Genomic DNA, 101,664 nt, shown 5'->3' with positions numbered 1-101,664 from the left:
CGTCTCACATTGAAACGGGAAAGCAACAGGCCGAACCGCAGTTTTGCACAGAAATCACAAGCAGCCTAAAAGGCGGTTCGGAGGCAAAAAGCAACACTTCCGAAACCGCATGTTAGTTCCATAATAAACCTTACGTGATCTTTGGTAATGATATAACATAACCGATTCAAGTCCGTTTGGCGGGAGCTCACTCCTGCTGCGTCGAATGGGTGGTCGCCGGTCCTCGGATGCGGAGCGCCGTCGAGGCTGCGGCCTCATGTGGTACAGAAGGCCGCTGTTTGGCCAACCGCTGGCTTGCGGGCATCAGTGTTTCCGATCATCAAACTATGCGGGAGTTACCATTAACGGAATGGGTAGCGCACTCTTTTGCTCGTCGAGGATTTCAAAGGTGTATTGCCCCTCGGCATTGACGTTGACTGAGTAGCTCATCCGGTCACGGACAGAATCTTGGGCTTCAATGAGGTGAGCTGGCTTTCGTCGAGATAGACGGAATTGCAGATGATGATCTGGTCGCCAGGTTGGCAGGTGCGTGCTGCTGCCCCATTGAGGATGCAGCACCGGGAGCCCCGTTCGCCTAAGATGACATAGGTGGAGATTCGAGCACCGGAGTTCCGATTCCAGATTTCCACGAACTCCATCGGCAGGATTCCGGCCTGCTCGCAGTGATCAGGGTCCAACGTGATCGACCCATGATAGTTGAGGTTTGCCTCAGTTACGTAGATGCCATGTAGCTTGCCTGCGACTAGCTTTCTCATCGTTCCTCCATCCAATTTGAATTTCGCTTTATTAGAGTGAGCGCATAGAGGTTGGAAGACCCGATTGCGGAAGGACACACTGCATCGAATAAGCTGACGGAAGCGCATCTTCAGGGCGAGGTTATGCTCTGTCTCCCACCGACGCGACTGCGCTTTCGTGACGGGCGCTGCGCCGACGGGCATTCGCAACCGAGACTCGGTCTATGCATTTCCCACATGGGAGCGCTGAGTTTTGAGCGCTGCAACTTAGGGAAAGCCTGAGCTATAAGGTGTTCATCGAAGCGGAACGAGGCGCCACGGACTGGCAACCAGGCTTCGAAAGCCCATGAACATCGCACGCTCCATCAACAACTGGCGCAAGTACCGTCAGACGGTCACCGAGCTGGGCCGCATGTCGAACCGCGAACTCGGCATCGAACGCGCCGACATCGACCGCGTTGCACCCACGGCCTTCGCCCGCTAAGGCGACCTACTTAGACTGAATAATTGCCCAAGCGCCTGCATCTCCTGCGGGCGCTTTTGCTTTTGCGGGATGGCTTCTTGGGCGGGATAGCGCGCGCAGCGCTGCCCGGTGAGCCGCCTAAAAGTTGTTCAAAAGAAAGCCCCGCCGGGGAAGGCGGGGCAAGGCTCGCAACCCAGTTGGCTCCCTGGGACGCGGGGAAGAAACTGCATCAGAAAAAAACTGACACGCGCACATACTGAAGAACAAAACACGCAGGAAAGGTCACTTTCCCTGAATCCGGTACGCTGATGATAATATATCACTCATTTGAATTCGTTAGATTTGGCGAGCTTTGGTTCATCCGCGATCTCATAAGCTTCCGTGGGCCCTTCCATTTCTCGCACGCCTTTGAATGAGGGGTGTCGGAGCTTTCCGTCTTGCGTCCAAGCGCGATACTCCACATCGGCGACCAGGAGTGGCCGCGCGAAGACCGCTCCTTTGCGCCTCAACGTTACCGCCGGCCTTTCGGCTGGAATCGCGTTCAGCAACTCCCGCAGAGCGGTGGATTCCTTGTTGCTCCACCCGGTTCCGCAACCACCGACATAGACAAGGCCGTCGCCCTTCCTCGCCGCCAGCAATAGCCGGCCGATTGCGCCGGGCATCGTCGATGGCTCATATCCTACGATGACGAAGGTGTCGCGACGCGCACATTTGATCTTTTGCCACTCAGGTTGGCGGCCTGATCGATAAGGCCTGTCCCGGCGCTTGGCGACGATACCCTCAAGGCCCATCTCGCACGCGACGCATAAGAACTCGGCGCCGTCTGCCGAAACCTCTTCGGAGAAGCGTATCGCACCCGCTCGACCGGCAACGATCGGCTCAAGTAGCCGGCGGCGTTCGGATAGCGGCAGCTTCCTCAGATCGCGCCCGTCGAGATAGAGAAGGTCAAAGGCAAAGAAGACGATCTCGCTCGCATCGTGCGAGCTGGGTCTTTTGCCGACCGCGCGCTGTAGCAAGCCGAAATCGGAACGGCCCTCGTCGTCGAGGACAACTGCTTCCCCGTCGATGATCATGGAAGTATGGCCGAGCTCGTGCGCCTCGGCGACGATAGATCCAAACTTCTTTGTCCAATCGTAGCCGCCGCGGGTGACCGCCCTCACCTCGCCTGGCTCGACATGCACCGCTAGCCTGTAGCCGTCCCACTTCACCTCGAAGGCCCACTCCGGTCCCGTCGGTGGCTTGTCGACGAGGGTTGGCACGCATGGTTCGACGCGACGCGGCATCTGATCGGCCGGCGTCGCGGGAACTGATTTCTTTCGAAGTGTTTTAGCCATGGCGCATTAACGCACGAAACACGGAAAACGTCTAAGCTGCCACTCAGGAGGAACGCCATGCCAAAGCCGCCGATATCTCTGTCACCGAAACGCGGTGGCGCCTATCCAGATCGAGACCTGGATTGCCAAATGGCGATGGAGGATATTTTCCGGGCAGTGGCCGAGGAAGCACAGGCGGCTGGCTGGTCCGAGCGAGAGGTCGCCGACGCACTTATCGAACTGGCGCATAATCACTGGTTTGCCCAAGATTCCAAGGATCGAATGTTCGTGGGCGCAGCCGGCGTCATCATAAGGAAACCGAAGGCATCACCGGAGCACTGAGCGCCTCCCTATTTCTCGGCGTTGACTCTCGTGTGCGTGAGAACAATATAAGAACATTCGAGGCGATGACCGCCGCCTTGCCAGTCATCTGAAGTATCAAGCACTCTGGCGTAATCCGGAGAAGGAGAAGCCATGTCCGCCGTCCTGCACCGAAGCGAGATCGAAGAGAGCGAGGATCCGGTCGATGAGTTCGTCGCCGCGCTCGCATGGCACCGAGGCGACAAGGACGCCACCATCCGAACGCTCCTCGAAGACTGCAGGCACTTGCGCCAACAACTGACGCTAGCCGGCGCGACGATGAGCGTCGGTTTTGCCCGCGGTTGGCGACCGGCTCTTGAGCGCTCGTTGGATGCCGAGGCATGAGCAACTTCGCACTGAAACATCGATGGCGGCCGGCATGAGTGACGAACAGCCGGGCGTGCAGAAATCGATTGAAGGACCATGGGTGCATCTATGCGAGCACCCTGGGTGTACGAAGTGGGGCGGTTTCGGTTTCTCGGCCGGAAAAGGCCCATTGAAATGGTTTTGCTTCGAGCATCGGCCAAAAACATGGCCGCCTGCTCGGCAGCAGTAAACATCACCGGCGCCGCGGCGGCCGCCATCCAATCAATGCGGGCAAACTCGGAAAGGTTCAGGTGCCTGCGATGGTGCGCGTCCTATATGCAAACCACTCCTATCCTTCGCACCTGAAACTCGTCTGCCTCAAAGGCGATTGGCAGATCTGCTTTCAGGCCAACGGAACGCTCGACGGTCGCCGTATCCGCGCATGGCTTCGCAAGGTTGACGCTCAATTCGTTTGCGAAGTCGGCAAGGGGTTCGGCTTCCTGACTTGCGAAGCGAACGCTGTTGTCAAGCCGATCCACGGCAAGGCTATGCCGGTACCGCTGACCAGCGAGGCCGACATCGATCTATGGATGACAGCGGAATGGGACATGGCAGAGGTGCTGCAGCGGCCATACCCGAACGAGGCGATGGCCGTGCTTCCAGCGGCAATGACGACGACGGAGCGCCTGTTGATCTAATCCTGATCTCGGTGCAAGTCATGAAATCGATACGCTAGGCCAATCGTCAGCAGCTTCCAAAACGGAATTCATTTCATTGGCATTCAAAGTGCCCCGTGTTGCGATCAGGTAAGCCGCCATATAGGTCAGCTTCAGCCGCGTTTCCCGGTCGCCCCGCGGCTTGTAGTTGACGATCGCCAGCCAGCCGGCTTCTTCATCGCGCGCAACGCCCAATAGGCCATTTGCATAGGCGACGTCCGTAACCTCGCCGGCTGCCCTGCGTCCATCCCACGCACGAACCGCATCCGCCGCCGCCCGTTGCGCCGCGATATGGCGATCCATCAGTTCGCGAAGGGAAACAACCGTTTCCGCCCCACTTTCTTGTTCCTTCCCGCCCGAAGGTCCCGCGACTTCAACATAAGAAATACCGTCGGACGCCAACGCACTCAAAGCCGTACGCAGTGTTGAAGAATTCAATCCCCAGCGATGGGACCGAAGCGAAAGGCTGTCGGTCTCTCTATGAAGCGCTGACAATGACAAGATTGGCATGGTTGGATGTCTCACCGATGGCAAAAAGGGGCCCTCCTCCCGGCAGTTGCACGCCTCATCTTGGAAGCGCCACAAAGTTGCGTTCAAGAAAGGGCCGTAGATTGAGGGCAGAGGCACGATAGGAAACGAAATCCAGCGAAGCGAAACGAAACAAGGGCCTGTAAGTCGTTGATAAAAAACGGAAAGTTTTTTCTTCCGCCGTCGAAAGACGGGAGTGACTTCAAAGAGCTATTCAAACAATTGGCTGCGGCGGGGGCGGGACGGCCATTGGGCAACGATGGCTTCCCGGCAGGCCCATGGACGCCTGATCTGCTTGCCGAGGCGATTTCACAGATCGATTCAAACCGAGTCGGGGTCGACCTGCGAACGGTGCAGCTTTGGTTTCAAGAGAACGACAAGGGGATAAGCACCGCCAACATTCGTTGGCTGGCAAGAGTTTTTGGGTGCGATGATCCGACAGCAACGAGCGAATGGCAGGTAGAACTTAGCGCGGCGCAATCTCGGTTAGCCGCAAAGAGGCGAGGCTCAAAGAAAGCGGAAAACAGTGTTGCACTAGGGGCTCCAGATCTGGACCGCATTGCGACCGCCGATGATGAGCCAGATTTCCCGGCTGAGCTGGATACGAATGGCGGGCGGTCGCGTCGGCGTTTCAGCTTGGCGCGGAGATCAGAGGCGCTCTTTAGTCGCGGATCTCCGTTGGATTTACCGGCGTCTGTGTTTGCGGGTGCCACCGCTCTTGGATTTTTGTCTTATATCACGGGGATTCACAACACTACCTACGTACGCGCCGATGGCTTTCTTAAGCAGGTCGGATTTCTTTGGGCACCCAATTGGACGTTCGTCTTCATGGTGCTCCTCCCGCTGTTTTTTGCATTCATAATAGAGTTGCTGGTGTTCTGGAAATATGAAGGGCGTTTGAAACTTGTAGCGCACGGCGGTCGGGTGGAGAACGACGACGTCTGGGAGCGCAGCGTTGAAGCTTCTTCATACACCTATTGGGCGGTCTTTTTTATCTGTGTGTTGTTCGCCGGCCTTTTTCAGTGGATCGGCGTGTGCTTGATCCCGTTGATCAACGGTGGTGGCAACTATGCGATCGATTGGGGCAAGATAACACTTGTGCGCCCTGAAGTCATATCAGTGCCGATGTCGATTGTATTCACAGGGCTCGCTTACCTCTACATGTGCCTGTGCTTCTATTTGTTCTTCGCGGGTCTCATTTTGCTTCATACATTGGTTCACGACCTTTGGAGAATTGGTGAGGTATCGAAGAACTGGGCGGGAGTGGATTATCCCTACGAGGTCAGTGAAGTCAGCCTGCGGGTAATGCGCGGAATTTTCCGGTGCACAGTTTTGGGGATTCTGATCGCCATATGCATGAAGGTCCAAAGCTCTTACCTAACGTCGAATGGAAAGAACATTGTGACGTGGCTGGTCGGAGACATGCTTTCAGCCTTCCAAATGCGCAACAATGTCAGCGACGGATTCCGCTATAGAATGCCGACGCATTACAGCAGCCTTCTTGTCGCTATCTCGACCTGTGTTGTTTTTCTTTACGGTTCCATCCGTTTAGGTGTTGGACGTCAGCGTCATTTTCCTTTGTGGAGAATGTCGACGGTCGTGGCGTTACTCTTTGCCGGCTATCTGCTGATCGACGCATTCGCTGGTTTTTCGATCATTCTGGGCGTTGCAGTGCTGCTTTCGATATACGGCCTGTGTGATCCCCGGTTTGGGCAATGGCGAGCGAGCAAGTTAGGAAATCATCAGCGTGTATCATAATTGGCTTGATCGATGGGATGAGCGGCGGGCGCGGCGCGGTGAGGACGGTAAGAAAAAGACGGATCTCGTCTTCGACGCAGAACGCGCTTTTCGGGGCGCGAAGGACGTTGATACGGTTGAAGAGTTTTGTCTCCTTGCGGACCAGGCCCTCGCTGATCCGCGCTATTTCGATGAGCCGGGCGGGAGTGATCAGGGTTTTGCAAAGCAGGACGGATGGCTCAAATTTCCATCGGACATTTCCACTGACGTCGAAGAGAACAACGTCGTCTGGGCAAAAATCACCGAAAGCGGGTCGTTCGATCAGGCTTTGGTGATTTTTCACCATTGGAATGCGAGCGCCCGGAATCGTCAGATCGCAGACTATTTCTCGCACCGTGGGATCACGGTTGTCGAAGTTGCTATGCCTTATCACTTTGAGCGCAGCCGTCCCGGCTCCGAACACGCCGATTATATGCTTAGCGCTAATCTCGGCCGAACGATTCAGTCTGTAAGACAGGCAGTGTGGGATGGGCGAAAGCTCTTGCGTTGGCTGAAAAGCGAAGGCTATCGAGAGGTTTCGGTTCTCGGAATGAGCTTAGGTTCCTGGGTCGCAGGACTGATCGCGGCGCACGACCCCTCCGTGTCGAAAGCTTCGTTGTTTCTGACGGCGGGAAGTCTCGCGGATATGGTTTGGACGGGGCGCGCGACACGATCGATACGTGCAAGCCTTGAGCCTGAGATCGGGCTGACCGATCTAAGAAGGGCCTGGGGTCCGCTTAACATGGAGAACCACGCGCATCGTTTCGCGCGTCCGGATCTCGATCTTCACGTTGTGCTGGCAAAACGAGACCAAGTGGTGTTGCCCGAACTTTCGGAGCGGTTCATGCAGCGGCTTAAGGAAGCCGGAGCCAGACCAAACATCCTGAAACTAAACTGTGGTCACTATTCGCTTGGTCTGCCGCCTTACATTCTGTTGGCCGGTTTCAGCTTAAAGCGGTTTCTATCGCGTGCTGCCAATTCGACCCGCGAAATGCGATGAATTCCCGCTAAAACCTCTCCGCTTGCCACTCCTGGCAACGTCCGGGATAGAAGCAATTTGGCGCATCGCTGACGCGAGCCCGCTCTATGCCTTCGGCACGAAGTCCGCGAAAATCGGCCTTCGCCCAGCCTGGTAACGATCGGTTGCGCGACTTTCGCTCCGCATCTAATCGTCCGGTGCGCTTCAAATTGGCTCTAAATTCCGTTTACACGCCCGATTGAAATCAGCATATTGTGCGCCGGCAGCGCCTATCATGAGTTGGTGATGGCAAGTCGCTAGCCCTTCTTGTCATGCGCCATGGGGTCGCCCTGTTCACGAGGCAGGGCGGCCCTAATTCTTTCCGGATTGACGGCCCACCCGGCCGCCTTTGCCCTTCTGAAGGAGGGAAAGAGGACGCTGCCCTCTCTCCCTCACAAGGGAAAAAACGGTCTCCCCGTCCTTCCTCTCCTCGCCTTCGGCTCGCTCCGTGCAGGATCGACGCGGATCCGCATGCGCGGATCAGCGCCGCCCCTTCGGCTTAAGCCTCGGGCGGGCGAACCCCCTCCGTTTTGTTCCCTTGCCCCCCACTCTCCCGCTGCTCCGCGCGAACTCAGGGATCAGGAGCGGGGCTCCTGCCCCTCGGGCAGACGCTAGACCGCTTCGCGGAATGGAAAGGGCTAGAAAAATGATACGCACAAACACCGCATATGTGCTGGACCCGGAGACGACGATCATTAAGCCGGTTGAGCTTCCCGTCTCGATGGGCATCCGGCCAGTCTATGACTTGGTGGGGTGCCGTCTTCTTGAAGTCGTGCGTTTTGACGAACGTCACACACTCTTTGTCGACGAGGAAGGATTGAAGGATGGTCTAACGGCTTTCACCGCGTTTGAAGGCTTCCCGCAGCCGATCGCGGGCAGGATCGTTCTTGTCGGCGGCGATGGTAGCTCCCCCTACACGTCTCCCCTCGTCAGTCTGAAGGATGCGGCCCAGCATTTCAAATGCTGCCGGCCGGTCCTCGACCCAGTCTTCGCACAGGCCGACGAGATGTCCCCCGGCGGTATCATCATCGCCGGTGCGCTGGCGGGCTTGCAGTGCCGCATCGAGCGCCGCGACCCGACCCTTGTCGAGGGAGAGGCATGATGAAAATCGCGACAGTCGAAAATAACATCCTCGCCATCATCGCAGGGACCTTCGCCGCAACCATCGCGGCGGAGGACATCGAGGCGCAGTTTCACGCCCTCACCCACTTTCCCGACCGGCGCGCAAAGATCGAGCTTGGAGACCTGGCCGAGCGGCTTAATCAGTTCGCTGTGCACGTGGTCGAACTTTGGAACAAAGCTTGCGCACCTGTTCCAGAGCAGGAGATCGAATCCTTTGCTCGTCGTCACGTTGATCTGACGCGGCGGTATTGGGCGGCGGAAGGTCGTTGCATGAATTGGTTTATCACCGGCCCTGCCCGCTTTCCGGTTGCCCGCAATGAAAAACGCATGCGGATTTCTGACGCCCGACGCGCCGATCTGAAGGCGCACGGGGCGGCAGCGCGCAAGGCTGCCAAACGGAAGGCGTTCCCGCATGGCGCGGATGATGAGCCGATTCGTTCAGGGGACCCGGTCGCCTTGCAGAAAATCATGACGCGCATCGAGGAGACGGCGCTTGCCATCGACCGGATGAAAGCCGCGAACGCAATCATCCGGCGCATGGAAAAAGATCTCGCCAGCGAAGAGGACATGATTGCCGCCGTCGTTGCGGACACCGGCATTTCCCCGGAAGCCGCAGCCAACGGCATCAAACTGGCGCCGTGGCAATCCCGTCGCGGATTCACCACGACCAACAGCCGCGCCGAGCTTCGTCGCCTGCAACAGCGCCTTGCAATCCTCGCAAGGATGAAGGAGCGCGGCACCCAAAGCCAAGAACTCGAGACAAGCGCCGGAGCCGTCGAGATCAAGGAGAACGCCGACATCGCGCGTATCCAGTTGATCTTTCCCGGCAAGCCCGACGATCCGACCCGGCGCGTCCTCAAGGCCAGTGAATTCCGCTGGTCGCCGTCACAAGGCGCATGGCAACGGCATTTGAACGAGGCCGGGCGCTACGCGGCGCAATCCGTCCTGAAAAAGATCAGCGGCGCCGGCGCCGCCTGATCCTGCCCATTCGAAGGAAGGACATTCCAATGACCCATGCAATCTATTTCGTCATGGAGTTTCACGGCACGGGCGACCCCTGTTTCGGCGGCACGGCCGCGGATTGGGCGCTATACAAGACCGAGGACGGTGGAAAGGCGTTCCTCAGCGCCACCGACGCGCAGCGCAGGAATTTGGTCAAGGCCTATTATCCGACCGCAACGGAGGCGGAACAGGCTGGAACCACAGCGAGCACACGGAAAGGAGGGATTTCCGCCCTTCCAGCCAAGCTCCGGCCAGACCTGCCCACCGGGCAGATTTCATGGATCGTCGGCAACAAGCATGTTGGTGAGGACGATACCGAACTTGCCGAGGATATGGCAGCGAGGGCGAAACGCGCGGGTGCGACCGATCCGGACATGGTGGCGCAGATTGTCGCCTATGCCCTCGCCTGCCACCGCGCCAATCAGGCGCTTGTCGCTCATTTCAACCTGTAGGGCACAGACATGCGACACCAGCGCGCCAACGTTGAGGTTTTCGATACGCCGTCAGGCATGGGCGGAAAGCTTCACGGTTTCCATTGTCGAGGAGCTTGCCGCCGATATAGTGCGGGTGCGCGTCTGGTACGGACGCGCGACGGCCCAGGGTTGGGAGGCTTGGAAGGATTGGGACGGCTACACTTTCGAGACGGAGCGAGCCGCTCTCACCAACCAGCGGTCAATGCCGCTTTTCAAATAGAGATCGGGCCGCGCCCATTGCGTTGCCTTCCCCGAACGGGCCATGAGAGGAGCCGACATTGAGCCGCTACACCGTTGAAGTGAAATCCGCCACCAAGACCGACCCAGAAGCCACGATTGGTTATGACCGGCCCTTGAGGACCTTTTTCCTGCAAGCATTTCCCGACCCAGAGACGGACGAATACGCTCTTTGGTTGGGCGCCTTCCTTGAGGAGCATCCGACCCTGGAATCGATCACCGAGGCTGCGAGGGCGATAGGCTATGAGGTGTGCGGTCTCACGCGCGAAATGATGCTGGCAATGATCAGGGAGGCCGGGCCCCCTTCCCCGCCAAGTTTTGGTGAACGGCTTGGCATAGTCTTGTGAAAAGGAGACCGAACCAAGCCCGCATCGAGCGGGCGAGGACCGGAACGAGGGGCGCCCCTGAAGCCCCTCCCCTCGTTCTCCCTCCCCAACCACGGCGGCGGGCCCGCATAGCGGGCGGCTCCTTTCGCTTGTTGTCTTGTCAGCTGTATGAAGTCTGATGCCACCTTCACTCCGCTGCAGCAGAACCGCGACCGATATCCCGGCCTAACGGCCGGCGGACGACTGCCGAATGACGATGAAGGCGGCGGCCCAGGCTACGAAGGCCGCTTTTTCCCGGCAGCTCCTTAGTGGCAGTACGCAATCTAATGCTGCGCACGATACGGCTGGCTCTGCCCTGGCGTGCAACCCTAAAGGGTTCTCCTCTTCACTTCGTTCCGTTGCGACCGCTACCCGGTGCACTCGGCCGTGCCTGCCGTATTCGAGCTTCGCGATAACGCACCCACAAAGGAGGATTCACCTCGTGAAACGCTCGTAACCTTCTACCAGAAAACCGGCCGCCGCCTTCGTCACTACATCAATCGGCAAGTCGCCAAGCTGTCCCACAAGGGCCACTTGAAAATCTCGGTCTCGGTTTCGCTTCCGCTCATCGCCAAGGTGGAGGTCAGCTATCAGTGTGATTTCAACGCCAAGGCCGACAACGACAACAAGCCGAACTGAGCAGAGTCGCACCCGGAAGGGCGCGGCTTTCCGCCGTGGACCCTTGGCCTCGTCAACCAACGCCCGATCACAGCCCGTGGCGCGGAGCGCTCCATACTCGGAGCGCCGCGGGCGCTTGCGCCGGCACTAACCACAAATCCCATGTCAGCCTCGTACACAGTGCCCCGAGCGGTCACGTTCTCCGCTGACCTTGTAGAATCCTACAATTTCCAACGTGCTTTGCTGCAACTAAAACTAGCGCGTGGAACGGGAAAGGAGCGCCAAATGGAATTCACGCTTTGGGCGTATCAGGTCACACCTGGTTCGGACAATATTCTGTATTTTGCAGAGAATGAGGTCGATTGCCGTCGCGCCGCGCTCGAGCAGCGAGCCGAATTGAAAGCCGGTGATCCGGAGGATTACGAAGAAATGGGCGCGATGGCGCTCTACTCATTTGGCTTTGGTTCGATGACTGCCCGTGAACTGGTCGCCGTTCTGAATGAGGAGACCTCGCTGATCGAGGCGTGCGCCGTAGAGCGAAAACTTGTCGGGCTGATTGAAGACTGAGTACACCCGCCCGGGTGTTGAGTGCGTGTTCGTCATGCAGGTTCGGAGCGAGGTCTTGACTCGCTTAGGATTATGTTCCTATTTTGTTCTCTTTCTCGCATTTGAGCAAAGAGCAATGAGACTGAAAGCACCATTCTCACCGTCGTCGTACATTGAGCACGACCCCGCGATGTACAACACGATTAAAGGCTTACAGGAGTGGGAGGTGTTGGGTGCACGATGCTCGGCATGTGGCCGCGTCGGCTGGGTCAACAAAGACGCCGTGCTGGCACATTGGGGCGATCAATATCTGATGAACCTGAGAAGCAGGTTCCGCTGCGACTGTGGCAATCGAACCGACAACGCCGTTCTGATTGGTCGATTGCCCCGGTAGCGAACGCTCAACACTAATCATCAGGCAGCTCTTTAAGCATCATCAGTCGGTTTCCCGGCAACAGTGCGACGATCTTGTCCTGTTCGAGCGCATACAGGACCTTCATGATTTCATCCTGCGTGAACCCTGCCGCAGTCAATGGAACGCCGATGTCCAAAACGTTTATCGACGTGTCCGGCAAAGCCTTCAGGGCGCGTAAGCGCTCGATCAATGCGATTTCAGTTTCCGTGAATCTGCTCATATTCGCTTCATAGCGCGTTTCCCGCCGAATTGTCTCCAAGTCCAAGTCCAAGTTGCCGGGCGCCTGGTTTGCCATAGCCATGGACCCTCAATCATCTGCAGACCAGCCTTCGAACGATGGTTGATGGAAACTTCGACACGCGGGACCGCTTGCCGGGGCCAGTCGGTCCCGGTTCCCGGCTGATCGCCGGCGCTATGCTGAACCTCCTGCGGCGGGCCTTTTAACCGGTCAAGCGGTGCGCGAACGGGCTTCGGCCGCTGCGCTAAGCCTGCGCCTGGTACGCTCATTGTTGCGTTGGGAGGGAAAGGGTGGCTCGGCCCCCTCTCCCTACAAGGGGAAAATCGGTCTCCCCGTCCTTCCTGCGCTCACCTTGGCTCGCTGCGTGCAGGATCGACACAGATCCGCTCATGCGGATCACGTGCCGCCCCTTCGGGCGGGTGATCCCCCTCCGATTTGTCCCCTTGCCCCCTCTCCCCCGCTGTTCCGCACGAGCTCGGAAGCAGGAGCGGGCTCCTGCCCCTTCGGGCACGAGGGCCGCTTCGCGGGAAAAGGAAAGCATCATGACCGAGATCATCACCATCGCATTGAACAAGCTGGACGCCGATCCGAAAAACGTGCGCAAGACCTACAGCGCCGAGGGCGTCGAGGCGCTCGCCGCCAATATTCGAGAAGACGGCTACCGGCTTTTGCAGAACCTCGTTGTTCGCAAGGGCGACAAGAAGGGCCGCTATTACGTGACGGCCGGCGGCCGACGCCTTGCCGCGCTCAATTTGCTGGCAGAGGCAGGGGAGATCACCAAGGATTTCGCTGTCGAGTGCAAGGAGCGCGACGGCGAGATCGCCACGGAGATCAGCCTTGCCGAGAATCTCATGCGCGAGGACATGCACCCGCTCGACCAGTACGAGGCCTTCGACGCGCTTGCCAAGCAGGGTAAGGACGTTGCCGCCATCGCGGCCCGCTTCGGCACGACCGAAACCGTCGTTCGCAAGCGGCTGGCACTCGCCCGCGTGTCGCCGGTTCTGTTGCAGCTTTACCGCGACGAGGACATGAGCTTTGCGCAGCTATCGGCCTTCACCGTCAGCGATGATCATGAAAGGCAACTGACGGTTTGGAACGCCCTTCCATCTTGGAACCGCGAAGCGCATTCGCTCCGGCGAGCGCTCACCGAGGAAATGATTGCAGCGACGGATAAGCGCATGCAGTTCATTGGCGGACTGGCGGCTTACGAGGAAGCTGGGGGAGCGGTCAAGCGCGACCTATTCGATGACCGCAATGCTGGATATGCGGTCGACGCCGCCTTGGTCGAGAAGTTGGTGGCGGAAAAGCTCGAGGCGACTGCCGTTAGTGTTCGCGCCGAGGGCTGGAAATGGGTGGAGTGCTCCGCAACGGCCCCCGCTGGCTATCATGCCATGAAGCGCCATTATCCGGAGGGGATCGCTCTTTCTGAGGAAGATCAGGCCGCTCTTGATGCCGCACAGACCGAGTATGACGAGCTTGCCGAGTTGATCGAAAACGGGGTGCCCGATGACGAAGCAGAGACAAAGCTGGCGGAAGTCGAAAAGCGGATCGACGCTCTCAATGCCCCAACCGAAGCCTACAGCCCCGAGGCGTTGGAGCAGGCTGGAACCTTCGTTTTTCTCGACTATTACGGTCGGCTCGCCATTGAGCGCGGTTTCGTAAAGCCGGACGAACGCGCCGAGACGGAGGACGGGGACGATGACGGTGAGAGCCTGCCGAGCGGCAAGGACCCGGTAGAACCCAAGGTTCCGACTATCAGCCATTCGGCTGCGCTGATGGAGGACCTGACGGCTCACAAGACGGCCGCGCTGCGCATCGAACTGGCGAACAACCCTGATGTGGCGCTTGTCGCGGTGGTTCACGCGATGCTGTTGCGTGTGGCCTACCCGTATCATTCGGAGCAGAGCGCCCTTCAATTGGCGCTGACGCATGAGCGTTTGGAGGCGTCGATAAAGGACGCCGAAAGCTGCAAGGGTCTAATCGCCTTTAACGACCTCGCCGATAACTATAGCCATCACTTGCCCGGCAATCCTGCCGATTTGTTCGACTGGCTGCTGGAACAGCCACAGGACACGGTGCTTTCTCTGCTGGCATTCGGCGCGGCGCACTCGGTCAATGCTGTGGAGAAGAAGTTCACGGATCGGAGAAACGGCATCGAGCAGGCGAACCAGCTTGGTCGCGCCCTCAAGGTGCACATGCCGGATTGGTTCGAGACGACCGGCGACAGCTATTTCAGACACGTCAACCGGACGACCATTGAGTTTGCAGTGGCTGAGGCCAAGGGCGGCGAGGCGGAGTTATCCGTGAGAGCCGCTGCCAAGAAATCCGAGGCGGTGACGATCGCAGATCGCCTCGTTGCCGGAAGCGGCTGGCTACCGGCTCCGGTGCGGATAACCGCGCCTGAGCCGGTAGCGCAGGCCGACGACGGTGAAGACGAGTTCCCTGAAGCGGCTGAGTAATATCAGTCGTAGGCCGGTCACGCTTTCCTCGTGATCGGCCCCCCGCCTTTCGAGACGGACCGAAGATTGCGGGCAGGATCGACCTGTCCGCAATCCTGTCGAGGGGAGGCCCAATTCCCCCCTCCCCTCGTACTCCCCTCCCCACCCCAAATGCTTCCCGATTCGGCGACGAACCGCGCCAAATTGCTTCGATCTCCGCTATCGAAGACGGTCGCGTATGTTAGGTGATATTTGGATATATCTTAAAAATCAGCGTGTTGGCGCAAACAGGCAGCATCCTAAATCCTACTGCTGTACCACCTTGTTGCGCCAATATGCTTTATGGCGCTATGTTTTAAAAGCAGCGGAATCGGTTCGATTCCGGGGCTGCCAATCTGAAAATCGTTTTGCGGAGAGATACACCGACCAGAAAAGAAAAACCGCTCCCGAAAAAATTCCGGAAGCGGTCTGTGAGTCGATAAATTAGCCAAATCCTTTCTCGCAGACCCTCCCTTTCCTGTCAACAAAGAACGCACCTTTCGGTGAACGGCGAAGCTTTGCCTGGTCTCAAAGATGGAGACAAGGAATGGGGAAAACCCAAATGAATCAGCGGCCCGCTGGCCGCCGGATAACGCCGCAGCGTGCCCATTTCCGTCGGCTGGCAGAGTCGGCGGAAATCGGGACGGTTACGCGCGGGCAGTTGGCGATACTTGTTCAAAGCCTCCCATGCGTTGGCTTGATCAATGGAACAGAAAGCCATTTGCTCATGGCTCTGATCAACACGGCCCAGGCCGATACATTCGACAAGTCGGGTCGCCCGATCGTGTTCAAGTCGAACCAGCAACTGGCCTTCGAGATCGGCCGGTCGGCCGGCCGTGTCAGCCGTTTGTTGTCGCGCCTGTTCGACGCTGGCCTTATCACCATGCAGGACAGCGGCAACTACAAGCGCTATCCCGTTCGCAATGGCGAAGGCGAGATAACGGACGGATGTGGGGTCGACCTTCGCATCCTGATCGCCCGATACAACGAACTCGATGAATTGGTCACAAAGGCCCGCGCCGAGAAGAAGGCGGCCGATGCGGCTGCGCGGCGCTACCGCGGGGCCCTTCGCAACGCTCGCCAAGCCCTCGCGATCGGAGCTGAGCACTCCGCGCGCATTGTGAGGCTGATAGAGGGTCGCATCGAGCGAGTGCGCGATATTGTCGAAGGCGCCGGCAAACCTTCGAGCCATCTGCTGCGCCGGGTAACAGCCCTTCTCGATTGGTTCGTGGAGCGGATGATGCGACTTCCGCGTAGATCGGAAGAAGCACTAGAGGCGCGGAAGGTGACCTGCCCGCATGCCGAAAACGACATACACAAACAGACTACAACCCCCTATCTGCTTGCTGATAGTAGTCAGGAACGGCGTTCGGCTGACGCCGAACAACTCAATTCCTTGAAAGCTGGCTCCGCCAGCCAATGGGCTTTTGAAGAAAGCCTGAGGCGACGCCGGAGTGAACTCAAGCGGCCACAGCACTTACCGCAGGCAATGGTGGCCTTGCAGGACGTGGTTAGGGCTGTGCCAGCGTTGAAGACCTACGGGCTTACGCCAAACAGTTGGGCCGACCTGGCTCGTGCCGTGCCGCTGATGTGCCGATTTGCCGGGATCTCCGAGGATGCTCGCCGCCGCGCCGTCGACCTGATGGGCGAGCAGCAGGCCGCCGTCGCGGTCGCTGTGACGCTAGAAAAATACGACCGGCAGGACGTCAAGTCGCCGGGGGGCTATTTGCGGGCCTTGACGGACCGCGCCGCCGCGGGCGAGTTGCACCTCGCCCGCTCCATATTCGGGCTTGCCGCCCGAAATTCCCTGGAGGTCACACATTGATGCGTAAAGCCTTGCCGGCGTTTTTTGCCGCTCTCTTCATCTTTTGCGGTTCGGCACAAGCTGACGACTTTTCAGGCCGCGCCCGCGTGATCGACGGTGACACGATCAGTATCCGAAAACAGCGCATCAGGATTGCGGCCATCGACGCCTGCGAGCGCGATCAGACCGGATTGAAAGACGGCAAGGTGTGGCGCTGTGGTGCCGCAGCCCGCAGCCATCTTGGGAAAATGATCGACGGGCAGCATGTCCGCTGTGACATCATCGACCAGGATCAGTATCGCCGTCTGGTCGGCCAATGCTTCATCGGAGACGTCGATATCGGCCTTGCGATGGTGAAAGCCGGACTGGCAGAGGCAATGTTGCGGTATTTGCCAGCGTCGCACTCGATCAGCGAAGTCGAGTACGGCCAAGCCGAGCACAGTGCCCGCGACAATGGCTTCGGCATGTGGTCAGCTGAAATCGAAAGCCCCCACCTCTACCGCCGTTCCAAATCATCCGTGACGCCCTGACCGCGAAGTCGCCAACGTCGCGCAAAGGGGTCCGTTCGTGCGCCGTTTTGCTTCATGATTTCGGCCAAAAATGGCGAATACCTATTGAATGCGCCGGTTGTGTGATTAATATTGATGCGAAAATTGCGGTTGTGTGTCGCTGGGTAGAACGGGGAAACGTTGCCAAAAGGTTCAAGCCACACTCCTCCTAAGCGGTTGCTTGTGACGCTCGTTCGCACGTCGACGCGAATTTGCGCAAAGCCGGATGCCGCAAAAATTTCCCCGCCGTCGGCTTCCTCGCGAAAGCAAATTTTGGCGCCCTCCAGCTTCCTCCGCTCTCGCTCCGGCCTCCGGTGCCCATCGCGTACCGCCGTGCCGTTGGAACGATCATCGCAACCACCAAAGAGGAGTGAAAGACATGAACGTCACCAACTACATCCAGTTCGAAGGCGACAATCTCGAAACCGCAAAGGGCACCGGCCTCATTTCCACCATCGACCGGGACATGGACATCACGGTAGTGCCGTTCGACTCGGACAACGATAAGGCCCCGACGCACCGCGTCTACGCCAAATCACCCCGCGGCCACAACATCGAGGTCGGCGGCGTCTGGAAGAAAGAGAACCAGGAGGGCAAGCCCTACTACACTCTTTCGATCCGCAAGCTCCGCTACAACGCCAATCTCGGCCGCTTCCCCGGCCAGGACGACGCCTCCTTGCAGGCGATCATCGAGTGGGACGCCCGCGATTGATCCGCTCACAGCGCCCGGCAACAAAGCCGGGCGCACACCCTCGAAAGGCCGGGAATTCCGGCAGAATGCTGGATTTGCAGCACTGTAACTGCTAGGGTGCCCCGTAACCGGAGATTTGCAGATGAACGTTCATTCCCGCCGTCCGGACCGTTCCGCGGAAGCCGTCGAGAAGCGACGCAAGGCTGCGGAGCAGGCACGCGCTGCCAATGTCCGGCAGGGCTATGTTCACGATCCCGTCCTCGAGGCGGCCACCGCGCGCTATGTCGCCGGCGACATTACCCGCGAGGAATACCGGGCGCTCATGATCGAGCAACCCGTCAGATAATTACCGATCAACCTTGAAGTACAGAGGCCGCCCGCTCAGAGCCGGCGGCTTTTTGTTGAGCTTGCCATGGCCGAAGAGCGCCCCAAAGGTTCCTACACCTACCCCAACATTTCGAACGATCCGGACCGTACGGACGTTCTGAAAAACAGATGGGGAACTCAAACACATTCCGAGCTGCGCGTGAAAGAATATCGCGCAACCGCCGTGCGGTTACTCGAAATCGCTGAAGGCGATGGCCCCAAGGGTGATTTTGACAAGGCCCATCTGAAAGCGATCCACGGCTACATTTTTCAGGATGTCTACGAGTGGGCGGGTCACTCGCGCAACGAAACGCCGATCGTGGACGGCGAGCACGTGGAGCCGATCGGCGGCCTCTCCAAGGGGAGCACTTCGTTCCTGCCCGGCTCGAGAATAGAAATGGGGTCTGGACGAGGCATTAAAGCCGATACGAAATCCCGAGGCACTTCGGGACGCTACCCCGGAGCAGTTCGCCGAACGCGTCGGCCAGGTCCTTGCTGAACTGAATTATGTGCATCCGTTTCGCGAGGGGAACGGCCGGGCGCAGGAGGCCTTCATTTCCGAGCTGGGACGTCAATACGGACACGAGATCGATTTTTCAGTGATCAGCAAACCGCGCATGATCGAGGTGTCGATCGAGACCACGAACGATCCATCGAGTCCTGCGATGAAGCATGTTGTGCAAGATGCTTTGGATCCCAACCGACGTGAGGCCATCCGAGCAGCATTTGCGGATCTGAAAGACTGCGGCGAGGAGCCCTTGCTACATAACGTTCGCACCGCCCGGGCCGGCGAGGAAATCACGGGCGAGATTCTTGGGAACGGATTGCTACCCTGGTCACCGAGCGCGGTGTCGTCGTTGCCGATCGGGCGGACCTGCCGGAGAGGTTGCCGGCCGACGAGGAAATTACCTTAACTGCTCGATCGGACTTTTCCCGCCTGGGGCGAGAGCAACCAGCCCCTGAGATGCATTCGCCCACGCAGGCCGAGGAATCACAGCACAACGATAATTCGGATCTGAAAACGATCGAGGCGCAAGTGGCGACGCAGCGAAGCCGTGAGCGCGACGACGACAATCACGAGCGGTAGGGTACCGCCTGCAGTCCTCAAGGCTGCCTACGGCGATCATGATGCGACGGGCGCATATATTCTGCGCCCTCTCCTTCCGTCGGATGATTGACGGACAAGCTACGACAGCCCCTCCCCATGCAACCGCTGTCGCGGTCCTCCTCTCCGTTGCGGCCCTTTGGGTGCACGGGGTCGCTTCGGCCATCTCCGTTTTTTGCCGTCAACCAACGGAAGGAGACGGCCATGCAGAACATCAAGGACACCTACCAGCGCATTACGGATGCCGTCATCGAGCAGCTTGAAGTTGGCGCCAAGCCGTGGATCCGGCCCTGGCGCGGAGAGAGCCGCGGATCCCTTGTTCCCAGCCGCGCCACGGGCGAGGCCTATCGCGGGATCAATATCCTGATGCTGTGGCTTGCAAGCGAACTCGCGGGCTACGAGGAAAACACCTGGATGACCTACCGCCAAGCTCAGGACTTTGGCGGTCAGGTCCGAAAGGGCGAAAAAGGCGCCCTGGTCGTCAAATACGGCACTTTCGCTCCTAAGGATCGCGAGGACGATGACGACGATCGCGGCATCCCCTATCTCAAGGGCTACACGGCCTTCGAGCAAATCGAGAACCTCCCGGTGGGTTTCTATCGGCCGGCCGATGAGCTCCCCACAACGCCGGTACCGCATCTTCAAAACGTCGAAGCTTTCATCCGCAACACCGGTGCATCGGTCCCATACGGCGGAACGGCCGCCTGCCATCGCCCCGGAACTGATGACATCCTCCTACCAGCGAGGGAGCGCTTCCTGGACGAAGTTCATCTCTATTAGACGCTCATGCACGAGATTGGACGCTGGTCTGGTGCCAAGCATCGCCTTGACCGCGATATGACTGGCCGGTTCGGAACCTACGCCTACGCCGCCGAGAAACTCGTGGCGGAACTGACCGCATCGTTCCTCTGCGCAGATCTCGGAGTCGCGCACGAGCCTCGTGGCAATACGGCAGCCTACTTGGATAACTGGCTTGCCCTGCTGAAAAGCGATAAGCGTGCGATCGTGACCGCCGCAGCCAAGGCTCAAGCCGCGACTGATTATCTTCATGGTCTTCGTCAGGCTGGCATCCCTCCAGCCTGATGGGAACAAAAGTTCCCCGCGGGGAACTCTCGTATCGTCGCGATGATGGTGGACTGATTTACTTGCACGAAGATAAGAAGAGGGGCCTCACGTGTCTGCCTCCCGAGCACCGAAGGCTGAAACACCTGGGTCGACGGGCGTTGGATGCCGACGTTTCCCAATGCCCGCTACATCATGGCGCGCCGCGTGTTTGAAGCGGCCGAAGCGGGACCCGGAAATGCTGACGAGCGTACCTTGCGCATCGTCGACGCCGCCCGGGTCGTCGTTGTCGATATGGACTTTGAACTTGATGGCGAAGTGTGGCTAATGCCGACCACAGGCCTCGGTCCGGGGACGCGCAGCCACTGAGGTTTCAATGTGTGGGCACCGTGTTTTCCGATGACGCCACGGCCTATGCAATGCATATACCCCGACTGGACCTTTCGATTCGACTCGGATTTCCCAACCAGGCGCGTCTGAGGCGTAGGGCGTGTCTGGGAGCTTGCTCGGACGATCGCCGCATTGATTGACATCGTGTTTTCCTGGCCATCGGTCGGAACCATTTCGCGGTGGCACGCATCAACCTTGTTCGTTGAGATAGACCGAGGCAGTCATCCAGAACTGGGGGGGGGGCGCCAACACTAGCTGCGAAGCGACCCGCTGTTATGGAAGTTCCCCGCGGGGAACGTCTTCCCCTGGGTCGAGCGCAGCGCATTCCGAGATGATCTACCTCGCAAGGCACTCCATTTTTCTTTCGTTTGTCCGAGGAAGTTCCCCGCGGGGAACTTTGCACAAGAAGGCCGTTCATACGCGGTTTGAAACGGTGTGCGATAATTGATGCGTCCACCCGAATCGGGTTACCCATTAGTTGCGGAGAAAACTCGAAATTGCGGGTTTTTGAGTAGTTACGTGGTTGTTAGCAGTTCGTTAACCACAGCAGCGGTTAAGTGGCGAGAGTGACCACCGGAGATTCTTTGATGACGCGACACCTGAGCAGCCTTTCCTTCATGGAGAATTTCTCCAGCAAGCTCGAGTTGGCGTTAAGCAATCTGAGCATGGCACAGTTTCCGCCGGATGCCCGGCGCGTTATGCGCAAGTTCACGTCTACAGAGGTAGCTCAGCTTCTGGATGTCACCGAAGCCTATATCCGGCAGGTCGCGGCGAAAGAGCAGGGGCCTGCACCGGAAATCGCCAATGGGCGCCGACTCTATACATTGGAGCAGGTTCTTGAACTCCGCATGGCGCTTGCCGCCAACGGCCGAAAGAAGTGGATGAACCCGCGGCGCACTGGGAACGAGCAGTGCCAGATTATCGCTGTTACCAACTTCAAGGGTGGTTCCAGCAAGACGTCCACCACGATCCATCTCGCTCATTATCTGGCGCTGCGTGGATATCGCGTGCTTGCGGTAGATCTTGACCCGCAGGCTTCCTTGACCGCTCTCCACGGTAACCTGCCGGATTTCGATTATAGGGGAGGGGACACGCTCTATTCGGCGATCCGTTTCGAAGATCCGATTCCAACCAAGTCGATCATCCACCAGACGCACATCGCCGGTTTCGATGTCATCTGCGCAGGACTTGAGCTGACTGAATTCGAAACCGCGGTCGCACTCGAAATGCGACGTGCCGGAGGAACGGGCTTCCTGCTGCGCGTCTCTCAGGCTCTCGAGCAAGTTGCCGACGACTACGATTTCATCCTGATGGATTCAGCGCCGTCCCTTAACTTCCTGACGCTGTCGTCACTCACTGCAGCGACAGGTGTCGTCATTCCGGTCCCGGCACACATGCTGGATGTCGATTCGACCGCTAAGTTCTTGGAGCTCGCCGCCTCTTATATGCAGATCCTCGATGAGGTTGGGACTTCTGCTCAGTGGGATTTCGCAAAGTTTCTGGTCACCAAGTTCGAGCCGAATGATCACCCTCAGGCCAACATGTCTGCTCTGATGCGCCAGGTGTTCGGAGAGGATCTCTTGTTGAACTCTGTCATGAAATCGACCGCGGTCGCTGATGCCCTGACCTGGAAGCAAAGTCTCTACGAGGTGCAGCGAGCACGGTTCTCCGCGCCGAAGACCTATGACCGAGCAATCGAGTCGATCAATGCGGCCAACGCTGAACTTGAAGGCCTCTTCTGGAAGGCATGGGGGAGAGAATGAGCCGCAAGGATTCAAAAGGTCTCTTCGCCAACGTCCTCGGTCAGCTCGAAGCCTCGCCTGAGAGAGGAGGGGTGCAGAGAACGACGTCCCCGCATCTCCTCAAGGTCGCGGCGGGTGTCAGGCAGATCCAGGAGCGCAGTGAGCTCGCCGAACGTCTGCTCAAGGACGGTGGCCAGATCATCGAAATCGAGCCGGACGACGTCCTCGATTCCGCTATCCCTGACCGCTTCGCGTCGGCCTACGATGCGGCCAACCTCACCGAACTTACGCAGTCGATGGCAGCGCATGGGCAAAGCACGCCGGGTCTTGTTCGCTCGGTGCCAGGTCTGGCGAAGCCGTTCCAGATTGTTTTCGGACGCCGTCGTCTCGCGGCCGCCAAGCTCCTCGGTATCAAGTTCAAGGCGATTGCTCGCGAACTTAGCGATGAGGAAGCTGTCGTTCTTCAGGGTGAAGAAAACAGCAACCGCAACGATCTCTCCTTTATCGAGCGTTGTCTGTTTGCGCATTCTCAGGAAACGGCCGGTTTTGGCCGTGACGTGATTTGCAAATCGCTAAATACTGGCAAGTCCCATGTTTCCGAGATGATCCGCCTTGCCAACGCAGTGCCGCGCGAGATCTTACAGGAGATTGGGGCAGCACCAGATGTTGGGCGCCGGCGCTGGGTTGAATTGGAAGCAAGGTGGACGGCACATCAGGCGCCACTCGCAGCCGCAAAAGAGGCACTCAGCCAGGAGGACATCCGCAATGGCGACAGCAATGGCCGCTTTGCGGGGGTCTTCGACGCGCTTTCCGGCGAAGTGCAGGTGACAGTGTTGCCGAGCGGATCAGTCGAGCTCATTTCGCACGGGTTGGTACTTGGGCAGGTGAGTCACGGCAAATCCGGCTCGAAGCTTGCTTTCAACAAGTCGGTCCCAAGTGGGTTCGTCGATTTCGTCGCAGAGCAGATTGAAAGATTGCACGACCAGTTCATGCAGAAAGATGCCCGATAGGGCGAGAGAATTGAAACCAGGAGGATAACCGCAAAAGAAAAAGGCCCCCAAACGTTTCCGTCGTGGAAGCCTCTCTCTTATCTAGCAATCTGAGAATCGCATTTCCACGAATCCCCGTCAAGAGTCTTTGGCACCGTTTTGGGTGAGCAGCTTTCTTTTGCCTTCGCAAAGAGGTGAAGGACGATGCAAGGTGGAAGTGTGACGACGCCCTTTGGGCGGCGGCCGATTTCGCTCGCCCAAATTAGAGAGCAGATGCGGACGGCCGAAATCAAATCCGGTAAGTCTGTCGACAAATGGAAGGTGTTTCGCGACGCCTGCGAGGCGAGGGCGGCACTGGGTATCCAGGACCGCGCTCTTGCGGTGCTCGATGCGCTGCTGACGTTTTATCCGGAGAGTGAACTCTCGGAAGAACGCGGTCTCGTCGTGTTCCCGTCAAACGATCAGCTGTCGGTCCGCGCCCACGGTATTGCCGGCACGACGCTCAGGCGACATTTGGCCGCTCTGGTCGAGGCTGGCCTCATCCAGCGCAAGGACAGCGCCAACGGCAAGCGCTACGCCCGTAAAGGCAACGGCGGCGTGATCGAGGAGGCGTTCGGCTTCAACCTGGCGCCACTTCTCGCGCGCGCCGAAGAGCTCGCGCACATGGCTCAGCAGGCCGCGGCCGAACGTCGGCGCTTCCGCGCAACAAAGGAGGCGTTGTCGATTTGCCGCCGTGATGTTCGCAAGCTGCTCACGGCTGCGATAGAGGAGGGGGCTGCCGGCGACTGGGGCCGTATTGAAGACTATTTTATCGCATTGATCGGCCGCATCCCGCGCACGCCGACAGGATCGGATATAGAGCCAATCCTCGACGAAATGCAGATGCTGCGTGACGAGGTGGTCAACCGCCTGGAAATTCTGGAAAATTCTAAAGAAACGGGCAGCAATGCTGTTCAAAATGAACGCCACATACAGAATTCAAATACCGAATCCATCCATGAACTTGAACCTAGCTCTGGAAACGAGCTGGGGGCGAAGCCGAGCCTGGCCATCAAACCGACGCGAGAGCCGATAAAGGCGTTTCCTTTGGGGATGGTGCTGCAGGCTTGCCCGGAGATCCGCGATTATGGGCCAAGCGGCGCAATTGAGAATTGGCGCGACCTGATGTCGGCCGCCGTTGTCGTGAGATCGATGCTCGGCGTCAGTCCGAGCGCATATCAGGAGGCCTGCGAGGTCCTTGGAGCAGAGAATGCCGCTGCCGTCATGGCGTGCATTCTCGAAAGGGGAGGGCAGATCAACTCGGCCGGCGGTTATCTGCGCGACCTGACACGCAAGGCGGAACGCGGGGAGTTTTCGATTGGCCCGATGCTGATGGCGTTGATGCGGGGAAGTGTGGGGCAGAAGAAAATATCCGCCTAAGTGCATCAATCGCGATTGAGCGGTTGAAGTTTTTACCGGTTGATACTATTTTTTGCCTCAAGTGAGGTGAGGTTTTCAGCGATGTTGGCATTTGAAAAAGTAGCAGATGTACTTGGTCTTCCTCCCAAGGAAATCGGAGCGCGATCGCCGCTCGGTCTGGTTTCCCGAATTGAAGGCGGGTTGCCGATCACGGTGCTAGAGCGCGTCTCGCATCTGCTTGCTCCGAATGACGGGCATTTCAAATATCGGTTCGTACCCAAGGCCACTTTGGAACGGCGCAAGGTCAGCCTGCGGCTCTCTCCAGAGGAAGGCATGAGGGTCGCCCGCGTCGCGCGGGTGTGGAACCTCGCCGTGGACGTTTGGCAAGGGCCAGACGCGGCGCGGGATTTCCTGTTCCGAAGCCACCCCATGCTTGAGGATCGAGCTCCGATTGATGTCGTCATTCAAAATGAGATCGGCGCGGAACTGGTGCTGGAGATCCTCGCCAGTCTCAAATACGGAAGTGCTGCGTGACGGCCCAGGTTCTTGATCGAACACTGTCGTCTTTCCGAATAGGAGATCCCAACGGGGCTTATCCGATCTTTGACGCCACAGGTTCTACGATTGCGCCCGGGCGTTGGAACACGCCCGGAACGCCTGTCATCTACACAAGCGAACACTATTCCACCGCTGTATTGGAAAAGCTCGTGCACGGCAGCGGGCGGCTACCGCCGAACCAGCACTATGTTCAGGTGACAATTCCAAGGGGGCTGACCTATGAGGTGTTTTCAACCGCTGCGGTGCCCGGTTGGGACTCAATGCCGGCGGTGGCAAGCAAGGCGTTCGGCGAGGCCTGGTGCCTGCAAAAGCGCAGTGCCGTTCTAATCGTGCCGAGTGTCGTGGCCCGGCTCGATCAGAACATAATCATCAACCCTGCTCATCCTGACTTTGCGAGCATCACCGTCAGCCTTCATCAGCCAGTATATTGGGATAGGCGGCTGTTCGGATCGTGATAGCGAATGGCAGGCGCTGTTCCGTTCTCAGATCATCAACCGGGCTGCGCGTCCCTGCTTGCGTTCCGCGTCGTTGTAGTAGCGGGCAGCCTGCGTCACCGACTTGTGCAATGACTGCTGCATGGCTTCGGGGAGGGGGATACCGCGGTTGGCGGCTTCGGTCAGGTAGCCAGACCGCAAGCCATGCGCCGAGAACAGTGCCGGATCGAATCCGGCCTGTTTGCAACGGGTCTTCAGGATCAGATTGATCGACTGAGGGGTCAGCGCCCGTCGGTCGATATTTCCCCATTGGTCAACGCGTCGGAACACTGGGCCATCCTTGACGTTCGCCTGCTCGAGCAAGTGCTTGAGCGCGACCACCGGCCGGCCAATCAGAACGACGTGTTCATCGTCATCGCTGGTCGTCGTCTTTGTGCGGCCGAGGCGGATCGACAGGCAGGGCAGGGCAGGGGAGTTCGCGTCGTTCGGATCGGCACGAACGGGGTCTTCGTCGACAAGATCCTCGACGCGCAGGGCCGCCACTTCCGATCGCCGCCGCCCGCCCGAAGCAAATGCAGTTAGAAGCAGCGCCCGGTCGCGCAGATCGACCAGGCGCTCGCCGGCGCAGGCCTGCAGCAGTTTTGCGAGAATGTCGGCTGCGACGGCCTTCCTGCTTTTGCGCTGTCGCGGTCTGGCGTTGGCGCGTACAGCCAGACGCAAGGCGGACTTGAGCGAAGGACCGTTGAAGGCACCGGTGAGCCCACGCCAGCGGGTGAGGACTGACCAGCTGGTCAGGCGCCGTCGAACCGTGTCAGGGGCATGGGGGCCTTTCGCGCGAAGCAAGCGGCCTTCGCGCAAGCCCGCCTCGACGTCGGCAGGCATCCCGTGATCGGCGTCCTCGGCACGTTTGATCGGATCCCAAAGGTGGTGGGCGACGAATTTCAGCAGCAGGCTTTCCGGCGCCGGCCAGGGGAGGGGGCTGCCGGTGGCAAGCTGACACCAGGCCTCGAGATAGCCGAGATCTGACGCCAGCGCTCTGAGCGTGTTGTCGCCCATGCCTTCGCGGGCAAGATACTTGAGTGTTGCAACGTCGTCGTCGGTGAGAAGGGCTGCAAGCTGATCGCGGCGATCGAAGGGGAGGATGGCGTCTAGGACGTCGAGTTCTTCGGCGCGGCGATGGACGGCATCGGAAGGTATCTTTGTCGCCAATTTTGAGGCTTCGCTAGCTGTAGCTTTGCGCGATTTTAGGCGATTTGCGACTCCAAATCCATCACTATCGATACCTGAAACTTATCGATGGTTACCCCGCCGACCGGCAACCGTACCATGTGAGGAACTGTAATATTATTATAGAGTTCCTTTAGGAAATCATTTACCATGATTTCAATGGCTTACGATATCTCAAAAATCAGCATGACAGCTCTGATGGAGCCGGCTTTCGACGCCGGTGTCGCGCTGACGCGTCTCGACGAGCGCATCGCCCGTTCGCCCGTCGGCGCGGGCTTCCTCGAGCGTGCCCATTTCGCCGACGCGTGCGCCTCGCTGTGGATCGACGGCGAACTCGTCCATCTCGAAGACCTCGTGCTCCACGATGCCACCCGCGATATCCGCACTCCGACCCACGAACTTACCATCGCCCGCGACGTCCTGCGCACCCGCCGGCGTATCGCAGCCCAAGTTCCCGCCTGGGCGTTATCGGCGGACGGTATCCGGACGCTGCGAATGACGGCGGAGATCACGGCGGCCGAAACGGACGAACCGCAGGTAGCCGGCGCCACCAGGCGCATGATCGCAACCGCCCCGGGAGGGGAGGGCGAGGATGACGACAACACCGGAAATCTCCCCGGCGTTGATTACGCCGCCATCGATGCGGCGCTGGCCCGATCGGAGGCGGCGATCGAAAACGCAACGCGGCCCGGCCGGGGCGGCGTCCAAGAAAAAGATCCGATGATCTATGATCTCGACTGGGACGAGGATGCCCGGCTCGAAGAATGGCGCGGCGTGTTGCGACAGGCGGAAAATTTGCCGGCGATGCTGAAGGCGATCGTGACCCTCGATGCCTGGAACGAGCTTTCGGTCCTTCAGCACGCCCTTTGGCTCGGCCGCTTGTTCGCCGCCTCAATCCTGCGTCAGGCCGGCGTTACCACCGGCGCCCATCTCGCTGCCATCAACCTTGGCCTCAAAACCATTCCCGTCGATCGGCGCCGGCATCGCGATCGGGAGACGCGGCTGCTGGCCATTGCTCACGGCGTGATCGCGGCCGCCGAGCTCGGTCTGAAAGAGCATGACCGGCTGATTTTGGCGCGCAGGATGTTCGAGCGCAAGCTGGAGGGGCGCCGGACGTCTTCAAAGCTGCCGGAACTGGTCGACCTGGTGATCGCGAAGCCATTGGTGTCGGCCGGGATGGTAGCGAAAGCGCTCGACGTCACGCCGCAGGCGGCGCGGCGGATTGTTGGCGAGCTTGGCCTCAGGGAGATGACGGGGAGGGGGAGGTTTCGGGCATGGGGGATCGTCTGATCCGGTGCGATACGGTTATGAAAAAGCGACGGAGCTCAAGTTAGTGTCTTTCATGACCAGTAGGCGCGAGCGCCTACGACATCGGGCTCCGGGAGCACATCTCTCCCTTCTGCATCAGACATCAGACGGATGGGGGTCTACTATGTTTGCAGCAAGATAGTCGATCATTTCGGACGACTGTGTGCCTTTGCGGAAACGCTTCTGCTCCTCGAAATCAAGGGAAGGTAGCATATTCGTCATTTGGCCGACTCTGTAGAGTTGCTCGACATCATCGGGGTTTAGTCCGCCAGCATTCAATCCGGACTTGTTGTTCGCCATCTCCAGTGCTGCGCCGATCATCACGTCGGCAATCTGCACAGCAGGGCTTGCTTTCGAGTCCACCTGAGTGACTTCACGGAGCTTTAGAGGGAATTTCATTGTGGAGATTTCCGTTGGTCGGAACTCGATATCACGGTCATGGTCGATGAAACGCCGGATCAGAGGATGATATGTCAGCAGGTTCTTGGATTGATCGTGCTCAATGCGATAGGGCCCGGTCGTCATCAGTTCGAGCCGCGTGATCATAGAATGAAGAACAACCATCGCTGCGTCTGTGTTGACATCTGGATTAGCGATCGCATCCCAACATTCTGGAGATGCATATTTGGCGAGCGGACCTAGAAGCTCGGGGTATTCCTGCCAGCGCAAATTCCGGGCAGCGGAGATCAACCGGATCCTAGCTACGGGACTTTTCGCCTTCACGGCCAGCTGGAATGCTAGCAACAATTCATCGAATTCGGCTTCACCGAGTAGCGTAGGCCCTGTGAGGTAAAGAAGTGATGCTGCAGCATAGTTTCCGCCATCGGCGTAAAGGTCAAATCCTCGCTCATAGTAATACGGCTCAACGCCGTAATCGACGAAGAACAAGGTCAGAAGGTAGCGCTTGTCCACGATCGATGTTGTGCAGTCGAAGTGTGCATGGATGTCACGCAGGAGGCCGAGCAAACGCGGATGATTTGCGGGCCTTCGAGAAAGAGCTCGATACTTAAGCTCTGAGGCTTGCAGCGTTGGAAAATGCTCCCTTATGAGTCTTTCAGCTTCATCATTATCAATGGCAACTGCAGACGCGCCTTGAAAACGCTGATCGGCGTTGAGCAAATCAAACCCCGTATAGCCGCCCTCATCGATGCGAAAACACTTCATCCCTAAGCCCTCTACGATGATCCGGCTACCTTTTCGCCCGATATCCGGTTTGAACAGGATGTCGAAGGACAGAGGATGGCTTCCTCTCTATCTCCTAAGTTGCTCGTTGCCGAGACAATCGGTAGCCACGCGACAGTTGAGGAGTGGGGTTGTGGGCTCTGATCTCATCAATAGGCTTACCACGAACCAACGAGAGGGTTGCCGACCAAGGGTACTGGTTTGAGGTTCCCTTTCTGGTCTCCCACCGAAATCGAGGGAAGCATCTGCTTGGGAGATCGACGAAACCACTTTACCGCGATGCTGGCGAGGTCCCCGATCATCGCCAACTCCTGCCAATCCGCAAACCGGGCGGCCGTCGCTTCAGGCTCCGATTGGTAAAAGAAGGAGCCCGAATGGTTGAGATCATTGATCGACAACGCCATTGCCGACATGGGTCGTTGGAACATTTTTGACGGCACGCCAAGCGGACTGGCCGTCTCTGAAAAAGCAGGGGCCATGAAATCGATCGCCCAGCCGTCGGCCTCGATCCAGCAATGGAAGCTTTCACCGGCGCCGGTGACATAACCGTCCTCGCGGTGATCAGCAAAAAGGAGCATCGATCCACCAAGATTGTAGGCGGCGAGACCGCCTTTGGGCACCGCTTTGATCTTGTAGTGGTGCTCGAGGATAAAGGCGCCGAAGGTGCTGAAGTACATACAGGCATATGCGGGATTGCCGCCTTCGTTGACAACGAGGCTGTTAATGACCCGGTAGATCCGGTTATAGTCCGTTTGTTTGATAAGCATGGTAAGGGTGCTTTCAGCGCTCGTGTGGGCTAGGCGTTAGGTCTTCAGGGGCGAGTTTCCAGCTGTCTACGTCGCCACGGCAATCACTGGGTCCCCGACATCGCGACCGGCTGCTGACAGTCTCGGGAACAGCCAGGCTATGACTGCAGGATCGAGCAAGCCCTGTGCGAACATCGACTCCCAGTTGTTAAGAGAACCCTGAGCATAGTCACGCGCGGCTCGATGCTCGCAGATAGCCGCGATCAATTCAGCTTGGTTCGCAGGAATGAAGTCCAGCGACCCGACGATTTTTCGCGGCGCGCGCACGAACTTGACCCACTGGTTTCTCAGCCAGTTTAGCGCGCCGGTCCGCTTGATCACATTATCCAGGTGGTATTCGATCGCGGGCCTGTCCGGGTGGGTAAGGGCGACCAGGATTTCGAGGTCTACGATCACGGTTGCATCCATGCCGGAAAACTTCGCTGCGTAAAGACGTTCGTCCATGCACGCGTCATAGTATGGATGGAGGATGCGCGCTCCCACGGCATTGCCCTTATAGTTCTGGCCACGCTTCAGGTTGCAATCACATGCTGGGACCAGATTCTTAGAGAAGACCGCAAATGCCGGATGATCTTCCTTTGGCAGAACGTGGTCCAGCGTGTGAGCATGCAAGGAGCCACACATCGAACATGGTAGTGCAAGATTGTCCTCGCGGATGTCATCGATCGGGCGGTGGCTGGTGGGCAAATCTTTGTAGTGTTTACGCAGCCATTTATCCAATGGATCCGGGATCGGGACATGCACGACCGCCTGTGCGTTCCCCGAGACGCTGTCATACTGCACATAGCCGGCCTTCAGGGCTTGCCGGAATGCCTGTAGGCCCGGATAACTTCCAAGCCTGTGGTTGTCGACGAGTGCGTCGACGCCTGCGATGTCATCGAAAATCGGAAAAGGGAGTTTGCGCATCAGCCGGAAATCTTTGCCCGAAGTTCGTTCAGGAATTCCAGGGACAACTCATTGCTATATTTTTCGAGGATCTCATCCCAGGTCATCCCCGACGACTGGATGTTTTTCTCCAACTCCTGCGCGAGATACGAGGGTTCGTCTTCTCCAAAAACGAAGTAAGAAATTTCTCCAACGTCTGCACCGAAGGTCGCGAGGCGCGGTCTCTGGACTTCGATCCTTCTATCGGCGTCAGCCCTCAGGATCGAGATCTGCTCCCTGAAAACCTCTCGGAGAAAATAGGCTGAGTGCGTGGCGATGATGGCTGCGGACCCGGTCTGCGCCAGCAGGCTGTCCAGGATCGAAACGAAGCGCGCTATGAAGTTCGGGTGTAGATGGGTCTCGGGCTCATCGAAGAGTAGAAGAGAGCTATTGTCGATTTCCAAGCTCACATATGCCGCAAACTTGAGAAAAGAGATTTCGCCGCTACTCAGGCGAAGCGCATTGCCATCGGAGAAACGAACCGGATCACGCCGGGTGTTCAGCGACGCAAACCGTCGGAGTTTTTCCTGTTCGCCGCCTCGGTTCAATGAGCGCAATGGAATGATGCCGTCGTTCGTCCAGACACAGATGGATTTCGGATCCCCCAGCGCTTCGAGTGCATTGAGGAAAATCTGCCATCGGCTGCGATCCTTGATCGCCTGGTTCGACCGGGCGACGCTGACGATCGCGCTGATCAGACCGCCGGCTTTTCGAGTCGGGGTGGATCGCGCCAGGGCATAACGTGAATAGCGAACATATTGCCGGCGTCGCGCCGTGCCCGGGAAGATAGAGAGCGCCTCTTTCGTTGGGGCAAATGCCAGCATTCGATTGAACTGAGCCCGCTCCCCCGTTTGTGGATCAATCAGGCCGCCGCCTTTTATGGCCTGCTTCGCGATAGTGCTAAGCGCCTGACTTTTCCCAACACCATTCTTCCCGATGATGATCGCCATCCGCTTTGGCAAGAAGCCGGTATGGTCGAAGTTGAATCTGAGCTCGTGCTTGTTTTCAAAAGCCGTCAGTTTGAACGACACGGCGATCGTCGGCGACATCCGACCAATTTCTTCATGGCCGAGACCTCGCAGGATCGGTCCTGCGTTCTTGTAGGCAAAAAAAGCTTCGGCGGTTCGCGTCAGGGAATACTGGAATACCGCAGTGTTCGGTGCGTCGCGCACAATCGGAGAGTTTGCGGAAAACTCACCCAGAGCGACGAGATCGCAAGTCTTCAACAGGACTTCGCGGGCTCCAGCGACGTCTGCGTCGGCAACGAGCTGGCGATAGGCATCGAGGTCGGGTAGTAACGTAAAGAATTTCGGGAGGTCATCCTCGGGGACGACCGCTTTGTCCCGAGCCGCACTCTTGATGAGATCAGCACCATTCACCTCCTCATTGGAGCTTTGGAGAAAGCCGATCATGCCGGAAAATTCGGCTATCAGGCGAGCAGAGTCCCGGCGAACGAACACATTGATCCGCGTCTTGAAGCGGAAATCGTCGAAACTGTCTCCTGACGGGGTGATGAGGATAGTATTGTTCTCGATCGATCGGGCGTCGGAGGGCGTCTGTGAAGAGAAAAAGAGCTTGAACTGTTCTGTCGGAGTGTCCGAAGGCGAGACCGTCATATGTTTTCCACGTCATTTTCGCGGAATCCACTGATTGCTCGCGTGGCATACATGATACGTATTTTGGTCATGCAAGCAAACTGGCCTCGCCCGATGCTAGCACCATTGTGCACAGGGCTCGGGGCATCGAACGGTGGCGCTGAGCAGCTACGGTAGTTTCGCCACATGTTATGAGTTCGCGCCGTTTGGAGACTTGATCTCGGGAGACTAGAAAATGCAGTTTGAAAAGGCCGTGGCGCGCTCATTTTCCGTCGTCGACCGAGCTTTGCGTCGCTCATTCCCGACCGACTATCACAAGCGATGCATGTACGCGGCATTTGGGATGCAGACGCTGCTGTCAGATTATGGGCACGAAGCTTCAATCCAGGGCGGCGACGCAGTCACCTTTATGGTGTCTAGATCAGGCCAACAAGCAGGCATGCAAGGTTTCGCAAATGCGGCTGAAGGGCACGCGCATTACTGGGTCGTTGCGGCTCGACGGCTGATTGATATCGGTCCGCACTATTTGCCGCAGGATTCGAGTTTTCCCGCAGCTGACGTCCCGTTGATCTGCTGGGATCTTGCCGGGGCTCTACCTCCTTTTTTGCGCTATCGAGTCCTTGAGGATTTCGGCGCTCTTACGGCTTTGGTTACGACCGAGGAGATCCATCAACGGATGGAAGCGTTCATCGGGCAGTGCCGCAGCAAAGCTAGGAACCTCGTTGGCCAGCCCAAACTGCCGACGTGGTTGCTGACAAACCTAGAGACGGTTGCACGAAGCGCTGGCCAGGGTGATGTCTGGGCAAAAGGGGCTGTTCGCTTCGCCTCGATGCCCGGGGTTGAGAAGAGCTTACCGTTCTAGATGCATTCGCCGAGATGACTGCAATTTTCGGTGTCCAATTGACGCTATCTCTTTTCAAAAAGTTGCAAACGAGGAACTAATAGTAGGTGTGAGTCGTGAGGGCATTCAGTGTTTATCTCAGAAATTTTTGCGCAGGGCTTTCGATGCTTCGAGCCCGCCTCGCCATTGCAGCTGAAACTCACGCCAGGCCTCAACATTCTTGTCGGTCCCAACGACGCCGGGAAAAGTGCGATTATCGATGCGGTCCGATACGCTCTCTGGACACGTGGAGATGACTATCTCCGTCCCGATGAGCTGGACTTCTACGTCGATGCCGCAGGCGTCCGAGCCGCAGAATTTACAATCACCTGCACGTTCGATGCGCTTACGCCGGACGAGGAATCCCGGTTCCTCGAGTGGTGCACGAACGAGAGGGGAAAACTCCGTCTCCATATCTGTATCCGCAGCACACGACGCCTCTCACCAGGTGGGGGCAGCATTATCACAACGCAACATCGAGCCGGTAAGGATGGCGAAGGCCTACCGATCGACGGAGAGGTGCGCGAATATCTAAAGGCGACATACCTGAAGCCTCTTCGGGATGCCGAGCGCGAACTGAGGGCTGGTCGTCGGTCCCGCCTTTCCCGCATCTTAGGCGCCATGCCGCAGATGGGGCCCGAAAGCAAGCCAGGTGCTGTGGGTGGAAAATTGACGTTGCTTGATACGCTCAAAGCAGCCGACAAGGATGTGCGCGACAATACGGCTGTCCGCGGCATAGCGAGTAGCGTTAATACCGACTTCCTCGACAAGCTTTCGTTTGCCGATGATCCCCTTGTCGCTACTCTGGACCTTGGCGCGCATGGCTCATTCGACCAGGTGCTTGAGCGCTTCGAACTTTACCTCAATGCCAAAGTTGGTGGGGCGCGCGTTCAACGCGGACTTGGCTACAACAATCTTCTCTTTATGGCCGCCGAATTACTGCTTCTGCAGTCCCATCCTGATCAAATTCCTTTCTTGCTGATCGAGGAACCTGAAGCGCATCTCCACCCACAGCATCAGACGCTCTTTATGGAGGTCCTTTCAGCGCGCACGGCGGTTGGTGCCGGCGAGGCGCAGAAGCAGGTTCAGGTTCTGTTGACGACACACAGCCCTCAGTTGGCAGCGGGCGCAGATCTCGAGACGATGACCATTATGGTCGGCCATCAAGCCTTCCCCTTGGCTGCCGCCTACACTCGTCTCGATATTAGCGATTATGAATTCCTCCGGCGCTTTCTCGATGCGACCAAGGCCAATCTCTTTTTTGCTCGCGCGCTAATCGTCGTTGAAGGGGATGGTGAGAACCTCCTCTTGCCAGCGCTGGCAGACAAATTAGGGCGTCCGCTTAGTCGCCATGGCGTCTCGATCGTCAACGTCGGTCATAGGGGGCTTTTCCGCTACAGTCGTATTCTACAGCGCAAGGCCGGGCCAGCCGTGGAAATTCCGGTCGCGCTGATACCGGATCGTGATATTCCGCCAAAAGAAGCCAAAGCGTTGGTCGGCGAACGAAAGACCGAAGACGAGCTGGATGCAGATGCAATCACGGCACGCATGAAAACGTTACGCCGCGATGTTGGCGACCCGGTTGACGCTTTCATTGCAGACTGCTGGACCCTTGAGTTCGATTTGGCATTGCGACCGCTGCTGGCTGAAAGCGTCTATCAGGCGGTCCTGCTTGCGAAGTCTACGTCGCGGCGGCCCGAATGGCGGAAGAGGATTGTTGAAACCGCGAGCAAGGAGTTTCAGAAGTGGAAAGACGATGGTCTCTCCGATTTGGAAATTGCGGTAAAGATCTACGGTCCGGTATTCAACGGCAATGCATCCAAAGCTGAGGTCGCCGAAGAACTCGCGGCCATCATTCGGGCCCGACCGGACACACCAGCCGAAATTCGTGACCGGTTGCCTCAATATCTCGTCCGTGCCATCGATTTCGTTACCCAACCGTATGAGGCTGGAAAGCCGCCGTTTGGGGACGTCGCCGAGGAGGATGATCTGGCCGAGCTTGATTCTGCCGCGGGGACCTTGTAGCCGTGCTGGAAATCGCGCCGATTACCCCCGAACTTCTGGCCGAGCTTGGCGCCGAGCTCGGTGGCTGTGACTTTACGGACAAGAGCCGTTCGGACTTTCTTGCAAGTATGGCCTCCTGTGATGTGCAAGCGGCACCCGGCAATGGAAAAACCACGCTGCTGGCGGCCAAGCTAGCTCTCCTTTCGCGAAGTTGGGACAGCCGAAGCCAAGGCGTGTGCATTATTTCTCATACCAATGCGGCACGCACGGAAGTCGAGCAGCAGATCTCGCGCCACCCGACAGCTTCGCAACTTATGGCCTATCCTCATTTCACGGGAACTGTGACAGCATTCGTCAATCAATTCTTGGCGTTGCCTTATTTACGCGGACTTGGCTGGCCGATCCGGCGGATCGACGATGATGTCTTTGCTGCGGAAGCGGCTCGAGCACTTCCTCACTATTGGGAATTAAAAGCACAAGCAAAAAAAGCTCCGGCGATGGTAGATTCGTGGGTCAGGGGCTTGGATCTAGATGTAGATTTCATCACCGGTCCGGAATTGCCTGAATCGCTGGCGGTCCATCGCAGAAAAGGGCAGCACGGCGCCGACACAGGCTGCGGAAAGGCGCTCGCCAAGCTCAAAGCATCCATGGTGAGGAAAGGGCTCTATCGATATTCCGATATGACCGCCCTCGCGTTGCGTGCTCTTAAAGAGAACCCGAAAATTGCAGAGCGGCTGCGCTCCCGCTTCCCCCTTGTGATCCTGGATGAAGCACAAGACACGAACGGTAAGCAATTGAACCTCCTTGAGCACTTGTTCGCCGACGGAGGCACTGCTTTTCAGCGTCTTGGCGACTGCAACCAGACGCTATACCAAGACGATGCCCCGGTTGCATCCTATTGGACACCAGGTGCTAACTGCATTCCCTTTGATGAAAGTCGCCGGTTCGGACAGCCGATCGCTGACTTTGCGAGCCGGCTGACCACCAAGCTTCCCCAGGAAATTAAAGGCGTTGACGGTAAGCGTACGCTGATGGTTGTCATCGTCTTCGACGAAAAGACGATCGGTGGGGTGCTGGCCGCCTTCGCTGAAGAAGTGAGGTCTCAATGGCCCGAAACCTTCTCGGAGAAGGAGATCTGGGCGGTAGCGTCACGGCACAATGTCACCGGCAAGGTCAAGGGACCATGGCACCCAAAAAGCCTCGTTGATTATTATCCCGCTTATCGTAGTGAAGCCGGGGCGGCTAAAGAGGCAAATCTGCTCTGCAGACAGCTTCAAAAAGCAGCACTCCTTCATGCGGCTGCTCGTCCACCGTCCGAAATCATGGAGATCTTCTGTGGAGCTATTGCCGAGCTTTCGCGGCTTTACGGTTGGACCGGGTCAAACGGGGGCCCGATTACGGCAAGAAACCTTTGGGCGACCCTTGGTCGGCGCGAAGGCGAACTCCCTCGAAAGATAAGATCGCTTCTTCACAAGCACACATTGGTTGGCAACGCTGCGTGGGAGGAGGTCGCTTGGAAGCGGTTCTCCGGAGCGTTGGTTGCGATGTTTGACTCAGGCGATGGACAGGCTGTTCCGGGGGAAGTGTTCGACTATTGTGGTTTCGTCGGGGGTAAAGAGGCGGATGGGGTGGAGCCCGCTAGGCAGGCAACTAAGCAGGTCACAATAGCGCAAGCAACCATTCGTCTCGGCTCTATCCACTCGGTCAAAGGGAAGACGGTCGACGGTATCTTGGTCATGGAAAGCGAGGTCTGGAAAGGGCACGCAAGAGGCCAATCATGCCTCGATCTGGCAACCGTCCTTCCGACTGCGTTTGGAGTTGAAGGGGCCGCGTCATTATCCGAAATAGGGTTGGCCGCGGCCACGAATGTCTTCGTCGCGGTGACACGACCTCGGGAACTCTTGTGCCTTGCGCTAAGGAAGTCGGAGTTCGTTGCGCTTGCGGAGATCGCACTAAAACAAGGATGGAAGGTCGTAGACCTCGCAAAGGGTGCCAAATAACGTAATCGTAACGAGCGATGACGATCGGCCTTTTGGATACCGGGATCGGGATAAATGAGTGCATTATCAGGACTAGCCTCGTCGCAGGAATGGTTGAAACAGTTCAAGGCAGAGGATCGCGATGTTGCGCGAATGGTGCTCGACGAGGTTCAACTTGTTTCCTCGCGGAAGTTCAGTGATGGAATTATCGAGCTCATTGATGAGATTGCAGCAGAGAGACCGGACAAGGATCGGAAAATCGCGCTTTACTCGGAAAGGCCGATGAAACTAGCGTGGGGAGATGTTCCTGCATTCTTCCCTAACTCTCGGCACGGTCGAGCTGAGGGTCCGGGCGTCCCCCCGATTGTCGTCAATCCGAAAGACCAGGAGGTTGGCAGCGAAGGTATAGTCGCACAGCTGATAACGGCTTACTGCCGCACGAATCCACGGGTTGCATTGTCGCACCCTGGACCAACTAAGCTGCGAAAGGATCGAGTGAGCCACATTGTGCTGGTAACCGATCTTATAGGTTCGGGTGATCGCATTTATAGGATGCTCGAATCATTTGGGCATGTGGCGACCCTTCGGAGCTGGCAATCGTACGGATTGATCAAGTTTATCGTCGTCGCTTATGCCTCAACGGACATCGGTCTGAGGCGCCTTCAGACTATGCCTCTGCCTCACGAGGTTCGGTCGGTGGTGAGTTCCGCGACCCTTCACACAGCCTTCAGAGGGGCGAGACGCGAGCTAGCTTACAGCCTCTGTCGAAAATATCCGCCCGCAAGGCGCGGCGATCCCTTTGGATGGAAAGGTGGTGGAGCTCTTATTTCGTTCTCTCATGGTTGCCCCAATAACGCACCTGCTATCCTGTGGACCAGCGCGAACTCATGGAAACCGATATTCCCAGGTCGCAGTGTTTTGGCCGCGCAAGAAGCTTTCGCTGTTGATGACGATCATTTGCTCAGAGAGCGAGCGGAGCGCATACTCAAAGCTGCGACCGCGCGAGAACGATTAGATGACCCGGACGGTCGGCTTTGGCTTTCCACCATGGCGATTTTGGCGGCGAGCGAAGATGGAGCGCGCGGTGCGAGGGAAGTCTCGGCGAGGTTGGGGATACCGCTTAGCGAAGCGGGCTCGCAACTAACGCTCTGTCGAACAGCAGGTTGGATCGCGGGTAAAGGGCGACTTACCCTCTTAGGCCGGCTGGAGCTTAAGCGATTGCGAAGGCGGTTACGTCCTAAAACAGTATTCCCCTCGGATACGAATCCGTTCTACTATCCGAGTCAGCTGAGGGCTCCATGACAGCGATTAGGAATGCGCCGCGGAAGCGGCGATGGGCACCACGGGTGTCCAGAGCATCGGATTCTCGATGCTCGCTTCATGTAGCTTGTTTTTCATGCTGCGCACTGGCACGAGCCTTTACCGGCGGCGTCTTAGGTACGCCTCGCGCCAGTACCCACCGAATGGGGTCAAAGTAATGCAAGCATGGAGCCCTCAGCACTATCGCTACGAAGCAGAGCGTCATGGTGTTCAGGATGAAACAATTGACAATGCTATAGCCCGCATAGAGCTGATTGTAGCGGCCAACGCCAATGTCACTCCTGTTCTCACTTTGCGTCATTTGAGCGAAATGTCGGGAGTCGAATACGGCTTTCTTCGCTCGGTCATCTCACGTTCGATGATGGTGAAAAAGTATCGCGTTTTTTCTTTGAGAAAAAACGTACCGGGTCGCACTCGATATCGAGTGATTTGCGTGCCGAATGACGAGCTAAAGACCGTACAAGACTGGATTGTAAGGAATATCCTGCGCCATACGCGGTCCCATCCAGCTAGCTACGCCTACCATCCCAAGTCACGGCCGGAGTTTGCAGCGAAAGCTCACTGCGGCTGTGACTATCTTTTGAAAGTTGATATTCAGGATTTTTTCAACAGAGTGACTGAGGGCAAGATCAGTCGCATATTCCGTGATCTTGGCTTTTCGGACCTTGTTTCTTTCGAATTGGCTCGCCTTACCACCGTTACAGCGCAAGGTATGGAGCTCCCGGAAGGACTCTCTGAACGTCGATGGCCCGTCATCCCCGCTTACCAATCAAGATATGAGGGCTTTCTGCCGCAGGGAGCTCCGACAAGCCCAATGTTGTCCAACTTGGCAATGCTCGCCTTAGACGAAAAACTTCAGAAGTTGGCAAGCTCGGAAGGCATATCCTACACTCGCTATGCCGATGATCTAACATTCTCAGCTCGAAAGCCTCATGACTTCGAATCGATAAAGCGATTTAAACGGAGAGTTCTTACTGAACTCAATGCTGCGGGATTTCGGCCGAACCTACGGAAGACCCATATCCGTGGCCCAGGAACGCGGCGGATTGTTTTGGGAATGCTTGTGGATGGCCAAAGACCTCGTCTTACGAAGGAGTTCAAAGACGATCTGCGCCAGCACCTCCATTATCTGACTTCAGATGATCATGGCCCGGCTACCCATGCGCAAGCCAATAAGACCTCTATAGGTGGAATGTTTCATATAGTTCGTGGAAAAATTGGATGGGCTACGCGCGTAGAGCCCGAGTATGGCAGGAAATGCCTTATCCAATTTCGAACTATTAAATGGCCTCCTATCTATTGAACGCGCCAAGTCAGGAACAATTTCGCTGGATTTCGATATGATCGATGAACTATAGGTTTCACGCGATAAGATGATCAGCGCATCATTCGGACCGGACAGGCGAAGTGCTTTGCCTCATCCCAGGTGTCAATGATGCCGAGACTAGACCAGGATATCGGTTTCGGCTGCAACCGTCGTCTCAATGCGAGACTTCGCGGCGATTACGCCACTGTAGAGGTCAACCTCGACTCCTGGAGCTTTCAACGTCACGACCAACGAATAGCGTGTCTTACGATTGACGATATCCTTGGCGGCTCGATTGCGCCACCAACCTACAACTGGCTTCACACACAGCAGCTCACGGCTCAACAGCTCGATTGCAGGCCCTGACCAGACGTCGCAGTGCAGGGAGCCTGCCGAAATGCTGCCCGGGCCAAACATCCATCTGGCGTCGTCGGCATGAATTGGTGCCCGCGCACCATCCTCGCGCTCTGCGGCATTGACCCGCTGCTTGAAGCGTTCGGCAAGCTCGCCTCGGCGCTGTAGGTCGAAGCGCAGCCCGAAGGACTGGTAGCGCTGTGGATCGACATTGGCCGAGAACCCTGGATTGGGATCCACGAAGTACGACAGCGTGACCTTGAGCTCGACTACCGCGTTCTGCAGATCCTCCAAGATCGCAGCTGGAAGCGGGAGTTGGTAATAGTGACACTCGTTGAATTCTCGCTGACCTTTCAGACGAAACGGCTGGATAGCGGCCTGAGCGACCAGCGCCAGATGGTCCTGCGCCGAAGCCGACGCCCGGTCGAAATCAGGTACCCCATAGCCAAACCGCCTCATCAGCGGGTACCGGTCCTTCTTTCCTGCAGGACTGTTCAGCTGCTCAAGCATTGGTTCGGTCCATTCGGCGCTATGAATGACAAGCGCCCTGATGGTTTCCGGCCAATAGGTTGGATGCTCGGCCGTGAGCTTTGCGACCATGCGTGCGGCTTGTGCAGTCGCAGCGCTAGTCGCCTGAAACGCGGTAAGGGCGTTTGCGCCGGTTGTCGGCGATGTGGTTAGAAGTGATAGCGAATCTAGGCTGAGAACTTCTCGGCGGGCCGGGCTGAGTGCGCGATTACCGGCCTCCAGGACGACTTCCGGCTTAATTGGCGCGCGGGCGTGAGCCCAATTGACGCTCGTGCGGCTGTAAGGGCTGAGTTCTCCGGGGCCGGCAAGGCACGACCAATCTTCGTAGCCCACGTCGGAGATCTGATTTAGATCGGTGTATCCGCCGACGGTGATGGCGTTCCAAGCCTGACTCGGATCTTCGGCCGGGTAATCGTCCTGCTGGGAAATCCGAGCGTATTCAATTTCGGCTGGGACGTTGCCGGCAGAAATGACGAATAACCGTTTCGGAGCCTCGTCGTCGTCTCCATTCATCGTGCCGGCCGCGGCTTGGTCGATCGCAGCGCTCCAAGTTGATGGGCGGGCACCGGAAACATTGTCGTTAGTCACCGCCATACAGAATATTCGGCTTCTCTCGGGTGCAGCGATTTCCGCCAGCGATACCGCGGTCTGGGTGATCACGCCGTAGGAATGCGGATCGTTCGGGTCCATATCCTGCGGCGGCAAGAGCTTCACCGATTCCAGCCGATGGTTCAGCCGTCGCTCGGACCGATCGGATAGTGCGGCCGTCAAATCCCCGTGCAGGGCCAAGCCTGCCATAGCCGTGCCATGGCTATGATGATCATCGACGCCCCAGTCACGGTCGATTGCGTGCTGGTCGGCTGCAGCCAGGGCCGGCTCGATCAGCGAGTGGCCGCGATTGACTCCCGTATCCAAGACGCAGACGGCAGGTACCTCGTTTCCAGGCCATATGATACGTCCGGCGAGATCGTCGACCCATTCGTTTTGGCTTTCCTGGACGTCTTCAAGGAAGAACACCGGATTGTCGCTCGCGCGTCGAAGCTCGCTGACGACCCCGGTTGCGAAGGTCATCAACTCGATCGCTGCACGGCGCGCGAGAATGGGGATCACAACCGCCTCCGGGAAATACAGCCGGCGATCGGCGGAGGCGGCACGCAGAGAGAGCCGGCGGCAAACGTCCTCAACGGCCGCTTCATTATCGCGATGTGCCCAGATAGCCCACCACATCAGATGCTGAGGGTTGTCGGGCAGAGCACTGGGGTCGTCGGTCCAGAAGACTTCAAGGCGTGCGCGCCTGATCTCCTCGATTTTCTCTACGCGACTGGCATTCGGGGGATTTCCCTTCGGGGAGAGGGGACCTGACAGATAATCATCGAGGATCTGCTGAATGGCTTCTCGCGCATTATCTGGAACATAGAGCGCCACCGTGCGCACGTTGTCGCGGTCCTTAGTCGCCCCTGGGCGTATGCCCTGCTTCTTCCATTCTAAAACGTCGGCACTGGCGCCGGCCCGCAATTCAACTTCGATGTATCCGCCTGCGGCAGGTTCCAGTCTAGGATCTGCACCTCTAAGTTCAGTAATTGCGGCGAGCGCGACATTCAGTTCGTGGCTGAGTTTGCGTCCATGCTCTGCACGGATGCGTGGGACGCTTGAACCACCGCTTCCTGTGCCGGTATAGGGGCTTGCGGTATGGAGCGCCGAAACATCAATGTGCGGAAGCGTGAATCGGCCTGCCATCGGTCAGTGTACACGCTTCTCATCGAGGAAAGCGTCGCGCATCTCCCGACGCTGGTTAAGACGTTGCACGACGTCCTCGGTTGCAATCGTCTTGCGTTCATCAAGGATCGCGGTCTTGACTACATCATCGGCCGCGCGGACGATTTCGGATTGGCTGAGACCGTCGGCTGCCTTGACGATTTTCGTCCAGCCGAGCCTGGCCGATGACATCGGCTTGAGGTTCTTGACAATGATTTGCTTGATCTGGTCGGCCGTCGGCGCTTCAAACTCAAGGACCAGATCGTATCGACGCAACAGCGCTCGATCGAGAAGCGAGGGGTGATTGGTCGAACAAACAATGAGACTGTCCGTCGAATTGCCCTCTTCCATGAATTGCAGGAATGAGTTGAGGACTCGACGCATCTCGGCGACATCGTTCGTCGACGTTCGATGCGCACCAACCGCGTCGAATTCGTCAAAGAGGTAGACGCCGCGCCGCCTTGCGGTTTCGTCGAAAACTAGCCTGAGCTTTGCTGCGGTCTCGCCCATATAGCGGGTGATGAGCCCTTCCAGCCGGATCACGTAATATGGCAGGTTGAGCTCGCCGGCCAGCGCTTCCGAGGACATCGTCTTGCCCGAACCAGGCGGCCCGACGAACAAAAGCCGGCGATTAGGCGTGCGTCCATGTTCCCGCAGCCAGTCACGCTTCCTCTGCTGCCGGATCATATCTTCCAGATTTTCGAGTAATCCCGGCGCCAGAACCACGTCCTTCAGCTTGAAGCGTGGCTCGCGAAGCTCGAGAAGTCCTTCGAGATCGCCTCGAGGCGCCCCGAGCGGAATGGCAACACTTGCTCCTCGGGATTTGCGGCTCCGGGCCTTGTCAACCTCGGCTCGCATTTCATCAGCCGTGGTCTTGTGTCCCTGACGGGCCTCGGATGCGGCAATCTGGAGAGCGATCGAGAAAAACAGGTCGTCGTCGCCCTCGGCGCGACTTCGCAACATGGCAAGGATTTGCTTGGCGTTCGACACGGTCATTCTCTCTTCGTTGAGCCATCCTAATACAAAACCGGGCGGCAATATAAGGCGGTGGCGGAGGTCATCCACATTGGGATCGTGCTTTGGAAGCTACAATATTTCCTTACCAGGGCGGCGCAGCTTCGCTCGTAGCGCAAGTAGCCCTCCATCCAATTCGAGCTGCTCAATAACGTTCCCGACAACCGAAGTTAGAACATATTAGGAACATCGACCATGTTGCAAGCAAAGCTTTTTATCATTTGTAGTCAGGCCTTCATGCGAACGGATGCGCGGGTCGAAGGTTCGTATCCGTTCAAGGCGAGAGATTTGGTGGCCGGCTTTCGGCCAATTGTGGGAAAGCTTGACGTCGCCTAAGGGTCAGAGCGCGTCTGGCGAACTACCGCATAAGGCCTCGATTTGCCGGAAGAGCGACATTGGGACCTCGACTCCTGCCCGGTGGCTCAGCGCTCGCGCGGCATGGCGACGCGCTGAGGGCAGGCGTACGCCGGTTTGAGATGTCGCCTCTTTGAAAAATGTTTCGCCGGCGGTTCTCGCATCGGTCCCAAAGGCCGCAGGGTCGATCACGATAAAAAGCTCACCGCCCGGAGGGGGCCCGCCGTCGGTTATCCCGATCTGAGATACCTCCCGGCTGGTCTTCTCGCGAATGAGAGGACCGGCTATCAATTCCACCATCATCGACAGGGCTGATCCTTTGTAGCCGCCAAAGGGCAAAAGTGCGCCGGCCAAGGCTTCCGATGGGTTCGTGGTTGGACGTCCGCTGGCATCAATTGCCCATCCTTCGGGGAGATGATCACCGGCCAATCGCTTGAGTTCGACTTCACCTCTTGCCGCGGCGCTGGTTGCAAAGTCAAAGATGAACGCGCCGCCGGCGGGGCGCGGCCAGCCGAAACCGATCGGATTGGTGCCCGTCAACCGACTGCTTCCGCCATAGGGTGCGACGGCGCATTGTCCTACTACGAAGCATCAAGCAACGAGGCCGGCATCAACAATCGGTTCGAGGTCTGCCCACAAAGCCGAGAAGTGATGCATGTTGCCTATCGCCATCGCCGCTATGCCTTGACGACGCGCGAGTTCAATCAACTCAGCGCGGCCGACGTCGGCAGACAGGGGAGCAAATCCGCCGTCGCCATTCACTTGGAGGACACTTGCTGCGCTCTGCTGCACCGATGGCTCTGCCTGTGCGTTCGCACGTCCGGCACGAACGGCGGCGATGTAACCCGGCACCCGGTACAATCCGTGTGACCTGCAATCATCTGCCTCGGCGCGCGTCACCACGTCAGCCGTGGCTTTGGCTTGCTTGTCGCTGAACCCATTGGCGGTGAAGGCGTCCAACGAAATCCGGCGCACCTCATCTAGCGACAGTCTGATGTTGCCCATTAAGTCGTTCTCCCCAGAGCTGCCTGATGGCAATGTGTACCGCTGAATACCATTGTTTTCAGGGCTACTAGCTCGATATCGCGCGATCTCGAAGGGATGACATGCTGTTGGATTGTGTTTTTTAAGGCAGACGCGTTCTGACGCCCACAGTCAGCAGCCACAACTGGGTTTCGCTGCCAAATCGCTCGAACAAGGGTATCCGTCTGCGAACTCACGGCAATTTGGGGAAACCTTCCTGACAGAAGGCTATGCGCTCTTAGCATCCGCGCGACGTCACCGAACAATCTATTTAGTGTAGCCGACAAATAGTTGTTTCGTCCCGCGTTCGCTATCGACATATGAAACTCTATAAGCTCGGTGAATGCCGCAGTGTAATTGTAGGCATCCATGGCAAGCGCGAGCGCACTGGCCGATCGCCGCGCAAGTTGCAGGTCTTGGTCTTTTCGGTTCTGGGCTGCGAGATGACATGTCGAACGCAATGTCAATTCCAGGGCATAGAGCAGCGCGTCAACGGATGAATAATCGATCCTGGTGACGGTGGCCGGACGATGTGGAGGGCACTCTACCAGTCCGTCCAAGGATAGCTTTACGAGTGCTTCGCGCACCGCGGTTCGAGACAAGCCCGCGCATCGACCGAGAGCAGCATCATCCAGTAAGGCGCCCGGGAGAAGCTCAAGGTTCACGATCTGCTCTCGTAGTTGATCGTAGACCACCTGCGCGCCGGATCGCCGCTTCCATTCACTTGGAAGGGTCACTTTGTCCTCCTTGTTGTCGGGTCGCTCCACCGCTGCCTTCATGCCGCGCGCGAGTTTCCGATCTTCTCCCTTCCATCGCAGGACCGCTCCCCGGTCTATATACCAACCGGGGTATAACGGGGGACAAGCCAAGAGCGTACGAGGGATGGGACGGATTTAGGCACATGCGGAACCTCTACAGCTCGGCCGGCCTGGTTCGCGATCATCGTTCTTCAGATAGCAAGGGTGAAGTTTCTTATGGCAAGCGAACGAAAATATGGGCTTTGGATCTCGGGAAAGTGGATCGAACCGGCTTCCGGCAAGGTTCTTTCGAGGCGTTCGCCTGCCACCTCTGAACTCGTAGCCACCTTCGCGCTCGCCGGCCCGTCGGAAGTTGAAGACGCTGCAGCCGCCGCTCATTCGACCTTCCTGAAAGGATCATGGCACGAGACTGCTGGTAGCGCGCGGGCAAAGATCCTCAACCGTTGGGCCGATTTGCTTGAAGCCGACAAGGAGCGGTTGGCCCGCATCGAGGCGGACGAGGTGGGGAAAGTAATATCGGCTGCGCGGGGCGAAGTGGAATGGGCGATCGAGCTCGTTCGCTACGCTGCCTCCTTGGCATGGAACCTGCCAGGCAGGCTTATCAATCACGAAGGAAGCGACAAGCTTGGGCTTGTTACACAAGAACCGTTTGCGGTCGTGGCGATGATCGTGCCTTGGAATTATCCGATTGTCACCCTGTTCCAAAAGTTGCCCTTCGCCCTCGCAGCCGGCTGCTCGGTTGTTGTAAAGCCTTCCGAGTTGACTGCCGGGACGGCTCTCGAATGCGCGCTTCTCGCGCAGAAGGCGGGCATTCCTGACGGCGTTATCAACGTCGTGCCGGCGGTTGGGGAAGAGGTCGGGAACGTTATCTGTGACAGCCCCTTCATCGATATGATTTCGTTCACGGGTTCCACTCGAGTGGGAAGTCTTCTCGCATCTCGCGCCGGAAAGAAGGTGAAAAAAGTCGCACTTGAGCTCGGCGGCAAAGGTGCGAACGTTGTGTTCGGAGACGCCGATATCAATGCTGCCGTTGACGGTGCGCTGTTCGGATTCACAGCCAATCAGGGTGAAGAATGCTGCGCCGCAGGTCGTCTCTTCGTCCATGAATCCATCTTCGAGGAATTCGTTAATCGCCTGAGCGCGAAGGCTCGGGAGTTGAAGATCGGTATTGAGGATGACGCGTCCATTGGAGCGCTCATTCATAAAGAGCATTTCGATCGCGTTATCGGGTTCATCGAAGGTGCGCAGGAAGATGGCGCCACACTCATCTCTGGCGGAAAGAAACCGACGGACAAATCTCTGGCAAATGGGTTTTTTGTCGAGCCCACAATCCTCACGAACGTGAAGCCCGAAATGGCAGTTTTCCGTGAAGAAGTGTTCGGGCCTGTCGTTTGCGCCATCCCATTCCAAACCGATGAACAGGTCGTCGATCTGGTCAACGACACGAGCTACGGGCTTGCAAACGGTATTTGGACCAATGACCTCTCGCGCGCCCTATCGGTCTCGCGCCGCATCAAGAGCGGCACTGTCTATGTGAACGCTTACCTCGAGACGGTTCCGCAATTGCCCTTCGGCGGCATGAAGGACAGCGGGATGGGCCGTGAAAACGGGCCGGAAGGCATTCTTGAATTTATGGAGACCAAGTCGATCTACGTCAAACTCACACAGTAACGCGAAGAAGAAGGGGAAGGACATGACAAACATGCATAACAAGATCTTCGCCGAAATATCCCGCCGCAACCTGTTGAAGGGAGCGGCGTGGGCAACGGCCGGTTTAGCTTCGGCGCGATTGTTCACTACGACCGCATATGCCGCCGGTGGCGAACTCAATATCATGGCATGGGAAGGCTATGATCTGAATGTCGAGCTCGCTGATTGGCGCAAGGCTAATGGCGTAACGGTGAAGTCGAGTTCGATGACGTCGCAGGATGACGTTCATACGCCATTCCTGGCGGGTAACCCGCCAGGTATCGACGTTGCCGAATACAATCATGCCTATGCGGATCTCTACATCCGTGAGCTCCAGATTGTGAAGCCACTCGACCGCAGCAAGCTCCCAAACTATAGCGGCGACAATCTTTTCGACGCGTTCTTTGACAAGCCCACCTGGTTTTCCAACGGTCAACTGTGGGCTGCGCCCTACATCTGGGGGATGAACTCGATCGTTTACAATCCCAAACGATTGCAGGCGCCGACCTCGTACGCCGATCTGCTCAAACCAGAGCTCAAGGGCCGGATCGCGATCTGGGACGAACCGACGGTTATGTGGCCGATCGCGGCACGAGTCGCGGGCTTAGGCGAGAAGTACCCGCAGCTCACTCGGGACGAGGTCAACGCTGCGTTCACCGAGCTCGGAAAGTGGCGGGATCATGCTCGGCTCATCGCACTCAATATGGGCGAGCTCATCAATTTCATGGTTTCGGGTGAGATCGACGCTGTGGTGTGTGCCGATCCGGCGATCATCGTCCAGGCTCAGCAGCAGAGTGTCGAACTGGCGATTGCCTATCCCAAAGAAGGGGCGGTGCTGTGGGTGGACGCATGGTTCATGCCGGTTTCCTGCGACAATGAAGAAACGGCCCAAGCCTTCATCAATGAGGCTTTGAATCCCGAGGTTCAGGCAAAGGTTGCCATGGCTGTCAACCAGGCGCCGGTTTCGAAAAAGGCCGTTGAATTCCTGGATGAAAAATCTCGCGAGCGCTTTGCGTTCGATCAGGTCGACCAAATGCTTAAGGCCGGTCTTCCGGGCATACCTCCCGCAGCTAGCGATTCCGATATCGCGAGCTACGGCGATTGGCTGCAGGCATGGCAGTCTTTCAAGGCCGGTAAGTAGTTTCAATGTCGCCTCTATCGCTGGAAAGCGGTAGAGGCGACCTAGGATACCACAATGAGTTCTCAACGCTCTCTTGGATGGCTCTTGGCCGCGCCGGCTGGCGCGTCAATGGCGCTTCTGTTCTTTCTGCCGGCAGGATTCCTGCTCGTCTACAGCTTTTGGACGAGCACGGGTTTTCGCATTGTTCCCGACTTATCCCTGTCCAATTACATTAAATCGCTGACGTCGGCTCTCTTCATCGACGTCACGTTCAATGCTGTCGTGATCGGCCTGGTGACTGCCGCGGCCTCCGTCGCCCTGTCGATCCCGGTCGCGTACTATCTCACCTATGTGACAAGATCGAAAACGGTCTACTATGCCGTGTTGATCACCTGGTTCTCCAGCTATCTCGTTCGCATTTACGCATGGCGAACGATGTTGGGTACGAATGGTTTGCTCAACACTTTGCTAATTCAAATTGGTGCGATCGACGCGCCGATTGAAGCCTTGTTGTTCAGCCGTTTTGCGGTCGCGCTGGCATTGGTGCACATCTACCTGCCGTTTTGCGTGCTGCTTGTTGTTTCGTCGTTCAGCGAAATCAAGAAGGAGCTTTTAGAAGCAGCCCGCGACCTTGGAACGGGTCCATTTGGGGCATTCTGGAAAGTTGTAGCGCCGAACGCGGCCAACGGTCTGATCGGCGCCTTCACGCTTACATTTTTGCTTGCCGCTGGTGACTATGTGACCCCTCAGATGCTCGGTGGCACGACCGGACAAACGACGGGACTGTTGATTGCCGACTACTTCAGACGGAGCGGCAACTGGCCGTTGGGGGCCGCTCAAGCGTTTATCATGTTCGCCATTTCTGTCGCCGTCTACGCCACATTGATCTTGATCGGGCGCGCGACCGGCCTCGTTCCCAACACCAAACGCGCCCGTAGTCTAGAGGAGGATTGAGATGCTGTTGCGCGCCGTCGTCTATCTTATCGTCGCATTTCTCCTCGGCCCTCTCGCAGTCATCGTGCTGTTCAGCTTTCACAGCACACCCGCGCTTTCCTTTCCATTTGAAGGCTTCAGTTTGCGCTGGTACGCCGAGTTGATAGGGAATGCACAGCTGCTCGAGGCGTTGGGAAGAAGCCTTCTCATTGCTAGCGCGACTGCAATGATCACGCTTGTTCTCGGCGCTTTTGCCTCACTGGCCTGGCTTAGGCTTTCGTCCCGGGGCAAATTGGTGCTCGAACTCGTGTGCATCATTCCAATTGCAATGCCCGCATTGTTTATCGGCGTTGCACTGCTGGTCGGTTTCGCACAAATCCGACTGTCGCTATCCCTGCTGACTATCGTTCTCGGTCACGTCGTTTTGACCCTCCCGATGTTGATGGTTGCCATGCGCGCCAAGCTCGCTCTTTTCGATCCTTCTCTAGAGGATGCGGCCAGGGATCTTGGAGCAGGGACCTTCGAAACGTTCTGGCGGGTTACGCTACCACTCGCAATGCCCACCTTGATCGCCAGCACGATACTGAGCTTTGCGGTCTCGTTCGATGAATTCGTCGTAACCTCGTTTGTATCTGGGACCGAGACTACGCTGCCCCTCTTCATTTGGTCGATGATGCGTCGAACCGTGACGCCTCTCATCAATGCCGTTTCAACGCTCGCTCTTCTTTTCTCCGTCTTACTGCTCCTCGGGGCGGTGATCATGATGCGGATTCGTCGAGCGACCATGATCGACAATGCTGCCGACGGAGGCAATTGACTATGGCAAATCCAATCATCGAAATTCGCAATGTTCACAAGCGGTTCGGCACCTACGTCGCCCTCCATGACGTAAATCTGACGATCGAAAAGGGAGAGATCGTCACGCTTCTCGGCCCAAGCGGGTGCGGCAAGAGCACCCTCATGCGGATGGTGGCGGGGTTTGACGATCCGACGGAAGGCGAGATCAAAATAGGAGGAAAGTCCGTAAACGGCACGCCGCCTGACCGGCGCCCGGTCAATATGGTCTTTCAACGCTATGCCCTCTTTCCCCATTTGGATGTCTTCGACAACGTTGCATTCGGTCTGCGAGTGAGGCGCTTGCCGTCGCGCGAGGTCACGGAACGGGTCAAGCACATGATCTCCGTGGTTCAGTTGGACCAGTTCAAACACCGCTACATCCATGAACTGAGTGGGGGGCAGTGCCAACGGGTGGCGCTCGCTCGAGCACTCATCAACGAACCAGAGGTTTTGCTGCTCGACGAGCCGTTGGCTGCGCTCGATCTGAAGATCCGTCAACACATGCTAGCCGAGATGAAGCGGATCCATGAGGCCACTGGCGCGGCATTTCTCTACGTCACCCACGACCAGGATGAGGCGCTGTTCCTGTCCGACCGCATTGTTCTTCTGGAGAAGGGTAAAATCCTGCAGGTCGATACACCACATGACATCTATCGGAAGCCACGATCGCTTTTTGCAGCGAAGTTTCTCGGAGAGACCAATCTGATCCCGGCGACGGTGGTGAGAACAGGACCGACGGGCACCCATCTTCGCGCCAACGATGGCACGGTGTTCTTTTCCAACCAAGATGTCCTTGCCAAGGACGGGCAGGCGGTCACCGTGTCCCTTCGGCCAGAGGCAATCACTCTTCAGTCGAACCATGGAGCGGGGAGCGGCGAAGGCACTTCGGCCACGGCGGTATGCCGCCAGTCGACGTTCCTCGGCAGTCGCACCTTCGTGGACGCGCTCGTGGGCTCGAGCACACATATCCGCATTCAACGTACCGGCATCAGCGATATTCCACCGGTAGGCGGCAACCTTTCCATCTCGTGGCGACCAGAGGACGTCGTGGTCCTTGCCCACTGAGGGGCTGTCGAAAATCCAAGAAGGGAGTGATCATGCGATCGAAGAAAATCATCCACGTCGTGACGTGCCATGCAGAAGGTGAAGTCGGTGACGTCATTGTTGGCGGCGTTGCGCCGCCGCCCGGGGACACTGTTTGGGAACAGGCACGTTGGATTGAGAACGACGGAACACTGCGCAACTTTGTTCTCAATGAACCGCGTGGCGGCGTGTTCCGGCATGTCAATGTGCTGGTACCCCCGAAGAATCCGCAAGCGCAGATGGGCTGGATCATCATGGAGCCGGCCGACGTTCCGCCGATGTCCGGCTCCAATTCCATATGTGTCGCCACGGTTCTGCTCGACACCGGGATTATACCGATGCAGGAACCCGTCACGCGCCTCGTTCTTGAACCACCCGGCGGCCTGATCGAAGTGGAAGCTGAGTGCAAGGACGGCAAGGCCGAGCGAATCCACGTTCGTAATGTGGCGTCGTTTGCCGACAAGCTCGATGTTCCGTTGGAGCTTGAAGGGTTTGGGACCGTCAGCGTCGACACCGCCTATGGTGGAGACAGCTTCGTGTTCGTGGACGCCGCGACCCTTGGCTTGTCGCTCGAACCCGAAAACGCCCGTGAACTCGCGCAACTGGGCATGCGGATCACGAAGGCGGCCAATGAGCAATTGGGCTTTCGACACCCTGAGAAAGACTGGAACCACATCTCATTCTGCCAATTTACTAACCCGGTTTACAGCGAAGACGGCGTGATGAAGGGCAAAAACGCGGTCGCTATCCGGCCGGGTAAGATCGACAGGTCTCCCACAGGGACAGGTTGCTCGGCTCGAATGGCAGTGCTTCATGCCAAGGGGCAGCTGAAGGTCGGCGAAAAGTTCGTCGGGCTTTCCCTTATCGATACCGAATTCCATTGCAGTATCGACAGCGAGGTCAAGGTGGGGGAGCGGAACGGTATTCGGCCGATTATCTCGGGCCGTGCATGGGTGAGCGGTACGTCTCAGCTGATGCTGGATCCGAGTGATCCCTTCCCGACCGGCTACAAGTTGTCCGATACCTGGCCGATGGATCTTTAATGGACAAATCGTGGAGGGCTCGGAGATCCGGGCCCTCGATTGATCAAGGAGGTGGGGCAGACGAATGCCGATTGTCAGAATTTCGCTCTTTCCCGGTCGCGATCAGGAACGGAAGGACGCCGTCGCTTCGGAGATTACGAAGGTCTTCTCGACCGTTATGGGGATTCCTACGGCTGACACGATCGTTCTCTTTGAAGAAATAGAAAAAGCCGACTGGTATCGTTCCGGCGTGCCCTACACTCGAAACGTTGCTGAGCAGCCCGAATAGACATGAAGGGGCGCACTCATAGGCGCCCCTCTTACCTTGTGGTGATGATGTGGGCGCAGAACATGAGAAACATCTCCGCCTGGCTCGTGATCCCCAGTTTGTCGTAGATGTTGCGTCGATGGACCTTCGCGGTTCCTTCAGCAATGTCGAGGTTGTGCGCGACCGACAGCGTGGAGTGACCGCGCAGAAGAAGGCTTACGATCGTCTGCTCACGCGGCGAAAGCTTGTCTTTCGCGAAGGTAGCGACTGCCTTCTCAAGCGTCGATTGCGAGGAAGATTCTACAGTCACGGAACTCGAAACCGACTGTTTCCAGTGCTCGACCGAGGTCTCTATGACAACATCCTGCAAAAGCTTCAGGTTATCGAACTCGGCCTCATCAAAAGGGGTATCTCCCTTTCGCCGCATCAGCGATATCACGAGGTAAAGGTCGTCGGTCGGCTTAGCCATATAGACGATTTCTTCGGCCAACGACCCTGCGTCATCCGAGACGCAGGGATGGAAATCCGAAGAGTTATAGAAATCGCTCGAGAAATAGTTGTCCGGGGCGAGTTCAGTGAGGCGGTACAAACCTGGGGCAACACCTTCGCTGCACGCAGTGTATACCGCATCGAGCAGATAGGTGCCGGAAAGAAATTTATCGATCACCTTCGAGGAAACAAACTCCGCAAGGTTCCCGAACAGGAAAAATGGCCGGGCGCTCGCTGAGAACACGGTGACCGTATAAATGTCGAATGGCGCAACTTTCCGAAGCGCAGAAAAGAGAACCGCGGGATACTCATGTCGCCCCCTGGATTGATAAAGTTCGCGCGCAAAGGCGACCGCTGCGCGGGCATCCAGCTTCTCACTCGTGGTGCTCAATTATATTCTCGCCTTTCCAAGCCCTTTTGCACTGGTTAGCTCTTTGAGAGCCCCCCAAACCTCTTCGACGGCAGCCAAGCCATCAATATCCCGAATGGGGTATACCCGCTCGGATCGCTACTCCGCTAACTCTGTCAAAGAATAGCGCAGAACTATCGGTTGTCCTACCGCGTTCGTGAGCACCAGCATCGCTCCTGGGGCTTGGCGTTGGGACGCGCGCCCGGGATTCTGCACCCGACACTGAAGAGAGCCTTTTTACGGGAAGTGTTTGTAATGGCGAAAGAAAGCTACGACTACGTTGTGATTGGCTCGGGTGCCGCAGGCTCGATTGTGGCCAAGCGATTGGGCGAGGATCCGGCTGTCCGCGTCTTGGTTCTCGAGGCCGGCCCCTCAGACAATTCCGTTTTTGTTCGCATGCCCGCGGCCCTTTCCTTTCCACTCACTGACAAGAGGCGCATATGGTCGTTCGATACTGGCCCCGAACCTGAGCTGGGTCCGCGTCATGTCACGCATGTTCGCGGTAAGATGTTCGGCGGATCGGGTTCCCTGAACGGTATGGTTTACGTGCGCGGAAACCCTCGCGACTTTGACCGGTGGGCCCGCGACTTTAATCTGCCTGAGTGGTCGTATGCGCACTGCCTTCCCTACTTCAAGCGGTTGGAGAACTTCGACGGCGGCGGGAACGAGTATCGTGGAAGCGAAGGGCCGATCCGGATAACGACCATGAAGGCCCAGCATGAGTTGTTTCGGGCGTTTTTGGAAGCGGGCCAACAGGCTGGCCATCCTCTGAATGCAGACTACAACGCCTTTCGACAGGAGGGCGTGCACGCCTATCAGGCGAACATCGATCACGGGATCCGTGCGAGCTCCGGACGGCAATACCTTCGGCCGGCGTTAAGCAAGGGCAATGTGCACCTCAAGCTCAACGCACTCGTGCACCGTGTCCTCTTTGATAAGAGGCGTGCGGTGGGCGTGCGCTTCGAACAAAACGGAGCGATTCACGAGGTATTTTCTGAGCGAGAGGTCATCGTTTGCGGCGGCGCGTTCAATACACCGCATGTCCTTTTGCTTTCCGGGGTAGGGCCGAAGGCTGAACTGGCAGCTGTGGGTATCGAGACGGCAATCGATCTGCCGGGAGTCGGAAAGGGGATTCAGGATCACATTGCGGTTTCGGTAAAGTATCGCGCGGCGCGTAAAGGTGTCTCGCCGGGCGTTAACATGAACCTGTTCAAGATGGCGGCTGTCGGCGCCCAATGGCTGTTCCTGAGGTCCGGTCTTGGCGCTACCAACCTGTGGGAAACCGGCTCGTTTTTCAAAAGTAGCGAGCGGGCCGAATATGCAAATATCCAGCACGAATTCCTGCCTGTTCTGGGTGAGTTGTCTCACGGAAGTGTAACGGCCGAAGACGGCTTTGTTTATCAGACCTGCCTTGCACTTCCGCGCAGCCGTGGCGCTGTTACGCTAACGTCGGCTGACCCTCGTGTGCTGCCAAAAGTCGTGCTCAACTACCTCGCCGAGCGGCAAGACCAGATCGACCTCATGGATGGCATTCGGCATACGGACGAGATCGTTCACCAATCGGCGTGGGACAGGTTGCGCGGGAAACCCGTCGATCCTGGCCTTTATAAGATGAGTGACACCGACCTGCTTTCCTGGCTTAGGAAAAACGTCAACACCCAATATCATCCATGTTCCAGCTGCAGAATGGGTTCGGACGACATGGCGGTCGTCGATAGCGATGGCAAGGTACACGGCGCCGAGGCGTTGCGCATCGTCGACGCATCGGTGATGCCGCGAATTACCAATGCGAACTTGCACAGCCCCGTGATGATGGTGGCAGAGAAGCTGTCAGATGCAATCAGAGGCAAGGCACCCCTGGCACCACAGAAAGTGACCTACGCATAAGGCTGAACTGTGAGAGTTGGCTTACCCAGAGGCGCCGTAAGGCGCCTCTTCTCGTTTCGAAACCTTCCAAGAATGAAGGGGCTTGGAGCGGGTCCGGCAAACTAGGCGAGATGATCGCCTCTATTCGAAGCCATGAGCGCAACGCCATATATCCAATGGGGTATACTTGGCCAGCATCGTGAGTGGTACCCCTTTAGCGCCTCGAAGAGGGAGGCTTAGCAAACAGCGCCAAACGGTCCGAGATCGTTCAGTGATGTCCGAGTAATTGTCGGGCAACACTGCAGGTCTGTTGTGCCGAGATTCCAGCGAAAGCGAGGGTGACTCAGCGGCCAGCATGGGAGGGCGCTGCGTCTAAGCGGAAAACAACGAAAAAAAGGGAACACGATGAAAAAAGCAAGCCTCCTAATTGGTGCACTCGTCGCAATGTCCGCACTCGCTGCCTCCAACAGTTGGGCCGCGGACAAACCGGTGATTGGCCTGGTCATGAAGTCTTTGGCAAACCCATTCTACAAGACAATGGTTGATGGCGCGCAGGCCTATGAAGCAGAGCGCGGTGACTTCGTGCTGAAAGCAGTAGGAATGCAGTCCGAAACCGACGTCGACACGCAACTAACTGCGATCGACAGCATGATCACCCAACAGGTGGACGCAATCATCATCATCCCAGGCGACTCCCGAGCGCTGGTTCCCCCGCTCAAGCGCGCCCTTGACGACAATATCCAAGTTATCGACATGCTGACGCCGCTCGACCCAAAGGCGATGCAGGATGCAGGAATCGATATCGGCTACTACGGTCCCGATGACCGCGAAGCGACAAAGCTGGTGGGCGACGTGCTTGCCAAAAAGCTCGGCCCGGGTGGAAAAGTTGTCGTCCTAGAAGGGGCGCCAGGGGTAGAAAACGCGGTCAACCGCAAGCAAGGCTTCGTCGATGCGATCGAAGAAGGGAAACTCGCTCTTCTCGCATCGCAGACGGCTTATTGGGAAACCGAACAGGCAAATACCGTCTTCACCAACATGCTCGCGGCGTACCCCGACGTTCAGGGTGTGATGGCCGCGAACGACTCCATGGCCATCGGCGCAATCAAGGCTATCGAGGCCGCGGGCAAGACCGGACAAATCCAGGTCGTGGGCTTCGACAACTTGGATGCCGTGCAACCCTTCCTCAAGGACGGAAAGCTCCTAGCCACCCTGGACATGTTTGCTGCTCAGCAGGCCGTGAAGGCGATTGATCTGGCACTTGCCTCGCTCGAAACGAAGACGCCGCTCAAAGGCTGGGTAAAAGGTGAAGTCAAGCTGATCACTGCTGCCGACGCGAAGTAGCGGACACGGCCGCGCGCGAAGTAGGCGAGCGGCCGATTTCTTCACGACTTTTGCAGTTCGTATGTGGGGCGTGCACCTGAACGGGGTGAAACATGCAGGAAATTCTTGTGCTATCCGATGTTCGGAAGCGGTACGGCGGAGCGGTCGCGCTTGATGGCGTCAGCTTCGATTTGCGGCCGGGCGAAATACATGCTCTCGTCGGTGAGAACGGCGCGGGGAAATCTACCCTTATCAAGATACTTACCGGGATCGTCGCTCGTGACGAGGGTGCCATCCAGCTCTTTGGGGAACCTTACACACCTAGCGCGCCGTCCGATGCGAAACGTCTCGGAATCCAGGTGGTACACCAGGAGTTCAGCCTTCTTCCCCACCTGTCGATCGCCGAAAACATCTGTTTCGAGGACATTCCGCGCAACAGGCTCGGCTGGATAGACTATCGGGCGCTGTATTCCCGGTCGCGTGCCGCTCTGGCGGCTGTTGGCTTGAGCGACATTGATGTGCGTCGTCCTGTTGAGCAACTCGGTGTGGCGCACCAGCAACTCGTCGAAATTGCACGCGCTCTGATGTCGGAGAGCCGCATTCTCATTCTCGACGAGCCGACCGCCACTCTGACGGAGCGCGAGACGAAAAGGCTCTTTGAGATCGTCCTTCGCCTCAAATCTGAAGGTGTTGCGATCGTCTTTGTGTCACATCACTTCAATGAGATTTTTTCGATCTGCGATCGGGCAACAGTTCTCAGAAACGGCAAGTCCGTCCTTACCGTCCCAATCGCGCAGACGACGCCGGAAGATCTGGTATCGAACATGGTGGGTCGACAACTTGCTGCCGCGATGGCCCATAGTCATGAGGAGACCAGTTCAGGCCACGTGGCCCTGGCGCTGGATGATTGGCGGCCGGCCGCGTTGAGCAGATCTCGCGGGCTGTCGCTTTCGGTAGGTTATGGCGAAGTCGTTGGTATCGCCGGCCTGGTTGGATCGGGTCGAACCGAGCTTCTTCGCTCCATCTTTGCTGTCGATCCCGTCATCGGCGGCGACATGCGTCGGGACGGGAAGAAGAGGAAGTATCGAAGCCCCAAGGATGCGATTGCCGACGGCATCGGCTTTGTCACTGAGGATCGAAAGACAGAAGGGTTGATCCTTGACATGCCGATTGCATCCAACATCTCACTTGCATGTCTTCAAAGTGTTTCCAGGTTGAAGTTCTTGAAAGGCGAGAGTGAGCGAGCGCTGACAACGACGATCGGCGAGGAGGTCCGGCTGAAGTACGGTCGATCCACGGATCCTGCATCGACATTATCGGGCGGAAACCAGCAAAAAGTGGTCTTGGCCAAGTGGCTTGCTACAAAACCGCAGATCTTGCTGCTCGACGAGCCAACCCGTGGCATCGACGTCGGCGCCAAGGCTGAAATCTACGCGCTTCTAAGAAAGCTTGCGCAGCAAGGGCTCGCCTTGATCATTGTTTCGTCCGAACTTCCAGAACTTATGACCTTGTGCGACCGCATCTTGGTGATGTCGAAACAGAACTTGGCGGGCAAGCTCGCGCGCAAGGATTTTTCCGAAGAACGTATTTTGCAACTCGCCTACGCCGAGGAGGGCCGGGCATGACCGACATTGTTCACCAAAATTTCAGTGGAGTTAGTATGAACGGCAAGGCATTCCTCCGGCAATCCGGAATTGGGATCGCATTGCTGCTCCTGATCGCGGTGTTCTCGCTATCGACCGAACACTTTCTGACCACGAGCAATCTGACAAACATCCTCACCCAGATCACGATCAATGTCATTCTTGCGGTTGGGATGACCTTCGTCATTCTCATCGGTGGGATCGACCTATCTGTGGGATCGGTGCTTGCTTTTTCTGCGGTGATCGCCGGCCTGATTATCACGGCGCCAGGGCTCGAACCCGGTCCCGCGATCGTCCTTGCCGTCATCGGCGCGATCGGAGCTGGTGTCGTTTGTGGCGTTTTGAATGGAGTTGTCAGCGCCTGGTGGAAGATCCCGTCGTTCATTGTCACACTCGGCACTCTCAACATTGCTCGAGGCGGCGCATTGCAGGTGACGAATGCGGGCACGATCTATTCCTTTCCGCCTGCGTTCAACGCGTTCGGCTCCATGTCGCTTGGCGGCATTCCCTTGTTGTTTCTCATCGCGCTGATTCTGGTCGCACTGGGCTGGATCATTCTTAACAGAACGATCTTCGGAAGGATTCTCTACGGCATCGGCAACAATGAAGAGGCAGTACGTCTGGCTGGCCATAACGTCTTCGCCTACAAAGTTGCGGCCTTCACAATATGCGGCGCCACCGCCGGCGTAGCGGCGATCGCTTACATGGCTCGTTTGAACGTGGCCAGTCCGATCATCGGGTCGGGGTTTGAACTGAACGCAATTGCCGCCGTCGTCATTGGCGGAACGAGCCTCAACGGTGGACGGGGCACCATCATCGGGACTTTGTTGGGTGCGTGTGTGATCGGTGTTCTCGCAAACGGTCTCATCCTTTTAGGCCTTACTGATTTCATTCGGCAGATGATCACCGGCGCCGTGATTATCTTTGCGGTCGTATTGGATCGATACCGCGACCGGCTGACGGCAAAATAATAGGCCGCCGCCGAACCGGACTGGCGGGCGCTGTGATCTTGCTAGCCAGTCCCTCACGATTCTAAATATTGGAGACAAAATATGAACGAGAAGCTGATGGGCTATCTCGACTTACTGAGCTATGTCCCAGGCGAGACGATCGTTGGGCGGATATCGGGTCACGGACGCGCCACTGCGCGCCTAGTGAAGCTGGCCAAAGTCGGCCCATTCGAGACGGAGAGCCGGATCGTCGCTGGGTTTTCGGAGATCGAGTCCGATATCGCGGTGCAGCCGCTCGACGCCGGAAGCGGCTTTACATTTTCGCTCGACGGTGAAGCTCTCCCAAGAGCCTTTTCTGTCGATATACCGGTGCAACCTACGCTTCTCGATAACAGTCGCCGTGTCCTGACGGAGGTGTCATCCAGCCAGATTTCCGCGCAAATGGTTGTCTCGAGCAATGGCCTTGCCATTGAGGGCGACGTCCGAGATCAAGGCGGAACTATTCCGCTCGTTATCGACGAGTGGGTCGACCTGAGCATTCGCGTTGATCGTGCCGCGGGGACTTTGACCGCCGTTGTCGGCGGCTACGAAATTGTCGCTTCGTTCGACGCTTCGCAAACGGAAGAACGTTGGACCATCAGCGTGGGTCGCGGTGTTCGAAGCTTTGGAGGCGGTTGCTACGCAAAGTTCGAGGGGCCGACGGTTTTCAATGATAGGGACCGATCGCAGCCTGTAGCCGCTTTCGACTTCTCTGCGGATTTCGCGAGCCCTACGCTCACGGTCAATGGTGTCACGGGACAATTCCTGAACCACCCCACACGACGCATTTTGGGTCGTCTGAAACCGGACATCCTAAACGGCTTTCAAGACACAGACAGCCGCTATTACGGCGCAATCCACGTGCACGCGTTCGACCTCACCGATGCGAAATGGAACAAGACCCTCGAGATTGAAATTCCAGAGGACTGCACATCCGGCGTCTACGCGATCGATATCCATACAGACGGGGGCGAAAGGCTGAGGCTGCCTCTCGTCGTACGGCCGAAAGATGTACGGGCCAAAGTTCTCTTCATTTTGCCAACCAACACCTACATCGCATACGGCAATGAACGTCTCGCCTTTTCGGATCGGGGAGCTGCAATCGCCGCAGATACAGATGGCATCCGTTTGAATGAGTTCGATGAAGCGCTTGGGTCGGAGCCGCTACTAGGAGCTTCCATCTATGACCGGCATGCAGACGGGTCCGGCGTTCACTACTCGTCCAGGCGTCGGCCACTTCTCAACCTTTCGCCTGACTACGAGGAATGGTGGTGCACCCAGGTTCCACGGCATTTCCTTGCAGATCTGAACATTCCGCGCTGGCTTGATCATTGCAAGGTGCCCTTTGACGTTATCACCGACGAGGATGTTCATACGCTGGGCTCCGAGTTCCTAAAGACGTACAGTGTCGTCATTACCGGAACCCATCCTGAGTACCCGTCACCCGAAAATCTGAAGGCCATGCACGAGTTCGGCGCGGCCGGCAATCTCATGTACATGGGGGGCAATGGCTTCTACTGGGTGACGGGTCACGACCCATCTGACCTCGGAGTTATCGAAGCTCGCAGGGGCTATGCCGGGCAGCGAAACTGGACGTCCCATCCCCTTGAAGTCAGACTCTCTACGAACGGACAGACCGGAGGGCTATGGAGGCATCGTGGGTTGGCGCCAAACCTCTTAACGGGCGTCGGTAGCGTCGCCGTCGGGTTCACGAACGGCTCAGGTTACGAGCGAACCGAAGCGTCTTACGGGGCGGAGTGCGCGGACTTCTTTGAAGGCGTTGGCAACGTGATCGGTGAGGAGGGTGAAATTCTCGGCGCAGCTGCGAGCGACGAATTGGACGCGAGCAATGAGGCCTTGGGAACGCCCAAAGGTGCTGTTGTTCTCGCGCGATCTCGACACAATCGGACCTACCTGCCATTCATCGAGGAAGAACTTGAGGTCCAACACAATCTGGGCGGCGATCTGAACCCGAAGGTTCGCAGTGAGATCGTATTCTTCAAACGTGAAACGGGCGGGAAAGTGTTTTCCGCGGGGGCAATCAACTTCTGCGGTGCGCTAGGGATCAACGACTTCCAGAACTCGGCCGCGAAACTGGCGACAAACGTCCTCCGGTCCTTTCTGAAATGAAGTTGCAGATGGCAGATATCCGGATCTGCCATCTGACGCTGGCTCGGCATTGCCGCCAAAAACAGCACTCTTCGTTATGAGGCAGCTGCTGAGATGATGTTGCATCGTTGCGACAATGAGTGCAAAGGTTCCCTTCGCTCGGTCGTTCGCGGCGCGACGACGACGAAATATTGTGCCATAGATGGCGGGTCTGTGAATTCGAACGCTCAGACAGAAGGCTCCAGGTCATCCTCGTGGGATTCTGGGGCCTTTTCTCGATATGTTCCGGTTTTGTGCGGCCAGGATCGCATAATGTATCGACTGGAATGCTTGTCCGTCGCCCGTGGGAAAGGACCCGAGCTCTTTGAGCGACGCCTGCGCCATCACCGCCAAAGCGGTCGGGCAGATAGCGGGACAGTGGGTGAAGCTGTAGAACCAGGCGGAAGGACGACGTCTGCTCGGTTCTAAGCGCCCAATGGGAGTCGGTCAAAACCGCTCGAGCATTCTTTTGAGCTCTGCATTCTGCGCACGGAGTTGGCTGGTCAAGAGTTGCCGAAGATGCTTGTTTTCGGCCTCAAGCGTGGCCAGGTCGTCCGGGGTGGTCGCTGCCGTCACAGCGCGCGCCGCCGGCGCCTGAGGGCGAGGAGCCTTTTTGGACGCCTTGACAGTTTTCCGTACAGCCGGCGGCGCGAGCGGGGTTTGTTCGGGCTCGGCAACCTGATTGATCTTCGATACCGTCACAGGCTCGACTGGAGTCGGGTCCGGCTGGGAAATCTCGTCGATGATAGCGGAAGGTGATGCTGGGCTGTCCGCGTTAATCGGGTTTGTCAGCGCCTCAGGAACGACACCTTCCACCACTGGTTCGGCAGGAGCGAAATGAGCACCCGGCTGACGCGTCGGTTCCGTGACATCCGGTTCAGTGGTTTTAGTGGCCGCGAACAGGTGAGAGGATTGATCTTCAACCTCGCGGGCAACGGCCTTGAGATCTGTGTTCCCCCAAATCGAATTTGCGCCACCCTTTGTCAGGCGACGGCCCGATTTGAACTCGACAACGAATTTGCGCTGTGGCTTTTTCATAAGATCTGAACCTACCGGTAGCTTGAGGCGCCGTATCTAACGTCGCCCCACATACAGCGACGAACTCCTCGTTTCAACGGTTCTAAGCGCGAGCGACTTGCTGCTCGACTCGCGCGGGCGGCGACTGCTCCTCCTATTAGCCATCGCTCATACCGGTGACATCGTCTTCAGTCTTGTTCCGCCGGCATCATGCGCTCCAGCAGCCGGATCAAATCCCGCATGGTGTCGTGCGGCAGGCGCTCAACGAGCTTTGTCAGTCTCATCCGATCTTCTGCTTCTTCCGGGGTCTTGCCCCACAGATGAGGCGCCGTTTCGAAAATCATGTCGGTGGGCATGAAGCCCATGAGCTCGCAGAGATGAATAAGTCGAGGAACCGTCATACGGGAGTCGGAGCGCTCGTATCGTCCATAAACGGAGACCGACAGCCCAAGCAATTGCGCCAGTTCGGCACGGGAAAGCCCCTTGGCTTCGCGCGTGTTCTTGAGAAAGGCCGAGATGCGTTCGTCCATCTCATGGGACGTTTGGATGCCGTCGAAGCCGGGTCTGCGATAGACTGGTCTCTCTAATTCCGGATCGGTTGTTTCAACCAAATCCCGTGCGCTCTTGTAGCTACTCAGATTAACCACCGACCATACCTTCACTTTTGAAGCCACCCTCAAGGCAGTCACTATGCATCAAGTTGAAGCGATTTGGCACGCCCCGTCGCCGGTGGTTCGCCGAGAATTCCACTGCTTTTTTGGGGGTAAGGCGACTTTTGATAGACGTTTCCCTAATGCGGTGAACCGAAATGCTTCAGCAATGCCGAAGTTTCAAACCCCAATTCCACCAAGACCGAACTCCTCGAGGACGCAGCCGAAGCCCTTCTTGGATCAATAGCCGTTATCCTTGAGATACTGATCGATTGCCGCCTGCATGATTTTGGTCATCTTCACGTCGTTCTCAAATGACGCTCTTTCCAGCCGTTTCTTCGTCTCATAGTTCAACGGGCAGTTGACGTAATGTTTGGATTCTCGATCGCGCGCCCTCTTCAGGTCGCATAAGCGAACCCTGGAATCTTCTCGCTGCAGGGCTTTGCTCACCGCACGCTCGCGACGGGCATCTTCTGTCGGCGCAATCAAGCGGCTCGTCGTTGCAGGCGCGATGTTAAGAGCTTCAGGTTCTTGAGGCTCATTGTCTGGCCGCGTTTGTTCTGCTGGCCCTTCCGCTGCCAGGTCTGCATCGTCCTGCCTCGTGTCCACTGCGCGGGCGCGACGTGGCGCGACTGCAAAATCAGAAACCGTCGTTTGACCCTTAGCCATTGGCCGCTACCTCTCCTTGTCCTGACAGAAGCCCTTCGATGTTCTGGACCAAGCTCATCACTTCCGCTCTCGCTTTTCTCACCGGATCGGTGAGTTCCAGCATCTGCAGGGTGCCGTAACCATTGCGGATCTCGCGATAGCAATTGCGCTCTACAAGCTCGGTTTCGAGTAGATGGGAGTCGTAGCCGCCGTCACGTAGATTTTGCACGAACGGTCTGATCAGCCGATACGCTTCCAGCGCTCTGGCTGGCAGGGTTACCCTGGTGACGAAATTTGCGTGGGGGATCAGCCGACCGACTTTGTCGGAGATATCGGCTGTGTCGGCCGCGGCCTGTCCGGCCGCCTTAATCTCGTCCTGGTTTGGCTGAATTGGCGTCAAGACGATGTGTGACCCGGCGATGATGGTGTCCCTTAGAACTGTGTCCTGGCCGGGCGTATCCATCAAAACGACATCGAACCTGTTTGCGTCGTTGTCCAGAAGGTGTTGGACGGCGGTCTGGCGTGCAGCGGTGACGAGCTCGATGTTTTCAGGAACGTTGTCTTTCGCTTCGCTGCGCTTCCACCATTCCTGCAGATTTTGACGACCGTCGGCGTCGATGAGAAGGACGCGCTTTCCCTGAAGGGCATATTCCCCTGCGATCAGAATAGCCGCTGTCGTCTTACCGGCTCCCCCTTTGCCGCTGACGGCCGAGATGCATAGTGGCATATGTGGCAACTCCTTTTGCCAGCCGATCATCTCGGCGGCTTGTTGGGTGTCCGCACGGGAATAGCAAATCGCACGGACACATGATGTGAGTACGTGCTCACACGGCATCGAAACATGCTGCTACCATGTGGTGTAGACGATCTGTTCCACTAAACCAAGTGCGTATCGTTTGAATAATCATCCCCATGCTGTGTCGATATGCCGGTGTGAAAGCATCGTGTGATTAACTCGTGTGGAATTTTCACACGACATCAGAGGCGGCGACCCCCTGAAATTGCTGCCTGATCAGTGAACCCCGGAGCCGCGTAAGGACCGATACTGACGCTCGCACGCAAGCTGCAAGGGCGAAGAGCGGAGCGTCCCTTGCAGCTGAGTACGGGGGCAGACAAGGGCCTTCAGAAGCGGATTTGGAGGTGAACCCTGGTGAGCGTTTCCACGACTTGAGGGGCGGGGCGAAGTCCGGCCCTGACAGTTCAAACGGACGAGCGACGTGAGTGCGGCTCGACGATGTTAAGTTAAAGGATTCCATATTGTTGGTGGCAGGATACGGAAAAATGTGCTACGCCATTTTCCACAATCGAGGGACGAGCCCTCGATCAACTGTCGCAAGCGCCAGTAGGGGGCCAAAGGCGATATGGAAGATGGCAAATTCACCGCGCCTTTGGAGCCAGTGAAGAAAGATCGAACCCTGCATGTGCGGGTGACTGACGACGAGCATGCGGCGATCGAGAAGGCCGCAGCGGACGCGGGCATGACCGTCTCCAGCTTTTTCCGTTCCTTGAATTTGGAAGGGGCGGGTGTTCGGCCGATCCTGACCGGAGAAGATCGCCTGGTGATGGCGGCGCTGCTTGAAGATATGCGGATGATCGGCATCAATCTCAATCAGGTCGCAAGGGCGCTCAACAGTGGCCGCGGGGTCCATCCAAGTGAGCTGGATATCAACCTTGAGAACGTTCAACGCATTCAGGCGGCAGTGATGAGCGAGCTTCGCTCTTTGGCGCGACGGGCCGGATATCAGCGCCGAGGGGAGACGTAGCCCTTGGAGATCTTCTTCGGCGCATTCACCAGCGAATGGGAACAACGGCGTGCAGCGCTTTTGCATGAGATGGCGTCGGGTGGCCGGGGTGCCGCGGCTGAGGAAGAGATGCGCAAGCGGCTCAAACAAATGGCACAGCTCGGCGCTGGCGGTGGCGGCGGCTCTGGTGGTGCAGGGGGCACCGGTTCGAAAATCCGAAGTGCTCTTCGCTCCCAGGCAATGCCGGCGGCGGCAGGCCGACCAATGGAGGCGCGGCTTGCCGCCATCGCCAAAGGAAGCCAGCCGGCGGTTGTCAAAATGGCATCCTATGGGGGCGGTGCACGCGTAGGAGCGATGCTGAACTACGTGTCTCGATCCGGGGAGCTGAAGGTTGAGGACGAAAACGGGAGGATTCTTGAGGGCCGCGAGGATCTGGCCCGGGTGCGCGGTGATTGGGATTATCTTTTCCAGAACCGCGCCGAAAGCCGCGACATCGCGAGCTTCAGAGTCGAGATCACAGCTGCCGGCCTTCAGTCCACGGACGCCTTGCATGAGCAGGTGCGGAGCACGTTATCGAGCGGCTTTGGTGATCGCCGTTATGGCTATACCATCGCGAAAATAGCGGACCGATCAATATCGGTTACAGGGCTTGTCGTCCTCAGAAGCGGACAGGGTGAGCGGCTGACAGGAGATGTGAAGGCGGCCGGCATCGTTCAGCACCGATATGACGTCAGTGCGGCCGCCAGCGCGGCCGGTGCGACCTTCACGTTTCAGGGGTACGGGAATGGCGTCGAGTTCGGCGCCAGCCGTTTGCGTGACCTGGTCGAGCATCATCAGGATGTTCGCGATGATCGCGGCCGGCCGGTATCTGACGAAAAGGCGGCTGGCGATCTGGTGCTGAAGGAATGGCGCGGCGAGCTGCATAGCCGAAAGAGCCGCGATGTGATGCATGTCATCATGTCGGCGCGCGCCGGAACGGACGTAGCGGCGTTCGAGCGGGCAGCACGCGATTTCCTGGCGCACCAGTTTTCGGGGCATCGCTACGTCTTTGCCATGCACGATCCTGCCAGCGACCCGAAAGAGGCGGGGGAGGGCGGTAAGCGACCACACGTTCATGCGCACGCGATCGTCGCCATGCGGTCGGATGCCGGCGATCGCATCGAGACCACGCCGGCGGTATTTCGTGAATGGCGATCGGCCATGGCCGAAAAGGCGCGGGAACACGGTATCCAAATGGAAATGACGGATCGGCGCGAGTTTGCCAGTCCGCCGGCGTTCACACGCACTCAGGTTCGGCCGGTGAGCCACAACGGCCGCACGGAGCATGTCGGCACCAGCGAGCCGGCGCAGGCACGGTATGACGCCAAACGCGGCGGCCGGCTCACGACTGCGAAGAGCGACAGAAGCCGACAATACATCATATTGGCGCGGGAGTCGTGGCAGAAGGTCGCCTTGGCGAGTGAAGACCGTCATGCCGTTTCTTATGCCATACAGCACAAGAAATACTTGGAAACCGGGATTTCAGCTCCGACAATGCCGGGCGACGCCCGCGTCATTCATGCAGATTTCGGGTCGAATTTCCGCGCCAATTTGGTTACATTCCAGGAGATGGTCTTGGAGGGTCAAGAATTGCGCGAAACGACACGAGCAGAGTTCGAGGCGTACGAGAAGCGGGTCGAAACGGCCTTGTTCAAGCTGGAGCGCACCGTTGCTCCAGATGCCCGCGCCGACTTCGATGAGGTCGCAGGGCTTGCCCGAGATTTCGTCAACCAGAAGCGGGAACTGGTCGAACTCTACGAACAACGCAAGGAGGCTCTGGCGGAGCAGGTCAGCGAAGAGGCGCGTGATCCGGTCAATGAGGAATGGGATGCCGCGATCGCCAAACATGGTGAGACTGTCGTCGAGGCCGGAAATGAAGCCCTGATCGACATCGAACACTATCGCCAGGGGCTTGATCGCATCGAGGCCAGCGAGTTTTCAGCCGACAGCAGGCAGGCAATGCAGGCCGGGCTTGCCCAGGCGATCCAGCGTGCCGCGCAAATGGCGATCGAGGGCAACAGCTACCTTCGAGACGTAGCCGAGCAGGATCCCGGTCTACAACGGGCGATCGACCAGGTGGAGAACTATGCCGATAGTCCGTCGGAGGCAAAGGACAAGGCGGGGACTTCGACTGCCGAGGAGGAGCAAAAGCGCGATTTGCGTGCCGAGGAAGCGGATCGGAAGCCAATCGATGACGATGCGCGGGAAGCTCACGAGCTCGCCTCCACCGTTGATGCTACAAATCGACTGGAAGATCGGCTACATGAGGATCGGGGAGCCGCACAACGTACCGGAGAGACGACCCGCACGGATCCCGCCCAGCAACATATCCCTCGTCTCGAGGAGCTCGAGCAGGAACAGATCGAACAGAAGGAACGCGACCGCGACGATCGGGACCGTTAAGGAAAATGTTGAACGATAAGCGGCAGCAATACGTCATCCAGTCCAACGACGCGAAAGGCGAAGAGGGGGTTGGTAAGGCAATGGGCGTAATCGTGTTGTTCGTAATTTTTCTAGCCGCAGTCCAGTATGCGTATGATGCGGTCATGTCCTGGTATCGGGAGACGGCAGCTTGGGTAAGTGAGGCAGCTGCGTACCTCGGCAGCTTCTGGCCGTTGTAGGTGCCGGCTTACTTATTAGGTCAGTAAGTGAAGCCTGGCCGCCCTCGCACCATCGGCCGCTGAGCAACTCTCAACGCTCGCAATGTGTCTCGACAATCGACGGCGACCGCTCGGAATTTACGGGACGATCGCCGTCGTGGTACCTCGACTGGCCAGATAGTTTTTGGTCTTATGCAGAAGCCTCTCTCGCCAGGGTTTTAACCAGGTCAACGACCTTCCGTCGAACCTTGTCATCCTCAATCGCCGCGAAGGCGCGATTGAGCGACAGCCCCTCGGCAGAGTTCAGGAACTCCGTGATTTCCCTGCCGGATCCGGGCCCCATTCCTAGCGGCGTCGGAGGACTGACGGGTCCATCCTCGAAAAACCAAGCCACGGGGACGCCGAGAATGTTGGCGATGGCCAGTAACCGGCTGGAGCCAACCCGGTTTGTGCCCTTTTCGTATTTCTGGACCTGCTGGAATGTGATGCCAAGCCCTTCGGCCAATGTCGTCTGGCTCATTCCCTTTAGTGCGCGCTGCAATCGGATACGGCTGCCGACATGAACGTCGATGGCGTTTGGCTTCTTGGCCTGCAGTTGATCGGACATCATGACCTCAGTGGATTCGCGGCCAATGGAATGCGCCACGCGGCGAGAACGCAAGCTACTACCCTTCGCATTTTACGATGTCGACCCTGGGTACGCAATTAATATATTAGAGATCATGCGGATACGTGGTTTGATCTCCTGCAACAAGCGCTTCGCGTCTTGATGAGCAGATACCAAATCCGCGTTAGCGGCCTGCCAGGGCTCGAAAAGTTCCAGGCGCCGCTCGGTGAGCGACCGATATGCGGAGTGGAAACCTTCGCAATCTTCCGGGCTGGGACAAGCCTCTGACAGCTTTACTCTCCATATATGCAGAATGACCCGCGCCTCGGCGTCCAGCGCATCCTTCGTTTCTTGAAGTGCACGAAGGCGCGCCTCCGCTTCCCGATCGGTACGCAAGGCTGCCGCAGCTCTCTCTCGCAAATGCAAAGAGGTAGAGAAGCCATTTCGCCACCGCCATTCTGCCATTGTGTCCCCTGTTATAAACCGATGGATTACTATTCGCCTGCCACCCCAACTTCGACGGGATCAGGTATCGTCGTGTTGAAGATGTCCATGTAATTGCGGCGCGCGGTCGGTGACTTACTGCCGAGCTTTTCGACCTTCGTTTCGACCGTTGCCTTGAGCTGTGCGGCCTTTGGCCTCAGGCCGTCCTCAATCGCCTTTATTCGAGCTTCCATGGCCCCAAGGTTTGCGGACGCATCCTCCGTCTTGGCAGGCGCCGGCTTTGTCTTCGGTCGCAGTGCGTTTTTGTGGACGGTTCGCTTGGTCGCAGGAGTAGCCTTCTCCACTTGCGCGTCGTCCAGTGTTGCGGCAACCGACACGATTGGCACAGCCGCCTCTAGTTTCTCAGGCTCCGCGGGCTTCGGCGCGAGCACTTCGACGGAATGGCCTCCACCCTTGGCATATTCCGGGGTCGTGGCCGGAACGGCTTTTGGGGGCAGATATTCGACCTCCTGCACCTGCGGGATATGTCCTTGAGAAAACGCTTCGGCCGACTTGAACGGCTGCGTTGCGAAGAACCGCAGCTTTTCCCCGAAGATCGGCATTTGGCCTTCGATGAGCAGGATCATCTTGTTCTCCGGCATCTGCCGGACCTCCTGCGGCATCATCAGATCACGTTCGCGGATCTGTTCCACCTTCGTGCGACGCGGCAGGCCCATCAATTCGATCGTGCGGGATTCCGACTGATAGCGGATCGTACGCTTTCCGAGCGCGCGGGATGCATATTCGGCTGTGGCCTGGTCATTGGCGCCGAGGACGAGTTGGTAGCCGCAATTGCCGAGCAGGGAATGCCGGGACGTTTCGCCGTAGATCTCGTCGAGGTTCTTCAGGTCCTGAATGATGAAGGCGAGCTTGATGTTATAGCCGGCCACGTAGGGCAGCTTCGTCATGATTTCGTCCATCCGCTTCAACTGCCGGAACTCGTCGAGTAGGAAATAGACGGGAAGAGAACTGGGGTCGTGCTCGAGCGTGAGGATATCCATGACTTGCTGCACGAACAGGGTGAGGAGAGGGCGGAGCAAGGTTATGTCGGTGATGTTCGGCGCCAGGTAGATCGACATCGGCCGGCGTTTCATCGCGCGTAAGTCCATGTCGGTGACATTCGTTGCAGCAACGATCCGCTCGTTTTTGAAAGGCCGCATGGCCTTCTGGATATCGAGAAGCGCCGAGGCGGCCGCGCGTTCAGATAGAGCGATATAGGAATTGAAGCTCTCGACCGTGAACTTCGACAGGTAGGGCTCTTTTTCCTTGATGTACTTCATCAGTGCCTGGAGATCGACGCCGCTGTTGAAGAAGGAGTTGACCTCGCCGAGATTGCGCCGGTCCTTGTAGAAGGGGCTTTCGGTGATGTAGCTGATGACGCCGGCAAGGACTTGCTGCGCCGTCGCTTGCCAGACGGAGTTTTCCGATTCCGTGTTTTCGGGCACGAGAATGCTGGCGATGTTTTGAATGTCAGTTGTGCGATTGCCGCGCTCCGTCCGGACGAAATCGAGCGGGTTGTAGCGGTTAGTCTTTTCCGAACCCGGCGCGAAAAGGAAAACCTGGCTGCCATTCTGGCGGCGATAGCCCGCGGTTGCCTTGAAAACTTCGCCCTTGAGATCAGTGACGATCATCGAACCTTCGTGCATGAGGGCGTTCGGGATGACATAGCCCGCGCCTTTGCCGGAGCGCGTTGGGCCGATTATCAGGTGATGCCGATCGTCCCTCGTGCGCAGGATGCTGCGCCCTATCCGGCCGAAGATGTGGCCTTTTTTGCGAAACCATTTGCCGCGCCGAAGCGAGGCGATGTCCTGAAACGCTGCATCGCCCAAGGGGCTGCTTGTCGGCTTCAGGCCGATGTAGGCTATCAGACCGGCGACGATCAGCGCCGGCACCAGGGAACCAAGCGCGACTTTCTGCAGTGCAGGGCTCGTGCGATAAATCCAGAACTGCTGAATGGGAACAAAAGGGTTGTTTGTGATCGTCGCTTCGAGAACCCGCCCGTCCTTGTAGAAGAGCTGCAGACCCAGGCCGTACCCAAGCATCCAGACAGCGAAAGCTATGCCGACGCAAAAGAGCAGATAAAAGGCCTGGAGCCCCTTCGTCATGCCTCATCCCGGGCAAAGAAGATTTCGGAGACGCCGCGTTTGCCGCCGTCACGGCGGAGCTGGATGACGATCGGGATGACCATCTGGATGTAAGACATGTGATTCTGCTTGGAAAAACCCGCGGACATGCCGGCTTGTTGCATCATCATGGCGAGCTGTTCATAGGCACCCAACGGCGTATCCGCGTGAACGGTGGACATGCTGCCTGGATGGCCTGTGTTAATCGCGCGCAGGAAGGAGAACGCTTCCGAGCCCCGAATTTCGCCAACGAAAAGACGATCCGGCCGCATGCGCAGCGATGACTCAAGGAGGTTTTGAATGGTCACGTCCGCGGCGCCCTGATCACCCTTCGACGCGATCAGGTGGACCGTATTCGGCTGGGGCGGGAGCAACTCGCGTGTGTCTTCGAGGGTGATAACCCGTTCATACGGATCCACACTCTTCAGGCAAGCATTGAGGAAGGTCGTCTTGCCAGATGACGTACCGCCGCTGATTAGGATAGAGACCCGTCGAGTGATGGCGGTATGGATGAAATCGTAAATCCGGCTCGCGCGCAGATGCCCGATCAGCTCCCGATCGATGTCGCTGAGGCCGCCGACGGCCACAGATACTTTTTCGAGCGAGCCGTTGTCGCGATACTCCTCGAGCGTGAAGTTGTTCACCACCTGCTTGCGGATCGAGATCGAGCCGCCGTCGGGCGCCGCCGGCGGCAGGACGATCTGAATCCGTTCGCCGGTTGAAAGCGCCGCGCTGAGGATCGGCTTGGAACGGCTGATAAACTGGTTGGTCGCCGCTGCAACACGCTCGCCTATATTCTGGATTTCATCGGCCGTCAGGGCCTCGATCAAATGGTGCTCCATATGATCGGCCCCGAACCGCTCCACATAAACGTGGCCTGGCTTATTGACGGCTATTTCGACCACCTTCGGGTCACGAAGGAAGTGCTTGATCGGTTCGAGAGCGCGATTGAGGAAGTAGTGGGGGTCGCGTTTGATCGTGTTACCTGCCGCGACGTTCACGTTGGATCTCCTTCATCGCTTCGGTGACCGGATCGTCGTACATGGCGCTAAAATCGAGGTCCTGGCGCACGTAGACAAAGATCCGCTCGCCTTGGCTGACGCTGATGGTGGGAGGAATACGAAGGTTTTCACTGAGAACCGTATTGGCCATGTCGCTGAAGGTCTGGGCGATGGTCTCCCGCGCGATCTCTTCGCCCCGTGCGGCATCGTCGCTGTCGTTGGAGGCCTCCTGGCTGCCATAACCGGTTAGATAGCTGGCAGCGCCGCCGACAACAGAGAGCATGATCGACGCTCCGAACCGCTCGCGGAACTTGTTATCGACATGACCGGTCAAGCCAGAGCGGCCCAGGCTGTCCGTGCCGATCGAGTTGAGGCGCACGGAAACGCCATCATCGCGAATGAGCCTGGTCCAGATGACGAAGATGCGCTTTTGTCCGCGGGTCACCTCCGACTGATATTCGCCAATCAGGCGCGTGCCCGTCGGGATCAGTACGCGCCGACCGTCAAAGGAATAGACGTCATGAGAGGTGATGGCGCGGATCTGGCCGGGAAGGTCGCTGTTGATGGCCGTCTCGAGGATGCCGGGAATCAAGGTTCCCTCCGGTATCATCGCGTCGATGCGCTCGATCTGCCGGGCCTTGGCCGTCCGGTCGGCAAGGCCCGCAGCCGCAGCCAAGTACTTGCTGTTGCGGTCCTCACCGGCAACGGTCGGCCCGGTTTCGTCTTCGCCTGACAGGCTACCGTTACCGCTTCCGTTTCCTTTCTGGTCGAGCTTGATCAGGCCCGACTTGTAACGCTCGGGAAACGCTTCGACCTGTACGGCCTCGGGCGCTTCTTCAATGACCTCTGGCGGCGCTGGGACCTTAAACTCGGTCGTATCGGCGGTTTCCTCGACGACCTCGGGAGGCGCAGGCAGGTTGATGACTTCTTGCTCGGGCTCTGGTTCCGGCTGCTTTTCGTCGCGCACAAAGGACGGAGGCCGGAAAGTCGTTGTTTGGAATTCCTCGTCGCTGTCGGCGACATCACGCGGATTTTCACCGGCCGTCGCAAGGACAAAGTAAGCGGCCACAGCGCCACTCAAGAGAAGGGCGGTCATGCCGAAAGTTTGATTTCGTCCAGCGTTTCGGTTGCTGACCGCCGTTTCGTCGGCCGTCGTCATGGCCTCAAGTTCGGGACTGCGCTTCATTAGTTGCCGCTCCTCCTACGTATCGTCGCCGTGGTGTCATCAGCCGGACCGAGAATGTCCGGATCTGGAGCGCCGAAGTCAGGCTTGCGAAGGTTGAAGATGCAGGTCCACTGGTTGCCATCGCGGAGCGTATATTGTGTCGCGACACCATCGACGACGATGTACTCGCCCTCCTTGCGGAAATTGCGCAACGTCTCGGAGAAGTCCGACTGCACGGCAAAAATCGCCGGCACGCGGCTGCCGAACTTGAAGAAAGTCTTCTTCCCGTCGTCGAAGATCATTGTAGGCTTTAGCGCCGGGTCGCCGGAAAACGAATAGTCGATGTTGACGTTGGCCTTGTCGAGACTCGCCATGTTCGGGTTTGCCGCCCGGTACTCCGCTTCCTTGCGCAGCAAGGCATTCAGGTCCTTTTCGGGATAGACGAACCGGATCCCGAAGACTTGTTTGCCGTCCGCCGGGGCATGGTCGTTGAGCTCGAGGAAATAGATCCGCTTTGTGGTTACAACGTTCATGTTGGTGGCGACGTTCTTCGCGACCGGCTTCACGAATAGAATGTTGCCCTTTTCGGAAGGGGCAACCTGCCAGCTATCGGTGTCGCCGAGCGAAATCGTTTCGAACTTCTCGTCTTCATCAAAGATGATCATGGTGGAGATGCCGTAGGTGGCAGAAACCTTCACCACATTGTTCGACTGGTAGACGACGCTGGTGACACGAGAATCGAGCGAGCCCGGCCGTGGTGCCTGGGCAGCATGGACGCGAGTCATCACAGCGGCCGTGAAGGCCGCAGAAAGCAGGAGGCGTTTGATCATTTATCGCCTCCGGGTGTCACCGTCTCTTGATCGCGACGGTAGTTGTAGACCTGGAAGCCCAACGGATTCTCGAAGCGCCATTCATTGGTCGCCGGGGTGTCCGTATAGCGATAGCGGACGACCGAGATAAAATGCCGGGTGATCGAGTCCGTGTCGGATTTCTCCATCGTCGAAAAACGCACCAGGGCCGTGCTTGCATTGGAGAAGGTCACAGACTTGATGTCGACGATGACAGTCTTGTTCTTTCCCAAGGCCCTGGCCGGGTTGTTCGGATTTGCCGCGCTATAGAGCTCCTGAAGCTCACGGGCCGCATCGCCGGTGGAGAGCAGTGCGGCAATTCCGAAATTCTGCTCAATGGCAAAGGGATCGTATCCCTCGCGCGAACGAATGTAGCGCACGACACTGGCCTGAGTGACCGCCTGTTGATCCGTAAGGTTTGCTGACTTTGTGAGGCCGGTCTTGACCTCCATATAGCCGGTGTTTTTGTCGACCTCGACGATGTACGGTTCGAAACTCTTCAGCGGCACGAGCATCACCAGCGCCGTCAATGACAGCAAGGTTATCGCACCGAAAATCGTCGAGACGAACCAAGCGAGCGTTCGCGAGCGCTTGGCCTTCTTTACGATTTCCTGCTCCCACCGATCGCCGTCCTGCAAATAGCTTCGGAGGACTGCTTCATTCGTTTCTGCCATTCGTCTAGCCCTTAAACCTAGCCCTTACTTTGACGCCTTAACGAGGCGTGCTGTTGTTGCTGATGCGGTTCTGCATCGCCTCAGCAGCGGCGTTTCGAATATTGGTTCTCATGCCTTCTTGAGTACGAGCCCTCGTTTGCATGCCCGCATTGCCGACGGCCCCTGCCAGCCGTTGCCCGCCCGAGAGGGCAGAGATGGGCGCGGAGATACCCGTCAAACGGCCGAAAGCACGCGCAGCATTGCCGATGCCGGCGGCAACACCTCCGGTAATGCCTTGCGCGAGAACCTGAATATTGAAGAGGACAAAGGCACCGGCGGCGCAGATCAGCAGGAAAGCCGAGATGTCACTGAGCTGGAGGCGACGCTGGTTTGCAGCGTTGCTGACCTTCGTTAATTCCGGGTCCATGGCTGCGATCAGGAATGCCGCCACGACATAGACGAACAACGGGATCAGCGCATACATCAACACTTGCTGGAACCAGGCGACGCCCAAACCTCGCGTCTGCTCGAACAGCATGCAACCAATGAAGATTGGCGCGGTCCCGATCAGCACCCACATCATCACCTTGGCAAGCAGCAGGATCGCCAGCGCAACGGCAATGAAAACCGCCACCGCAAACATGATCAGAAACCCGACCATAGACGGTAGCACCGAGAAGTAGCCGGACTGCTCAGCGAATGCAGAAGCCGCCTCGTTGGCCGTTCTCCAGATCATCGACAGGCCGTTCGTCGGTTCCGTGATACCGGTTCCCGTGGCGGTCAGGATCGCCCGGCCGACATCTTCCGGCGTGTTATTCATCCAAGAGAAAAAAAGCGTGTTGAAGTAGTCCCACTCCCTGATCAGGGCCAGGATGATCAGCATGCGGGCCACGCGGCCGATGATCTCTGCGACGCTGACGCGGGCGGTTCCCATGAAGAGCTGCAGCCCGTAATAGGCCACATATGCAATGAACATGATGGTGAGCAGCGGCACCACCTCGTCGCCAACGATCCCGTAGGCTCGCGAGGAGAAATTCGCACCGGTCTCTTCAATTCTGTCGAGCAGCGCCCCAAGGAAATCCTGCATCGTCGCAATCGTCCTATTCAGCCGTCATTGCGTCGATCGCCGCAAAGGCGGCTGCTGCGTCGCCGTTGATGCTCATCATCGGTCCACATTCGGGACGCGGATCCGGCGCGTAGGAGGTCAGGTTCGCAGGTCTCTTGCAAGGCGCGGTCTTTTCCTTCGCAGCTGTACAGCAGCCGGCAAGGCCGGCCGCGATCAGCAGAGGAAAAAGCACCTTCGCTGGTATGGTGATTTTACTGGTCACTGTAGCTGAGGGCCTTCTTGGAGTTGGAGATGTCGGTCAAGCGCCTTTGGTTGTCGGCCTGGAGAGACGACACGGCACCATTCATCACGCCGATCAGTTCATTGATCGTCAGCCCGGCTTGCACCTGAAGCTGTGTGTTCTGGTCGATGGAGCCCTTGATGTCCTTGGCCTGGCCGATATTCGCGCCCGCCTGCTCAAAGGAAGTCCGGCGTGTCTGCACTGCCTGCTGAGAACCCGTCACGAGGGCCGCGACACCAAGAACGGTGTTCACCATCTCCTCATAGGACTTGTCGCCCGAAAACGAGCTGTCCGTCTGGCCGGACAGATTTTTCACCAGTTGCAGGCCGTTGATGAAGGTCGTTGCGACCTTGGCGACATCGCCGCCCATACCGCCGAAGTTCGGGACGCCACCCGACATCAGGCTGTCGAACGAAGGTACCTGCGAGACGCTAAAGCCGTTGCCGACGGCCAGGTTTTGCATCTGGTTGGCGTCGCCTCCGCGGTCTCCGGTAACAGCCTGAAGGGTTTCCTGAACCGTTTTCAGCACTTCCTTGTTTGTGCCGAGGATATCATCGGTCGTCTGCGACGTCCTCTCAGCGATCTCGAGGTTGGCAGCGTCGATTACCGGGACTTGCGCCATGCCCGAGGACGCAAGGGCGGCCACCGAATACGCCGTCAAAATTAAACGTTTCATGGCAATTCTCCTCATTGGGCGTTCAACATCAGTTCCACGTTGTCCTCGCGTTCCCGCTTTTGGACGCAAGCTTTCTCAATCGCGCTCCATTCGAGGCCCGCGTGCTCATCGCAAATACCTGTCGTTTCGCGATCGTCGTTGTCGTCATCCTTGAAATCGCTCGTGCGTGATGATCCGGACAGGCCACTGAGATCGACCGCGTTGCGGGAGTTCATAAGGTCCGCCATCGACGTGCCGAGGCGAATGACCTGGTTCATCATTTCCAGATTGGCATTGCGGGCGCCGGAGTTGTGGTCCCAACTGTCCTGGATCGTGCCGCTGGACATTGCGCTCAGTTGTTGCAGCCAAGACGCGACGTTGCCGCTGCTTTCTCCGATCGCCTGCGACGTTGCCATGGAATTGATCGTGGAATCGCGCATGCCGGTGAAGGACGTCGATCCGCCGCCATAATTCATCGGGATATTGGCAACGTCAGAACCACCGAAGGCCGGGAGCCACTTTTGGGTGATGTTCGCGACATACCCCTGCGTCTCCTTAAATGGAGGAATACCACCATACTTCTGGACATAGCCTGGTCCCGCGTTGTAGGCGGCCAGCGCCAGATTGGCGTTGCCGTTGAACCGGCGAAGCTGCTGTTTGAGGTAGCGCGCACCGCCTCGAAGGTTCTGCTCGATGTTGTGCGGATCGACGCCGAGGTCCTTCGCGGTGCCAGGCATGAGCTGAGATAGACCGATCGCGCCGACGGGCGACTTGGCGCACGGATTGAACCGACTTTCCTGGTAGACGAGCGCCATGAAGAGGCTTTCATCAACCCCTTCCTCTTGGGCGACGCGCTTCACGAGCCCGACGATTTCCGGATTGGCGGTCGCCGCCGAGGCGGCGTTGCCACTTCTGCCGGGCCGATCTATCGAGCAGGTGACGCTTTTGCTGACCGTGTGACGGTCGCTATCCGTCTTTTGGATTGCGGTCGTTGTCGCGTCGCGTTTGGTGTCGGTCCCGAGAACCTCCCCGTCAATGACCGGCACTTGCGACAGCGCTGGCCCGGAGACACCGAGCCACAGCGCAGAGATTACGCCGAGAGCAGGACTGTTCCTCATCCGGCTTTCTCCCATCCGCAAAATTCGGCCAGCCAATTTTCGGGCTCGTCGCCATATTTTTCCCGAAGCGCCGCGCACTCCTCGACTGTCTCCTTGCGCCCGGAAAGCACCTTCACGAGATCGGGCATGGTGGAGAGATCGAGCCGGGCGATGACCGAGTCATTGCCGTGCTTGATCAGGAAAGTTCGCTTTTCGGGCGGGGTGTTCTTGATGAAGTTGAATTCCTTCGCCGTCAGGCCGAAACGCTTGATGTAGCTGTCTTCGTCGGCCCGAGGATTCGGGAAATGAATATTGGTCGCCGACTGCTCGATCAGGGTATGCGAGGCTTTCGCCTTGGCGATATCCGCGGCGGACTGGGTGCCGAAACCCACAATGCCGTTAAGCTTACGGATGGTCTTCATTTTGTCGACGATGAACGCCGAAAAGGTCTCGTCCATGAGGAGCTGCCAGCCCTCGTCCATGAAGAACATGACCGGGTTGCCGTCCAGCAATTCGTCCAGGCGGTGATAGAGATACATCAGCGCCGGCGCGCGAAGATCCTCGTTACAGAGGATATTCGTCATATCGAAACCGAAGACGCTGCGACCGGAGAAGGAGAGGACGTCATGTTGCGCATTGAATAGCCACGCCTTTTCGCCATCGATCCATGGGCGGAGGCGAGAATGAAGGTCATTGGCGTCCGCCCGCGAGCGGCCGACCAGAAGACCCGCCAGATTCGGCAGATTGCGCTCCGCCGCAGGCTCCTGCATCAGACGGACGATCGCCCGTTCAAGCGTGTCGTCGTCTTCCTGGGTGAAGTCGGTGCGATCGCCAGAACGCAGCATTGCCTTCAACAGGCGCAGCAAAAATTCGCGATTGGGACCGGTGTTGTCGAGCTGAAGCGGGTTAAAGCCGGTTGGCGTTCCCGGCGACAGCACCTCATAGGAGCCGCCGATCGCCCTTACGAAGATTTCCGCGCCGCGGTCCTTGTCGAAGAAAACGGCCTTCGGCGTCGGTGACACGCGCATTGCCTGCGACAGCAAGAACGTCAACGCGACCGTCTTACCAGAACCTGTCGGGCCGGTGACGAGGAAGTGGCCGATGTCGCGGCGATGGAAGTTAAACCAGTACGGGGTTTGCGACGTGGTTTCGAGAATGGTGATCGGCAGTCCCCAATGGGAGCGATCCGGCTGTCCTGTCGCGAAATTGTGCATCGAGGAGAGGCCGGAGAAATTCGCGCTCGAAAGCATCGCCTTGCGAGCAACGTAGCTGTGGTTGCCGGGGAGCTGCGCCCAAAACGCGGCTTCGAGGTTCAGATCCTCGCGAAGCCAGTTGATGTTCATGTCGGTGAGGCAGGCGCCAAGTTCGGAAACCGTGCGGCTTATGCCCTGCAGATCGCGAGAGAGGCACAAAAGTGAAAGATGGTGGAAGCCGAACACGGCTTCCTGGTTCATCAGGCTATTGAGCGCAAAGTCGATATCCTGCTCGACCGAACTGCCGGATTCGTCCGATGCTCGGATTTGCCGCTGGAGGCGACTGATGCGCTCTTGCGCAATTGGCTTGTCGGCGATCGTGAACGATTGCGTCAGGATGAATTCGTGGTTCACCTGCAACAGGCCATCGAGCATGCCCGGGCCGGTAAAGGGCGGATATTCCTTGATTGATAACAGCGCCCCAAAACGGCTGTCTTCGTCGACCGCCGCTTGAGCCTGCATTGTCCGCTTGCTGAAATGCAGTCGCGACGTGCCGACGTAATTGCGGATTCCCATGCGCGGCAGACGCATTTTGCGCGGCACGCCGCATGTCAGAAGCGTATTGAAGAATTCGCAGGGCTCGGAATAGGGGTCGCCCCTTTCCTCCTGCTCCTTCCCTTCAATCTTGGCCTCGTCGTCATTCCTGCGACGATAGGTAATGCCGAGCGCCCGGGCTCCGTACTTGTGCAGATCACGCACTATGTTGCCGATCAGCTCTTCGAGCTCCGTGACATCTTCGCGCGTTTGCTGGACCCGAGCATCCTTGTTTGCCTTGTCGAAGATCCTCTTCAGCGTGTCGCCGACGCCAAGTGCACCCCGCATGCCGGAGCGCACGATAGTCAGGTAAATTTCGTTCGTGAACATGCGCTTATGGCGCAGTTGCTCCATATAGCGCTTGTTCAATAGGTTGCAGAATGATTCATCATACGCGCCGCCGATATCCGTCTCGACCTCTCGGCGGATCACCGTCGACCAAAGTGAATAGCGGCTGGACCCCAGGGCCCGTATCATCGTGTTTTGCACGACCGAGCGCATGTTGAGCTCAGCCTGATCTTCCGTCTGGAAGAACAGCCCACTCAGTTTGATGACGCTCAAGAGTGAGCCGTTTTCCAGCCCGATCACCGTATCAGAGACATGGCGCAGATACGGGATATGAGTCGACATGGGCCGCTCATTTCCAGCGACCCGGCCAAACCCAAGCTCTTCTCTGACGACTTTCAGCATGGTTATGGTCCGTAAGTGTTGGTGCCCCAAAAGCGCTTGTTGGGCGTGCGGGGCGTCTTGCGAGACGTCACCTGCAGCACGTCGAGGATCTTGTTGTCCCAGGTGCAGAGCGAGAACAGGACAAGGTAGGCGACCGGCGCGACGAGCAACGCCAGAAGATGATTCGTTGCCAACCAGCCGATGATGGTAATGCCGACAATCAGCACCACCGCCATGTACGGCACACCCCAAAGGGTCGGCGACCGGGTTAACCCGATCACCAGCGGCGTCAGTGCCGGTCTTTCGTCCTGAAACTCGCCCATGATCAATTGCCGCCGCCGACGGACGAAATCATCTGGTCAACGATCGCCGGCGCACCGAAAACAAGGCCAATGCCGATCACGACCGCGCCCGCCGTGAACCACGAAAGGCGGCCGGCGAAGGCGAGAAAACCAAGGCCGATGACTGCAATGATCGCCATCAGGCGGCCGAAGGGGCCGGTGATGAAATCGACGATCATCTGCACGGCGGTTTGAAGCGGCGCAAAGGCGCCGCCTCCTGCACCCTGTGCGAAGGCGATATCGGCCCCCACCAACTGAATTGCGGCCACGAGACCGATCAGGGCTGCAAGCTTTACAGCCTGAGACTTCCCCGCTTGCGTTACAACCTGCATACTTCTCTCCTTCAAAAGTGCATCACACCGCCGACAAACGCGCCGGTCTTTTTCACAGCGATGACACCAGCGTCCCCGCCGTCACTTGGCTCCGAGACCGCTCGCTGAGCGGCGCTTCTCGACTTGCTTGTTGTCGCCGGCATCGGCAGCCCGAGCTGATAGTTCACGACCTTGGCGACGTACCCGACTGTTTCCTGGAAGGGCGGAATGCCGCCGTGTTCGTAGATCCGCTGTTCGCCGCTGTTGTAGGCGGCGGCGACGAGGAGGGGGTTTTGAAACTCATCGAGAAGCACCCGCAGATACTGCATGCCGCCCTCAATGTTCTGTGCCGGATCACAGATGTCCTTGACGCCAAAGCGCGTGGCCGTGGCCGGCATGAGCTGCATCGGTCCACGTGCGCCCTTGGGAGAGGTGCGGCTTTGATCAAAGCCGCTTTCGACCCAGGCAATGGCCGTCGCAAAGACTTCATCGACGCTGTACTTGCGCGCCGTCCGGACAACCAAAGATTTGATTTCGTCGGCGCTAAGCGGAGACGGACCACAGCTTTTGACTTCGTTGCCCCGCAGCTGAGCTGCGCCAATTTGGTTTAGCGATCCAGTCGGAACTCGCGTGAATTCTACATCGGGTGCCGTATCGATTTCCGGCTCTCTATGGCTCAAATCTGCATCAATTTGCTTCGATCCCCCAAAATTCTGGTGGTTTTGAAGCGTGCCCGATGCGTGCTTTGCGACGCCGTCAGCGCCAAGGATGAATTCTCTTTCAGACCCAGACCACCGCTCCTCAAAATTTGCGGCGATCTCTCGCTCGCTTTGAGCCGACCAAGTCATTGTATTATTTGAGAGATTGTTGATGTCAAGGACATCATTGGCTTGAGAAATTCCGCCCCCAACAAGCGACGCGAGGGCTGCTCCGACAAACGTCGCTCGGCCCGAAATGCCTACTTTTCTAGCCCTTTTTTCCATCGTCTTCCGCCTAGCTTGCGGTGTTGTGATTGAAAGGAAAACTGTTTAAGTTAGTGCGTGCGTGACATCGATTTGCTTCAGAGTTACACTTTTTCGGAGCGCACTTAAACCCCCTTTCGCCGGGAGAAGATTGAAGCAATATGGCTAAGGGCTAGAAAATGAAACGGATCATCATCGCCGGACTCGCAAGTTGCGTAATGGCAGCGCCCGCTTTGTCCGTCACGGACATCGACAAGCACTACATCAAGTCACTGGCAGCACCGGGAAAGACCGTGCTGGTGATCGAGTATTATGACGGGAGCGGCAACGTCGTTGACCGAAAGGGCTATTCAACGACAGCCGGGTTCAAGGCGGTCTCGCCGACCGATCTCCGCGTAGACGAGAAGACGACGCTACACCTCTACGGGCTCGAACCCTGCAAAGGGGAGATGGTCAATCGCAGCGAAGACTTCGCCGGGACCTGTAAGGACTTTGCGCAGCAGCAGCTTCAAACCATGCTGCAAAACCCAAAGGTCGTCTTTTGCCGTGCATTCGTGAGCGAGGAGGGCGCGCCACTCCAAAACGCGACCTGCTACGCCTACTACAATTTCCCCGGCAGTCTCGATTCCGTCGACATGTTTGAAGAGCAGCTTCTTTCACTAGGCGCCCTTCGCCTCGCGAAAAAGCCAGACGGAACGCCAGTTCGTCCAGATCTCGTCGAGGCGCAGGAGATCGGCCAGAAGGGCTCGTTCGGAATGTGGGCCGATCCGAGGGTGAAGGGTCAATGAGAAGGGCTCTTGTCATTCTATCGGCTCTGTTGCCAGCAGCCGTCTTAGCTGCACCGGATGGATATTTTGATCTACTGCCAGGCGTCACTTTGGAAACGGGCGATACCTGGATTGCGGAGGGCAAACGCTTCCGGCTCTATGGCGTGCAATCGTGCTTGCGCGGGACTTCTTACACGGACAGCCACGGGCAGAAACGCGATTGCGGCGAGGCGTCCCTCGCCGTGCTCGCGGCTTACATCAAGGACACCAGGCCCGTTTGCGCCCCCGTGGCGAAGAAGGATGATACCGCCTACGTCGCCTGCTACGCCACCGTCGGAAATCAGCGGCTTGATCTGGCGAACGTCCTGATCACCAGCGGGTATGCCTTTGCAGCGCTCAACGGTGAAGGCTTGCCCTATCACGTTCCCTATGCGGTCGCCGAACAACGTGCTCGCGACGAGCGGGCCGGCCTCTGGCAGTTCGAGGACGTGCAGCACCCGGCCATTCTCCTGAGCCGTGAGGTGAATGCGCGAAACAAGAAGGCAAGCCCATGAAGCGATATCTGTCCGCAGTCGCTGTTCTCTCAGCAATCGTTCAACCCGCTACCGCCGCCGATCTCGTGAATGATCCGGCCACGACAATGCGACAGCAGCAGGATTGGGCCGATGCTCCAGTGTATCCGCACCCGGTATACAAAGGACGGGTCGCGGTCATGGATGGCCGAAACCTATGGTATCCCCAATATGCGCAGCGCGTTCGTCTCGTCGACATCGACGCGTGCGAGCTCCCGCAATGGGCTCTTGATCCCAAATGGGTCGACCGCGAACGGCAGAAAGCGCCTTCCCCCGTACCTTGCGGCCCACTTGCCAAAGCCTGGCTCAAGAGGACCGTAGGCGACAATCCGGTTGAATGCAGCGTCCTAGCCTACGGCAACGATGGAATTCCACAGGCGCGTTGCATCTCGAGCGGGCGCGACATTGCGGTAGAGATGCTTCGCGTCGGCTGGGCGCGTGTGGCGTCACCGCACTCCGACAACAGCCAGTACTTGGCCTATCAGCGATACGCGATGGCAGCCCGCTATGGCATGTGGGCCACGTTTGTTCTCGACATGAACGAATGGCGACGCAAGGCGGTAGACAAGACGTTAGAGCGACAGCCGATCGCTGATGCCGACCTCCTCGCCGGTCGCGAAAGCGAGATTTCGCCTCCCTTCATCGATGCGCGCAGGATGCCAAAAAGGACAGATCGATAGATGTCCGACGTTGATTCCTATTGCGAACTCGCTGGCGACGGATCCCGCTTGCGAGCCTGCGGTTCGGCCCACGATCGAGTCAGCACGATCTTTCAGATCGATAGATGGTCGAGGGCCGGTGATCCGTAACGAAGAAAGGACCAACTGACATGAAGCCTCTGCTTTTGGCCGCAGCCGGCCTCGCTGCTTTTGCATTCGCCCCAATGGCCGCCGAGGCGCAGGATGCAGAGTGGGGCTGCCAGATTCTGCTTTGCGCGGCGTCCCATAATCCATCGTGGCACGGCGTGCCCTATTGCGTCCCGCCGATGAAAAAACTGATCCGCGCTATGTCAAAACCGGGGTTCGATTGGCCCATATGCCACCAGGCAAAGGCCGGCGAACCTGGCCGCGAAGAGTTCGAGGATTGCCCGGTCGGTTCTCGGCCCGCCTCGAGCAGCGATGAAGATGACCGTGTCTTCCGGCGGGATAAAAATGATCGATGCGTCCGCATCGTGGACAGATGCGAAGAGCGCGACGAGTTCAACCGTGTCTATGGTGATGGAGAAGCCAACGACAAGAATGGTACCACCGTGGAGATTCTCCGCAGCGGCAGCAATGACGACGAACTCGGGTATCGAGACAACAAATACAACGGCTGCAAGGTGAAGGTAACGTCTCCACGGCTGCGGCGCTCGGATCCCTGGTATTTCGACATTCCAAACGCCAAGGGCGTCAAAGAACGCTTCTGGTTCAACCTCAGAACATAAGTGAGAGGCTGATGAACCAGAACATCCTTTTAGCGATCGCCGCGAGCGTCGGCCTCGTGGCCGGAGCCGGGGGCACCTATCTTGCGACCTCCGAGCCACGTGTGGTGGCTCAGACCATTTCAAAAGCCGAATTGGTCGCGGCTATCTCCGCTGATCCGTCCCTTTGCCCGATCCCGAAAGTCGAAGCGCCGACGGCGGTCGAAGCAACCGCGGCCTACCGCAAAGCTGACGCGTCGTCTCCGCTCGTTTGGGACCGAAACGATCTGCCGGACATATCGGTGGCGCTTGGGCAGTGCGACAAAGCAGGTTCAGGCCCGGGCGTCTCCTGCATGACTTCAATCAAAATATCTCCTGAGGCGCGGCCCATCGATCTGGATTATCGGCTTTGCCAAATCGGCATCCGGCGAGTGGATCGCGACAATCAACTAAATTTCCGAGAGCCCGCTTTATGCGGGCTTATCGCTTTAAAGTTCCCCCAACGCCGGTTCTAATGCCAGAACTCGCCTGAGTGGCATTCGGCAAAATCCGCTCGCCGGATTCTCACTTTCTATTTGCGATCGGGTCGTGTCCCATCAGTTGGTGTAGCTCGGCGATAATGAAGCCGCTCGCGAGCGCGCCGTTGGTAGCGCTGTAGCGAGTGAGCGGCGTGTGGGTGGTCATCGGCGCTTTCCGGTAGGGTTTGGTTGTTGACGCCAACCCATTTCGGAAGGACCACCGATGACCGACGACATGATGAACCTGCGCACGCTCGTGGAGAAGACCCCTGATGCCGATCTGCTGCGGGAGATGATCGGCTTTGCCGCCGAGCGGCGGATGGAAATGGAGGTGGGCGCAGCCACCGGCGCCGCCTATGGCGAGAAGGACCCGTTGCGGCTGGCCCAGCGTAACGAATGCGACAGGGACTGGGAGACGCGGGCCGGTACGGTCGAGCTGCGCATCCCCAAGCTCAGGAAGGGCTCCCACTTTCCAGGCTTCCTCGAACCCCGCCGCATGGCCGAGAAGGCGCTGACTGCCGTCATCCAGGAAGCCTATATCCAAGGCATATCGACGCGCTCGGTCGACGACTTGGTCAAGGCAATGGGCATGAGCGGTATCTCCAAAAGCCAGGTCTCGCGGCTGTGCGAGGAGATCGACGGCAAGGTGAAGGCCTTCCTCGAGCGGCCGATCGAGGGCGATTGGCCCTACCTGTAGATCGACGGTGCGCCGTGTGTCAATGCCGCTGGAATTTTCCCCAAAAGGAGGTGCGGACGAATTCTTGGACTGCTTATGCTGCAATTCCGAGGTTCCGACGGTATTCCGCGGGGCTAAGGCCACCGAGTGAGATTTTTATGCGATGCTGGTTGTACCAACGGATATAGGAGTCCACGTGCTGCATGAAGTCGTCAAGCGTCGTATTGATCCAGTCGCGATGGTAGTACATCTCGTTTTTTAGCCGTCCAAAGAAGCCCTCGCAGGCTGAGTTATCCGGTGAGCACCCTTTGCGTGACATGGAGCGGCCCAGCTGCGCATTGTGCATGCGCGACAGCCAGCCAGGCCAGCGATAATGGGCACCTCGATCAGAGTGCACAACTGGCCGCTCGGAAAGGCTGATCGTTTCGATTGCGGCATCGAGCATGGTGTTCACGAGTTCTGCGTCTGGACGTGTGCTCACTGCGGATTTCGATGAACCGGGACAGCGATTTCGGCAAGTCGCGGACAAGCATTTCGCTAAGTCGCGGACAGCGGGCTCGATCGAGTTCCGCCAGCCTGGTTGCTGTCAGGGTGATTGATTTCGGTTATTTCGGCGCTGGTCAAGAGCGCTGGTGTTTTCCGCTTCCGCATGCTGTCGCCTTCGAGCGTTATGCGGTGCGCGTTGTGAACAATACGGTCCAGGATCGCATCCGCTAAAGTTGCCTCGCCGATCATCTCATGCCAGGCGGCCACGGGAAGCTGGGCCGTGATTAGAGTGGATTTCCGCCGATATCTCTCCTCAAAGATTTCCAGCAGATCGAGGCGCTGCCGATCGTTCAAGGTATGGGTTCCCCAATCATCGAGTACCAGCAGATGAACGCGTGCAAGCTTGTCGATGAGCCGTGGGAAGCGCCCGTCTAGTCTGGCAAGCGCGAGATCCTCAAACAAACGCGGCATGCGCACATAGAGGACAGAGTGGTCGAGGCGGGCCGCCTGGCGTGCAAAGGCACATGCGATCCACGTCTTTCCAGTGCCCGTCTGGCCCGTTAGGATCAGATTCTCATTTGCTTTGAGCCATGCTCCCTGCGTCAGAGACAGGACGTTGCGGCGATCCAGGCCCCGATGCACTGCAAAATCGATGTCTTCAATGGAAGCGTTGGCAAAACGGAGTTTGGCGGTGGCGAGCCGGTTTGTCAGTCTTCGGTCCGTTCTGAGGGCGATCTCGCGGTCAAGCATCAACCCCAGTCGTTCGTCGAAGCTCAGATCATTTCCATGAGCCTGCTCGAGGAGCTCGTGATAGGCTGTTGCCATACCAGCCAAGCCAAGCGCATTCATTTGCTCAAGTGTCGGATGTGTCAGCATCTAATGTCCTTTTATTGATAGTAGGTTTTGCCGCGGATATTGCCGTGCGGCGGCGCCGGCTTCACAGCCTCGGTCATGGCCGGAGCCTGATCGAGACCAGATCTGAGAATGTTGGCGACAGACGAATAGCTCAGCGCGTTGATCATCAGTGCCCGTTCGCAAGCCAGTTCCAGCCGATCGGAATGGTAGCGACGCGCCAGGGAAAGAATGCCTTGAGCAGATCGGTAGCCCTGTTCCGGGTGGGGACGATTACTGAGGAGACGTTCGATAAACGTCGCCGTATTGATCCCCACCTTCGCTGCTTCACGGCGCAACAAGTGGGGCGTCGTGTTTGCGTAGCGCTGGTGAGCCTTGGGCATATGTTCATTGACGGTGACGTGGCCCGAGCGCTGCGAGCTTCGGATGTGGCTGGCGATCCGTTTATGATCAACGAAGATCTCAACCGCCCGATAGGTCAACCTGATATCGACCCGTCTTCCGATCAGCCCATGCGGCACGGAATAGAAGATCTCGTCGACCTCGACGTGATAGTCGGGATGCACCTTGGCGATCTTCCATTCCGCATACTCAAACGGCGTTGAAGGCAATGGTTTGAGCTGAGAGCGTTCGACTTCATCGAACAAAGCGCGGCGAGATTTGCCGTACCGCCGCATCGTCCGGCTATTGAGGTCTTCGATCAAGGCGCTGATGCGGATATTGAGATCGACAAGGCTGAAGAACCGCTCGTTTCGCAGTCTGGCCAGCACCCACCTCTCGACGATTAAAACCGTCCCTTCAGCGGAGGGTTTGTCGCGAGGATGCCGAGGGCGTGCCGGAACCACAGTCGTGTCGTAATGCTCGGCGAAAGCGGCAAACGTCGCATTCAGTGTCGGTTCGAACCAAAGAGCCTTGGCGACGGCAGACTTAAGGTTGTCGCAGATCGTCGTCTTCGTCACGCCGCCGAAGTAGCTGAAGGCCCGCTGGTTCGCTTCGATCCAATCGGGCAGCTTCTGGCTGAAGCTTGCATAGGCGAATGTCAGTTGCGACGCGCTCAGCACCGCGACATAGATTTGCGCTGCGCGGATCTCGCCGGTGGATGGATCGATGATCGGGATCGTATGGCCGGCATAGTCGCATTCCATCGCGACACCAGCAACGTGACGGATGCGGTAGGTGGGCCTGGCTCGGCTTTCGTGATCGGCAAACCGGCCGCAAAACCATGTATAGCCATATCATGCGAAAGCTCCTGAAAGGGCAAGGCCGATCACCTCGCGTAATGATCACCGACAAGCTTCGATCTTACGGCGCAGCCAGGCGCCAGATCATGCCGGGTGTTGAACATCGCTCCCACAAGGGCTTGAATAACCGGGCAGAGAATTCGCATCAGCCGATCCGACGAAGGGAGAGGATCATGAAGCGCTTCAAATCGGCTTCTGCCTTCAACGCTTTGTCTCCATCCACGACCCGATTGCCAACCTGTTCCACATTCCGCGCAACGACATTCCATCACATCACCATCGCGAATTGCGAGCCGCTGCCATGCACATGTGGAACGAGATCGCACGCCTCGAGGAGGCCTGAAATAAAGAGAGCTCGCGAGAACTTTGACGATGCGTCTTAAGTTTACAGTGCCCTTCGACCTTGCCCGGCGCGCCCGCCGAGCACCCAAACGGTCCTCGACGCAGTCCTGCAGCGTGAATGGGCACTGATCGCCGAACAACCAAAGCCGGAATCCAAGCGGTGAAGGCCCGCAAGTTCGGCGATCGGAGGCAATCAAGGCATTCTCGCAACTGGTCCATCAATCGCGTCAACACCGGACGCTTAAAGAACCGATTGCCCTGCACTATGCGCCGAAAATGGCGGCTAGATCGGGTTTGATCGTCATCAATGCTATTAACAGAGCAAAAAGACCAATCGTCGTCAGGCGGCCGCACAAGGCGCGCTTGTCCCCAAAAAATCTTTGAACTTCCCATTTGTCGGAGCCGAGAAGCGCTGGATGTACCTGTGCCGTCCATGGGCCAACGAACTTGCGCTCCACAGCCATCAAAATGGCAATTAGGGTGAACGATGTCAAAAGCCATGGCGTCAAAATCGGCCAGCTTCCCAAAATGACGAGTGCAATACCGCCGGCGATTCCAATGCCGATCAGCAGGCCTGCCAACTTGTTGGCGATCAGCGCCACCTTTGCGGCTCTGATTTGTCCGCGCCAGGCTGAAATGAAAAGAACTTCCCTCGCTACAAACAGCAGGAATGCCATGCCCATCGCACTGGCATGAACCATCAGGATGTTTCCGTACATCTGTCATAACCTTTGACTGGAGCGTCGGGCAGCCGTTGCTCAACCGCTGATTGGAGATTTGATATCGCGAAAGGCCGGATTGGACCGCCCTCGCGTTTTCATATTGTGAGCTATTGCTCGCAAAAATCTACTCGCGTTCAGGAAGGCGCAAAAGTTCGCAATGATGCGCCGGGTGTTCCATGCAAATGCGTGGCTGAGCGGTCACAAGGATCACAAGCGACAGCCAGAAATGGAGCGTATACTCGCAAATCACGTCATTGCCGTAGAATGCTATGCCAGATACCGTGTTATCAATGTTGTCACCTCGTCGATGAACGTCTCAACGCGTCCCTCGTTCAGCCTTTCGGGGCTCTCTACTACCGCTCCGTGCGTGAGCGCTTCAGTGACCCGGACGCAGATGTAAGTAGCAAGTTCCAAATCCATCGGTCGGAGACTTGTTTTGTGCTGTTCGAGATAGGCTCTGATCAGCTCATAAAACTCATTGTCAAAGCTATCAATTGCGCCGAGTCGCCCCGTTCGGGGTGTTTCCTCGACCAAGACACGGTGGAGACCCGGATTCACACGATGCGCCTCGATCATCGTCTTGATCAATTCGCGCACGGCCCTGTCAATGGGCATGGATGCCACCTTGTCGAGTGTGCGCCGCAGCACGTCGACCATCTCACCCTTGTGGCGCTCGATAACAGCAACGACAAGCGACTCCTTGCTCGGAAAATACTGATAAAGAGAACCGATACTCACGCCGGCCTCTTGAGCGATCCGATTTGTATTGGCCTGATCAAAACCTTCTCTGATGAGTACACGGGCAGTCGCTTCGACCAAAGCTTCAATCGTAGCGCGCGAACGCTGCTGCGATGCTGCCTTTCGCGGTTCCAGAAGAGCTTTTTTATCCATTCTGTCTTGATCCGGTCGCGCGCGCGCGTGGCTGCACTCGTTAACACAATCAGCGACTGCCAGCGCTTTGCTCGTTCCTAACTGGTTTCGTGATGCTTCATTACGTGTTGGTTTCGACTTGCGCAATGTTGCCGATAGAACCGATACCACCTTCGACCTATTATTTCGAAGGCCCGATTGACCCAGTGTCCGCGATCTAAATGACTGACCAGGCCACGCCATCGGCGACGGTTTACAGATAAGGTAACCGGCTAGACGATCTGTGACAGAAACATGGGGCGGAGCCGGTCGGGACTACCAGTCTCCTTTGAACGTCCCGACCAATATGCCTATGTTGGGGCTCTCAGAAAAGGACCCACTTGAGAACCCTTCTGGCAGGGGACCCCGCGGATTTGTCAACCGCACCAACGGGTCTGGCAAACGGGTTTGGGTAGGCCAGAACTCACTTCTCTGCCCGCCCGCTTCAATTGCGATGAATCCCAATGTCTTATCGGAGCGAGCAGACAAGTGAATAGAGACATCCCCTATGGTTCCTGATGTATCCGGAAGCTTTGCTTGATACTCAACCGCAGTGTTTCGATGCTCGTCGCGGACAATAGATGTGTCATGCGTCAGCGAGCCTGGGTAGGCTTCGAAGCTTGGCCCTTTCGTGTCATTTAACCGATTGTCGAACCTCACAATCAGGTTGTGATCCTTATCGAAAACTGAAATGGCTGGATCGTCGGCCTCGCGATGGGACCCGACCTGCGCTTCGACGTAAAACCAATCCTGGAAACCTTTGCTCTTAAAAACAACGACTTCGCGATCATCTGCTGGATTCGGCCGGCCGCATTCAGTCCCTCGATCCTCAGAACCGCAGCAGCGAGATTTTTTGACCTCGACAAAATCCTTCTCCCAGATTGGATCTGCCGTTTCGTTAGGTCTGACCGCAGACCACTTCCCGCCGTCAAACTCACTTCGCGTTATAGCCATGTCATTCTCCCTGGTTTCGCCTTCCATTCGTCGACCAACCGCCCACCGCTTCGCTTGCGTTTGTGCTGAAACGCCGCGCATATCGCCGCCGGGCTCGTAGCCTTCATTCAGGTTAGCATCCAAGCCTGTTGTCCGGCGTGTACGAATACGGTATCGCATTGGGCACTTGCCTCAGCGCGATGCGGTTTTCCTTTTGATCGACGTCCACTGCAAGCCGGTGAATTGCCATCTCCCTGCCGAACGGCGTGGTCATCGAGACGACAACGTTGTCCTTCTCCACGAACACCCGCGTAACTGATGGTAGTTCCCCGCGATCCTGGACAGTGGAGTTAAAGTCTTTATCTATATATTCGACGCCAGGGATCCCATGGACGCTCTCACCTCTCCAATTGGGATCCAGCCTGTCGAACCATTTGAAAGAAATGTCGTCCGCGTCCTCAAAATTGTCGATTTGCGCCACCGGTTCGTTCCTTTTTCCATAGACTTTGACTGCCATTTCGGTCGGGTCTATTTCAACGGCCCCATACTTGACCATTCAAACCCAGTATGTCGATTCGCTCGAAATCGACGAGTTTGGATGGTCCGAGGAACCCGCTAGGCATCGGCCAAGTAAAGTCATCGATCTGATATGACCATATTGTCGCAATGTCACACACCGGCCTGGTCGGCGGGAGAGTTTTGGCCTAGTGCAATGCACGCGCCCTTAGCCTCCGGCAATTTTCGCCGAAGCTCTGTCAACGCACCATGTTTTGCCAACTCGGCATTGAATGCATGCACCTGTGACGGCTCGTCACTGATGTTGGCCCTGTTGCGTAAGATGAGCGCGCGGTCGGCGAAATCATCGATCATAGGACTGCTCCATTTTTCTGGATGCGATTGTGACGACACATGGGGCGACCGCCGCGACACGCAGATGGGCCACGGGTGGCGCCGATCGGGGGCTGAAAGACATCGACACCCATCCATCCCAAACTTCCGGGCATAGAAGATTCCCTCACAAAACACGTGCATAAGCTTCCCTGGTTGCTTCAGTCGGGAATACGACTCGTGATATCATATGATCCGCCTTTCAGGCAATCGCGAAACGGATTTGTGAGTAATCGAATTGAAATAGGGCCGAGAATTGAGGTTGGCGCTTGACAGGTTATCTCACACTTGAGCACATAATATCAATTGTCGTCATAAAACATTCAGTGGCGTGATGCACAAGATTGACAGTGATGGTTCTGCCCCTTTGTGCGGTCGGCGCCCTTATTGGAAAATCGAGGCTGATGCGATGAATTCGGGGCGAGCGCCGACGACGTCCAAACAGCGGCAATCAGGAGAGTTTTATGTCTTATGGCAATGAAATTCGCAGAGAATTCGCTGTGCGGCTCAAGGCAGCGAACAGGAAAAATGGGCGCCTAGAAGCAGTCCTGATCATACTAACACAGGTCGGTGCCGTTTTTATTCCGGCCTGGGCCTCTGTAGTGGCGTTCGACGCTAATATTTATCTGGGCTGTCTCGCCTATGTTGCGGCCGTACTATTCATTGGAACGCGGTACCGAGCGCTGTCGAACATTATCCATGAATGCACGCACTTTGCATTCACGTCAGACCGGAACTGGAACAATCATATTGGTCGGCTGCTGTCCATTCCGATGTTTTATTCATTCGATGCATATCGCGAGGTTCACTTGTCGCATCACCGGCACACAGGCGACTACGAGAAGGACCTCGACTTCAAGGGCCTTAAACGATTTCGGTTCCACGAGGAGATCGATAGGCCCACAATCATTAGGCACTTCCTCACGTCGATTACGCTACAGCATGTACCGGAATACATCGGCCGAACAGTGTTCAAAAGGGGTGAGGGACTATTCTTCAACGCACTGCGAATTTTGTATGTCTCAACCTTTGTGTTCTTACCATTGACGCTTGGCTTTCAGTCCTATGCGACGTGGGTCCTCATAGGATACATCGTGGTCCCCTACGCAACGGCCTTGCAGATGATTTCCTACTGGGGGGATGCTCTCGATCACGGTGGTTTGTTTCACCATGATGACGAGCTGCTGCAAACCAGAAACTCGATCGTCAAGAACCCGATACTGAGAGCTCTCTTGTTTCCTCGAAATGATTGCTTTCATCTGGTGCATCACCTGTTTCCTCACATCCCGGCTTGCGAGCTTCCGCGCTGCCATGCTGAGCTGATGAAGTTCGACAAATACGCTTCGCTGGACCACGACCTCGGTGGCCGTACCTGGCAGCTTTGGCTCGCGCGCGAAGAAGATATCCGGTTCAACGATGCAGCGTCTGATGGAAAGCGGATGAGCGATGCAAACGAATAAACCGAAACGTTCGGAAGGAGACATGCGGATGTGGATCAGGCGCCTTGTTTTTGGCTTTGCCACTATGATTTTTTTCGTGACCGAAATGGGCCCGGCAATCGCTGTGGATCAGTCAGTCTACTTGTCCCTCAGAAACAGGATTGGCTTGCTTCGCTATTGTCACGACAAGGGGCTTCTTCAAGAAGACGCAGTCGAAGATGCTGAAAGGCGCCTGACCGAAGTGATTAATGGCTTGCCGGCCGCTGACGATGTTTCGCAGGGGGATGCTTCCGAGCAGGCAGGCATCGCCGGCAAATGGGGGCAAACTGGGGTGGCGGCCGAACAGCGAGCCTCTATGTTCGGCCTTACACTCAAGGATCAATGCGCGGAATGGAGTAAATAGGCGCATCTAAGTTAGCCGGCCAGGGGGCGATGAAGGTTGCCGCGGGAAGCGAGGCACTCATGAAGATAAGAACCGCCCTGGACCAACCCATCGGGTCTCTTGATCAAAACGAGCAAAGGTTCGTGGCCCAGATTCGACAACATGGGTGGTTTGATACCCACGTCTTTGAAGACTCCGAGGGGCCTGGCTTCAGCTATTCAACCGGAATGTGGATAACGGCTGAGCATCCGGAACTCATCGTGTTCGGACTTAAGCGGGACGTTGCACACGATGTGCTTTGGGGCCTCTACAATATCGCCAGAAGCGGAAGCCAACTTCAGCCAGGTGCGCGAACCGACAAAGCATTTGCCCGGCTCCCCGCATTTGTGTTCCCGGTCGCCAAGCGACGTTACAAAGAGTTTATGGGATGGAGCCGGTTTTTCTATCATGGCAACGATTTCCCTTGCTTCCAGATCGTGTGGCCGGATCGACAAGGGAACTTCCCGTGGGAAGACGGATTTGAACCCGCTTTCAAAGACAGACAGCCAGATCTGACCGAGTTCGGTTGGCGCACATCGTTGAACCCCTGAAGGCTCAGCCCAGTACCCGTCAGGCAGTTTCGCTGCTTCCCGTCGCAAGTGACCAGAGATACCAAGGTGCCAGGTCCTTGCGGTCGCGAAGAACGCGGATACACGTCTGCACAGGCTAGACGCCCGACTTACTATCGGAGAGCTTGTGCGGACGAAGCGGATCAGGTCCGATGACCAGCGCACTCAAGGTCGAGGGCGCCGAATCTGCGCGCGCGAGATATCATGAAGGTTCACATGCACAGAAAAATGTGTGAACATTGAATGACATCACAGATGTGAGGTGGTAAATAGCCGTTCGAGATGACGGCGGAGCTCACAAGACATGATAGGTCTGATACGCGCGATGCAGCTGATCGAGGAAAGGCTGCGGTCGTCGACGGCATACGATGAGAAAGGTGTGGCGCAGTTTGCGAGCGCGATTGAGGGGGTGCGCCCGCAGGCGGGGCCAACACGTCACACGGCGGAAGGCCCGGTGTCGCCGCAAATGTTGTTGATGGAAATGGCGACACCGACTGCGCCGCGGCTCCCACCGAGCCGCCGCGATGCGGATCGTCCGGGATCGCCGGGAATCGCCCCGACCGTGAAAATACTGGAATGGCAGGCCGACTATAGGGCTGCCGAACGCGAACTCGCGGGTTTGAACCACGCGACCGCTTCGCAGCGAAATGCCGCCGAACTGACACTGCTAGGCGTACAAGGGACCGTTGAACAGGACGCCTATTCGGCCGCGTCCGCCTTGATCGATGATGTGGTTCCAGAGCGCCGGGCGGCTGGTCTCACGCGCCTGGCGCGGTTGGCAGACGACCGCTCGATACCAGTGTCCGCGCGAGCGTTCTGGCTTGCCGGCCTTGAAAAAGCGCTCGACACCAGCTCCATTCGGGACGGCACCCACTCGGCTCGCACGCCTTTGAGCAGCGCCTATGATCAACGCGCGGTGGCTTTGCTGCAGGAGCGATCGGCCACATCGTCCGCCCATCGCTCAGCGACGGCTGTGATTGCCGACGAGCAGACGACCGAGGCGCGTACCAGCGTTTACATCTGGGCGGCGCAGCTTGAACTCGACAAGAAGATTGTGCCGGCTCTCGCGCAAAGGGCGGCGAGGCTTCGAGATTTGACACCAGATTCACCCGTGACCTTGCTCGCTCAGACCGAGGCTGACCTCGCCGCAGCGCGACAAGAAGCCGACAGCGGTCAGATTTGGAAACACTGGGCTCGACTGGAGGTATTTGCTGCCGATCCAGTCTATCACGACAGCCTCAGATCGACACAATCCAAGATTGCATCTGTGCTTCGCGTTAGCGCGTCGAGCATCGGTATGCCTGACGTCGGCAGATCGTTGCAGGTGGCAGGTCTCGATCGAGAAAAGGCAAACAGGCGCGCAAGCCTGTTGGAGGCGGCCTGGGAGCACGCCGTTGGAGCAAATACGGCGCTCGCGCAACTGACAGTGAAGCAGACGGAAATCAACCAACGTCAACTCGATTGCATCAGATTGGAGCGTAACCCCCCGAAGCCGCCGGCCAGCAGCGGTGATCTGGATGTTGACGATCAACATCTCAACGAGTTCGAAGAAGCACTGGAGCACTATGAAGGTGCACTTGTCGAGGTGCGAGGCGAGCTTGAAATCCGAACGGCCGAGCGCAACAAGATGGTTGCATTGTATCGCGCCGAACGCGCGCTCGTCGACCAGCGAATGGCCGAAGCCAATGACCAGGAAGCGATGCCAGGAACTGCCGCGCGCGCCGCCGAATTGCGGGCGCGGACAAGATCGGCACAGGCTGATTTTGTGCTGGCGAGCGCAGAAGAAGAGGACGCACGCGTCGAGGCCGAAATTACGCGGTTCCAAATCGGACAAATTCACGATTACCTGCATGGCAGTCAGGTTGAAGCTCAGGTGCGGCGTGAGCGGCAAACGTTGCTTTCGCAAATTGGCGGCCCGTCGCCCACGTCCCTGACACTGCGGCCTGTACTGGATCTGCTTGATCATGAGGCCTTGCGTAAGGTCTATCAATTCTCCCCGAAGTGGGAAGAACTGCTTGGTCGGCGCGCGGCCTCGAGGGATCATGTCCTCAACGCTCAAAAAACGAAGATCGAGATCAATCTCGATCTCTCAACGAAAAGGCGCGATCGCCTTGGGGAACTTGTCCAGCAGGCGGAGCGCGACAGCACACGGACTGGCGGATCGAACCTGAAGTCCCTGAAGGAGGAACTCAAGGCAGTGCAGAACGAGGTCCTCGACCTTGCAAGCGACCGCGACTATGCGGACTTCCTGACAGGGCTTCCAGTTTCGCAGCGTATCACCGCCGCCGACATGGATCGGGCCAAGGCGGCGTACGTGTTCAACGACAAAGCGCGATTACAGCGAGGCTTTGACCGCGTCGCAGACGGCCTCGCCGCTCTTCCGAGAAATGCCCGGGGTCAGATCGAGGCGACGATTGGAAACGAGTTGGATTGGTATCTCGCGACCGCGATGGGATACATCGAAGGGCTCTCTCTTGCCGATTCAGGAACGCTGTCGGGCGCGCTTGGCCGGGAATTCGACAGCATTCCTTCGGCGACGTTGAATTCCGCGCCGATGCTGGACGAACAGGCCGCCTATGCCGTCACCCAGGCACGCGCCAACATTCGCCAAGCGGGATTGAAGGATGGTGCCAGACTTGAATTCGATCTCGTGCCTGCCGTCCTTGCTGGAGAGCGGCAGGGCGGAGTTCGGCATTTCATGTTCCTCAAGTTTAAAGGCGCGGACGGCCAAACACAGCATATCGGGCCCGATGGAAGCATCTACAAGGATATTGCAGAATTCCTGCAAGACAAAGGAGCCGGCCGGGGCGAAGACGAACGCTTTTATGCGCCACCAGATCTGACCTTGAAGCGGGACGAACACGGCAAGGTGAATTACGTTGAAACAGCCGCCTATGTGCCCTCCGAACAGGAAAAGGTCGAAACCACGGGAGACGTGGTTGCCGCGGTCGTCGGCACAGTCGGCGGCGTCCTCGCCGCGATACCCGTCACATCGCCGTTCGGCTGGATCATCGTCGGTGGAACGATGGCTTACGGTGGCTACCGTATCGTCAAGGGCAGCTATCTCGAATACCACCACGGTCGCTCGCTGAACCCTTTCGAAAACCCGACAATTGCAGGCTATGCAGTTTCATTGTCAGCCATGGGGCTCGGCGTCGGGGCCGGCGGCACTCGGCTGGCGGCTGGCTGGCTGGGGCGCCTATTCAGTCCTTCAGCGGCGCGGGTGGCCGGCGCTTTGCAGACCACGTCCCAGGCACTCGGTGTGAGCAGCGCGATCGTTGGCGGTTACGATACCACCGCACAGACTGTTGCCGCGTTCAATCCGGGTCTCAACGATTCCCAGCGATCGGAAGCCATTCTTTATGCGGTGCTTGGCCTTCTCGATATAGGCGCTGGCATCGCGGCGCCGACAGTGGCCGAAAAGATCGCAAAGCCGCGCCCGAAAGGCGTAGGCCGCAAAGGTAGCGCCGCACTGGGCGAACAGACCATTCGACCGGGCCCATTGGAGACCACCCTCCCGATCCTCCCGCTGGCCAAGCATGGCATCACTCAGCCGGAAAACAGACAATGGCGGCCGCCGCCGACAGCGGCAAAGGAGCGCCCGTTCGCGGATGCGGCAATGTCGCCAGGAAAGGTTGTGCCCGTCGACCCGTCAACCGAGGTCCTCGCAGCCCTTGGAACCGAGACATGGAGGATCGAAAATCCCTTACGCGAGGTGGCTAAGGATGGTCCCGGCAAGCCACGAGATGTTAGGAACGCGAACTCCTTGGATCAACAAAGGGGAAGAGACGATGCGGCCGGCGGTTGGCGGGCGCAATTGGAGACCGAATTGCTCAATGGTGTGATGACCGGTCGACGTTACCGTAGCCTGCTTGATAGCACGATCGGCGTGCTCGAAAAGATGGGAGATAGAAACAAGGTCGATCCGCTGGATTATCTTGCCGAGCGTTGGGGCGAAACGGGGTGGAAATATCTCGTCGAGGCTTACGGCGCGGAAACGGCTGTCCGGCTGACATCCGCATGCATGCCGTTTGAAGACGCAGTGCTACCTCTCATCGTCGATGAAGTCCCTGTCAAACTTGGATCGCTGACAAGGGCAGAGCAACACGAGCGCCACACGGAGACCCATGATAGAGCCGTTCGCTACGTCATCAATCAAGCGACGCTCTGGGCGCGGGCAATCTGGGCGCCAAATCATGTCTCGCGTGCCGTCGTGACGGATACCGCCGCGTTCCTGATTGAACAGCTCAGAATGATGGACTTGGGAATGAGCCAAAGTCTCATTCTAAGGGACGCCGATCACTATTTGACGCAGTACACGCAGGAATGGCAGACAACAAAACTCAAGAAACCAAGAGAGCTTCCACCATCGCAGCTCCTTTCGCACGGATCCGGACTGGCGAATTGGGTTTATGATCGTCGAAAGCGCGCTCAGTTCCTCAAAGAACTGGCCGGTAAGAGCGTTTCCAACGGGATTGAAGAGAGCGTCATGCCGGCATCCGCTCCGGGGGGGCGAGGCTGGGCTGCCCTTGGCGCGCGGCATTTCAGGGCCGAGGCGGACACGATGAGGGATGTGCCCGAAAGGCTCGCGATCCTCATCGAGATGCCGGCTGCGCCGAAACAATCACTTGGAGACGATGTCTGTGCATCCAAGCCAGACAAGGTATTCCGGTTTAGCCCGAACGCGGAAACGTGGCGGTGGGAAACGGCCTCGGCAGAAAACCCGGCGATGGCAATTCGCCGTCGTCGATCGCGTGACGTCCTTCTCGCTTTCGACGGCACCATGAAATCCTGGAACTCCCCTTATGCATCGAACACCATCGACATCGCGACGCGCTATCAAGGGGATGTCGGCTACTACAATGGCATTGGAACGACCGGTGTGATGCCCAATTTTGGTGCTTTGACAGGGCGCGGATGGTTGGCGCGCGCGCGAAGCGCCGAGCAATACCTGGCCCCCTATTTAGCGATGGGACCGGTCAGTCTTGATATCGTCGGCTTTTCGCGCGGCGCTGCAAACGCGCGGGCATTGGCAAACATGCTGGCGCGGTGGATCCGGGAAGGGAAGGCGGAAGGTCTTCATCTAAGAAGCCTTATGTTGATGGACACCGTGGCCGGCAACCATCTCGGGCAAGGCATCCGATCCCGGATGCTTCGGGTGCCCGACGAGGTCGAGTTCACCTGGCATGCGGTGGCGCTGCATGAAGGCAGGACCGTGTTCCCGGTCGAATCAATTGAGCGCCATCAGCACCATCCCAACGCCGACCCCAAGCGTACCGAACGGGCGTTCATCGGCGGCCATGGGGATGTCGGCGGAGGCGAGCCAGGTGATTTGGCCAACGTCGCTCTCCATTGGATCACTCTGAATGCGGCTGCCAAAGGCGTGCCGATCGAAATCACTGCGCTGGAGATCAACAGGCCGATTTCGTACAATTCACCGACACGTGTCACGCAGTTCTTCGACCGTGGCAGCAGGGAGGTTCGCTATCCAGGCGATCCCAGCTGGCACGTCAAAGTCCAGCAAGCTGACCGCATCTATGGCGTTGGGCAGGATGATGCCGATGCGTGGATCGTGCGTGTTCCTGGAGGTAAAAATACCGATGTCAGGATGGTCGCAGACATACCTGCCTATATCTCCGGGCTGGAACGGCGCGGCGATTATTTCCCCGCAAACACCCAAAGGTGGCGGGACCGGGCACTTGGAAGCGTATCCATTGAACCGCCTGCTGAACGGATCTACTTGCGCGGCCGCACCGAGACCGTGCGCCCGGTTCGCCTCTCACCACAAGGTGAGCGAATCTTGGCCTCGGATTCGTTTCCGGCCATGCGGGATCGGAGCAAGATTGAGACGAATCCGCGGGAATGACCGGTTTCCGCCGCCGTTTCGGACGCGGCAGATGCAATCAATCAATTCGTCCATGCTGAGCGCCCTCCAAGGCGACGTTCGTTGTGCAGGCATTGGCGCCAGACTGATGCCGATAATTTCATTGCTCAGATGGCCGTATTGACAGATATCACTGTCGAATTGAGGAACCATGATAGACTTGATCCGGTCATTCCGTCTGATCCGCGATGCGCTGCAGGCGTCGACGGCCTATGGGGGGCGAGGCGGGGCGCAGTTTGCAGGCGCGCTAGAAGGCGCGCGTCGTGGCGCTCGACCGATTGAGGGCCCTGTTTCGCCTTTGTATCTGCGGTCCGAGGCGGCGTTTCCCGGGTTTGTCGAGGATGCGCTGAGGCTGACGGTTGCGGATTCGGA

Annotated in this window: 87 protein-coding genes and 9 pseudogenes; 56 read left to right on the top strand and 40 right to left on the bottom strand. The window is 57.6% G+C overall.

Features of this window, described 5'->3' with window-relative positions; translation table 11 throughout:
* Positions 1–324 precede the first annotated feature (324 nt).
* Positions 325–755: pseudogene (gene panD, locus IB262_RS30985) on the bottom strand (aspartate 1-decarboxylase).
* 325 nt (positions 756–1,080) lie between these two features.
* Between panD and IB262_RS30980 the strand changes: the two are divergent.
* Positions 1,081–1,218 carry a DUF1127 domain-containing protein gene (locus IB262_RS30980; RefSeq protein WP_192494188.1) on the top strand — a complete coding sequence of 46 codons (138 nt, stop codon included), beginning with the start codon at positions 1,081–1,083 and terminating at the stop codon, positions 1,216–1,218.
* A 302-nt stretch (positions 1,219–1,520) separates the two neighbouring features.
* On the opposite strand, the gene ligD is transcribed toward IB262_RS30980, so the two are convergent.
* Positions 1,521–2,480: a non-homologous end-joining DNA ligase gene (gene ligD, locus IB262_RS30975; protein WP_192494200.1), complete on the bottom strand. Its 960-nt coding sequence runs from the start codon at positions 2,478–2,480 to the stop codon at positions 1,521–1,523.
* A 108-nt stretch (positions 2,481–2,588) separates the two neighbouring features.
* Between ligD and IB262_RS30970 the strand changes: the two genes are divergently transcribed.
* From IB262_RS30970 to IB262_RS30960, 3 genes are all read left to right on the top strand, one after another.
* Positions 2,589–2,852, top strand: coding sequence for a hypothetical protein (locus IB262_RS30970; RefSeq protein WP_192494187.1), 264 nt, complete (start codon positions 2,589–2,591; stop codon positions 2,850–2,852).
* Positions 2,853–2,984: 132 nt separating this feature from the next.
* Positions 2,985–3,215 carry a hypothetical protein gene (locus IB262_RS30965; RefSeq protein ID WP_192494186.1) on the top strand — a complete coding sequence of 77 codons (231 nt, stop codon included), beginning with the start codon at positions 2,985–2,987 and terminating at the stop codon, positions 3,213–3,215.
* A gap of 281 nt (positions 3,216–3,496) precedes the next feature.
* Complete coding sequence (locus tag IB262_RS30960; protein WP_192494185.1) at positions 3,497–3,874, top strand: hypothetical protein; 378 nt, start codon at positions 3,497–3,499, stop codon at positions 3,872–3,874.
* 18 nt (positions 3,875–3,892) lie between these two features.
* Here the strand turns inward: IB262_RS30960 and IB262_RS30955 are convergent, their stop codons facing one another.
* On the bottom strand, positions 3,893–4,195 hold the full coding sequence (locus IB262_RS30955) for a hypothetical protein (protein ID WP_192494199.1): 303 nt from the start codon (positions 4,193–4,195) through the stop codon (positions 3,893–3,895).
* A 375-nt stretch (positions 4,196–4,570) separates the two neighbouring features.
* On the opposite strand from IB262_RS30955, the gene IB262_RS30950 reads away from it, so the two are divergent.
* The 8 genes from IB262_RS30950 (at position 4,571) to IB262_RS30915 (ending at position 11,598) form a co-directional block, all read left to right on the top strand.
* Positions 4,571–6,178 carry a hypothetical protein gene (locus tag IB262_RS30950; protein WP_192494184.1) on the top strand — a complete coding sequence of 536 codons (1,608 nt, stop codon included), beginning with the start codon at positions 4,571–4,573 and terminating at the stop codon, positions 6,176–6,178.
* Positions 6,168–7,196: a dienelactone hydrolase-related enzyme gene (locus IB262_RS30945; RefSeq protein ID WP_192494183.1), complete on the top strand. Its 1,029-nt coding sequence runs from the start codon at positions 6,168–6,170 to the stop codon at positions 7,194–7,196. Before IB262_RS30950 ends, IB262_RS30945 begins: the two co-directional genes overlap by 11 nt.
* A 664-nt stretch (positions 7,197–7,860) precedes the next feature.
* On the top strand, positions 7,861–8,316 hold the full coding sequence (locus IB262_RS30940; protein WP_192494182.1) for a protein psiB: 456 nt from the start codon (positions 7,861–7,863) through the stop codon (positions 8,314–8,316).
* A complete protein-coding gene (locus IB262_RS30935) occupies positions 8,316–9,314 on the top strand; it encodes a hypothetical protein (RefSeq protein ID WP_246802765.1) in 999 nt (332 codons plus the stop codon). The genes IB262_RS30940 and IB262_RS30935 overlap by 1 nt, the downstream gene beginning before the upstream one ends.
* 29 nt (positions 9,315–9,343) lie before the next feature.
* Positions 9,344–9,790: a hypothetical protein gene (locus IB262_RS30930; protein ID WP_192494180.1), complete on the top strand. Its 447-nt coding sequence runs from the start codon at positions 9,344–9,346 to the stop codon at positions 9,788–9,790.
* Positions 9,791–10,089: 299 nt separating this feature from the next.
* Complete coding sequence (locus tag IB262_RS30925; protein WP_192494179.1) at positions 10,090–10,395, top strand: hypothetical protein; 306 nt, start codon at positions 10,090–10,092, stop codon at positions 10,393–10,395.
* 405 nt (positions 10,396–10,800) lie between these two features.
* The gene (locus tag IB262_RS30920) at positions 10,801–11,052 is read left to right on the top strand and encodes a hypothetical protein (protein ID WP_192494178.1); all 252 of its coding nucleotides are present in this window, start codon (positions 10,801–10,803) and stop codon (positions 11,050–11,052) included.
* 264 nt (positions 11,053–11,316) lie between these two features.
* Complete coding sequence (locus IB262_RS30915; RefSeq protein ID WP_192494177.1) at positions 11,317–11,598, top strand: hypothetical protein; 282 nt, start codon at positions 11,317–11,319, stop codon at positions 11,596–11,598.
* 386 nt (positions 11,599–11,984) lie between these two features.
* On the opposite strand, the gene IB262_RS30910 is transcribed toward IB262_RS30915, so the two are convergent.
* On the bottom strand, positions 11,985–12,293 hold the full coding sequence (locus IB262_RS30910) for a hypothetical protein (protein WP_246802764.1): 309 nt from the start codon (positions 12,291–12,293) through the stop codon (positions 11,985–11,987).
* 479 nt (positions 12,294–12,772) lie between these two features.
* On the opposite strand from IB262_RS30910, the gene IB262_RS30905 reads away from it, so the two are divergent.
* The 13 genes and pseudogenes from IB262_RS30905 (at position 12,773) to IB262_RS30845 (ending at position 25,815) form a co-directional block, all read left to right on the top strand.
* Positions 12,773–14,689 carry a ParB/RepB/Spo0J family partition protein gene (locus tag IB262_RS30905; RefSeq protein ID WP_192494176.1) on the top strand — a complete coding sequence of 639 codons (1,917 nt, stop codon included), beginning with the start codon at positions 12,773–12,775 and terminating at the stop codon, positions 14,687–14,689.
* 565 nt (positions 14,690–15,254) lie between these two features.
* Entirely contained in the window at positions 15,255–16,532 is a 1,278-nt protein-coding gene (repC, locus tag IB262_RS30900; RefSeq protein WP_192494175.1) for a plasmid replication protein RepC, read from the top strand.
* On the top strand, positions 16,532–17,041 hold the full coding sequence (locus tag IB262_RS30895) for a thermonuclease family protein (RefSeq protein WP_246802763.1): 510 nt from the start codon (positions 16,532–16,534) through the stop codon (positions 17,039–17,041). The genes repC (IB262_RS30900) and IB262_RS30895 overlap by 1 nt, the downstream gene beginning before the upstream one ends.
* 397 nt (positions 17,042–17,438) lie before the next feature.
* The gene (locus tag IB262_RS30890) at positions 17,439–17,771 is read left to right on the top strand and encodes a DUF736 family protein (RefSeq protein ID WP_110880412.1); all 333 of its coding nucleotides are present in this window, start codon (positions 17,439–17,441) and stop codon (positions 17,769–17,771) included.
* Positions 17,772–17,892: 121 nt separating this feature from the next.
* Positions 17,893–18,096, top strand: a complete 204-nt coding sequence (locus tag IB262_RS30885; protein WP_112948081.1) for an antitoxin VbhA family protein — start codon at positions 17,893–17,895, stop codon at positions 18,094–18,096.
* 66 nt (positions 18,097–18,162) lie between these two features.
* A pseudogene (locus IB262_RS30880) lies at positions 18,163–19,203 on the top strand (Fic family protein).
* Between the two features lie 222 nt (positions 19,204–19,425).
* Positions 19,426–20,304: pseudogene (locus IB262_RS30875) on the top strand (zincin-like metallopeptidase domain-containing protein).
* A 144-nt stretch (positions 20,305–20,448) separates the two neighbouring features.
* Positions 20,449–20,652 (top strand): hypothetical protein, encoded by a 204-nt coding sequence (locus IB262_RS30870; protein ID WP_192494174.1) that lies wholly within the window; start codon positions 20,449–20,451, stop codon positions 20,650–20,652.
* Positions 20,653–21,260: 608 nt separating this feature from the next.
* Positions 21,261–22,436, top strand: a complete 1,176-nt coding sequence (repA, locus tag IB262_RS30865; RefSeq protein WP_192494173.1) for a plasmid partitioning protein RepA — start codon at positions 21,261–21,263, stop codon at positions 22,434–22,436.
* Positions 22,433–23,425, top strand: a complete 993-nt coding sequence (gene repB, locus IB262_RS30860; RefSeq protein ID WP_192494172.1) for a plasmid partitioning protein RepB — start codon at positions 22,433–22,435, stop codon at positions 23,423–23,425. The genes repA and repB overlap by 4 nt, the downstream gene beginning before the upstream one ends.
* A gap of 183 nt (positions 23,426–23,608) precedes the next feature.
* Positions 23,609–24,823: a plasmid replication protein RepC gene (gene repC, locus IB262_RS30855; RefSeq protein WP_192494171.1), complete on the top strand. Its 1,215-nt coding sequence runs from the start codon at positions 23,609–23,611 to the stop codon at positions 24,821–24,823.
* 81 nt (positions 24,824–24,904) lie between these two features.
* Positions 24,905–25,336: an antitoxin Xre/MbcA/ParS toxin-binding domain-containing protein gene (locus IB262_RS30850; RefSeq protein WP_037381763.1), complete on the top strand. Its 432-nt coding sequence runs from the start codon at positions 24,905–24,907 to the stop codon at positions 25,334–25,336.
* A complete protein-coding gene (locus IB262_RS30845) occupies positions 25,333–25,815 on the top strand; it encodes an RES family NAD+ phosphorylase (protein WP_192494170.1) in 483 nt (160 codons plus the stop codon). Before IB262_RS30850 ends, IB262_RS30845 begins: the two co-directional genes overlap by 4 nt.
* A 27-nt stretch (positions 25,816–25,842) precedes the next feature.
* Here the strand turns inward: IB262_RS30845 and IB262_RS30840 are convergent, their stop codons facing one another.
* Positions 25,843–27,003 carry a site-specific integrase gene (locus IB262_RS30840; RefSeq protein ID WP_210337741.1) on the bottom strand — a complete coding sequence of 387 codons (1,161 nt, stop codon included), beginning with the start codon at positions 27,001–27,003 and terminating at the stop codon, positions 25,843–25,845.
* Between the two features lie 168 nt (positions 27,004–27,171).
* Between IB262_RS30840 and IB262_RS30835 the strand changes: the two genes are divergently transcribed.
* Positions 27,172–28,311, top strand: a complete 1,140-nt coding sequence (locus tag IB262_RS30835) for an RHE_PE00001 family protein (protein WP_192494169.1) — start codon at positions 27,172–27,174, stop codon at positions 28,309–28,311.
* A gap of 114 nt (positions 28,312–28,425) precedes the next feature.
* On the opposite strand, the gene IB262_RS30830 is transcribed toward IB262_RS30835, so the two are convergent.
* From IB262_RS30830 to IB262_RS30815, 4 genes are all read right to left on the bottom strand, one after another.
* Entirely contained in the window at positions 28,426–29,493 is a 1,068-nt protein-coding gene (locus IB262_RS30830) for a hypothetical protein (protein ID WP_192494168.1), read from the bottom strand.
* 176 nt (positions 29,494–29,669) lie between these two features.
* Positions 29,670–30,278 carry a DUF2026 family protein gene (locus IB262_RS30825; RefSeq protein WP_192494167.1) on the bottom strand — a complete coding sequence of 203 codons (609 nt, stop codon included), beginning with the start codon at positions 30,276–30,278 and terminating at the stop codon, positions 29,670–29,672.
* Positions 30,279–30,344: 66 nt separating this feature from the next.
* Positions 30,345–31,223, bottom strand: a complete 879-nt coding sequence (locus IB262_RS30820) for a hypothetical protein (RefSeq protein ID WP_117195581.1) — start codon at positions 31,221–31,223, stop codon at positions 30,345–30,347.
* Complete coding sequence (locus IB262_RS30815) at positions 31,223–32,857, bottom strand: AAA family ATPase (protein WP_192494166.1); 1,635 nt, start codon at positions 32,855–32,857, stop codon at positions 31,223–31,225. The genes IB262_RS30820 and IB262_RS30815 overlap by 1 nt, the downstream gene beginning before the upstream one ends.
* A 214-nt stretch (positions 32,858–33,071) precedes the next feature.
* Between IB262_RS30815 and IB262_RS30810 the strand changes: the two genes are divergently transcribed.
* The 4 genes from IB262_RS30810 (at position 33,072) to IB262_RS30795 (ending at position 40,322) form a co-directional block, all read left to right on the top strand.
* Positions 33,072–33,698, top strand: a complete 627-nt coding sequence (locus tag IB262_RS30810) for a hypothetical protein (RefSeq protein ID WP_192494165.1) — start codon at positions 33,072–33,074, stop codon at positions 33,696–33,698.
* A 108-nt stretch (positions 33,699–33,806) separates the two neighbouring features.
* Positions 33,807–35,741 carry an AAA family ATPase gene (locus IB262_RS30805; RefSeq protein WP_192494164.1) on the top strand — a complete coding sequence of 645 codons (1,935 nt, stop codon included), beginning with the start codon at positions 33,807–33,809 and terminating at the stop codon, positions 35,739–35,741.
* Positions 35,742–35,743: 2 nt separating this feature from the next.
* A complete protein-coding gene (locus IB262_RS30800; RefSeq protein WP_192494163.1) occupies positions 35,744–37,720 on the top strand; it encodes a UvrD-helicase domain-containing protein in 1,977 nt (658 codons plus the stop codon).
* Between the two features lie 1,312 nt (positions 37,721–39,032).
* Positions 39,033–40,322 carry a reverse transcriptase family protein gene (locus IB262_RS30795; protein ID WP_192494162.1) on the top strand — a complete coding sequence of 430 codons (1,290 nt, stop codon included), beginning with the start codon at positions 39,033–39,035 and terminating at the stop codon, positions 40,320–40,322.
* A gap of 141 nt (positions 40,323–40,463) precedes the next feature.
* On the opposite strand, the gene IB262_RS30790 is transcribed toward IB262_RS30795, so the two are convergent.
* From IB262_RS30790 to IB262_RS30775, 4 genes and pseudogenes are all read right to left on the bottom strand, one after another.
* Entirely contained in the window at positions 40,464–42,944 is a 2,481-nt protein-coding gene (locus IB262_RS30790; RefSeq protein ID WP_192494161.1) for a S8 family peptidase, read from the bottom strand.
* Between the two features lie 3 nt (positions 42,945–42,947).
* Positions 42,948–43,952: an ATP-binding protein gene (locus tag IB262_RS36145; RefSeq protein WP_192494160.1), complete on the bottom strand. Its 1,005-nt coding sequence runs from the start codon at positions 43,950–43,952 to the stop codon at positions 42,948–42,950.
* A 363-nt stretch (positions 43,953–44,315) separates the two neighbouring features.
* A pseudogene (locus IB262_RS30780) lies at positions 44,316–45,335 on the bottom strand (Ldh family oxidoreductase).
* A complete protein-coding gene (locus IB262_RS30775) occupies positions 45,335–46,132 on the bottom strand; it encodes a GntR family transcriptional regulator (RefSeq protein ID WP_192494159.1) in 798 nt (265 codons plus the stop codon). Before IB262_RS30775 ends, IB262_RS30780 begins: the two are co-directional and overlap by 1 nt.
* A gap of 195 nt (positions 46,133–46,327) precedes the next feature.
* Here IB262_RS30775 and IB262_RS30770 point away from each other — a divergent pair, with 195 nt between their 5' ends.
* The 7 genes from IB262_RS30770 (at position 46,328) to IB262_RS30740 (ending at position 53,084) form a co-directional block, all read left to right on the top strand.
* Complete coding sequence (locus IB262_RS30770; protein ID WP_192494158.1) at positions 46,328–47,782, top strand: aldehyde dehydrogenase family protein; 1,455 nt, start codon at positions 46,328–46,330, stop codon at positions 47,780–47,782.
* Positions 47,783–47,804: 22 nt separating this feature from the next.
* A complete protein-coding gene (locus IB262_RS30765; RefSeq protein WP_192494157.1) occupies positions 47,805–48,941 on the top strand; it encodes a PotD/PotF family extracellular solute-binding protein in 1,137 nt (378 codons plus the stop codon).
* Positions 48,942–48,995: 54 nt separating this feature from the next.
* Positions 48,996–49,874 carry an ABC transporter permease gene (locus IB262_RS30760; RefSeq protein ID WP_192494156.1) on the top strand — a complete coding sequence of 293 codons (879 nt, stop codon included), beginning with the start codon at positions 48,996–48,998 and terminating at the stop codon, positions 49,872–49,874.
* A 1-nt stretch (position 49,875) separates the two neighbouring features.
* On the top strand, positions 49,876–50,670 hold the full coding sequence (locus IB262_RS30755; RefSeq protein WP_192494155.1) for an ABC transporter permease: 795 nt from the start codon (positions 49,876–49,878) through the stop codon (positions 50,668–50,670).
* 2 nt (positions 50,671–50,672) lie between these two features.
* Positions 50,673–51,755 (top strand): ABC transporter ATP-binding protein, encoded by a 1,083-nt coding sequence (locus IB262_RS30750; protein ID WP_192494154.1) that lies wholly within the window; start codon positions 50,673–50,675, stop codon positions 51,753–51,755.
* A 32-nt stretch (positions 51,756–51,787) separates the two neighbouring features.
* On the top strand, positions 51,788–52,816 hold the full coding sequence (locus IB262_RS30745; RefSeq protein WP_192494153.1) for a proline racemase family protein: 1,029 nt from the start codon (positions 51,788–51,790) through the stop codon (positions 52,814–52,816).
* A gap of 64 nt (positions 52,817–52,880) precedes the next feature.
* A complete protein-coding gene (locus IB262_RS30740; RefSeq protein ID WP_192494152.1) occupies positions 52,881–53,084 on the top strand; it encodes a 4-oxalocrotonate tautomerase family protein in 204 nt (67 codons plus the stop codon).
* 31 nt (positions 53,085–53,115) lie between these two features.
* Here IB262_RS30740 and IB262_RS30735 read toward each other — a convergent pair whose 3' ends face one another.
* Positions 53,116–53,943, bottom strand: coding sequence for a helix-turn-helix transcriptional regulator (locus tag IB262_RS30735; protein WP_192494151.1), 828 nt, complete (start codon positions 53,941–53,943; stop codon positions 53,116–53,118).
* Positions 53,944–54,216: 273 nt separating this feature from the next.
* On the opposite strand from IB262_RS30735, the gene IB262_RS30730 reads away from it, so the two are divergent.
* The 5 genes from IB262_RS30730 (at position 54,217) to IB262_RS30710 (ending at position 61,909) form a co-directional block, all read left to right on the top strand.
* Positions 54,217–55,848, top strand: coding sequence for a choline dehydrogenase (locus tag IB262_RS30730; RefSeq protein ID WP_192494150.1), 1,632 nt, complete (start codon positions 54,217–54,219; stop codon positions 55,846–55,848).
* A 384-nt stretch (positions 55,849–56,232) separates the two neighbouring features.
* A complete protein-coding gene (locus IB262_RS30725; protein ID WP_192494149.1) occupies positions 56,233–57,168 on the top strand; it encodes a substrate-binding domain-containing protein in 936 nt (311 codons plus the stop codon).
* Between the two features lie 92 nt (positions 57,169–57,260).
* Positions 57,261–58,772 carry a sugar ABC transporter ATP-binding protein gene (locus IB262_RS30720; protein ID WP_192494148.1) on the top strand — a complete coding sequence of 504 codons (1,512 nt, stop codon included), beginning with the start codon at positions 57,261–57,263 and terminating at the stop codon, positions 58,770–58,772.
* On the top strand, positions 58,769–59,761 hold the full coding sequence (locus tag IB262_RS30715; protein ID WP_192494147.1) for an ABC transporter permease: 993 nt from the start codon (positions 58,769–58,771) through the stop codon (positions 59,759–59,761). Before IB262_RS30720 ends, IB262_RS30715 begins: the two co-directional genes overlap by 4 nt.
* A gap of 81 nt (positions 59,762–59,842) precedes the next feature.
* Positions 59,843–61,909, top strand: a complete 2,067-nt coding sequence (locus IB262_RS30710) for a N,N-dimethylformamidase beta subunit family domain-containing protein (RefSeq protein WP_192494146.1) — start codon at positions 59,843–59,845, stop codon at positions 61,907–61,909.
* 465 nt (positions 61,910–62,374) lie between these two features.
* Here IB262_RS30710 and IB262_RS30700 read toward each other — a convergent pair whose 3' ends face one another.
* The 4 genes from IB262_RS30700 to IB262_RS30685 all read right to left on the bottom strand — a co-directional run bounded on the left by IB262_RS30700 (position 62,375) and on the right by IB262_RS30685 (position 64,969).
* Complete coding sequence (locus IB262_RS30700) at positions 62,375–62,965, bottom strand: hypothetical protein (RefSeq protein ID WP_192494145.1); 591 nt, start codon at positions 62,963–62,965, stop codon at positions 62,375–62,377.
* A gap of 167 nt (positions 62,966–63,132) precedes the next feature.
* Positions 63,133–63,606: a helix-turn-helix domain-containing protein gene (locus IB262_RS30695; RefSeq protein ID WP_348646943.1), complete on the bottom strand. Its 474-nt coding sequence runs from the start codon at positions 63,604–63,606 to the stop codon at positions 63,133–63,135.
* A gap of 228 nt (positions 63,607–63,834) precedes the next feature.
* Positions 63,835–64,263: a hypothetical protein gene (locus IB262_RS36140; RefSeq protein WP_246802762.1), complete on the bottom strand. Its 429-nt coding sequence runs from the start codon at positions 64,261–64,263 to the stop codon at positions 63,835–63,837.
* Complete coding sequence (locus IB262_RS30685; RefSeq protein ID WP_192494192.1) at positions 64,256–64,969, bottom strand: ParA family protein; 714 nt, start codon at positions 64,967–64,969, stop codon at positions 64,256–64,258. The genes IB262_RS36140 and IB262_RS30685 overlap by 8 nt, the downstream gene beginning before the upstream one ends.
* A 634-nt stretch (positions 64,970–65,603) precedes the next feature.
* Between IB262_RS30685 and IB262_RS30680 the strand changes: the two genes are divergently transcribed.
* Complete coding sequence (locus IB262_RS30680) at positions 65,604–66,005, top strand: MobC family plasmid mobilization relaxosome protein (RefSeq protein WP_192494144.1); 402 nt, start codon at positions 65,604–65,606, stop codon at positions 66,003–66,005.
* Between the two features lie 3 nt (positions 66,006–66,008).
* The gene (locus IB262_RS30675) at positions 66,009–68,426 is read left to right on the top strand and encodes a conjugal transfer protein TraA (protein WP_192494143.1); all 2,418 of its coding nucleotides are present in this window, start codon (positions 66,009–66,011) and stop codon (positions 68,424–68,426) included.
* 387 nt (positions 68,427–68,813) lie between these two features.
* On the opposite strand, the gene IB262_RS30670 is transcribed toward IB262_RS30675, so the two are convergent.
* From IB262_RS30670 to IB262_RS30605, 14 genes are all read right to left on the bottom strand, one after another.
* Positions 68,814–69,233, bottom strand: coding sequence for a helix-turn-helix transcriptional regulator (locus IB262_RS30670; protein ID WP_192494191.1), 420 nt, complete (start codon positions 69,231–69,233; stop codon positions 68,814–68,816).
* 491 nt (positions 69,234–69,724) lie between these two features.
* Positions 69,725–71,818 (bottom strand): type IV secretory system conjugative DNA transfer family protein, encoded by a 2,094-nt coding sequence (locus IB262_RS30665; protein WP_192494142.1) that lies wholly within the window; start codon positions 71,816–71,818, stop codon positions 69,725–69,727.
* Positions 71,815–72,837, bottom strand: a complete 1,023-nt coding sequence (gene virB11, locus IB262_RS30660; protein ID WP_192494141.1) for a P-type DNA transfer ATPase VirB11 — start codon at positions 72,835–72,837, stop codon at positions 71,815–71,817. The genes IB262_RS30665 and virB11 overlap by 4 nt, the downstream gene beginning before the upstream one ends.
* Positions 72,818–74,023 (bottom strand): type IV secretion system protein VirB10, encoded by a 1,206-nt coding sequence (gene virB10 / locus IB262_RS30655; RefSeq protein WP_192494140.1) that lies wholly within the window; start codon positions 74,021–74,023, stop codon positions 72,818–72,820. The genes virB11 and virB10 overlap by 20 nt, the downstream gene beginning before the upstream one ends.
* The gene (gene virB9 / locus IB262_RS30650; protein ID WP_192494139.1) at positions 74,023–74,832 is read right to left on the bottom strand and encodes a P-type conjugative transfer protein VirB9; all 810 of its coding nucleotides are present in this window, start codon (positions 74,830–74,832) and stop codon (positions 74,023–74,025) included. The genes virB10 and virB9 overlap by 1 nt, the downstream gene beginning before the upstream one ends.
* A complete protein-coding gene (locus tag IB262_RS30645) occupies positions 74,829–75,524 on the bottom strand; it encodes a type IV secretion system protein (RefSeq protein WP_192494138.1) in 696 nt (231 codons plus the stop codon). Before IB262_RS30645 ends, virB9 begins: the two co-directional genes overlap by 4 nt.
* Positions 75,525–75,561: 37 nt before the next feature.
* A complete protein-coding gene (locus tag IB262_RS30640) occupies positions 75,562–76,590 on the bottom strand; it encodes a type IV secretion system protein (RefSeq protein WP_192494137.1) in 1,029 nt (342 codons plus the stop codon).
* A 13-nt stretch (positions 76,591–76,603) separates the two neighbouring features.
* Positions 76,604–76,831, bottom strand: coding sequence for a hypothetical protein (locus IB262_RS30635; RefSeq protein ID WP_192494136.1), 228 nt, complete (start codon positions 76,829–76,831; stop codon positions 76,604–76,606).
* The gene (locus tag IB262_RS30630) at positions 76,821–77,525 is read right to left on the bottom strand and encodes a type IV secretion system protein (RefSeq protein ID WP_192494135.1); all 705 of its coding nucleotides are present in this window, start codon (positions 77,523–77,525) and stop codon (positions 76,821–76,823) included. The genes IB262_RS30635 and IB262_RS30630 overlap by 11 nt, the downstream gene beginning before the upstream one ends.
* Positions 77,526–77,536: 11 nt before the next feature.
* A complete protein-coding gene (locus IB262_RS30625) occupies positions 77,537–78,622 on the bottom strand; it encodes a lytic transglycosylase domain-containing protein (RefSeq protein ID WP_192494190.1) in 1,086 nt (361 codons plus the stop codon).
* Entirely contained in the window at positions 78,619–81,078 is a 2,460-nt protein-coding gene (locus tag IB262_RS30620) for a VirB4 family type IV secretion/conjugal transfer ATPase (protein WP_192494134.1), read from the bottom strand. Before IB262_RS30620 ends, IB262_RS30625 begins: the two co-directional genes overlap by 4 nt.
* A 2-nt stretch (positions 81,079–81,080) precedes the next feature.
* Positions 81,081–81,380 (bottom strand): VirB3 family type IV secretion system protein, encoded by a 300-nt coding sequence (locus IB262_RS30615; RefSeq protein ID WP_192494133.1) that lies wholly within the window; start codon positions 81,378–81,380, stop codon positions 81,081–81,083.
* Between the two features lie 2 nt (positions 81,381–81,382).
* Entirely contained in the window at positions 81,383–81,730 is a 348-nt protein-coding gene (locus tag IB262_RS30610) for a TrbC/VirB2 family protein (protein ID WP_192494132.1), read from the bottom strand.
* A gap of 11 nt (positions 81,731–81,741) precedes the next feature.
* On the bottom strand, positions 81,742–82,692 hold the full coding sequence (locus tag IB262_RS30605) for a lytic transglycosylase domain-containing protein (protein WP_192494131.1): 951 nt from the start codon (positions 82,690–82,692) through the stop codon (positions 81,742–81,744).
* A gap of 158 nt (positions 82,693–82,850) precedes the next feature.
* Between IB262_RS30605 and IB262_RS30600 the strand changes: the two genes are divergently transcribed.
* From IB262_RS30600 to IB262_RS30575, 6 genes and pseudogenes are all read left to right on the top strand, one after another.
* Complete coding sequence (locus IB262_RS30600) at positions 82,851–83,459, top strand: hypothetical protein (protein ID WP_192494130.1); 609 nt, start codon at positions 82,851–82,853, stop codon at positions 83,457–83,459.
* Complete coding sequence (locus tag IB262_RS30595) at positions 83,456–83,992, top strand: thermonuclease family protein (RefSeq protein ID WP_192494129.1); 537 nt, start codon at positions 83,456–83,458, stop codon at positions 83,990–83,992. Before IB262_RS30600 ends, IB262_RS30595 begins: the two co-directional genes overlap by 4 nt.
* On the top strand, positions 83,989–84,690 hold the full coding sequence (locus tag IB262_RS30590; protein ID WP_192494128.1) for a thermonuclease family protein: 702 nt from the start codon (positions 83,989–83,991) through the stop codon (positions 84,688–84,690). The genes IB262_RS30595 and IB262_RS30590 overlap by 4 nt, the downstream gene beginning before the upstream one ends.
* Positions 84,691–84,839: 149 nt before the next feature.
* Positions 84,840–85,436 (top strand): hypothetical protein, encoded by a 597-nt coding sequence (locus tag IB262_RS30585; protein WP_192494127.1) that lies wholly within the window; start codon positions 84,840–84,842, stop codon positions 85,434–85,436.
* An 11-nt stretch (positions 85,437–85,447) separates the two neighbouring features.
* A pseudogene (locus tag IB262_RS30580) lies at positions 85,448–85,865 on the top strand (hypothetical protein).
* Between the two features lie 288 nt (positions 85,866–86,153).
* Positions 86,154–86,624: pseudogene (locus IB262_RS30575) on the top strand (transposase); the annotation flags it as partial.
* A 76-nt stretch (positions 86,625–86,700) separates the two neighbouring features.
* Here the strand turns inward: IB262_RS30575 and IB262_RS30570 are convergent.
* The 3 genes and pseudogenes from IB262_RS30570 to istA all read right to left on the bottom strand — a co-directional run.
* Positions 86,701–87,093, bottom strand: a pseudogene (locus IB262_RS30570) (IS3 family transposase); the annotation flags it as partial.
* A gap of 50 nt (positions 87,094–87,143) precedes the next feature.
* On the bottom strand, positions 87,144–87,968 hold the full coding sequence (gene istB, locus IB262_RS30565) for an IS21-like element helper ATPase IstB (RefSeq protein ID WP_192494126.1): 825 nt from the start codon (positions 87,966–87,968) through the stop codon (positions 87,144–87,146).
* Between the two features lie 11 nt (positions 87,969–87,979).
* Positions 87,980–89,179 (bottom strand): annotated as a pseudogene (gene istA / locus IB262_RS30560) (IS21 family transposase); the annotation flags it as partial.
* Here istA and IB262_RS30555 point away from each other — a divergent pair.
* Positions 89,179–89,528 (top strand): annotated as a pseudogene (locus tag IB262_RS30555) (DDE-type integrase/transposase/recombinase); the annotation flags it as partial. The pseudogenes istA and IB262_RS30555 overlap by 1 nt on opposite strands.
* Positions 89,529–89,790: 262 nt before the next feature.
* Here the strand turns inward: IB262_RS30555 and IB262_RS30550 are convergent.
* The 5 genes from IB262_RS30550 to IB262_RS30530 form a co-directional block, all read right to left on the bottom strand.
* Positions 89,791–90,246 carry a hypothetical protein gene (locus IB262_RS30550; RefSeq protein ID WP_192494125.1) on the bottom strand — a complete coding sequence of 152 codons (456 nt, stop codon included), beginning with the start codon at positions 90,244–90,246 and terminating at the stop codon, positions 89,791–89,793.
* 270 nt (positions 90,247–90,516) lie between these two features.
* Positions 90,517–91,140, bottom strand: coding sequence for a TetR/AcrR family transcriptional regulator (locus tag IB262_RS30545; protein ID WP_192494124.1), 624 nt, complete (start codon positions 91,138–91,140; stop codon positions 90,517–90,519).
* 294 nt (positions 91,141–91,434) lie between these two features.
* Positions 91,435–92,235, bottom strand: coding sequence for a hypothetical protein (locus tag IB262_RS30540; RefSeq protein ID WP_192494123.1), 801 nt, complete (start codon positions 92,233–92,235; stop codon positions 91,435–91,437).
* Complete coding sequence (locus IB262_RS30535; RefSeq protein WP_192494122.1) at positions 92,225–92,608, bottom strand: hypothetical protein; 384 nt, start codon at positions 92,606–92,608, stop codon at positions 92,225–92,227. The genes IB262_RS30540 and IB262_RS30535 overlap by 11 nt, the downstream gene beginning before the upstream one ends.
* Positions 92,609–92,760: 152 nt before the next feature.
* Complete coding sequence (locus IB262_RS30530) at positions 92,761–92,961, bottom strand: hypothetical protein (RefSeq protein ID WP_192494121.1); 201 nt, start codon at positions 92,959–92,961, stop codon at positions 92,761–92,763.
* 482 nt (positions 92,962–93,443) lie between these two features.
* Between IB262_RS30530 and IB262_RS30525 the strand changes: the two genes are divergently transcribed.
* The 5 genes from IB262_RS30525 to IB262_RS35765 all read left to right on the top strand — a co-directional run.
* Positions 93,444–94,439 (top strand): fatty acid desaturase, encoded by a 996-nt coding sequence (locus tag IB262_RS30525; protein ID WP_192494120.1) that lies wholly within the window; start codon positions 93,444–93,446, stop codon positions 94,437–94,439.
* 28 nt (positions 94,440–94,467) lie between these two features.
* Positions 94,468–94,821 (top strand): hypothetical protein, encoded by a 354-nt coding sequence (locus tag IB262_RS30520; RefSeq protein ID WP_192494119.1) that lies wholly within the window; start codon positions 94,468–94,470, stop codon positions 94,819–94,821.
* A gap of 59 nt (positions 94,822–94,880) precedes the next feature.
* Positions 94,881–95,390, top strand: coding sequence for a DUF4262 domain-containing protein (locus IB262_RS30515; RefSeq protein ID WP_210337737.1), 510 nt, complete (start codon positions 94,881–94,883; stop codon positions 95,388–95,390).
* A 343-nt stretch (positions 95,391–95,733) separates the two neighbouring features.
* Positions 95,734–101,274, top strand: coding sequence for a DUF2235 domain-containing protein (locus IB262_RS30510; protein WP_192494118.1), 5,541 nt, complete (start codon positions 95,734–95,736; stop codon positions 101,272–101,274).
* Between the two features lie 169 nt (positions 101,275–101,443).
* Positions 101,444–101,664 (top strand): hypothetical protein (locus tag IB262_RS35765; protein ID WP_210337735.1); only part of this gene is annotated, 221 nt, incomplete at its 3' end.

This window comes from Ensifer sp. ENS02 (assembly GCF_014851885.1).
GTDB lineage: Bacteria > Pseudomonadota > Alphaproteobacteria > Rhizobiales > Rhizobiaceae > Ensifer > Ensifer adhaerens.
Note: the sequence above shows the minus strand (reverse complement) of the source record. Positions and strands in the feature narration are given on the sequence as shown.

Excerpts from the sequence above, each read along its gene's own strand:
- IB262_RS30980 (WP_192494188.1), top strand. The coding sequence starts at position 1,081 with ATGAACATCGCACGCTCCATCAACAACTGGCGCAAGTACCGTCAGACG.
- ligD (WP_192494200.1), bottom strand. The coding sequence starts at position 2,480 with ATGCCGCGTCGCGTCGAACCATGCGTGCCAACCCTCGTCGACAAGCCA.
- IB262_RS30970 (WP_192494187.1), top strand. The coding sequence starts at position 2,589 with ATGCCAAAGCCGCCGATATCTCTGTCACCGAAACGCGGTGGCGCCTAT.
- IB262_RS30965 (WP_192494186.1), top strand. The coding sequence starts at position 2,985 with ATGTCCGCCGTCCTGCACCGAAGCGAGATCGAAGAGAGCGAGGATCCG.
- IB262_RS30960 (WP_192494185.1), top strand. The coding sequence starts at position 3,497 with ATGGTGCGCGTCCTATATGCAAACCACTCCTATCCTTCGCACCTGAAA.
- IB262_RS30955 (WP_192494199.1), bottom strand. The coding sequence starts at position 4,195 with ATGGATCGCCATATCGCGGCGCAACGGGCGGCGGCGGATGCGGTTCGT.
- IB262_RS30940 (WP_192494182.1), top strand. The coding sequence starts at position 7,861 with ATGATACGCACAAACACCGCATATGTGCTGGACCCGGAGACGACGATC.
- IB262_RS30935 (WP_246802765.1), top strand. The coding sequence starts at position 8,316 with ATGAAAATCGCGACAGTCGAAAATAACATCCTCGCCATCATCGCAGGG.
- IB262_RS30930 (WP_192494180.1), top strand. The coding sequence starts at position 9,344 with ATGACCCATGCAATCTATTTCGTCATGGAGTTTCACGGCACGGGCGAC.
- IB262_RS30915 (WP_192494177.1), top strand. The coding sequence starts at position 11,317 with ATGGAATTCACGCTTTGGGCGTATCAGGTCACACCTGGTTCGGACAAT.
- IB262_RS30910 (WP_246802764.1), bottom strand. The coding sequence starts at position 12,293 with ATGGCTATGGCAAACCAGGCGCCCGGCAACTTGGACTTGGACTTGGAG.
- IB262_RS30905 (WP_192494176.1), top strand. The coding sequence starts at position 12,773 with ATGACCGAGATCATCACCATCGCATTGAACAAGCTGGACGCCGATCCG.
- repC (WP_192494175.1), top strand. The coding sequence starts at position 15,255 with ATGGGGAAAACCCAAATGAATCAGCGGCCCGCTGGCCGCCGGATAACG.
- IB262_RS30895 (WP_246802763.1), top strand. The coding sequence starts at position 16,532 with ATGCGTAAAGCCTTGCCGGCGTTTTTTGCCGCTCTCTTCATCTTTTGC.
- IB262_RS30890 (WP_110880412.1), top strand. The coding sequence starts at position 17,439 with ATGAACGTCACCAACTACATCCAGTTCGAAGGCGACAATCTCGAAACC.
- IB262_RS30885 (WP_112948081.1), top strand. The coding sequence starts at position 17,893 with ATGAACGTTCATTCCCGCCGTCCGGACCGTTCCGCGGAAGCCGTCGAG.
- IB262_RS30870 (WP_192494174.1), top strand. The coding sequence starts at position 20,449 with ATGCCGACGTTTCCCAATGCCCGCTACATCATGGCGCGCCGCGTGTTT.
- repA (WP_192494173.1), top strand. The coding sequence starts at position 21,261 with ATGACGCGACACCTGAGCAGCCTTTCCTTCATGGAGAATTTCTCCAGC.
- repB (WP_192494172.1), top strand. The coding sequence starts at position 22,433 with ATGAGCCGCAAGGATTCAAAAGGTCTCTTCGCCAACGTCCTCGGTCAG.
- repC (WP_192494171.1), top strand. The coding sequence starts at position 23,609 with ATGCAAGGTGGAAGTGTGACGACGCCCTTTGGGCGGCGGCCGATTTCG.
- IB262_RS30850 (WP_037381763.1), top strand. The coding sequence starts at position 24,905 with ATGTTGGCATTTGAAAAAGTAGCAGATGTACTTGGTCTTCCTCCCAAG.
- IB262_RS30835 (WP_192494169.1), top strand. The coding sequence starts at position 27,172 with ATGATTTCAATGGCTTACGATATCTCAAAAATCAGCATGACAGCTCTG.
- IB262_RS30830 (WP_192494168.1), bottom strand. The coding sequence starts at position 29,493 with ATGAAGTGTTTTCGCATCGATGAGGGCGGCTATACGGGGTTTGATTTG.
- IB262_RS30825 (WP_192494167.1), bottom strand. The coding sequence starts at position 30,278 with ATGCTTATCAAACAAACGGACTATAACCGGATCTACCGGGTCATTAAC.
- IB262_RS30820 (WP_117195581.1), bottom strand. The coding sequence starts at position 31,223 with ATGCGCAAACTCCCTTTTCCGATTTTCGATGACATCGCAGGCGTCGAC.
- IB262_RS30815 (WP_192494166.1), bottom strand. The coding sequence starts at position 32,857 with ATGACGGTCTCGCCTTCGGACACTCCGACAGAACAGTTCAAGCTCTTT.
- IB262_RS30810 (WP_192494165.1), top strand. The coding sequence starts at position 33,072 with ATGCAGTTTGAAAAGGCCGTGGCGCGCTCATTTTCCGTCGTCGACCGA.
- IB262_RS30795 (WP_192494162.1), top strand. The coding sequence starts at position 39,033 with ATGGGCACCACGGGTGTCCAGAGCATCGGATTCTCGATGCTCGCTTCA.
- IB262_RS30790 (WP_192494161.1), bottom strand. The coding sequence starts at position 42,944 with ATGGCAGGCCGATTCACGCTTCCGCACATTGATGTTTCGGCGCTCCAT.
- IB262_RS30775 (WP_192494159.1), bottom strand. The coding sequence starts at position 46,132 with ATGAAGGCAGCGGTGGAGCGACCCGACAACAAGGAGGACAAAGTGACC.
- IB262_RS30770 (WP_192494158.1), top strand. The coding sequence starts at position 46,328 with ATGGCAAGCGAACGAAAATATGGGCTTTGGATCTCGGGAAAGTGGATC.
- IB262_RS30765 (WP_192494157.1), top strand. The coding sequence starts at position 47,805 with ATGACAAACATGCATAACAAGATCTTCGCCGAAATATCCCGCCGCAAC.
- IB262_RS30760 (WP_192494156.1), top strand. The coding sequence starts at position 48,996 with ATGAGTTCTCAACGCTCTCTTGGATGGCTCTTGGCCGCGCCGGCTGGC.
- IB262_RS30755 (WP_192494155.1), top strand. The coding sequence starts at position 49,876 with ATGCTGTTGCGCGCCGTCGTCTATCTTATCGTCGCATTTCTCCTCGGC.
- IB262_RS30750 (WP_192494154.1), top strand. The coding sequence starts at position 50,673 with ATGGCAAATCCAATCATCGAAATTCGCAATGTTCACAAGCGGTTCGGC.
- IB262_RS30745 (WP_192494153.1), top strand. The coding sequence starts at position 51,788 with ATGCGATCGAAGAAAATCATCCACGTCGTGACGTGCCATGCAGAAGGT.
- IB262_RS30740 (WP_192494152.1), top strand. The coding sequence starts at position 52,881 with ATGCCGATTGTCAGAATTTCGCTCTTTCCCGGTCGCGATCAGGAACGG.
- IB262_RS30730 (WP_192494150.1), top strand. The coding sequence starts at position 54,217 with ATGGCGAAAGAAAGCTACGACTACGTTGTGATTGGCTCGGGTGCCGCA.
- IB262_RS30725 (WP_192494149.1), top strand. The coding sequence starts at position 56,233 with ATGAAAAAAGCAAGCCTCCTAATTGGTGCACTCGTCGCAATGTCCGCA.
- IB262_RS30720 (WP_192494148.1), top strand. The coding sequence starts at position 57,261 with ATGCAGGAAATTCTTGTGCTATCCGATGTTCGGAAGCGGTACGGCGGA.
- IB262_RS30715 (WP_192494147.1), top strand. The coding sequence starts at position 58,769 with ATGACCGACATTGTTCACCAAAATTTCAGTGGAGTTAGTATGAACGGC.
- IB262_RS30710 (WP_192494146.1), top strand. The coding sequence starts at position 59,843 with ATGAACGAGAAGCTGATGGGCTATCTCGACTTACTGAGCTATGTCCCA.
- IB262_RS30700 (WP_192494145.1), bottom strand. The coding sequence starts at position 62,965 with ATGAAAAAGCCACAGCGCAAATTCGTTGTCGAGTTCAAATCGGGCCGT.
- IB262_RS36140 (WP_246802762.1), bottom strand. The coding sequence starts at position 64,263 with ATGGCTAAGGGTCAAACGACGGTTTCTGATTTTGCAGTCGCGCCACGT.
- IB262_RS30685 (WP_192494192.1), bottom strand. The coding sequence starts at position 64,969 with ATGCCACTATGCATCTCGGCCGTCAGCGGCAAAGGGGGAGCCGGTAAG.
- IB262_RS30680 (WP_192494144.1), top strand. The coding sequence starts at position 65,604 with ATGGAAGATGGCAAATTCACCGCGCCTTTGGAGCCAGTGAAGAAAGAT.
- IB262_RS30670 (WP_192494191.1), bottom strand. The coding sequence starts at position 69,233 with ATGATGTCCGATCAACTGCAGGCCAAGAAGCCAAACGCCATCGACGTT.
- IB262_RS30665 (WP_192494142.1), bottom strand. The coding sequence starts at position 71,818 with ATGACGAAGGGGCTCCAGGCCTTTTATCTGCTCTTTTGCGTCGGCATA.
- virB10 (WP_192494140.1), bottom strand. The coding sequence starts at position 74,023 with ATGAAGCGCAGTCCCGAACTTGAGGCCATGACGACGGCCGACGAAACG.
- virB9 (WP_192494139.1), bottom strand. The coding sequence starts at position 74,832 with ATGATCAAACGCCTCCTGCTTTCTGCGGCCTTCACGGCCGCTGTGATG.
- IB262_RS30645 (WP_192494138.1), bottom strand. The coding sequence starts at position 75,524 with ATGGCAGAAACGAATGAAGCAGTCCTCCGAAGCTATTTGCAGGACGGC.
- IB262_RS30640 (WP_192494137.1), bottom strand. The coding sequence starts at position 76,590 with ATGCAGGATTTCCTTGGGGCGCTGCTCGACAGAATTGAAGAGACCGGT.
- IB262_RS30630 (WP_192494135.1), bottom strand. The coding sequence starts at position 77,525 with ATGAAACGTTTAATTTTGACGGCGTATTCGGTGGCCGCCCTTGCGTCC.
- IB262_RS30625 (WP_192494190.1), bottom strand. The coding sequence starts at position 78,622 with ATGAGGAACAGTCCTGCTCTCGGCGTAATCTCTGCGCTGTGGCTCGGT.
- IB262_RS30620 (WP_192494134.1), bottom strand. The coding sequence starts at position 81,078 with ATGCTGAAAGTCGTCAGAGAAGAGCTTGGGTTTGGCCGGGTCGCTGGA.
- IB262_RS30615 (WP_192494133.1), bottom strand. The coding sequence starts at position 81,380 with ATGGGCGAGTTTCAGGACGAAAGACCGGCACTGACGCCGCTGGTGATC.
- IB262_RS30610 (WP_192494132.1), bottom strand. The coding sequence starts at position 81,730 with ATGCAGGTTGTAACGCAAGCGGGGAAGTCTCAGGCTGTAAAGCTTGCA.
- IB262_RS30605 (WP_192494131.1), bottom strand. The coding sequence starts at position 82,692 with ATGGAAAAAAGGGCTAGAAAAGTAGGCATTTCGGGCCGAGCGACGTTT.
- IB262_RS30600 (WP_192494130.1), top strand. The coding sequence starts at position 82,851 with ATGAAACGGATCATCATCGCCGGACTCGCAAGTTGCGTAATGGCAGCG.
- IB262_RS30595 (WP_192494129.1), top strand. The coding sequence starts at position 83,456 with ATGAGAAGGGCTCTTGTCATTCTATCGGCTCTGTTGCCAGCAGCCGTC.
- IB262_RS30590 (WP_192494128.1), top strand. The coding sequence starts at position 83,989 with ATGAAGCGATATCTGTCCGCAGTCGCTGTTCTCTCAGCAATCGTTCAA.
- IB262_RS30585 (WP_192494127.1), top strand. The coding sequence starts at position 84,840 with ATGAAGCCTCTGCTTTTGGCCGCAGCCGGCCTCGCTGCTTTTGCATTC.
- istB (WP_192494126.1), bottom strand. The coding sequence starts at position 87,968 with ATGCTGACACATCCGACACTTGAGCAAATGAATGCGCTTGGCTTGGCT.
- IB262_RS30550 (WP_192494125.1), bottom strand. The coding sequence starts at position 90,246 with ATGTACGGAAACATCCTGATGGTTCATGCCAGTGCGATGGGCATGGCA.
- IB262_RS30545 (WP_192494124.1), bottom strand. The coding sequence starts at position 91,140 with ATGGATAAAAAAGCTCTTCTGGAACCGCGAAAGGCAGCATCGCAGCAG.
- IB262_RS30535 (WP_192494122.1), bottom strand. The coding sequence starts at position 92,608 with ATGGCAGTCAAAGTCTATGGAAAAAGGAACGAACCGGTGGCGCAAATC.
- IB262_RS30530 (WP_192494121.1), bottom strand. The coding sequence starts at position 92,961 with ATGATCGATGATTTCGCCGACCGCGCGCTCATCTTACGCAACAGGGCC.
- IB262_RS30525 (WP_192494120.1), top strand. The coding sequence starts at position 93,444 with ATGTCTTATGGCAATGAAATTCGCAGAGAATTCGCTGTGCGGCTCAAG.
- IB262_RS30520 (WP_192494119.1), top strand. The coding sequence starts at position 94,468 with ATGTGGATCAGGCGCCTTGTTTTTGGCTTTGCCACTATGATTTTTTTC.
- IB262_RS30515 (WP_210337737.1), top strand. The coding sequence starts at position 94,881 with ATGAAGATAAGAACCGCCCTGGACCAACCCATCGGGTCTCTTGATCAA.
- IB262_RS30510 (WP_192494118.1), top strand. The coding sequence starts at position 95,734 with ATGCAGCTGATCGAGGAAAGGCTGCGGTCGTCGACGGCATACGATGAG.